This is a genomic window from Bradyrhizobium sp. SZCCHNR1053 (assembly GCF_032381235.1).
Taxonomy (GTDB): domain Bacteria; phylum Pseudomonadota; class Alphaproteobacteria; order Rhizobiales; family Xanthobacteraceae; genus Bradyrhizobium.
Genome location: NZ_JAUHJM010000002.1, coordinates 740,301 through 855,643 on the forward strand (window position 1 = coordinate 740,301; position 115,343 = coordinate 855,643).

Genomic DNA, 115,343 nt, shown 5'->3' on the forward strand with positions numbered 1-115,343 from the left:
GCTGACCGACACCTTCGGCCCGTTCTTGATGGTCTGATACACCACGCAATAGCGCTCGGTGAGCTTGAGCAAGAGGTCGAGCTTGTCCTGCGGCGCGTCGGTGTCGACCTCGAAGCGCAGGCGGATTTCCTGGAAGCCGACCGGGGCCTCCTTGTCGACGCCGAGCGTGCCGCGGAAATCGAGATCGCCTTCGGCCAGCACGAGGCCGCTCTTGAGCGGGACTTCGACGGCGGTCGCGACCGATTTCAAGGTGACGCCGGCGCAGGCCACCAGGGCCTCCAGCAACATGTCGCCGGAGCACAGCTCGAGCCCCGAGCCGCCGGTCCCCGGATGCAGGCCGGCCACAGCCATTGCGCGCCCGGTCTCGAGCTTGCAGGTCAGGCCCTCACCGCCGACCTCGCCCTTGGCCTTCAGCGTGATGACGGCGGCGGACGGATCAGCCTTGTAGCGTTCCTTGATCGGCGCCTGCATGGCGCGCAGCTCGGCAGCATCCATTGTCGTTCTCTCCCGGAGTCATTTCGGACGAGATGTACCGGGCCGGGCCGCCAAAGTCACCACCACAGGCCGCCGCCGGCGTCACGCCTGCCCTGCGCGTCCGGCATCGTCCGGTCGAGCGAGCGATCCAGTGCAGTGAGCACATGGCGCCTGAACTGGTCGAACAAGGGCGCGTTGCGGTCGCGCGGCCGCGACAGATTGATGGTGATCTCCTCGAACAGCCGGCCCGGATGCGGCCGCATCACCATCACGCGGTCGGCCAGCACCACGGCTTCCTCGACGTCGTGCGTGACCAGCACCAGGGTCGGGCGCGTATCGGCCCAGAGGTCGAGCAGGTGGTCCTGCAGGTCCTTGCGCGTGAAGGCATCGAGCGCAGAGAACGGCTCGTCGAGCAGGAGCACCTCCGGCCGCGCCACCAATGCGCGGGCGATCGCGACGCGTTGCGCCTGGCCGCCGGACAATTCGCGCGGCCAGACCTTGGCTTTGTCGGCGAGGCCGACACGTTCGAGCGCGCGCGCGACGCGATCGCGGCGCCCGGCCGCCGGCAGCTCGGACAGGCCGAAGCCGATATTGTCGGCGACCGTGAGCCACGGCAGCAGCCGCGGCTCCTGGAAGATGATGCCGACCTTGGGATGCGGCGCCGTGATCGCCTCACCGTCGAGCGTCACGGTGCCGGCGCTGGCGCGGTCGAGCCCGGCGACGGCGCGCAGCAAGGTCGACTTGCCGCAGCCGGAGCCGCCGATGATGGCGATGATCTCGCCGAGCTGGATCTCGGCCGAGAACCGCTCCAGCGCATGGACGCCGTTGGGATAGACCTTGGTGACGGATGCGAACTGCAGCATCAAGCGGCCCCGCTCTGGCGCGCAAAGCTGTCCTGCCAGCGCAACAGCGGCGCGGTGGCGATCTCCAGGAGCCAGTCGGTCGCCTTGCCGATGATGGCGAAGATCACGATGGCCGCCACGATCTGCGCCGGCTTGCCGAGCTGCTGGCCGTCGATCAGGAGGTAGCCGAGCCCTTCCGACGCCCCCATGAACTCGGCGGCGACGACGAACATCCACCCCAAGCCGAGGCCGACGCGCAGCGACACGACGTACGCCGGCAGCACCGCGGGCAGCAGGATGCGGCGGATCATCGCCGGCCCGGAGAGACGGAAGATGCGGCCGACCTCGACGATCTTGCGGTCGACCGAGAGTATCGCGCCGGTCAGGCCGAGATAGACCGGGAAGAACACGCCGACCGCGATCAGCGCCACCTTGGAGGTCTCGAAGATGCCGAGCCACAAGATGAACAACGGCACCCAGGCGATCGAGGGAATCGCGCGCAGCGCCTGGATGGTGGGATCGACCAGCCGCCGGGCGAGGCCCCAATAGCCGCAGATGCCGCCGAGGACAGTTCCGGCAATGACGCCGAGGCCAAAACCGACGCCGACGCGGGTCAAGGTCATCGTGATGTGGCGGGAGAGTTCGCCGGAGCGGGCGAGCTCGGCGATGGTGGTGAAGACCTTCGAGGGCGGCGGCACCAGCCGGCCGTTGGACCAGCCGGCCCGGACGGCAAGCTCCCAGGCGAGTGCGAGCGACAGCGGCAGCAGCAAGCCGAGCAGCGGGCGCGTCAGCCGCGTGAGCCATGGCTGGCGAGCAGTCTGGGGGATGGCGGCAGCCGGCGCCTGCAATTCGACGGTCATGGTCATAGTGAGAACAGTGTCCCGCGCGGGAATGCAAGGCGTGGTGATGGTGGTGGATGGTAATGGGGCCGAGGACGGCGCTCCTAACTTGCTGTCGTCCCGGCCTTGAGCCGGGACCCATACTCCGCGGCCGCCGTGGTGAGACGAGATGCCGCTCCAGCCTGCCTCCCAACGACCTTCACGGAGTATGGGTCCCGGATCTGCGCCCGCCAGCGCTTCCGCGCTGGCGGGCTTGTCCGGGACGACACCGTTATTTTGTCTGCAGCATTGGTTGTATCTGCAACAGTGCTTCGTGCGTTCTAGTTCGTCGGCAGCGGGACCTGGTCGTCGATCAGGGCATCCAGCGTCACCTTCACATCCACCTTGGCATCGACGACACCGGCCTGCTGCAAAGCGAGGCCAGCAGCCAAAATCGACTCGCGCTGGGGTGCGCCGATGCGGCTATGGGTGAGCTCGGTGCGCTCCTTGAGTTGCTTGTCGACGACGGTCTCCGGCAGCTTGGTCACGGCGATGAAGGTCTTCTTCAGGTCGTCGTAATTCGCCAGCGCGTCCTTGCGTGCGACCTCGTAGGTGGCGAGCACGCGGCGGACGATCTCGGGATTGTCTTTCAGGAACTGCTCACGGACGTTGAGGATGCCCCAGGTGTTGGCGTCGGCCTTGCGGTAGAACAGCCTGGCGCCCTCCTCGACCTCGGCCTGCGCCATCATCGGATCGAGCCCGGCCCAGGCGTCGACGTCGCCGCGGATCAGCGCCGCCTTGCCGTCGGCGTGCTGCAGCAATACCGGCGTGATGTCCTTGTCGGTGAGGCCGGCTGACAACAGCGCGCGCACCAAGAAGATGTGCGGATCGGTGCCACGGGTCACCGCGACCCGCTTGCCCTTGAGGTCGGCCACGGAGGCAATCTTGGAATCCTTGGCCGTGACCAGCGCGGTCCATTCGGGCCGCGAATAGACGTAGACCGACTTGATCGGATTGCCGTTGATCCTGGCGACCAGCGCGGCGGAGCCGGCGGTCGAGCCGAAATCGAGCGAGCCGGCGTTGAGGAATTCGAGCGCCTTGTTGGAGCCGGCCGACTGCACCCAGACGATGCTGATGCCGTCCTTCGCGAACTCCTTCTCCAGAAGTCCTTTCTGCTTCAGCACCAGCGACACCGGATTGTAGGTCGCCCAGTCGATGCGGATCTCCTTCACCGGCTCGGCCGCGCGTGCAGCGCCGCATCCCAGGAGAACCACGGCCGCAACCGCAGCAAATCCGCGCCTCGACAATCCACCCATCGTCACCCCTCCAAGCCTCAAGAAACATTGTTGTGGTTTCAATGAGTTATGCCAGGGGCGCGCGAGAATTGCTTTTCCTTTCGACGGCACCATTCAGAACGATCATCATCCCGTGACCACCGATGACAGCATGGATCGATTGTTGCATTGGAAGTTTCGTGACAGCACAGGCCTTGTTCGATATCCGGTTGCATCCATGGACAGCGTCGCCCCCAATTCCCACCCCGATAGCCTTTCCGATTTCGACAGCGCCAGCATCGCGGTTGCGGTCGACGCGTTGGCCGCGCAGCATTCGGGCCGCGAGGACATGTTCCGCGCCGCGGTGGTGCAATTCCTCAAGGCCGAGCTGGTCAAGGCGCGCGCGGCCGCCCAGGCGCAACTGTTGAAGGACCGCCATGGCCGGCGCTGCGCCGAGCAGCTCTGCTTCGTGCAGGACGAGATCATTCGCATCCTCTACGCCGCCGCCACCGAGCACCTCTACCGCTCGCAGGTGCCGAGCGGCGCCGAGCGCATGGCGGTGGTCGCCACCGGCGGCTATGGCCGCGGCCTGATGGCGCCGGAGTCCGACATCGATCTCCTGTTCATCCTGCCCTACAAGCAGACCGCCTGGGGCGAGCAGGTCGCCGAAGCCATCCTGTATTCGCTGTGGGACATGGGGCTGAAGGTCGGCCATGCGACCCGCTCGGTCGACGAGTCGATCCGCCAGGCGCGCGGCGACATGACCATCCGCACCGCCATCCTGGAGACGCGCTATCTCGCCGGCGACCGCCCGCTCTATGACGAGCTGGTCGCGCGCTTCGACACCGAGGTCGTCCAGGGCACCGCCGCCGAGTTCGTCGCCGCCAAGCTGGCCGAGCGCGAGGAGCGGCACCGCCGCGGCGGCCAGTCGCGCTATCTCGTCGAGCCCAACGTCAAGGACGGCAAGGGCGGCCTGCGCGACCTGCATACGCTGTTCTGGATCGCCAAATATGTCTATCGCGTGCGTGAGACCGCTGAATTGGTCGAGCGCGGCGTGTTCGACGCGCATGAATACCGCACCTTCCGGCGCTGCGCCGATTTCCTGTGGTCGGTGCGCTGCAACCTGCACTTCGTCAGCGGACGGCCCGAGGAGCGGCTGTCATTCGACCTGCAGCGCGAGATCGCGGTGCGGCTCGGCTACACCAGCCATCCCGGCATGCAGGATGTCGAGCGCTTCATGAAGCACTACTTCCTGGTGGCCAAGGAGGTCGGCAATCTCACCGCCATCCTGTGCGCCAAGCTCGAGGACCAACAGGCCAAGCCGGCGCCGGTGCTGAGCCGGATGATCTCGCGCCTGACCACCGGCTCGACCTGGCGGCGCGTGCCGGAGAGTGACGACTTCATCGTCGACAACAACCGCATCAACCTCGCCGCGCCCGACGTCTTCAAGCACGATCCGGTCAATCTGATCCGCATCTTCCGGCTGGCGCAGAAGAACAACCTCGCCTTCCATCCCGACGCGATGCGCGCCGTCACGCGCTCCTTGAACCTGATCAACACCGAGCTGCGCGACGATCCCGAGGCCAACCGGCTGTTCATGGAGATCCTGACCTCCAACGATGCCGAGGTCGTGCTGCGGCGAATGAACGAGACCGGCGTGCTCGGCCACTTCATCCGCGCCTTCGGCCGCATCGTGTCGATGATGCAGTTCAACATGTATCATCATTACACGGTCGACGAGCACCTGATCCGCTGCATCGGCTTTCTGCAGGAGATCGAGCGCGGCGGCATCGACGAGTTCACCCTGGCCTCCGACCTGATGCGCAAGATCCGGCCCGAGCACCGCGCCGTCATCTACATCACCGTGCTGCTGCACGACGTCGCCAAGGGGCGGCCCGAGGACCATTCCATCGCCGGCGCCAAGATCGCGCGCCGGCTGTGCCCGCGGCTGGGCTTCAACAATGCCGACACGGAGCTGGTCGCCTGGCTGATCGAGGAGCATCTGACGATGTCGACGGTGGCGCAGTCGCGCGACCTGTCGGACCGCAAGACGATCGAGAATTTCGCCGCCGTGGTGCAGTCCGTCGAGCAGATGAAGCTGCTGACGATCCTGACCACCGCCGACATCCGCGGCGTCGGCCCCGGCGTCTGGAACGGCTGGAAGGCGCAACTGCTGCGCACGCTCTACTACGAGACCGAGCCGGTGCTGACCGGCGGCTTCTCCGAGGTCAACCGCGCCAAGCGCATCACCGCGGCGCAGGCCGAATTCCGCAACGCCTTCACCGATTGGCCGGAGGACGAGCTCAACACCTATATCGGCCGGCACTATCCGGCCTACTGGCTCAAGGTCGAGCTGCCGCGCAAGATCCGCCATGCCCGCTTCGTGCGATCGAGCGAGGATGCCGGCCACAAGCTCGCGATCAATGTCGGCTTCGATCCGGCGCGCGGCGTGACCGAGCTGACGATCTTCGCGATGGACCATCCGTGGCTGCTGTCGATCATCGCCGGCGCCTGCGCCTCCGCCGGGGCGAACATCGTCGATGCCCAGATCTATACCACGACCGACGGCCGCGCGCTCGATACCATCGCGATCTCCCGCGAATATGAGCGCGACGAGGACGAAGGCCGCCGTGCGACGCGGATCGGCGAGACCATCGAGCAGGTGCTGGAGGGCAAGCTGCGGCTGCCGGACGCCGTGGCGCGGCGGACGACGCGGGGCAAGCAGCACAAGGCATTCTCGGTCGAGCCGGAGGTCACCATCAACAATCAATGGTCGGAGCTCTACACCGTCATCGAGGTCTCCGGCCTCGATCGCCCCGGCCTGCTCTACGAGCTGACCACCGCGATTTCGAAGCTGAATCTCAACATCGCCTCGGCCCATGTCGCCACCTTCGGCGAACGCGCCCGCGACGTGTTCTACGTCACCGACCTCCTGGGCGCGCAGATCAACGCGCCGACCCGGCAGGCGGCGATCAAGAGCGCGCTGCTGCATTTGTTGGCGAACGACGACGCGGCCGCCCAACCGGCGGCATGAGAGACCATCGCGCGGCCCTGAGCCGCTCGGAGAAGATTTGAACGAGGGGGCCGGCACCACCGCCGGTCCCGGCAGGCTTGGGGGAGCCGAACCATGGCATTGATTGCAAACATCGTCGTCGGACTGATCGGCCTGCTTCACGTCTACATTCTCGTACTCGAGATGTTTCTCTGGACCAAGCCGGCCGGCTTGAGGGCGTTCAACAACACGCCGGAGCGCGCGGAGCAGACCAAGGTGCTCGGCGCCAACCAGGGCCTCTACAACGGCTTCCTCGCCGCCGGCCTGTTCTGGGGCCTCGCGCATCCGGCGCCGGTGTTCGCTTTTCAGATCAAGGTGTTCTTTCTGCTCTGCGTGCTCGTCGCGGGCCTCTATGGCGCCGCCACGGCGAGCCGCAATATCCTGTTCATCCAGAGCGTGCCGGCAGCAGTCGGCCTGATGCTCGTCTGGCTGGCGGCTTGATCAGCACCGAGTCCGCGGCCGTCTTTCGAGACGCCTGCGGACGATGTCGGTGCCCATGAGGACATCATTCCGGGACATTCGCGCGCAAAATGGCGAAGCCGTTTTGAAGCAGCGACCACAGATGTCGTCCCGGGCAAGCACGGCGGCGCAACGCGACGGCGTGCGCCGACCCGGGACCCATACTCCCGGGCGACGTTCGAGGCAGGATCGCAACTCCGAGTCTTCGCCACAGGGCGGCCTGTGGTTATGGATCCCGGCTCTGCGCCCTGACGTCGCTGCGCGACGCCAGGGCTTGGCCGGGACGACACTGAATGTCAGGGGGCAGCTTGGCTCGCAATGGTGCGAAGTCACGATCATCGAGCTTGCATCCTAAGCTCTCGCCCCGCGGAACCGCCGCAGTCCCGGTGGCGGCTCGCCTTGCGTCCGCCAAGCCGTTCCTCCACACTGCCTGTAGCGATGGCGCCCGTCCGGGCAGACCAGCCGCACAACAATATTCAGGAGGAATGCAGACCCCATGCGACAGGGATATTTCCGTCTTGCAGGCGCGGCCGCTTTGGCCGTCACCCTCTCCGTCACGTCAGCCTCGGCCCAGAAGAAGTATGATCCCGGCGCCTCCAATACCGAGATCAAGGTCGGTCAGACCGTGCCGTTCTCGGGCCCCGCCTCGGCCTATGCCTCGATCGGCAAGACCCAGGCTGCCTATTTCAACATGATCAACGAGCAGGGCGGCATCAATGGCCGCAAGATCAAGCTGATCCAGTATGACGACGCCTATTCGCCGCCCAAGGCGGTCGAGCAGGTCCGCAAGCTGGTCGAGGACGACGAGGTGCTGCTGACCTTCCAGATCATCGGCACGCCGTCCAACGCCGCGGTCCAGAAATACCTCAACGCGAAGAAGGTGCCGCAGCTGTTCGCCGCGACAGGCGCGACCAAGTTCACCGACCCCAAGAACTTCCCCTGGACCATGGGGTACAATCCCAACTACTTCACCGAGGGCCGCATCTACGGCCAGTACATTCTGAAGGAGCATCCCAACGCCAAGATCGGCGTGCTCTATCAGAACGATGATCTCGGCAAGGACTATCTGAACGGGATCAAGGCCGGCCTGGGTGACAAGGCATCGACCATGATCGTCGCCGATGCCTCCTACGAGGTGTCCGATCCGACCATCGACTCGCAGATCCTCAAGATCAAGGCGGCCGGCGCCGACCTGCTGTTCTCCGCCGCGACGCCGAAGCAGGCCGCTCAGGCCATCAAGAAGCTGCATGAGCTCGACTGGCACCCCGTCCACATCGTCGATATCAATGCCACCTCTGTCGGCGCAGTGATGCAACCGGCCGGCCTCGAAGCCTCCAAGGGCGTGATCTCGGTCAATTACGGCAAGGACCCGCTCGATCCGACCTGGAAGGACGATCCGGGCATGAAGCGCTATCTGGATTTCATGGCCAAGTATTATCCGGACGGCGACAAGAACTCCAATTTCAACGTCTATGGCTACGGGAACGCACAGCTCCTGGTGACGGTGCTGCAGATGTGCGGCGACAACCTGACGCGCGAGAACGTCATGAAGCAGGCGGCGTCGCTGAAGGACGTCGTCGGCGACCTGTCGCTGCCGGGCATGAAGATCAACACCTCGCCGACCGACTATCGCGTCAACAAGCAGCTACAGATGATGAAGTTCAACGGCGAGCGCTGGGAGCTGTTCGGCCCGATCCTGGAGGACAAGGGCGCGGCGGGCTAGCTGCACTCGACGTCGTTCCAGGGCGTCGCGACAGCGACGAGCCCGGACCCTCGAGATTCCGGGTTCGATGCTGCGCATCGCCCCGAATGACGCGGTCAACATCGATGGAACGGGGCTGCGAGATAGCGCGGCCCCGTTCTGCATTGCGGCACGGGTTGCGCCGTTCGCCGCTGCGTGCGCTCGCCGACGGCCATTCGACCGCATCGCGGGTGACAACGGCTGTTGCGGTAGGATCCGCCGTCGCGTCGAGGAAGTGTCAGTCGTTGATGACCTCACCCTGGTCTCGTTGCTTGACGACCCGGTCGATCAAGCCCCACTGCAAGGCTTCGTCCGCGGTCATGAAGTGATCGCGATCCAGGGTGCGCTCGACGTCCTCATAGCTGCGCCCGCAATGCTCGGCGTAGAGCCTGATCATGCGGCGCTTGGTCAGCTCCATCTCCTTGGCGTGAATCAGGATGTCGGACGCCTGGCCCTGAAAACCACCGAGCGGCTGATGCACGTGAAGGCTTGCATTGGGCAGCGCCGTACGCTCGCCCGGCTCGCCCGCCATGAGAAGAAACGACCCCATCGAACGCGCCGTTCCCATGCAGAGCGTGTGTACCGGTGCTTTGACGAATTGCATCGTGTCATACATCGCGAGGCCGCTGGTGATCACGCCGCCGGGTGAATTGATGTAGAGATGGATCGGCCGCTTTGGGTTTTCCGCCTCGAGAAACAGCAGTTGCGCGCAGACCAGGGCGGACACCGTGTCGTTGACCTCGCCGTTCAGGAAGACGATCCGCTCACGGAGCAGCCGCGAATAGATGTCGAAGGATCGTTCGCCCCGACTGGACTGCTCGATGACCATAGGGACGAGTTGCATCGTGTCGCGCATGCGCGAGCTCCCGGTTTCAGTGGGTTGTTAGTGAACTAGAGCGTCAAGCCGCGCGCATCAGGCTGCGCCGGTTGCTGTTCGCCGCCGGCGGCGTCCGCCGCATCAGCTTCGTGACGACCAGTCCGTGAATGATTCTCAGCCTGGTCCCGCCTGCGGCATTGGGCATGACCTGGAACGTCACGATGCTCTCGAGGTACGGCGGCTCGTCGTCGCGCATCCGGTAGCGAACTTCTTCGCCGGGCGTCGAGGAGACCGGGGCGGCATCGGCCAATTCTCCTGAAGGCAGCCAGTTCTCGCGCAGCGCGGGAATGCTGATCGCCCGCCACACCTTCTCCGGCGGAGCGTCGAGTTCATAGTCGAGCACCAGATCGTCGCTCTGCCGGTCAGCCTTGATATCGGTCATTGGTCCATGTCCTTCAGCACGGCCTTCAACGCATCGACCCGCGACGGCCAGTAGGCGCGGTACTTCGCCAGCCAGCGCGCGATCTGCGCCAGGCCCTCCGGATCGACCTCATAGTTGACGAAGCGACCCTGCCGTTCTTCCCTCACCAATCCCGCGCTTCTGAGAACCGCGAGGTGCTGGGACATCGCCGGCTGGCTGATCGTCAGACCCTCGCGAAGCGCGCTGGCATTCATGCTGCCGTTCGCCAGCTTCTCGAAGATCGCGTATCGCGTCGGATCAGCCAGGGCCCTGAAGATGTCACTCTCGATCATGCCAACACATAAGCATAAACTTATGTGTCATGCAAGCGGCAACGGAGGCTGAGAACGCGGATCTCTTCGAGTAGAGCGACGCGCCTGGGCGCTTCTCGATCAGGACTCGCTCTCACCCAGCCCACTGCCGCGCTCCCTCCCCCACAAGGAGGGAGGGAACGTACCTTTTGCTTGTCGACTGCCGACTACCAATCTTGCGGGTGTAGTCAGACTTACCCCGCCGGCACCTCGCCAAAGTTCTTGCCCACCGGCAGCACGGCGTGGCGGATCAGGCGCGAGTCTTCGACCGCAGCCTGGCGGTGCTTCACCGCCTCGCGATAGACGGGATCGCGGATCATCTCGACGAAGGCTTGCACGCTCGGATATTCGGCGATGAAGCAGTGATCCCAGTATTCCTCCTGCGGACCGATCAGCATCAGTTCGAAACGACCCTGCCAGACTACGCGGCCGCCGAGGCGCTCGAACACCGGGCCGCTCTCGCGGCCATAGGCGGCATAGGCTTGCGCGCCGCTGACCTTGCGTCCATCGGGATAGGCCGCCTCCTTGCGCAGCCGCACCAGGTTCAGCATGTGGATCGGACCCGGGCGGTCATTCTCCCGGAACTGCGCGAACACCTCCTTGGTGGGATCGATATGGCCCATGAATTCCCTCGCCTGATTGTTGTTGACCTTCGCTTAACCATAACGCGGCGTTAGCGGCGCGAAACTCCTAATCGCGCGTTAAGCTCTTCCTAACTGCCCCTTAAACTCCGGACATTACCGTGGTCGGACGGCGGGGTCGCGGGCTCGGGTTGCGTATGGCGCGGGGACGGAAACAGAGCGGCGGACGCAAGGAGCCGCGATTCGGTCTTGCGGCCGCGATGGCCGATCTGCGCCTCGACCCCAAGGATCGCATCCCCTCCGGCAACAACGCGCCCAAGAAGTCCGCTGCGAAGAAAAGGCCGGTCGAGCCCGACGACGAGGACGATGTGCCGGCGCGCGAGCCGAAGACCTCAACACCGAAACCAAAGCCGAGCCGCGGCAGGTCGCGCTGGGGATTGCCGATCGGGCGCATGTTCTACTGGGCGCTGGTCTGCGGCCTGTGGGGCGTGATCGCGCTGGTCGGCGTCGTGATCTGGGCCGGCGCGCATCTGCCGCCGATCCAGTCGCTGGAGATCCCGAAGCGGCCGCCGACGATCGAGATCGTGGGCTATGACGGCACCATGCTGGCGCAGCGCGGCGAGATGGCCGGCGCCAATGTCGCGCTGAAGGATCTGCCGCCCTATCTGCCGAAGGCCTTCATCGCCATCGAGGACCGCCGCTTCTACCAGCATTTCGGCATCGACCCGATCGGCATCGCCCGCGCTGTCGTCGCCAACATCCTGCATCGCGGCGTATCGCAGGGCGGCTCGACCCTGACGCAGCAGCTCGCCAAGAACCTGTTCCTGACCCAGGAGCGCACGCTGGCGCGCAAGCTGCAGGAGGCCGAGCTGGCGCTGTGGCTGGAGCGCAAATATTCCAAGCGCGAGATCCTCGAGCTGTATCTCAACCGGGTCTATTTCGGCTCCGGCGCCTATGGCGTCGAGGCGGCGGCGCAGCGCTATTTCGGCAAGTCCGCGCGGCAGGTGACGATCGGCGAGGCCGCGATGCTCGCAGGTCTCGTCAAGTCGCCGTCGCGGCTGGCGCCGAACCGCAACCCGGAGGGCGCGGCCAAGCGCGCGCAGACCGTGCTGGCGGCGATGGCCGAGGCCAAGTTCATCACCGACGCCCAGGCGCAGGCCCAGATCGCGCATCCTTCCGTGGCGGTGAAGCCGGCCGGCGCCGGCACCGTGAACTACGTCGCCGACTGGATCGGCGAGGTGCTCGACGACCTCGTCGGCCAGGTCGAGGAGTCGATCGTCGTGGAGACCACGATCGATCCGAAGCTGCAATCCGTCGCCGAGGCCGCCATCATCGACGAGCTCGCGGCCAAGAGCGTGAAGTTCAACGTCAGCCAGGGCGCGCTGGTGGCGATGACGCCGGACGGCGCCGTGCGCGCCATGGTCGGCGGCCGCAACTATTCCGACAGCCAGTTCAACCGTGCCGTGACCGCCAAACGGCAGCCCGGCTCGGCGTTCAAGCCGTTCGTCTATCTCACCGCCATCGAGCAGGGCCTGACGCCGGACACGGTGCGCCAGGACGCGCCGCTCGACCTGAAGGGCTGGAAGCCGGAGAACTACACCCGCGAATATTTCGGCCCGGTGACGCTGACCCAGGCGCTGGCGATGTCGCTCAACACGGTCGCGGTGCGTGTCGGTCTCGAGGTCGGACCGAAGAACGTGGTGCGGACCGCACACCGCCTGGGCATCGCCTCCAAGCTCGATCCTAACCCGTCGATCGCGCTCGGCACCTCCGAGGTGTCGATGATCGAGCTGGTCGGCGCCTACGCGCCGTTCTCCAATGGCGGGGTCAGCGTCTCGCCGCATGTGGTGACGCGGATCAGGACGCTCGACGGCAAGCTGCTCTACATGCGCCAGGCCGAGCAGCCGGTGCAGGTGATCGAGCCGCGCAACGCGGCGATGATGAACCAGATGATGCAGGAGACGCTGATCTCCGGCACCGCGAAGAAGGCGGAGATCCCGGGCTGGATCGCCGCCGGCAAGACCGGCACCAGCCAGGATTTCCGCGACGCCTGGTTCATCGGCTACACCGCGCGCCTCGTCACCGGCGTCTGGCTCGGCAATGACGACAACTCGCCGACCAGGAAGGCGACCGGCGGCGGCCTACCCGTCGAGGTCTGGACCCGCTTCATGCGCGCGGCGCATCAGGGCGTGCCGGTGGCGGCGCTGCCGAACGCGCAGGGCTCGGGTCTTGTGCCGACGCTGGCGCAGATCGCCTCGCAGATTTCAGCACCGTCGGCCCCCGCGCCCAATGCGGCCTACTCGGCGCGCTCGGCGGCGCCGAGCCCGAGCCGCAGCAATGTTCGTCCGGAGCCCGCGGCCGGGCTCGACGGCTGGCTGGTGGACCGGTTGTTCGGCGGCCGGCGCTGATCTGATTGCATCACGACCACCGTCATTCCGGGACAAGGCCGCAGGCCTTGAACCCGGAATCTCGATGTTCAACGCGCGGATGCGCGTTGACGATTGCCCCGGAATGACGACGGAAGCGCAAATGCGCTGCGTGTTGCGACACAACGAGCGATGCTCGTCAGGGGAAGACAGTGAGTCCGGCCTGATCAGCCCGCGGCGGCCGCAACGGGCCGCGATGACGGCTCGCTTTTCGCAGCACCCTCGCCTTTCGCATCACCGGAGGCCTGCGCCAGCGCGCGTCCGACGAGCCGCAGCATCAGGCTCGCGCGATGGGCGCTGTAGTCGAGCAGCCAGCGGCTGAAGGCGCTGGCGGCCATCGGCCGCGCGAACAGGAAGCCCTGCATCGCATCGCAGCCGAGCTCGGCCAGTAGCTTGCGCTGCGGCTCGGTCTCGACACCTTCGGCGACCACGGCCACGTCGAGGCTCTGGCCGACGCGCACGACCGCGGTCACGATCGCCCGCGTGCCGCTGTCGTTCTCGAAATCGCGCATGAAGCTGCGATCGATCTTCAACTCGTCGATCGGTAGCTGGGCCAGCCGGCTGAGGCTCGAATAGCCGGTGCCGAAATCGTCCAGCGACAGGCCGACGCCCATGTTGCGCAGCTCGTTCATGGTCGCGATCACGGTGGCGCGCTCGTTGAGGATCACGCCTTCGGTGATCTCCAGCATCAGCATCTTCGCCGGCAGATCGTTGGCGGCCAGGATCTGCGCCACCATCGCCGCCAGATTGACGTTCTGGAAGTTGATCGGCGACAGGTTCACCGAGATGCAGGGGATGTCGAGACCGGCACGCCGCCACGACGCCATCTGCTGGCAGGCCAGCTTGATCGACCACACGCCGATCTGCTCGATCAGGCCGCATTCCTCGGCAAGCGGAATGAACTTGGCGGGCGAGACCTCGCCGAGCACCGGATCGTGCCAGCGCGCCAGCGCTTCCACGCCGTGGATCGCGCCGTCGCGGGTGCGGATCTGCGGCTGATAGTGCAACGTCAGGGCCTCGCTGGCGATCGCCTCGCGCAGCGCGGTCGAATGCATCAGCCGTTCTTCGGCGAGCTTGTCGATGTCGGCGCTGAAGAAGCGGTAGGTCGCCCGGCCGCCGCGCTTGGCCTTGTACATCGCCGCGTCGGCCTGCTTGATCAGGGTCTCGATGTCCTTGGCATTATCAGGATAGAGGCTGAGCCCCATGCTCGCCGACATCGGCACCTGGCGCTTGCCGATCGTCAGCGGCATCGCCAGCGCGGCGGTGATGCGCGCCGCCGCGAGCGAGGCTTCCAGGGCATCGCGGTTCTGCAGCACGATCACGAACTCGTCGCCGCCGAGACGGCCCAGCATGTCGCCGTTGCGGATCTGCGCTCGCAGGCGGTTGGCGAAGCCGACCAGGAACTCGTCGCCGGCGGCATGGCCCAGCGTGTCGTTGACGTCCTTGAAATTGTCGGCGTCGAGGAAGGCGACGGCGACGTGTCCGCCTTCCGGACAGGCCTTGATGGCTTCGGCGATCAGCGACGGGATGCGGGCACGGTTGGGCAGGCCCGTCAGCATGTCATGATAGGCGACCTGTGAGATCGTCGAGCGGACCTCCTGGCGCTCGATGGCGAGCGCACCGAGCTGGACGCAGGCGGCCACGATCTGCTCGTGCCAGGAGCTGGGGCCGCGGCATTCACGGAAGTAGAAGGCAAAGGTGCCGATGACACGGCCGTCCTTGCCCTTGATGGGCGACGACCAGCAGGCGCGCAGGCCGGCGGCGAGCGGGCCGGCCTTGTAGGGTTGCCAGCGCGGATCATTGTCGATGTCGTGCGACAGCACCGGCTCGCAGAGATGGGCGGCAGTGCCGCAGGAGCCGACGTCCGGCCCGATCGCGACGCCGTCGAGGCTGGCCGAATAAGCGGGCGGAAGGCTGGGGCCGCCGAGCGGATGCATGCGGCCATCGGAATCGACGTGCAGGATCGAGCAGACGACGTCCGGGGCGAGCTCTTCGACCCGGCGGCACAGCTGATCGGCGATGGTCGTGATCGAAACGTCGGACGCCAGCGACGCCATGATCAGCTGCTGCAGCGAGCGCAGCTGCTTGGTCTCCCGGATGTCCGTGAGCAGCCCGAACAGATATCTGACCTTGCCCCGCTTGGTCCGGTGCGCCTTGACATAGGCGGTCGTCCAGATCTCGCGGCCGTCCTTGTCGTAGACCAGCACGTCCTCCTCGATGCCGCGATCGTCCTCGAGGCATTGCCTCAGCCGGTCGACGATGGCGGGATCAGTGCAGGGGCCGATCAGCAGTTCCTCGGCCCGGCGCCCGATCGCCTGTTCAGGCGTGTAGCCGAACAGGCCGGCAAAGGCGGCGTTGGTATAGAGGACGTTGAGCTCGCGATCGGTGACGATGACGGCCCGGTTGGTCCGGTCGGCGACCGACGTCAGCAGCGCATTGCGCTCGCGCATGTCGACTTCGGTGGTCACGTCACGAATGAACAGCAGCGAACGGACCGGCTCGTCGTCACGGCCCGGCGGGAGAGCGCACAGCGACAGGCGGAGGCGGGTCCGCCCGCCATCGGCATGGCGCATCGTCATTTCGCGGGCTTCGGACTGGTCCGCGTCCTGCTGCGCGTCGGTCGTCTCGTCGCAGGGGGGCGCCGGGATCAGATCCGCGGGCAGACCCAGGCTTTCGAGGTCGGCGCCGATCAGAGCGGCCGGCTCACGCCGCAGCAGCACCGACGCCGCCTGGTTGGCGTGCTGGACATGGCCCAGCGCGTCGAGAAACAGGATCGCCTCGGAGGCACCGTCGAGCGCGGCCGAGAGCAATTGTGTGGATGCGGCCGGTTGGAACTCGCTTGCAGGCATCGTTCGATTCGAGGCGCGCTGCACGTTTCGAGAGAAACGATCGGCGCTTTGGTTGCAGCGAACGACCCGGCAGCTCGCTGGGACGTCACCTTGGGGTTGATCGCGGTAAATCTGGCGAGCGCAGCGTTACGGCCGCGTTAAGGCGCCGCCGAATTGAGCAATATCCTCCGACTGCAGGCGAGAAGGCTTAAGAATTCGATAGTCCACACGCGGGTTCTGAGTTCATTGATGCAGATTGGAACCCGACAAAGAAATGGCCCGGACCAGAAGGCCGGGCCATTGGGACTCGCATCGTCGAGATGCTCTATCGTCGAGACCTCAGTCGTCGATGCCATAGCGATGCAGATCGTTGCCGCAGGTGTCGAGCCACTTCTTGGCGCGCTCGACCGAGGAGCAGATCCTGCCACACACCTTCCAGAACCGCGGCGAGTGGTTCATCTCGATCAGATGAGCGACCTCGTGCGCGGCGAGATAATCGAGCACGAAGGGCGGCGCCAGGATCAGGCGCCACGAGAACGACAGCGAGCCGGCCGAGGTGCATGAGCCCCAGCGGCTCGACTGGTCGCGGATCGACAACCGCTTGACCTTGACGCCGAGCTGCTCGGCATAGGCATCGGCGGCCTTCTGCAGGTCACGGCGCGCCTCGCGCTTCAGGAAGTCGAGCACCCGGCGTTCGGTGTGCTCGATCCCGCCGGCCACGCACAGGATCTTCTCGCCACTGTCTCGCGTCTCGGTCCACACCGTGCCGCGCTCGCCGGCGCGATGCACGATCTTGTGCGGCACGCCGCGCAGCGGCACCAAAGTGCCCGGCAGGAACGGCGCCGCCTTCGGCAGACGGCCAAGACGCGCCGCGATCCACGCGCCGTGACGCTGCGCGAAGTCTTTCGCTTCGATGATCGTGCCGCGCGGAGGCATCGTGAGGATCGCTTCGCGATCCGACGGATGAATTCTCAGGGTATAACGTCGCGCACGACGGTGACGCCGCAATCTAATCGAGTAGATTTGCGAGCCATGCTTGACGAGAAGACGCGAAGGTTCGGCGGGCCGCCGATAAAGTAGCGCGCGAGTGGCCATTTCTGTCAGTCCGGGAGGGAAGAACTCGCCCGGATTTTGCCATATCCACCGCCAGGGAAAGCGCTCGGCGCAAAAACAAATCATTTGCCCAACATACAGGGGTTCGGAAGGTTCCGCACCCTAGCGGTTGGGCCTCGCGCGCCCCCGAAAACATGAATTCAGATTCAAAAGCATCGCTCAAGAAGCGACGCCACATTCACTGCTTGAGTCACTCCTGAGTTCCGGTTTCTAGCGTCCCTTCAAAGGGTTACCCCGCATCCGGATTCGGATGCGCGGTGACCATCGTCTTCACTCATTCAGCCGCAATGGCGAGCAGCGACTTCGGATCGGCTGCCGACAGCATGAAATCGTTGATGCGCGGCACGATCTCCGACTTGAATCGCGAGCCGTTGAACACGCCGTAATGACCGACACCCGGTTGCACGTAGTGAACCCGGCGGTGATCCGGGATCGACGAGCAGAGTCCGTGCGTCGCTTCGGTCTGACCAAGACCGGAGATGTCGTCCTTCTCACCTTCGACTGTCATCAAGGCCACGCGCGTGACCTTCGACGGATCGACCAGCGTGCCGCGATGGGTCATCTCGCCCTTCGGCAGCGCATGTTTGACGAACACGGTCTCCACCGTTTGCAAATAATATTCCGCAGCCAGGTCCATGACCGCGAGATACTCGTCGTAGAAGTCGCGGTGCTTGTCGACTTGGTCACCGTCACCCTTCACGAGGTTGGCGAACAGCGCCTTATGGGCGTCGACATGGCGGTCGAGGTTCATGCTGATGAAGCCGTTCAGCTGCAGGAAGCCCGGATAGACGTCGCGCATGACGCCTGGATGCGGGAACGGCACCTTGGTGATGACGTGGTTGCGGAACCAGTCGATGCCGCGCTCCTGGGCGAGATTGTTCACGCCGGTCGGGTTGCGCCTGGTGTCGATCGGGCCGCCCATCAGGGTCATCGAGATCGGTGCGAACGGATCGCGCTCGGCCTCCATGACAGACACCGCGGCCAGCACCGGCACCGCCGGCTGGCACACCGCCATGACGTGCATGTTGGTGCCGAGGAAGCGCAGCATCTCGATGACATAGTCGATGTAGTCGTCGAGATCGAAGCGGCCTTCGGCCAGCGGGACCATCCGCGCGTCAGACCAGTCGGTGATGTAGACCTCGTGGGTCGGCAGGAACGCTTCCACCGTGCCGCGCAACAGGGTCGCGTAATGGCCGGACATCGGCGCCACGATCAGCAGCCGGGGCTGGGGGCTGCGCAGCGGGCGGGTCAGCTTGCGGTCGAAATAGAGCAGCCGGCAGAACGGCTTTTCCCAGATCGAGCGGACCTCGACGGGGGTCCGGATGCCGTTGACCTCGGTCTCGTCGAGGCCCCATTCGGGCTTGCCGTAGCGGCGCGTGGTGCGCTCGAACAGCTCGCAGGCCGCCGCGACCGATTTGCCCATCTGGGTGTGGGCCCAGGGATTGAGCGGGTTCTGAAACAGGATCTTGGTGGCGTCGGTGACAGCGCGCGCCGGATTGAGCGAGGCGTGCGCCATTTCGTACATCCAGTACATCGGCGTCGTCAGGACCGGACTGCCTTCCGACGCCAGGGGCGGTGCACCGCCAAACTCACCTATCGGCATTCTCGTTCAACCTCTCTGCAATGCAGCATACTGCCGAATGCGCAATTAAGCGTCAATGCGGTGTTGTACGTGTCAACGCCGCAAAGCGACGAAATGAGCCCGGAAATCCACGGGAAAAGCGCAATTATTCCCCTGCCGCCAGCAACGAGCCGGCGCGGCGCGCGCTACGCAAAAGGGCAATGAATGCCGCAAACGACGCCAGCAGCAGGGCGGCATTGAGCCCGAGCGCCGTCAGCATCAGGTCCGATCGGAAGACGTGATCGGCCAGCAGCGCGCGCATGCCTTCGAACACGTAGGTCGGCGGCAGGGACCAGGCGACCAGTTGCAGCCAATGCGGCAGCACCTGAACGGGATAGTATACGCAGGCGAGCGGCATCAGCGCGAACATCAGCGTCCAGACGATGCTCTCGGCGCCGAGCCCGTTGCGCAGCACGAGCCCCGACACGAAGATGCCGACCGCCCAGGACGTGAAGATCAGGTTGCAGAAGAAGGCGATCAGCGGCAGGCCGAGGCTGTAGAGGTTGAAGTCGAAGAACCAGACCGCGATCAGGGTCATCGGAATGATGCCGATGGCCAACCGGATCAGGCTCATCGTCATCAGCGCCAGCAGGAATTCGATCGGCGTCAGCGGACTCATCATCAGGTTGCCGATGTTGCGCGCCCACATCTCCTCGAGGAAGGAGATCGAGAACCCGAGCTGTCCGCGGAACAGGATGTCCCACAGGATGACGGCGCCGATCAGCGTGCCGCCGGCCCGGGCGAAGAAGCCGGCATTGGCGGTGATGTAGGTCTGCAGGAACCCCCAGGTGATGATCTGCAGGGTCGGCCAGTACATCAGCTCCAGCAGCCGCGGCCAGGACGACAGCAGCAGATACCAGTAGCGCAGGATCATCGCGCCGATCCGGTGCGGGGCGATGCGGAGCGAAAGATCGTTCATTGCGCGGCCTCCCGGTCGCGGCCGCGGGCGACGTCGAGGAATACGTCCTCGAGCGTCGAGCGGTTGTAGCGCGCCATGATCTGCGCCGGGCTGTCGTCGTCCTCGATGCGACCGCGCTTCATGATGATGACGCGGTCGCACAGACGCTCGACCTCCAGCATGTTGTGCGAGGCGAGCAGCACGGTGGCGCCACGGCGCTTGCGGTAGCTGTCGAGATGGCCACGCACCCAATCGGCGGTGTCAGGATCGAGCGAGGCAGTCGGCTCGTCCAAGAGCAGCAGCTCGGGATCATTGATCAGCGCCTTGGCCAGCGCGACGCGCGTCTTCTGCCCGGCGGAGAGCTTACCATTGGCACGATCGATGAAGTCGGTCAGGTCGAGCTGGGCGGCGAGCTCCGCGATCCGCTCCTTGAGGTGGTCCACCGCATAGAGCCGGCCGAAGATGGTGAGGTTCTGCCGCACCGTGAGGCGCATCGGCATGTCGACATAGGGGCTCTCGAAATTCATCCGCCCCAACACGGCAGCAGCCTCGTCCGGCATCCTGTGGCCGAGCACGGCGACCTCGCCCGAGGTCGGTTGCACCAGCCCCATGATCATCGCAATCGTCGTGGTCTTGCCGGCACCGTTGCCGCCGAGCAGCCCGGTGATGCTGCCGCGGCGGATCGCAAAGGAGATGCCGTCGACAGCGGTCGTCGTCTTGTAGACCTTGGTCAGCCGCGACACGGCAATCGCGGGCGAAACCGAGCTGGAATCGGATGAGAGGGTCGGCACTGCGTCATCTTGCGTCATGGGAGGGGTTCATTGAGGCATTGTGCCGCAAACCGCAACAGGCCACCAACGGCCGGCCAGATTTGTCGCCGCGCCTGCGCGGCATTAGGTTCCCGTCATGACCGACGACGCCCTGATCATCGACACGCCCGACACCGACTATCGCCATCCGCGACAGCGCGTCCGGCTCGACACCATCCTGCGGCTGCGCTGGCTGGCGGCGCTCGGTCAGTTGAGCGCGATCTTCATCGTGGTGCAGGGGCTGGAGTTCGACCTGCCAGTGGTGCCTTGTCTCGCGGTGATCAGCATCTCGGCGCTGCTCAATCTCGGCCTGCAGATCGCCTTCAACCCGATGCAGTTGTTGGAGCCGGCCCACGCCGGAGGCCTGCTCGCGCTCAACATCGTCGAGCTGACGGTGCTGCTCTATCTCACGGGCGGGCTGGAGAATCCGTTCTCCTACATGTTCCTGGCGCCGGTGCTGATCTCGGCGACCGCCCTCCCCGTCCGCCTGACGATCATGCTCGGCCTGCTCGCCGTGGCCTGCGCAACCGCCTTGTTCTTCATGCACCTGCCGCTGCCGTGGGAAGGCGAGGAGCCGCTGATCTTCCCGCCGATCTATCTGTTCGGCGTCTGGCTCTCGATCGCGCTCGCGATCGGCGTCACCAGCCTCTATGCGTTCCAGGTGACCGAGGAGGCGCGCAAGCTGTCGGACGCGCTGGCGGCGACCGAGCTGGTGCTGGCGCGCGAGCAGCACCTCACCCAGCTCGACGGTCTCGCGGCGGCCGCCGCGCACGAGCTCGGCACCCCGCTCGCGACCATCGTGCTGATCTCGCGCGAGTTGGAGCGCGCCCTGCAGGACAACAGCCAGGTCACCTCCGACATCAAGACCCTGCGCGAGCAGGCGCAGCGCTGTCGCGACATTCTCGGCAAGATCACCCAGCTGTCCTCGATCGGGTCGATGTACGACCGGATGAAGCTGTCGACCTTGATCGAGGAGACGGTGGCACCGCATCGCGACTTCGGCGTCGACATCAAGGTGCGCGTCGCCGTGGCCGCGGCCAAGGAGCCGGTCGGCTCGCGCAACCCGGCGATCCTCTATGGCGTCGGCAACATCCTGGAGAATGCCGTCGACTTCGCGCGCAACGCCGTCGAGGTGAACGCCTGGTGGAACAATGAGACGGTCGAGATCGTCGTGTCCGACGACGGCCCCGGCTTCGCGCCTGATATCCTGAAGCGGATCGGCGAGCCCTATCTGTCGCGACGGCCCAGCGCCGAGGACGGCCCGGGAGGTAACCAGGGCGGCGGCCTCGGGCTCGGCGTGTTCATCGCCCGCACCCTGCTGGAGCGGACCGGGGCCAAGGTCTCGTTCAGCAATCGCACCTTCCCCGACCATGGCGCCGTAGTCCAGATCGTGTGGCCGCGACGGCGCTTCGAGGCCAGCGAGGACGACGATGGCGAGGCGGAGCCGGAATGAAGCCTCGGCGGCAGCCGCCGCCGGCGTGGTCCTGGCATACGGCACACCCGCCCCGCGCGGCGTCACGCCGCACACTGCGGCAACCCGCGATCTTGGCAGCGGCCGGTCGGCAGACCATATGAGGATGGACCAGACGTCTCGCAACCATCGAGCCTTCTTCTCAAGGATATGACCGTGGGCGCCATCGCCGAACTGACGAACCACCCGGACCGCTCTCTCCTCATCGTGGAGGACGACAAGCCGTTCCTGGAGCGCCTGTCGCGCGCCATGGAGACCCGCGGCTTCACGGTCACCTCCTGCGAAAGCGTCGCCGAAGGTATTTCACAGATCGGCAAGGCAGCGCCGGCCTTCGCCGTGGTCGACCTCCGGCTGGGCGACGGCAACGGCCTCGACGTGGTGTCGGCGCTGAAGCGCAAGCGCCCCGAGGCCCGCGCCATCGTGCTGACCGGATACGGCAATATCGCCACCGCCGTGACGGCGGTGAAGATGGGCGCCGTCGACTATCTCGCCAAGCCGGCGGATGCCGACGACGTCGTTGCAGCGCTGCTGTCGACCACCAGCGAAAAGTCCGAGCTGCCGCAGAATCCGATGTCGGCCGACCGTGTCCGCTGGGAGCACATCCAGCGCATCTATGAGATGTGCAACCGCAACGTCTCGGAAACGGCCCGCCGGCTCAACATGCACCGCCGCACTCTGCAGCGCATCCTCGCCAAGCGCGCGCCGAAGTAGGCTTTTGCGGCTCGTCCGCACTCAGTGCGACTTCACGAATGCCTGCAGCGCATGGAAGACGGTGCGCCGTGGATTGCGGCTGCACCAATTGCGCATCCAGCTGTCGACCTCGGTCAGATCGAGCTTGATCTGCCGGCCCTCGTCACCGCGGTCCGCATTGATGGCAGAGACGTAGCCCATCATCCACTGCTGATACTTTGAGATGGCGTTGACGTAGGGGCCGTCAGCATTGCCGATCGCCTTGTAGGTGCCGGGCGGCTGCTCCTCGGCGGCGGTGATGAAGCGCTCGCAGGAATCGGCGCCCACGCCCAGGACGTAGAACGCCATCTCCTCCGCGCGAACTCCGGTCGCGTAGAGCAGTGTCAACGCCAAGAGCACCCGTCGCATCTGTCGTTCCTGTTCGCACCCCTCGGCTGGATACCGCTCGAGCCTTAAAAATGTTCCGAGACGTTGCGCCCCATGCGGGGCATTTATCGGGCAGAGATGGGAAATTGCCGGGAGGGCGGGACAAGCGAATGTTGTTGCGCCAGCAACAGTCTTGGATCGGACGGGGGATCCAAGGCCAAGCGGCGCCCCGATGCCCCGGCTCGCGTCAGCTCTCCCCCGTCAGCCGGGAGAAGTCGGCCAGGACGGCGGCGATCAGCTCCCGGTGCCTGGTATCCTGTTCCGCAAGGCTCGCGGCATACATGTTCAGGAGATAGCGCGCCTTCGCGGCGGCTTCCGGCCACGACGCAGCCGCGTTGGCGAGCAGGTGCTGCTCGAGAACAGCCTGCCGCTCGCGCAGGTCCCGCGCGTGACTCTCGGCCTCTGCCAGAGCGCGACGCAGGTCCACGGCCTTCTGCGCGCTCATCCCGCGGTGTCTGTCGAGATCGAGCGGTTCGTCAGTCATCCGACGCACTCGCGTCGACACGCTGCGCGTCTGCAAGATCGACCGAGCTGACGGACACCATCTCGACGGCCGCAGAGCGCGAGCCGGCGGCGGGCAGCATCATCATCGTCGCAACCCGACGGTAGGCAGCAAAGGACAATCCTTCGATCAGCTCCTCGTCCGTGACCACCTCGTAGGTGCCCTCGGGCAAGAGACGCTCGATGCTTCTGATCCGGAACGGATGTTTGAAGGTGACGAATTCGCGCCGCGAGCGGATGCTCATCTGCGCCTACCTTTCGCGACAGCCTCGCTGTCGCTTGTCGCAACTTCGAGCTCTTCGGAGCATGCGCCTTACGGCCGGCAATAGCCACCGCTTTCTCATCAGCACGACGTGACGAGCGGCCGGGCGTCATCGGACCGTGTCGCTGCGCTTTGGTGCTCGCTATTGCAGGAGCCAGGGTGTATCAATGGCGATCACCGCCATTCCGACGGCATTCATCGGTGACTGAGGGTCACGAGCGCTCCCGCCGCAAACACGCGAGGGACAGCCAATGCCGCAGTTTCGTCTGAGCGAGTGGATCGTTCCACCCATCATTGTGCCGCTTCTGCTGATCCTTCTCGCGCTCGCAACTGCCGCGCTGCATTCGTAGATCAGACCACCGTGCGCCCCGTCGGCAGCCGGTGGACGACGGCCACCCGGCCGATAGGCAGTGACGCCGCGCACGCAGGATCGACGCGGCGCCTTCGATGCGTTGAACCAGCTCCAACCCGAGCCGAGAGGAGATCGACATGGCCAAAGGTCAGCAAAAAGGCAATCGCGAAGCCAAGAAGCCCAAGAAGGAAAAGCCCAAGAGCATTGCCGCAGCGCCGAGCCAGAAGACCGGAGCATGGCAGCCGGATTTTTCCAGCGACAAGAAGAAGCGCTAGGAGATTTCCGGTCCTCATCAGTCTGGATGGTTCTCCCGCAAGGCCGCAGGGCCGCGCGCAATCAAGGCCGCGCGCAATGCGGTGACGATGCGGCCGACCGTACTCGACAGCCCAAAGGACAGAACATGGCGCGCGAAACGATCTATTTCGTTCAGGCGTTCAGCGCCGGCCGGGGCGGACGCGCGAAAGCCGAGACGCCGATCGCCTGCAAGACGGAAGCGAGCGCGCTCCGGACCGCGGAACGACTGGTGTCGAGCAAGGCAGGCGTCGTCGCCTTCTCATCCTCGGGCGATCCCGACATGGGTGACTATGACGATGAGCCGACGGTCCTCTTCCGCCACGGCGAGTTGCCGTCGGCTTTCGATTGAGATGCGCGCAACCCGTTGTCGCCGGCGACCACCGCCGAACGACGCCCCTTGGAGGACCTCCGCCTTATCGGCGGCGTCCTCCGAACCTGATCGGACACACACATGATTGAGTTTCCAAATCACAGCCGCTCCTATGACCGCACGCGACGTGCCGTACGGTTCTGGGGCTATGACAGCGCAATGGAAGCATCGTTCTTCGTCGACGAGGGCGCGTTGAGACGCCTTCAACCCGACACCCGTCCGGACGAGTCGGGCTTTCTGACCGCGTTCGATTCCAACCGCGAGCGGATCTGCGCCGCCGCCGCCAGGGTCTATGTCCGCGGCAGCCGGGGATCCTACGATCTCGTCGCTGCCAATTTTTGACGGCGATGCCTGGCGATCGATCGGCCAGGCTGGTGGTGATGCGGATCGGCTCTCAGCGATGCTGATGTCTCTCATCTTGAGACTCGTGACCTGACGGAGCCTCTGTCACCTACCTAGGCGGGGAACCCCCGTCCAGTGGACCGCATTTGAGGATTCTCTAGAGGTCCGCGTGGCCCTGCGGGTCGATCAGCCGGTTGATCCGCTGCGCCGCCGCGAGCCCGAAGCGCACCGTCATGAGCTTGCGCGTCGGCGCCGGCAATCTGTGCTCTGGCGCCTCGCAATGCAGGTGGGCGCCATAGGCATCGGCCACGATCAGGCCGGTGTCCTGCGGAAAGATCTCGCACGGCAGATCCTGCGTGAAGGCGAAGAACAGCCGGTCGCAATGGGCACGGTAGTCCTCCCATTTGTGATCCGCGCGCAGATCCTCGACCGACGACTTGATCTCGACGATCCAGATCTCGCCGCGCTCGTTCAGCGCCACCAGGTCGGCGCGACGTCCCGACGGCAGCGGCAGCTCGCTGATGGTGGCAAAGCCGAGCGAGCGCAGCAAGCGCGAGGTGCCGCGCGCGATCGCCAGCGCCGTCTCCGACTGGCGGCGGTCGATGGGAACGAGGCTGATCCTGGCGGCGGACGATTCCATGCGCCACAGCATAGCCGATTCCGGGCGTCGCCCAAGCACGCTGATCACCGGGGAACCGGAACCTGACGCCAGCCTTCCGCTTAACAGACGGCCGCCGGCAGGGCGGCGCTCGAATCCAGGTCGACGTCGTAGCTCTGCGAACGTGACGACATGGCCGACGACAAGACTGTGGATCACGGAGACATCGACCTCGTCGAAAAACGTCTGCACGTGCACGCGCCGCCTTGGACCGGACATCTCCGTCCTCAGACACGCCAACAATGTCGCCTCGTCGATCCCGACCGGCATCGGCGTGTTGATCGTGGTCACAGCGGCCGTCAGGCGTACTTTGCGGCCCACGAAGTGAAGATCGGCGACAGCCAGATCGCATCGACATCGAGCGTCGAAAGAGTGGCAGGCGATGGATGATGCCGGTGAGGTGTCAGGTCGCCGTGACGCGGTGTTTTTCGCTTGGCGCACTGCGAAAAATCGGCATGCTGGCGCCATGAGCGAACCCGAAACCACCAAGGCGAAGGCCGGCGCGATGATCGTGCCCGTCACGCCGTTCGAGCAGAACTGCACCATCCTGTGGTGCGAGGCGACCCGGAAGGCGATCGTGATCGATCCCGGCGGCGACGTGCCCAACATTCAGGCGGCGATCGCGCAGGCCAATATCACCGTCGAGAAGATCTGGCTGACGCACGGCCATATCGATCACGTCGGCGGCGCGGCCGATCTGCGCGACGCGCTGAAGGTGCCGATCGAAGGCCCGCATGTCGCCGACAAGTTCCTGCTCGACAACGTCGTCACCAGCGGCGCGCGCTTCGGCATCACAGGCGTGCGCGATTTCACGCCGGATCGCTGGCTCGAGGAGGGCGACCGCGTCGAGATCGGCGAGCTCAGCTTCGACATCTTGCATTGCCCGGGCCATTCGCCGGGCAGCGTCGTGTTCTTCAACAAGGAAATGCGCTTCGCCCATGTCGGCGACGTGCTGTTCAACGGCTCGGTCGGCCGCACCGACCTGCCCGGCGGCAGCCACGAGACGCTGATCCGATCGATCAAGGACAAGCTGCTGCCGCTCGGCGACGACGTCGGCTTCATCTGCGGCCATGGCGCCGGATCGAGCTTCGGCCAGGAGCGCATGACAAACCCGTTCCTGACCGGCGACGTCTGACCCGCGCGTCCCTCGCGAGCGAGCTCTGAACGGCTGCGGTTGTGGCCGTCTACTTCAGACCGGCCGCTTGCAGGGCGCGGTCGATCACGGCGGCGACGTCGATGGTCCGGCGCCGCGGCCTGACGGTCGCGTCACTGCCGTTGATCGAAGATTCGCCGGTCGCCGACTCCAGCCGTTTCGGCTCCGCGGGCTTGGAGACGGCCACGGGCTTGGACTCCGGCCTCTGGTCCGGCTTGGGCTTGGCCGCTTTCCGCGACTCGGATGCCGGCGACTGGGGCTCGACCTCGGGCTGCGGGACCGCAGCGGATGCCGGTGCAGAGAGCAGCATGCCGGTCGGCGACATTCTGGGCTCGACCACCTTGATCTCGGCCGGCTTGACGTCGACCGGTTCCGCAGCGGGCGATGGGGCGTCCGCCGCGCGTCGCAAGATCTTGGTGAAGGCCGGCACCGCCGAGATCGGCGACACCTGCGGGATCAGCTTCGTGCTCGGCGACGTCGTGGCCGCCTTGAGCGGACGAATCCAATCGGTGACGCCGAAGAATTTCGCGATGTGATAGGACGAGGAGATGCCGGCCTCGAGCAGGAACGGCCCGGCCTTGCCATAGCGCTTGTCGTTGGCCGCGATCCCGATCGGCGTGCCATGCGCCATGTTGGAGATCGTGAACGATTCCACGACGGTCTCGCCGTCGGCATTCCACCATTGCTCATGCGGATAGCCGTTCACCTCGGCCGCGGCCATCGGCGCCAGCGGCAGATGGTGCAGGTCCAGCCACTGCTTGACGATCTCGCCGGCATTGTCCGGATGCACGGTGTAGTCCGCTGTGCCGTGCCACACCGACAGCTTCGGCCACTTGCCGCGGTGGTTCGAGGCACGGCGAACGAGATCGCCGAGCTCGCCTGCGGGGCGCGCCGGCGGCATCCGCATCTGCAGGATCGCGTCGCGCATGCTGCGCGCGGTGCCGAACGGCAGCCCGGCGATGACGGCGCCGGCAGCGAACAATTCGGGATGCGCCGAGAGCAGCGCCATGGTCATCGCGCCGCCCGCCGACAGGCCGGTGACGTAGATGCGCCTGGGATCGATGGCACAATCCGCCACCATGCGCGCGATCATCTGACGGATCGAGGCGACCTCGCCCTGATCGCGCGTGATGTCTTCGGACTGAAACCAGTTGAAGCAGCGCTGCGGATTGTTGACCCGCTGCTGCTCCGGCAACAGCAGCGCGAAGCCGAAATGCTTGGCGAGCGTCGACCAGCCAGCGCCAAGATCGTAGTCGGCGGCGCCCTGCCCGCAGCCATGCAGCACGACGACCAGCGGCGCCAGCGGCTGACGCTGCGCCGGCACATAGCCGAACATCTTCAGGCGCCCAGGGTTGGTGCCGAAATGCTCGATCTCGATCAGGGGATTCTCTGGAGCGCGACGCGGCTGACGATGAAAATCGGCAAATCCGGTAATACTGTTCAGCTCGCGCAGCCGTCGCAAATACTCAACATTTTCGGCGAGGGACAACGGCAGCTCCTTAGGCATTCGCGTATTCACGGCAGCGGGTAGACAATCCACCATCACCCAGATGGTTGCTGCAGTGCAAAAGAAAAAGCCCACACCATCCCGGACGTCAGCAATTTGATTGCGAATTTCGGTCTTGCTGCGATCTAAATGCCACGCCGACGCGGCGCTTCACGCAGCAATCACCGAAATGCGAACCGAGCACCACGAATATCGCCGCTGGCGTGAACGCGACAGACTCCGCAACCGCAAAGGCCGACGACCGCGATTTGGAAATCATCATTCGAGCCACATCGCGAATCGACCATGTCAGTGGGAAGTGTGCCGTACCGATCGGCGATCAGTAAACAAACAAATGGCAGCCATGCACCGATCGGCATACGGGCCAAGGTGATTGCCTGACACCGATGCGCCAACTAGCCTGATCGGCAAGCAACAACGAATTCCGCTTGGGAGAAAACGCATGGCGCGGCTCAAATCGGAGCGTTCCTCGCTCCGCATCATCCGATCGGCGAGCATCCGATGCTGCAATTCCGCCGCGACCTCGATCTGGTCGCGCAGCTCGACGAGCTCGGCTACGATGAGTTCTGGTGCGGCGAGCATCATTCCAGCGGCTGGGAGATGATCGCTTCCCCCGAGATGTTTCTCGCCGCCGCCGGCGAGCGCACCAAGCGCATCAGGCTCGGCACCGGCGTGATCTCGCTGCCCTACCATCATCCCTACAACGTCGCGCAGCGGATGGTGCAGCTCGATCACATGACCGGCGGCCGCGCCATCTTCGGCTCGGGCCCCGGCGCGCTCGCCTCCGATGCCCACACGCTCGGCATCGATCCGATGACGCAGCGCGACCGTCAGGACGAGGCGATCGCCATCATCCGCCGCCTGTTCAACGGCGAGCGCGTCACCGCCAAGAGCGACTGGTTCACGATGAACGATGCGGCCTTGCAGATCCTGCCGTTGCAGGAGGAGATGCCATTCGTCGTGGCCTCGCAGATCTCGCCGTCCGGCATGACGTTGGCCGGCAAATACGGCATCGGCATCATCTCGCTCGGCTCGATGTCGACGCAGGGGCTGATGGCGCTGCCGCAGCAATGGGAGTTTGCCGAGGACGCGGCGAAGAAGCACGGCACGACCGTGAGCCGCGCCAACTGGCGCGTGCTGCTGTCCTGGCACATCGCGGAGACGCGCGAGCAGGCACGGCGCGAGGCCGGCGCGGGACTGATGCGCTGGCACAACGAGTACACCGTCGGCACCCTGATGCGGCCCGGCCTGAAGGCCTTCTCATCGCCGGACGAGGCCGTCGACAAGACCGCCTTCGTCGAGGGCGCGGCGTCGACGATCGGCACGCCGGACGATCTCGTTAAGACGATCAAGAACCTGATGCAGGTGTCGGGCGGCGTCGGCCACATCATCGGCTTCGTGCACGACTGGGCCAACCCGGAAGCTTCGCGGCGCAGCTGGGACATGGTCGCGCGCTACGTCGTGCCGGAGATCAACGGCTACATCGACGGCCTGCGCCGCTCGCAGAAATTCGTCATCGAGAACCGCGCCATCTTCGACCGCGCCGGCCAGGCCGTGATGGCCAAGATCATGGACAACGACAAGGCCGCCGCCGCGCTGTCGCAGACGGGGCCAGGACGGATCGCGATTCCGGCCGTGAATGCCCCGGATCTGCAGGAGGCGGCGGCGAAACAGCGAGGGTGAGCGTGGGGCGAAGCCGCTCCGCGGCACGCGCAATATCGCGGCATTCAATGCTGCTAATTAGTTACTCGTCATGCCCGTGCTTGACCCGGGCATCCACGTCCATCCACCATGTCGAACGGCGTGGATCGCCGGGACAAGTCCGGCCATGACGGCCTTAATGGTTGGACTCTAATATGGCGGCAAGGCGCGACTCGAACGGTCGAGCGCGTGACTACCTCACCGCCGCGACGAGCTTCCCGCAGTCGGCGATGGTCGCGATCTGCTTCAGCGTCTCGCGCAGGGCCGGCAGGTCGACCGGCTTCTGGAGTTGCGGGTAGACGACGAGGCCGAGCACGGTGGCGAGGCGGACATTCTTCGTCGCCGGCGGCGTCGGTGTCGGCTTCGACGACCGCTTCACCGCGCATGTGACGACGCGAACGCATACGGCGACGGTCGGCGTCGGCTACAAGTTCTGAGCGCGGCTAGTCCTGAAGCGAGCGGTCGTGCGCTCGTCGATGACAGTGAGAACAGTCAAACCATGGGGCAGGCGAGGCTTGGCTCCAAACTGCCCGGGCGCTACTTTGAGCGCCATGCCCGCTGCCAAACCCCAGTGCCCTCCGCAGCCGCCCGCTCCCTTGTCTGCTGATGAAGTCATTTTCATCAAGGACACGATCAAGCGCTTTTATGGCGACGACGCGATCGTGCGCAATTTCGGCCCAGACCCGGCCCGCATGGAATTGCACGTCGAAACAGGCCGCGACATTGGAATTGCGCATTATGACTGCTGCGGCGTCCTGATGACCCGAATCGACCGCGACCAAATCGCTCTCGAGGTCTCGCGGCGAGGCATGCGGATAAAGGGCCGGGCCAAGCTCGCCTATCGCCAAGGCGTCGTGCTTTGAAATCGGCGCCTCGACGCGAACCGACGTTCGTGCGCGACGCGGCCACGCGCGCGGCAGACGACGCATAGGCGAAGCGAGCGTCACGAGGATTTTCTTAACCCCGCTCTGCCATTCTCGCGGCTAATCGCGCACGGTCTGCAAGGGGACCGCTCGCGCGTAGGACGCGTCAGGCAGCCCGTCGTCTCGACCCGGCGGGCTTTTCCGTGGGAAAGGTCGCCAATGTCACTCTCCTCAGCCAAGAACTACGCGCTGCGCGCCGAACGGTCGCAGGACCCCAAGGAGGCCGCCGACCTCCTGGCAAAGGCGATCCTGGAGCTGGCTGCCTCGATCGAGGCAACCGACGCCAAGGTGAAGAAAATCAACAAATCGGGCGGCTGACAGCCTTGGCGTCCGCGTCAGAACGCGTGGCCGCTTCTGACGGCGACGAGGCTTTATCGCCTCGAAAGATGATCCGCTGAGCCTGCGTCGATCGATCGCCGATATCGCGGCGTCGCGCATCAGCGACAGCAGAAGGCTGATGGCGACCGTCGGGCCCGACGGGCAAATCGCTTCCAGCAAAACATCTTGAGAGAAGAAACACCACCGCGCCGGCCTGCCGATCACAGGTCGATCGCCGCGAGACGGTGCGCGCCGAAAAACTCATTTCGCGAACCACCTCAATCACATCACCCCTGTCCAGTCCTGCGCGCAAAAATATTCCTGTTTCTCTTTATCAGAATTCATGCTTCTCTCCCACCGTCCCGTCTCGATAAGAGGGGCGCTTCGCGGTCGTCACGAACGTTGAGGCGGGATGCGGTGGGCGTGTCGATGTCGCAGCGTGGTTGATGCCGCGCGGACGAACGACGGCGATGCGCACGGTCAAGTCGCGTGGTCCTGGCACCCCGATGCTGGTGTCCTGCGCAGTGCGCGCAAGCGCGTTGTCGCTCACGGTGGCCAGAAAGCCCGGCGCACCGAGGAGATCGCGAAGCAGCCGTCAAAACCATCGCGCGGGGAATGCCGGGATGCCTCGGCTGAACCTGTGGTACCTGCCGCCTGCATTTTTTTCTGCAGGCGGGCCATGGGTGCGGCCAGCGCCCGGCATTCCCCGTGCCCTCTGTCTGCAGGAGGGCGGAATATTCCATCCCTCGGACGCATCAACGCGCCGCGAGATCGCAGCCGCGTGCGACGCAGCACAACTGGCGGATCATGAGACACCGGAGCGTATTGCATCAGAGCCGCAACCGCCCGACAATGCAGGCCACGGTGTCTGCCACTGTGCCACTGACCGAAACGAAGTCAGATCCGAGACACCGCCATCAGACGAGAGGAAGCCCCGCGATGTCGATGCAGCATGTGGTCTCTGATGCGATCAGGCTGACCCCACCCCGGCGCAATTCGCTCACCCATATCCCCGGCGACGAAGGCTGGCCGATCATCGGCAAGACATTCGAGACGCTCGCCGACCCCAAGGGTCACGTCGAGCGCAACGCCAGGAAGTATGGCCCCGTCTACCGCACCCACATGTTCGGCGACGTCAACGTCGTGCTGCTCGGCCCCGAAGCCAATGAACTCGTGCTGTTCGACCAGGCCAAGCTGTTCTCGTCGGCGCATGGCTGGGGCCACATCCTCAATCTGCTGTTTCCGCGCGGCCTGATGCTGCTCGATTTCGACGAGCATCGCATGCACCGCAAGGCGCTGTCGGTCGCCTTCAAGGCCGGGCCGATGAAGTCCTATCTCGCCGGCCTCGACCGCGGCATCGCCGCACGCGTCGCGCAGTGGAAGGCAAATCCCGGCGAGATGCTGTTCTATCCCGCGATCAAGCAGCTGACGCTGGATCTCGCGGCGACGTCCTTCCTGGGGAGCGAGATCGGGCCCGAGGTCGATGCGATCAACCGCGCCTTCGTCGACATGGTCGCGGCCGCGGTGGCGCCGATCCGCCGGCCGCTGCCGGGCACGCAGATGGCGCGCGGCGTCAAGGGCCGCCAGCGCATCGTCGCCTATTTCTCCGAGCAGATTCCGCTGCGCCGCGCGCGCGGCGACGGCGAGGACCTGTTCTCGCATCTGTGCCGCGCCACCGACGACCGCGGCGCGCTGCTGTCGACGCAGGACATCGTCGATCACATGAGCTTCCTGATGATGGCCGCGCACGACACGCTGACCTCGTCGATCACCTCGTTCGTCGCCCAACTCGCCGCGCATCCAGAGTGGCAGCAGAAGCTGCGCGACGAGGTCGCGAGCCTCGGCCTTGCAGAGGGCGATCCGATGAGCTCGGAGCATCTGGAGAAGATGAAGCTCACCGAGATGGCGTTCCAGGAGACCTTGCGGCTGATGCCGCCGGTGCCGTCATTGCCGCGCCGCCCGGTCCGGGACTTCACCTTCAAGGGCTATGCGATTCCCGCCGGCACCGGCGTCGGCATCAATCCGATGTTCACGCATCACATGCCGGAGATCTGGCCGGAGCCGGAGCGCTTCGATCCGATGCGCTTCACCGACGAGGCCCAGCGCGGCCGCCACCGCTTCGCCTGGGTGCCGTTCGGCGGCGGCGCCCACATGTGCCTCGGCCTGCACTTCGCCTACATGCAGGTGAAGTGCTTTGCCCGGCACTTCCTCGCCAACATCGAGGTCTCCTTCGCCCCCGGCTATCAGCCGAGCTGGCAGGTCTGGCCGATCCCGAAGCCGCGCGACGGGCTGAAGGTGATGCTGAAGGCGGTGTGACCGGCGCGCATTGATACAGCAAGGGCGCCAAGGATCTTGGTTTGTTGCGGACGCTTTCCTCCTCGTCTTCCTCCTCGTCATGGCCGGGCTTGACCCGGCCATCCATCCTGCTGCAACTCGCGGATGAGAGACGTGGATGTCCGGGCATGACGAAATGTATACTTCGCCGTCCCTACTCCGCCGCATCCCCCAACAGCTTGCGCATCGCCTGATAGCCCTGCTGCTGCTGGGTCCAATTGCGGCCGCCGGTGATGGCGCCGTCGATGACGAGATCATGGCCGTTGATGAAACTCGCTTCGTCGCTGGCGAGAAACACCGCGGCGTAGGCGATGTCGTCGGGCAGGCCGGCACGCGGAATCGGCTGCGCCGTGGCATAGGCGTTGCGGATCGTCTCCGGCGTCTTCTCGGCGGCCTCGGTCGACAGACCGAGCGCCTTGCCGAAGATCCCGGTGGCGATCAGTCCGGGCGAGATCGAGTTGACGCGCACGCCGGACTCGCCGAGCTCCATCGCCACGCATTTCGTCAGATGGATCACGGCCGCCTTCGCCGTGCTGTAGACCACCGAGGTCGAATAGCCCGCGAGCCGGCCGGCGATCGAGCCGTTGTTGATGATGCTGCCGGCGCCTTGCCGCTTCATGTGGGGCGCGGCGTATTTCATGCCGAGCATGACGCTGCGCACCAGCACCGCCATGGCCTGGTCGAAGCGATCGGCATCGAGCCCTTCGATGCCGCCGGTCTGCGCCGGGCCGCCGGCATTGTTGAACACGCAATCGAGCCGGCCGAAGCGCTCGGCCGCGCCATCGATCAATGCCCGCATCTGCTCGTCGACGGTGACGTCGGTCTGCCGGAAGACGCAGTCCGCTCCGAGCCGACGCGCCAGCGCTTCGCCCTCGGCGCTGCGCCGGCCTGCAACGACGACCTTCGCCCCCTCCGCCACGAAGATCTCCGCCGTCCGCAGCCCGATCCCGCTGGTCGCGCCCGTGATCACGGCGACCTTGCCCTCCAACCGTCCCATTCCCTGCTCCTTCCGTTGTTGCTGCGTGCTCATTCTTGGCGACGGAATAATAAGCGCCTGAGTTCCGCCGCGGAACCATCATCGTGCGCGCCAACCTGCAACACACGCAAGGCAGCTTCCATCAACCGGACAAATTACCGCCACGGCGGCCTTAATTTGGTTGCGCAGTTGAGGCTCATGGATGTCCATGACGCGACTCATCGACGACATCAAGCGGATCTGGCGCGGCGAGCAGCAGCCTTCCCTGACATGGAGCTGCATGTTTGCAGCGATGTGCCTGCTCGCAGCCACGGCGATCCGCTACGGCATGGCGCATCTGCGGCCCGACGTGTTCTTCACGCCCTACATGGCGGCCGTCTTCTTCGCCACCGCGATGGGCGGATCGGGCGTCGGCCTGGCAACGGCGATCGCTGGCGCAGCGCTCGGCCTGACGCTCGATTTTGGCGGCGGTCCGGCCGATGGCGCCCGGCTCGCGCTGATGGCGATGTATATGGTCGTGGCGATGCTGGTGATCTGGGGCGTCGATCACTACCGGCGCCTGGCCGGCAAACAGCGCGAGATCGCCCGGCGCCTCGCCCAGGAGGAGCAGTATCGCAAGCTCCTGGTCGACGAACTGCATCACCGGCTCAAGAACAAGACCTCGACCATTCACGCCGTGCTGCATCAGGTGCTGTACGACCAGCCGCAGGTGTGGAGCCGCATCGACCAGCGCATCCGCGCGCTCGCGACCGCCGACGACCTGATCGCGCGCGCCGACGGACAGGGCTGCGACCTGAAGGATCTGCTGGTCTCGGAGCTCGGGCCATATGGCCATGTCCGCTTCGAGCTCAACGGCCCGCCGCTGTTCCTGCCTGCCAAGCTCGCCGTCAGCCTCGCTTTGATCTTTCACGAGCTTGCGACCAATGCCGGCAAGTACGGCGCCTTTGCCTCGCCGCGCGGCTTCCTTCAGGTGTCGTGGACGATGCAGGAGGACCGCCTCGATCTGACCTGGGACGAGGCCGGGGGTCCACCGATCGGTCCGATCGGCAAGCCCGGTTTCGGGAGCAAATTGCTGAAGTCCGTGCTGTCGTCGTTCGATGGCAGGACCGAGACCAGGTTTCTCGAATCCGGCCTTCACTGCACCTTGCAGTGTCGCGTGCCACCGAACTGAACCGGCCGCCGGGCGGCCATTGCTGCCTACGACTTTCGCCGCATGCGTGCGGCCGCGTCGCTGCTCCGATTCACGAACGGTTAATGACGCCGCGGCACAAAGCTCCGTCATTTCCAATACTTGGCTCGCGCGTTCCGTGTTTCTACGTAGCGCTTAACTAAAATGAAGCGGGAACTTTGCACAATCGGCGCATGTACAGCAGCGACCGATTCAACTTTTCCCCCGGGCCGAACGAGGGGCTGGGCTCGACCGAGGCCGAGCTGCGCTTCCTGCGTAGCGTCCTCAGCCAGCTGCCGTCGGGCGTCACGGTCCAGGACGAGCACGGTCGCTTTCTGCTGGTCAACGACACCGCCGCCGTTCAGCTCGGCGCCGCCGCCAACAGCATCGACGGCCTCTCGGCGCCGCATCTCCATAACCGGCGCACCGCCTGCCGCGAGATCCTCGGCCGGGGGCGAACGGTGATCGGCGAGGAAAAAGTGGCAGGCGAGCGCGGCGCGCAGACCCTGCTGACCGCGCATCGACCGGTCCGCATCGGTGACCAGGTAGTCCTCATCTCCAGCTCGGCCGACATCAGCGAGCAGAAGGAGTTCGAGGACCAGCTTTTTCGGGCCGCCTATTACGACGAGCTGACCGGCCTGCCGATGCGCCGCGTGGTCGAGCATCGCGCCGACCATCTGGTCCGGCGCGGCCGGGTCGACGGACGCTTCGCGCTCGCCTTTCTCGATCTCGATAATTTCAAATACATCAACGACTATTACGGCCACGCCACCGGCGATGCGCTGCTGGTCGAGCTCGCCAAGCGTATCAGCCGCGACCTGCGCGAGTCGGACCTGCTGTCGCGTATCAGCGGCGACGAGTTCCTGCTGCTGCTGCATCCGATCGAGCGCACCGAGGAGGTCGCCGAATTCCTCCAGGACATGGTGAACCGCCTGAACGCGCCCTTCTTCATCGACGGCGCCGAGGTATTCGCCTCGGCGTCCGTTGGCGTCAGCCTGTTTCCCGAGCACGGCGCGAGCTACGACGTGCTGCGCCAGAACGCCGATCTCGCGATGTATCGCGTCAAGAACGGCGGCAAGGGCGCACTGGCCTTCTTCTCGAGCGCAATGGAGCACGAGGCGCTGGCGCGCATGAAGGTCGAGCAGTCGCTGCGGCTCGCGATCCTCGAAAAGCGCTTCTGCTGCGCGTTCCAGGCCAAGGTCGACATCCGCACCGAGGAGATCAAGGGCATCGAGGCGCTGGTGCGCCTGCGCGACAATGAAGGCGTGATCCAGGCTCCCGGCTCCTTCATCAATCTCGCCGTCGAGCTCGGCCTGATCGACGAGCTCGCCCATCTCGTGCTGGCCGAGATCGTCAAGTCGATCGATCTGATCAACGACGCGTTTGGACCCGAGGCGACGATCAGCATCAACGTCGCGGCAAAACAGGCGTCGAATCCGGAATTCATGCAGCCCTTCGCCCGGGCGATTGCAGCAACCGGCTTTCCCAAGCGGTTCATGATCGAGGTCACCGAGGACGCGTTCGTGACTCGCAGCCATTTCCAGGACGAGATCGTGCCGCTGCTGCGCGGGATCGGCGTCGGCATCTCGATCGACGATTTCGGCATCGGCTATTCGTCGCTGTCGGCGCTCGCCGACATCACGGCGGACGAGATCAAGATCGACCGTTCCTTCATCACCGACATTCATAAGCGGCCGCGCAGCCAGGGCATCCTGCGTGCGATCGAATCCCTGAGCGAGGCTCTGGGCATGACGGTGATCGCGGAGGGCATCGAGTCGTTCGAGGAGCTCGCCTATCTGCAGGCCGCGACCAAGATCCGCTATGCGCAGGGCTACTACTTCTCGCGTCCGATCTTCCTCGAGGAGCTGAAGCCGGCGGCCCCGCTTGCAAGCGAAGCGCGCATCAGTCTCGCCAGTCGCCCTGTGCAGGAAAATCGCCAGGCCTATGCGCGCAGCAGCCGCTATCGGCGCTGAGTTTTAGGAGGAAAAGCCCTCCGGTCCGAGGAATGAGCCGTCACGGGGTGCCGCCGAAAGCGCCTTGACCCAGGCCGAGCCTGCACACTATCAGTTGCAGACAACAGCCGCCGGTAGCTGGGAGGAAGGCTCGTGAAGACGTCACATATTCTCAAAGGCATTGTTTCATCGCTGACTGCAGCCCTGCTGGCCACCGCCGCCCAGGCCGACGATCTGAAAATCGCTCTCATCTATGGCAAGACCGGCCCGCTCGAGGCCTATGCCAAGCAGACCGAGGCCGGTCTTCGCCTCGGCTTCGAATATGCCACCAAGGGCACCAACATGATCGACGGTCGCAAGATCGTCATCATCACCAAGGACGACCAGGGCAAGCCCGATTTGTCGAAGGCGGCGCTCTCCGAGGCCTATCAGGACGATGGCGCCGACATCGCCATCGGCACGACCTCCTCCGCTGCGGCGCTCGCCGACCTGCCGGTCGCCGAAGAGAACAAGAAGATCCTGATCGTCGAGCCGGCAGTGGCCGACCAGATCACCGGCGAGAAGTGGAACCGCTACATCTTCCGCACCGGCCGCAACTCCTCGCAGGACGCAATCTCCAACGCGGTCGCGATCGGCAAGCCCGGCGTCACCGTCGCCACGCTGGCCCAGGACTATGCCTTCGGACGCGACGGCGTCGCCGCCTTCAAGGAGGCGCTGGCCAAGACCGGCGCGACGCTGGGCGCCGAGGAATATGTGCCGACCAGCACCACCGACTTCACCGCCGTCGGCCAGCGCCTGTTCGACGCGCTGAAGGACAAGCCCGGCAAGAAGATCATCTGGGTGATCTGGGCCGGCGCCGGCGATCCGCTCACCAAGCTGCAGGACATGGATCCCAAGCGCTACGGCATCGAGCTGTCGACCGGCGGCAACATCCTGCCGGCGCTTGCCGCCTACAAGCGGCTGCCCGGCATGGAAGGCGCCACCTACTATTATTATGACATTCCCAAGAACCCCGTGAACGACTGGCTGGTGGCAGAGCACCAGAAGCGCTTCAACGCACCGCCGGACTTCTTCACCGCGGGCGGCTTCTCCGCGGCGATGGCGGTCGTCACCGCCGTGACCAAGGCCAAGTCGACCGATACCGAGAAGCTGATTGCGGCGATGGAAGGCATGGAGTTCGATACACCGAAGGGCAAGATGGTCTTCCGGAAAGAGGATCACCAGGCGCTGCAAAGCATGTATCACTTCCGCGTCAAGGTCGACCCGAACCTCGCCTGGGCCGTCAACGAGCCGGTGCGCGAGATCAAGATCGACGAGATGACCGTCCCGATCCGCAACAAGCGCTGAGATGCTGACATCCGTGCCCGGCCCTCGCGCCGGGCACGTCCACTTTGGAAGTCATACAGCTGACGATATGGCCCTCACCCTCGAAACCCGCGATCTCACCATCCGCTTCGGCGGCCATGTGGCGGTCAACAGCGTCAGCTGCACTTTCCGCCCGGGCGAGCTGACCGCGATCGTCGGGCCCAATGGCGCCGGCAAGACGACCTATTTCAACCTGATCTCCGGGCAGCTGCGTGCGTCCTCCGGCTCCATCCTGTTCGATGGCAAAGACATCACCACTCTCTCAGCGCCGCTGCGCACCCGCGCCGGCTTGGGACGTGCGTTCCAGCTCACCAACCTCTTTCCCAATCTCAGCGTCGAGGAGAACGTGCGGCTCGCCGTGCAGGCGCAGAGCGGCGTGCACTATGACCTGCTCCGCCCCTGGATGGCGCGGCGCGACCTGATTGCGCGCGCTGATGCGATCCTCGACCAGGTCGCGCTCGGCGGCCGCCGCAGCGTCACCGCGACGACGCTGTCGCATGGCGACCAGCGCAAGCTCGAGGTCGCGCTGATGATGGCGCTCGAGCCGAAGGTTTTCATGTTCGACGAGCCCACCGCCGGCATGAGCATCGACGAGGTCCCTGTCGTGCTCGACCTGATCGGCAGGCTCAAGCAGGACAAGAGCAGGATCATCCTGCTGGTCGAGCACAAGATGGACGTCGTGCGCTCGCTCGCCGACCGCATCATCGTGCTGCATAACGGCCAGCTGGTCGCCGACGGCGAGCCGGCGGAGGTCATCGCCTCGCCCATCGTGCAGGAAGCCTATCTCGGCGTCGCGCCGCGGAGCGCGGCATGAGCACGCTACTGAAGCTTGCGGGCGTCGAGACCTATATCGGACGCTATCACATCCTGCAGGGCGTCGACTTCGAGGTGCCCGAGGGCCAGACCACGATGCTGCTTGGCCGCAACGGCGCCGGCAAGACCACGACCTTGCGCACCATCATGGGGCTGTGGCAGGCGAAGACCGGCACCATCACGCTCGCGGGCGAAGCGATCGAAAAGCTCGCGACGCCCGACATCGCGCGGCGCGGCGTCGGCTACGTGCCCGAGAGCATGGCGGTGTTCTCCGACCTGACGGTCAAGGAGAACCTGGTGCTGGCGGCGCGCAACGGTCCGCTCGACGATGCCCAGCTCGCCTGGATCTTCGGCTTCTTTCCAGCCCTGAAGAAGTTCTGGCTGTCGCGCGCCGGCAGCCTGTCCGGCGGCCAGAAGCAGATGCTGTCGATCGCGCGCGCGATCGTCGAGCCGCGCAAGCTGCTGCTGATCGACGAGCCGACCAAGGGCCTGGCGCCGGCGATCGTGGTATCGCTGATCGAATGCCTCAAGGAGATCAAGCGCCGTGGCGCCACGATCCTGCTGGTCGAGCAGAATTTTCACGCCGCGCGCGAGCTCGGCGACCAGGTGCTGGTGATGGACAACGGCACCATCGTCCATCGCGGCGAGATGGCCGCGCTCGCGGCCGACGTGCCGCTGCAGGAGCGCCTGCTCGGCCTCAGCCTGGAGGCGCATCAATGAGCGAGATCGCGGCAACCGATGCGCTGCCCAAGCCGAAGCGCGACATCGCGCCGCTGCTGCTGCCGGTCGTGCTGGCGCTCCTGATGATCCCGCTGGTCGGGTCAGCGAGCTCCTGGGTTACCCTGACGGTTGCGAGCCTCGCGATGGGCATGATGATCTTCATCATGGCCTCGGGCCTGACGCTCGTATTCGGCCTGATGGACGTGCTCAATTTCGGCCACGGTGCCTTCATCGCCGTCGGCGCCTACGTTGCGACCCTGGTGCTGCTGCCATTGGCGGGCTGGGCCCAGTCCGACTCGCTGCTGACCAATCTCGCCGTCCTCGTCCCGGCTGCGCTGCTGTCGATGGGCGTGACCGGCGCGCTCGGCCTGGTCGTCGAGCGCGTGCTGGTGCTGCCGGTCTACGGCCAGCACCTCAAGCAGATCCTGATGACCACCGGCGGCCTCATCGTTGCCGAGCAGACCCTGTATGCGTTGTTCGGCCCGCAGATCATTCCCATGCCGCTGCCCACGGCGTTGCGTGGATCCTTCATCATCGGTGACGTCGCGATCTCGAAATACCGGTTGCTGGCCATGCTCGTCGGCTTCGCGATCTTCGTCGCCATCGAGCTGGTGCTGAACCGGACCAAGATCGGCCTGTTGATCCGCGCCGGCGTCGAGAACCGCGAGATGGTCGAGGCGCTCGGCTATCGCATCCGCCGGCTGTTCCTCGGCGTGTTCATGACCGGCTCGGCGCTGGCCGGCGTCGGCGGCGTGATGTGGGGGCTGTATCGCGAGCAGGTGCATGCCTCGATCGGCGAGGAGCTCACCGTGCTGGTATTCATCGTCGTGATCATTGGCGGGCTCGGCTCGATCACCGGCTGCTTCATCGGCGCGATGCTGGTCGCGATGGTTGCCAACTATGGCGGCTTCCTGGTGCCGAAGCTCGCCCTCGTCTCCAACATCCTGCTGATGGTCGCCGTGCTGATGTGGCGGCCGCGCGGCCTCTATGCGGTGACCAGCCGATGATGATCCTGTCCGGCGACCCACCGCGCAGCCGCGCGCTGTCCATCCTGCTCACCGTCATCATCCTGGCACTGCTGGCGACACCCTTCATCTTTCCTGGCGCCAAGGCGCTCAACGTCGCCGCCAAGATCTGCATCTTCGCCGCGCTGGTCGCGTCCTACGACCTGCTGCTGGGCTACACCGGCTCGGTGTCGTTCGCGCACACGATGTTCTACGGCATCGGCTCCTATGCGATCGCGATCGCGCTCTATGGCCTCGGCCCCAATTGGACCGCGGTCGCGGTCGCCGTCGCGGCCGGGCTGCCGCTCGCATTGCTGCTGGCGCTCGCGATCGGCCTGTTCTCCCTGCGGGTCGAGGCGATCTTCTTTGCCATGATCACGCTCGCGGTCGCCTCGGCCTTCCTGGTGCTGGCGTCGCAATTGTCGTGGCTGACGGGCGGCGAGGACGGCCGCAGCTTCCAACTGCCGGAGCTCCTGCGCCCGGGCACCGTGTTCATCAGCAAGGACTGGTTCGGCTTCCCGATCAACGGACGCATCCTGACCTATTACCTGGTGCTGTCGGTCTGCGCACTGATGATCCTGGCGCTGCTGCGCGTCGTCAACTCGCCGTTCGGCCGCGTGCTGCAGGCGATCCGCGAGAACCGCTTTCGGGCCGAGGCGCTCGGCTACCGCACCGTCTTCCATCTCACCTATGCCAACTGCATCGCCGCTGTCATCGCGGCGTGCGCGGGCATGCTGAACGCGCTGTGGCTGCGCTATGCCGGCCCCGACACCTCGCTCGCCTTCTCGATCATGCTCGACATCCTGCTGATGGTGGTGATCGGCGGCATGGGCACGATCTATGGCGCAATCATCGGCGCGGCGATCTTCATCCTGGCGCAGAACTATCTCCAGGCCCTGATGGGCATCGCCTCGACCGCGGCGGCGGACGCCGGCCTGCCGCTGCTGCCGGGCCTCCTGCATCCCGACCGCTGGCTGCTGTGGCTCGGCCTCCTGTTCATCGCCAGCGTCTATTTCTTTCCGACCGGCGTCGTCGGGCGCCTCCGCAACAAGCCGGGCGCGACACGCTGAGCTGCAAGTACCCTTAAAATTCCGCGCTGCGGCGCCGCCGCAGCTTTGGCCGCACGGTATTCGCATGCGGAAATTATCGTTTGCCGCGAAGTTTCGACGCGCCCTTAAGCGACGGCTAACCGCATTTCCTAACCGGTCCGGCACCAGTGCCTTGTTATCAAGCTTGCTTGCAACAAGTCATTTCCTCCCGGGTCGATCAAGGCATGCAGGGCGCAGCAGACACGTCAGGGACCGGCGGTAGCGAGCCGGAACGGATTGGCACGTCCCTCTGGCGCGGTCCGGTGCCATGGCTGATCGCGTGCGGCGCGCTTCTGATCGCAGCCATCGTCATCGGGACGATCGTCATGGCCAGCGGCTTTCGGACACGTGCGATCGCCAACAACGAGCGCGAGCTCGAAAATACCGTGCTGCTGTTGAGCCGGCATTTCGCGCAGCAGTTCGAAGATGCCGAGACCGCGGTGTCGCATGCGATCCACCGCATGCAGCTCGGGTCGATCGGTTCGCCGGAGGCGTTCCGGACCGAGATGGCAAAACCCGAGATCAGCGAGATGCTGCGGTCTCAGGTCAGTGGCCTGTCCTATATGGGAGACCTCACGATCATCGACGTCGACGGCAATTTCGTGAACTGGTCGTCCAACGACCCGCTGCCGGCCATCAACGTCGCGGACCGCTCCTACTTCAAGGACCTGCAATCGGCATCGCGGCCGGACAGCTTCGTGATCCTGCCGGTCATGAGCCGCGTCACCGGCGGCTGGGCGACCATCGTCGCGCATCGCCTGAACGGCCCGAACGGGGAATTCCTCGGCCTCCTGACCCGCCGGGTGGATCCGCACACCTACGAGACGTTCCTGGAATCGATGGCTCTCGGGAAGGGCTCGTCGATCATGCTGGTCCATTCCGACGGCGCCGTGCTGGCGCGCTACCCGCACGCCGAATCCCTGATGGGCGCCAGGATCGGGAACGACGAGCTGCTGAAGGGGGTCGCGGAGAGTGGCCTGCGCACGACCCTGCTCACGAGCTCCGTCGACAACCTGGAGAAGATCGCGTCCGCCTCCAGGATCGGGCGCTTCCCGCTCGTCATCTCGGCCAATAGGCTGGTCGACGATGCGCTCGCGGACTGGCGATCGCAGATGGTGCTGCTCGTAGGTGCGGCGATGCTTGCGATCGCGGTCATCGCCCTGACGTTCAGCCTGATGATCCGGCAGATCGTGCGACAGGGGCGTGCGGCAACGCGTCAACTGGAGACCGAGAAGCAACGGGTCGAGACTGCGCTGGACAACATGACGCAGGGGCTGATCTCGTTCGACGCGAACGCATGCGTCGTGATGTTCAATCAGCGCTTCATCGACCTGCTCGGCCTGTCCAGAGACGCGATCAGGCCCGGTGCCCACCTCAGCGAGGTCATCGCGCACTGCAAGGCGCGCGGATCCTTCAACGGCGACGTGACCGACTTCTGCGCCGACATCATCGACAGAGCCGCGGCAGGCGGCACGTCGCAGATGATCGCGGAGGGCGGAGCCGGACGCTTCTTCAACATCATCGACAAGCCGCTGGCGTCGGGCGGATGGGTCACGACGATCGAGGACATCAGCGAGCATCGCAGGATCGAGCAGGAGCGCGACCGCAACTACGCATTCCTGCGCGAGATCATCGACCACATCCCGTCACACATCATGGTCAAGGACGTCCGCGACCGCCGCTACGTGCTGGTCAACCAGTCGACCGAGCAGCGCTTCGGCGTGCCACGCGACGAGATCGTCGGCAAGACGGCGTTCGACCTGCTGCCGCGACCGGTCGCGGAAAAGGTGACGGCGGACGACGACCGGGCTCTGGAGCAGTCGGACGGGCTGTTTCTCGCCGAACATCCCTGGCAGAGTCCGGGGCTGGGCTTGCGCTACATCACATCGCGGCGCATCGCCGTCGCGGATGATGCACAGCGGCCGCGCTATCTGATCAACGTGATCGAGGACACCACGGAGCGGCGGCTGGCCGACGAGAAGATCGCCCATCTCGCACATTTCGATGCATTGACCGAGCTGCCGAACCGCGTGCTGTTCCAGGAGCGCATCGACGAGGAACTGGAACGCGTGCGCCGCGGCACCTTCTTCGCGCTGCTCTACATCGATGTCGACGAGTTCAAGGGCATCAACGATTCGCTCGGCCATCATGTCGGCGACGAGCTGTTGAAGACGATCGCGCGCCGCATCGAAAGCTGCCTCGCGCCGGAGGATATGGTGGCCCGGCTCGGCGGCGATGAATTCGCGGTGCTGCTGACCACCGTTGCGGACCGGGACGAGGTCATCGTGGCCGTGAAGGAGATCCTCGACGCGATCCGCGAGCCCTATAAATGCCTGGGCCACCAATTGTCGACCGACGCCAGCATCGGCATCGCGCTGGCGCCCCAGGACGGCGTCGAGCGCGACCAGCTGACCAAGAATGCCGACCTCGCAATGTATGCCGCCAAGGCCGGCGGCCGCCGCACTTTCCGTTTCTTCGAGCCGGCGATGGATGAAAACGCGCGCGCGCGGCTGCAGTTGCAGCAGGACCTGCGCCGGGCGATCACGGAAGGCCAGTTCGAGCTGCACTACCAGCCGCTGCTCGGCTTCAGCGAGAACGTCATGACCGGCTGCGAGGCGCTGTTGCGCTGGCGTCATCCGGAGCGAGGGATGGTGCCGCCGCTCGACTTCATTCCGCTCGCCGAGGACACCGGGCTCATCAACGAGATCGGCGACTGGGTGTTACGCACCGCCTGCGCCGAGGCCGCGCATTGGCCCGCCGACATCCGCATCGCCGTGAACGTCTCGCCCGTGCAGCTCAAATCGCCGACCCTGGCGCTGCGGATCGCAGGCGCGCTGTCGGCGGCCGGCCTTGCACCCGAACGGCTCGAGATCGAGATCACCGAGGCGGTGCTGATCAGCGACGACGACGCCGCGCTCGGCATCCTGCACCAGTTGCACGACATGGGCGTGCGCATCGCGCTCGACGATTTCGGCACCGGCTATTCGTCGCTGAGCTATCTGAAGCGGTTCCCGTTCGACAAGATCAAGATCGACCGCTGCTTCGTCAGCGACATCGGCGCCGGCAGCTCGTCGGCGATCGTCCAGGCGGTGGTGAGCATCGCCGCCGCCAGCAACATGACGACCACGGCCGAAGGCGTCGAGACCGGGGCGCAACAGACGGCGCTGCGGCAGCTCGGCTGCACCGAGATGCAGGGCTATCTGTTCAGCGCCCCGAAGCCGGCGGCCGAGCTGCGCAAGCTGTTTGCCCTGGAGGCGGCGGCAGGGGGCCTGCAGGTCGCCGGCTGAGCCGGCTCGCCGGCACTGTCCACGCCCGGCCGTCCCGAGGCTGCGGCGCGAGGCCACGCAGATTTCGACGACCGGCCCGCTACCGGCCTCGGCGCGGCGTTCCTATATCCGGAGCGGCAACAACGGAGTTGGCAGGTCGTCATGCAGCCGGTTTCCTTGCTTCTGAACATCCTCTGGATCCTGTGCGGCGGCGCCTACATGGCGTTTGGCTGGCTGGTCGCCGCGGTCGTGATGGCGATCACGATCGTCGGCCTGCCCTGGTCCCGCGCCGCCTTCAACATCGCCGCCTATACGCTGCTGCCGTTCGGCTCGCGCGCGGTCCGCCGCGACGAGCTCACCGGCATGGAGGACGTCGGAACCGGCGTTCTCGGCCTGCTCGGCAACATCATCTGGTTCGTGCTGGCCGGCTGGTGGCTGGCGCTCGGCCACCTCCTGACCGCAATCGTGCTCGCGGTGAGCATCATCGGCCTGCCCTTCGCCTGGGCCCATCTGAAGCTCGCCGGGCTCGCCTTGTGGCCGATCGGCAAGACCATCGTGCCGGCGTAGGGCGGTCGGCGGGAGCGGGCCGGCCGCGCACCCCCGCCGAACTGCCCGCGCGCCTCGCGGCGCGAGCGGCCGTCCGCCCGGTCCGGGAGCATCCAAGGCCGTTGCCGTCGCCGGGGCAATCGGCTAAACGATTTGCCGTACGCACCCGTAGCTCAGCTGGATAGAGCGTTGCCCTCCGAAGGCAAAGGTCACACGTTCGAATCGTGTCGGGTGCGCCACTTCGGTACAGAACTGGGCACGCCAAAACCCGCCGTTTTTGCGCTTGAAGCGGCGACGAGCGTGCGCAGTAGTTCGCTTTTCGAGCCCATGATGCGAAGTTCTTGCGCGTCGACTTCGACGCGCTGGGCGAGCGCGCGGAGGTAATCGCGCCGGTAGCCGCCCCCCTCGATCCGCATCCGCTTGCGGGCCATCCTGGCAAATGCCTTGATCGATTGCGTAGTGATGGTCGGCCCCTGTCGATTGATCGCGCCCTCGGCCCTCTCAGTGTCAGCACGGGCCTGGTCCCGGATGGCCTTCAGCTCAGTGATACGGTTCTTCAGCATCATGTCGGAGAGATCGGTGACACCATTCTCAATGGCGTCGTAGAGCCGCTTGAGTTTGGCGTCTGCCTCGGTCGCCCGCTTGCGCAATTCGGCGATATGGGTCGCTTGTCGCTCGGATCGTTCCTCGCGGCGGTCGAGAACCGAGGACAGGATTTTCTCAAGACGGTGGGGCTGTAACAAACGATGTTCGACGTGATCGGCGACGAGCTTGTCGAGCTTTTCCATGGGGACGGTACGGCCCCTGCAGCCAGTCTCGCCCTGGCGCGCCTTGGTCGAGCAAGTGTAGTAGCGGTATCGCCCACTCTTGCCGGTGCGCAGCGTCATCGCCATCCCGCAGGCCGCGCAGAAGCAGATGCCGGTAAGGAGGGTCGGCCCGCTGACGATGCGGGGCGCGGTCCACGCCGGGCTACGGGCCTTGAGCAGCGCCTGTACCGCCTCGAGCGGTGACGGCCGATATAGGTCGTGCGCGTCAGCACCTTGTGGACAGCGTCGATGCCCCAGCGCCCGCCGTCACGGGTGCGGATACCACTGGTGTTGAGATGATTGGTGATGGACTTGACACCCATCGGCCCCGAGGTGCCGTCACCCTCCCAGGCCAAGCGGAATATCAGCCGTACGGTCTCGGCCTGGAAGGGATCAATCTCCAGGGTCTTCTTGACGCGGTGACCGCGCTGCTCGCCGGCAATGATGCGGTAGCCGATCGGCGGCAGGGCGCCATTCCAGAACCCTTGCCGGGCATTCTCCTTCATGGCCCGCAGGGTGTGCTTGGCGTTCTCCTTGGATTGGTACTCGTCGAACAGGGCCATGATCTGGCGGATCATGTTGCTCATGGGATCGTCGCCCAGCTCCTGGGTGATCGAGATCAGCCGGACGCCGTTCTTGGCAAGGCGGCGGACGTAGAACTCGAGCTGGAACTGATCGCGGAAGAAGCGGCTGAAGCTGTGGACCACGATCGCGTCGAACATCGGCGGCTTGGCGGTCGCGGCATCGATCATGCGCTGGAACTCCGGCCGCCGGTCGTCGGTGGCGGACGCACCGGGCTCGACATACTCGGCAATAATCTCCCAGCCGCGCGAGGTGCAGTATCCTTTTGCCTGGCGGCGTTGATCCGGAATCGAGAGGTCGTTGTCGGCCTGCCGTCCCGTCGAGACTCGCAGGTACAGAGCTGCGCGGATCGGCGTGGTCATAGCGGGTTCTCCAGAGTCATTGGCGGGTCGAGAACAATTCGTCGAACAGATCGCCGAACCAGGCCTCGAACACCTCGATCTCGGCCTCGGTTATCGGCACCTCGTCGGGCCACTCATCCGTGACGATCCAGGTGGTCGCATCCTCCGGCGCCGGACGACCGACGCGGCGGGCTGGCGGGCGCGCGTAGTCATAGAGATCGGCGGGAAGCGCGTCCTGTGCCGTGATATTCCGTGTTCGGGATTTGCGAGTGCGAGCCATAACCGCAGTGTCGCCCGGCAGGTGCGCCAAAAGAATGGCCGGAGTGATGCCGCGCTGCGCCGCGGCCTCCATCTCGGTCACATCAGGAGCGAGTTCGCTCCCACCTTGCCTTACCTGCGTGAGCGACCCTCGCCGGGCCGGCGACTTCAGGTCAAGGCCGTCAGCCGGCGGAGCCGGGCGCGCGATCAGCGCGAGCCTTGAGCTGACGGCACCGGTCCGGCCCACTCGTCATGAGCAGGCCAATAATTTCTCTGCCGGAGGGTGCCCCGTCCAAGGTCACGGATGCGAGTGCGGCGCTCGGGCAAAGCCGCCGTCGAGAGGCGTTGGCGGAGGGCGCGCATTGAGCCGAAAACGCGCACAAAATAGCGTGCTGGCGCTTGGAGGACTGATTTAGTTCGGATTTCGTAAAAAGCGCCATCAGGCCGATTCACGCGACGCCCCCTTAACCTCAACTCCCACAACCACAATCAGCGCGACCGGAGGCCGCGCTTTTCTCTTGCCGTCCACGGTCGGCGGTCTCGTCCTCGCCGGTCCTCCGAGAATATTCGCTAGATCACAATCGAACGAAAACCAGGCAAAGGCCGGAGACAGTCTGCATGCGGGCTTTATTTTCCAGTCGATCTGCCCGACACTCCGGCCGTCGCGTGCTGATCTCTTGAAACTTCCCAAGCCGGTTTCTACGTAGACTATAGCTGTCGGTTCTTGCGGCGCTCGTCCGCCTAAGCCATGCTGCAGGGAGTCGCGCGGGGCGCAAATGAGCGACGACGTCGCGACCAGTCGGTGGCAACATTTCTGTCTATCGGCTGCCCGTCGGCACGCGTGAGCCCGCAAATTGCTGGGGCAATATCAATGACTGCGAAATCGCTTTCGACTGAACTGCACGAACAATTCCAGGTCGCACTTGAAGAGCTCGACAGCGCCAAGCAGGCGATGTTGAATACGCTCGGGGCGTTGGGACGACCGACCACGCCCGAGAAGCTGGCGGCATTCAGCAAGGCCAAGGATGCAATGGACAAGGCGGCGGCTAAGTGTTCGCAGATCGCGCAGAAGATAGCTGAGCTGTAAATTGTCGCAGGGCCAGCGGCGAGAGCAAAAACCGAGTTTTCGATGACCACGGTCGTTTCAAGCATCCAAGATTACCAGGCTTTCTGGCGTGACGTAGTCGAGCCCGACTACAACGATTTCAACACCAAGATCGACGACTTGCGGCGCGCGTTTCACTGCGCGATCATGTTGATTCACATGTGCGATTGGGCCTACATCGCGCATAAGCCATATATCGACTCGAAATTTACCTATAAGGACAAGAACGGCGTCTCGCAGTCAGTCAGCGACGAAAAAACATTCGCTAACGCTATCCGAGATTTGTATCCAGACTTCGAGTTAATTAGAGGAATCGCCAATTCGGCAAAGCATCTGCAACTTAAGCAGCCCGGCTCGCATCCATCATCACCCAGTCATGCCGCAAATACTAGGGTTCAAAGCACAGGCTGGGGCGAAGGAGGATACGGACAGGGACCTTTCGGCGGGTCGGCGCGGGTTATGCTTCAAGGGCCTCAGGGACAGGATCTGGAGTTTTCCGATATCGCGACTTCAACCTACCACATGTGGAAGGCTATCGCACAGCAGCACGGTTGGCCGCTGTAATGGTCGAGGGCACAACGCGTTAAGCGCCATATACGAAGCGATCGGCTGGGGGGACGTCATGCAACTTCAACATCCAACCATGTCGCTAACCCGGCAGATCGTCCTCAATGTTTTGGTCTGGCTAGCATTCAGTTCGCCGGCTTTAGCCGAAAAGCGCGTAGCGCTGGTGGTTGGCAATTCCAATTACCAAAATGTGCCGCGACTAGATAATCCCGCCAGCGACGCGCGCCTCATGGCCGACACGTTGCGCAGTCTCGGCTTCACGATCGTGGGGAGCGAGGCACAAATCGACTTAGACAAAACTGCCTTTGATAATGCGGTGAGGAGTTTCGGCCGGCAGCTTCAAGGAGCGGATGTTGGACTGTTTTACTACGCTGGACACGGCTTGCAGGTGCGCGGCGCAAACTATCTCATTCCCGTAAATGCAAATCCGGTACGTGAAGCTGATCTTGATTTTGAGCTTGAAGAGGTTGGTTTAGTGCTCAGGCAAATGGAAGGGGCGGGCACTCGGCTGAACATCGTGTTCCTTGATGCTTGCCGTAACAATCCCTTTGGCGGGCGCGGACTACGCGCGCTTGAGACTGGCTTAGCGCAAATACGTGCCCCTGAAGGCACGCTGATTTCATTTGCTACTCAACCGGGCAGCGTTGCGCAGGATGGCAGCGACGGACATAGTCCCTTCACAGGCGCGCTCACCCGAACAATCCGCAAGCCGGGACTCGGAATTTTCGATGCGCTAAACGAGGTTGGATTAGCCGTAAAGGCGGCAACGGGCGGAGCGCAACAGCCGTGGTTCTCGACCTCCCCAATAAACGGCGCCTTCTATTTTGCTCCAGGGAATGGCACCTTGCCTCCAAGGCCGCCCGCCACACCCAGCCCTGCACTGGCAACTGCGCCTCCGACAGAGCCTAAGCTCCCCAAAGCTACGGCGCAGCCCAAACCGGTCCCGGCTCTTTCGCCCTCAGCAGCCGCAGTCCCGACGGCTGCGCCTCTCGTGCTGCCGAGGGCGACTTCGCCGAAATACGCGTCGGAGGACCCCGGTCAGGCCCGTATGCACACTTGCTTGGAGCAGTACATCGCCAACAAGGCGACCAACAGTAACGGAGGCATGAAGTGGGTTGAGGCTGGCGGGGGGTACTACACTGCCTGCAACAAAAATCTGAAATGAGCTGCCTCAACTTGTTATCACGCGAGACGCCCAGGAGACGGCCGCTCATCAGACGTAGCGTGGGCTCGCAGGCCGTCGCATATTCTCGGGTTCTGGCGCGCGATCGGCCGCAGCATCATAGCGTCACGGCGAAGCAATAGTGCCCATCTTCGTCGGCCGTGGTGCGCCACTCAATCAATAGCCCTCTCGGAAGTCGGGAAGAGCCCGCGACACATCCCCCGCAGCTACTGACCGTATTTTGCGTTCAGCGCCAAAGGCGCCTTCGCCCCGATTGGATTTGGTCGTCAGAAACCAAGTGATGTGCTTGAATTGCGTAGGCGTCCGGTGAAGGCCACGGGCCGAGCGACTGCTCTGGACGGTCTGGAGCGGCTCGATCAGGCGGCGGCCGATGTCTGGGCGGCCTGCCAGCTCCAGGGAAGCAGATCGGCGAGCTTGCTGGCCGGATGATCGGGTAGCTTGGCGAGGACGTCGGCGAGCCAAGCCTGCGGGTCGACGTTGTTGAGCTTGGCGGTCTGGATCAGCGTGTAGATGGCGGCAGCGCGGCGGCCGCCTTCGTCGGAGCCGGCGAAGGTCCAATTCTTGCGGCCGAGGGCCACGGCGCGCAGCTCGCGCTCGGCCGCATTGTGAACACCTCCCAGCGCTTGAGGCTGTAGTCGATTGCTTTTGCGGTCTCGCTCTTGCCGGACAGCTTGGTACGGCGTTCGCGCAGGAAGCCGTGGAGCTCGTCGACGAGTGGGCGGCTGCGTGCGTCGCGCACGGCTTTGCGTTCGTGGGCCGGTAGACCGTTGATCTCGCGTTCGATCGCAAACAGCGCGTCGATCTTCGCGATCGCTTCGATCGCGATCGGCGCCTTCTTCAGCCGTGCGATCTCAAAGAACTTGCGCCGTGCATGCGCCCAGCAGCCGACCTCGATGATCGGGCCCGGCTTGCGCGCAGCCGTGCAGCCCGTATTTGGCGAACAGGATGTGCGCCAACAGGCGCGGTCCCGCGCGTCCGCGCGAGATCGGATGGAACAGCGCCAGCGGCTGCGTGATCGCCTCGCAGGCGCGGCAGGAGAACTTCTCCCGTACATGCTGGATCACCTTTCACTGAGCGCCAGACCGTCGAAGCCCTTGCGCATGTCGGCATGGTCGGTCGCAAGCCAGACCTGGGTGCCGGAGGGGATCGGGATCGTCATCGGGAACCCGCCTGGAGCGCCGCGATCACCGCGGTCACCGTCGCGACATCCGCCGCGCCGCTGATCCGGATCTTGGCCTCCGCCCCGAGCTCGACTTCGATCAGCCCCTGCGTTGGAGCTGCCGCCGCGTGAGGATCGGCTGCGATCGTCAAGGCGGCGAAACCCGGCGCGGCAGCCTCCTTGCCGCATAGCTGCTGGCGCCGGCGAAACACCTGGCTGGAATGCACCCCGAACGCTCGCGCCACCCCCAGGATCGTCGCTCCCGGTTCTAACGCTGCAGCAACGACACGCTCCTTATCGGCGCGCGACCAATGCCGCCGTCGCCGCTCCGACGTGATCACTTCCACTTCCGCTTTAGCCATAGGACTGGCTCCAGGACTAGTCCTATGGCTTCAACAAGCGTCAGCTCCGACGCAAGGCGGCCGTCGCCGGGGGCTTACCTTGCTCGCGGAAAACCGCGGCCGCTGCTCGCCGACCGTGAACGGTTCGAGCGCAACTATCAGGAGTGGCTCCTTGCGGTCGGCTGCACACATCCGCAAACGTCGAGTTAGGTCGGCACGAGACTGCAGCTAAAGACTAGTTTGCCAGTCCACACGAACGCAAACGACCCACCAGCTCGATCGATGGCAACGATTGACCATCGAACTTCGCGGGCGCCGTGAGTGCGAGACCATTAGGTGGGATGGTTCAGCCTGCAGCGGCGGCAATGGCCCAGCGCGATCTGGCTTCCCGTATCAATTCTGGCAAATTTGCAATCGTTCGGTGCATGTGGGCTTCCAGGCGTGCGCACGCGCGCGCGGCGTTCTGGCTGCGGACGCCGTCCGCGATATCAAGACAGTCACGGAGCTCGGAGTCCGGATCGGCGTCTCGGGAGATGACGAGGCATCGAATATACCGGCTGCGGTCGTTGAAGTTTTTTATCATTCGCAGCATCTCCTCGTTCCTCGATATCTGCGCGATCTGCTCGAACACCCCCTCGATAGCGGCAGCATAATGCTTGGCGCGATTCCTTGCCGAATTCGCGGGCGGAAGCGCCGCCATTCTCATCGCGCTTCGGCCAAAGCGTACGGCCGACGATGGCTCCAAAGCCTTCCTGAGATTATGCGCGAGCACCAGCCGAGCAAACTCATAGAGGTCCTGCAGCTCCGCTGCGTCCGGGACCCTCGAGAAGAAGCCTCGCTTCGGAACGATATCAATCAGCCCCTCGCCATGAAGACGCTCGAGAGCTTGTCTCACCGGTGTCGCGCTCGCCCTGACATAGTCAGCAAGCTGTTCGATGCGCAGGTGCTCGCCTGGCAAAATGATCTTCGACTCCGACGTCAACTCGTAATGTGTGACCAATTCCTTGATTCGGGCGTAGGCAACATCGACTCGATTGAATTCGCTGTCCATATCGATACCTGCTGCGCGAGGATTGCTGATCCGGCGGGCTTGAGCCGAAGGCTGCGCGGCGCGTCGCGCGCTCATGCGACGCGTCGCTCATCGCGCTTTCTGCTCACGATCGATCGCCGAGTGCCGCCGGGTGTCGCGCATGGTGAGATAGACGACAAGAGAGGTCGCAATGCAGCCGGTGAGGTAGAAATAGAACCAGCTTTCGTGACCGATCGACTTGAACCAAAGCGCGATCGACTCTGCCGTGCCGCCGAAGATCGAAACGGTCAATGCATATGGCAGCGCTACGCCCGTTGCTCGAATTGCAGTTGGGAACAGTTCGGCCTTGACCACCGCATTGATCGAGGTATAGCCGGATACGATCAACCACGCCGCCGCGATCAGGAGGAATGCGGTGAACGGGTCGTGGACTCCCTGCAGCGAGTTCAGAAGCGGAATCGTAAACAGAGTTCCGCCCAGTCCGAACCCGATCAACAGCCATTTGCGTCCGATGCGATCGGAAAGGGCGCCATAGAGCGGCTGCAGCACCATTGCGAAGATCAGGCTACAGGCCGTGACCATGGTCGTTTGATCATCGGTCAGCTTGACGGAGAGCTTCAGGTATTTCTGCATGTAGGTGGTATAGGTGTAGAAGGCCGCAGTCCCCCCCATTGTTAGTCCAACAACAAGCAAGACTTCACGTCGGAACTGACCCAGCGCGCGCAGCGAACTTCCCTGTCTTGCCGACTTCGCGCGGGTGAATACATCCGTTTCGTGCAGGTTGCGGCGCATGACGGCGGCCACGACGGCCAGCAGCGCGCCGATGACGAACGGAATACGCCAGCCCCATCCACGAAGCTGCTCCTCCGTCAGAAGCACCTTCTGCAGGACCAGCAGAACGACGATCGCGCAGAGCTGGCCGCCAATCAACGTCACATATTGGAAGCTGGAATAGAATCCGCGGTTCTTTTCGTCCGCGACCTCGCTCAGGTAAGTTGCGCTGGCGCCATATTCACCGCCAAGGCTGATTCCCTGCACGATTCGCGCGAAACCAAGCAGGACCGGCGCCGCAAAGCCGATCGACGCATAGGTGGGCGTCACGGCGATGATCAGCGAGCCGAAGCACATCATCAAGACCGACAAGGTCAAGGCATTACGGCGGCCATGATGATCTGCAAAATGGCCGAATAGCCAGCCTCCGAGTGGGCGGACAAGAAAGCCGGCGGCAAACAGCAGCGCGGCGTTCAACTGCTGCACGACCTCGTCGCCCTCAGGAAAAAACGATTTGGCGAAATACAACGCAAACGCGGCATAGGCGTAGAAGTCATACCATTCCACCAGATTTCCGATCGAGCCGACGAAGATCGCGCGCAAGCGGCTACCCATCCCAAGGCCGTCACGGCGTGCTTCATCGGCGGCCGCAACGAGGGTGGGGCTGATAGCTCGCTCAAACTTCATGGCGTCCTCCGAGTGCACGTTTTCTTAGGCTCTAAGGCCAATCGTGCTCATGCCTGAGCAACCCGCGTGCCAGCCGGCGGCGGCCGCCGATCGCGCCGCCAAACAAAGCCATTTCAGATGGTTGCATGCGCCTCGCGTGAAACGGGCTCGCCGCGCTAAGCGGAATTCCGCCGATCCGCGTCGGCGCGTGAGCGGGAATCCGCCTCGTGCCTAGCAGGAGGTTCGGCTGGGTCGCAGCAAGCCGTACCTTGCCATTTTTTCGTTGAGCGTCCGCCGTGGCACGCCGAGACTTTCCATAACCGCTGCAACTGACCAGTTGTGCTCCAGCAAAGACGCCTCGATCAGCATGCGCTCATAAGCTGCGACACGCTCAGAGAGCGAGCGCCTTGCGCCCGCTCCCTCGGCTCGCCGCAGAATTTCCGCGACGCGGCGACCCGTTGCGGCCAAGCCGAGCGCGTAACGTTCAGCAACGTTCTTCAATTCTCGAACATTGCCAGGCCAGTCATGGGTCAGCAGTGCATCGAAATCCTCGGCTCCGAGTGGCGTCAGGTCACGGCCGCTGCGCCGGGCAGCTTCCCCGGCAAAATGCTGGAATAGCAGCAGCACGTCGTTGCCCCGTTCGCGCAACGGCGGGAGGCGGATCTCAGCCGCTGCCAGGCGGAAGTAGAGATCGGCCCGAAAGCGGCCGCTGCGGCTGTCCGCGGCGAGATCGGCTTTCGCGGCCGCGATCACACGGACGTCGACCGGGATCAGCCGGTTCGATCCCACCCGCTCGACCACGCGCTCCTGCAGAACGCGTAGGATCTTGACCTGGAACGCGTGTGGCATGCTTTCAATTTCATCGAGCACGAGAGTTCCGCCGCTGGCGTGTTCGAACTTCCCGATGCGAGCCCCGCGTGCACCAGTGAACGCGCCTGCCTCGTGACCCAGCAGCTCGCTCTCGAACAGCTCGGCGGGTATAGCCGCGCAATTTACCGCAACGAATGGAGCTCGTGCCCGCGGACCGAGGTCATGCAGTGCGCGAGCGACGACCTCCTTTCCCGTGCCGCTCTCGCCGAAGAGGATCACATCCCGGTCGTGCTCGGCGAGCTCGCCAACGGACTTTCGCAGCCCCGCCATCGCGGGCGATGTCCCCAGGAGACGTCGCTCCAGCTCACCTTCGGCGCCGAGCCGGCTGGTGAGTTGCCTGAGTTGACGCTTCAATCCTGATTGTTCTGCCGCCCGCGCTAGCACGGCAGACATATGGTCTGGGTTGGCAGGCTTCTGCAAAAAATCGTAGACGCCCTCGCGCATGGCCGCAACCGCGAGTGCAACGTCGCCGTGAGCAGTGAGCAGGACGACCGGAATGTCGGGATCGATTCGCTGCACGTCGCGCATGAGTTCGATGCCGGATCGATGCGGCATCCGGAAGTCGGTCAGTACTACGTCAGGCAGCTCGGCCTGAAGCATCGACAGCGCCTCGCCAGCATTTCGGGCTGTGCGCGCTTCGAAGCCGCCCAGCTCCAGCCATTGTCTGATCGAGCTGCGAACGATCTCCTCGTCGTCAACGACAAGAATCGATTTGCTCATCCACACACCCCGATAAGTCTAGGCCGGCTTGGGCGGCGTCGGCAAGGTCACCCGAAACCGGCTTCCGATTTGCAGTTCACTCTCAACCGAAATCGTGCCTCCGAGCTCCCTCACGATCCCATAGCTGATTGAAAGGCCGAGGCCGAGCCCTTCGCCGATTTCCTTGGTGGTGAAGAACGGATCGAACAGCGATTTCATGTGATCCGCGGAGATTCCGCTCCCGGTGTCTGCGACCTCGATCGTAACCGTGCTCTCCGCACGCCGGATGCAACCGCTGAGAACTCGGCGCGGGCGGTCGCGCATCGACTGGACCGCGTTGGAGAGCAGGTTGACGAAGACCTGCTCGAGACGGATCGGATTCGCCTCAACGTGAGCCGGCTCCGCGGGCAAGTCCAAGACAACCTCGATACCTTCATTTCTGATCCGGTACTGCAGGAGCCGCATCGCATTGCCGAGTGTCACACCGACATCGACTCTGCTGGTTGCACCGGTCTCCTTGCGGGCAAACATGCGCAAGTGACCGATCAATGCCATCATTCGCTCGGCTATGGATGACATCAGGTCGAGGTTCAAGGCCGTTCGTTCGATCTCGTTGCGTTGCAACAAGACTCGGCTGCTTGCGATGTAAGTGGTGAGCGCCGCGAGTGGCTGGTTGATTTCATGCGCCACCCCTGCCAGGGCTTGTCCAAGACTGGCAAGCTTCGCACTCTGCACCAGGCTCTCGTGGGTTTGTCGCAATTCCTGCTCGGTGCGCGTCCGTTCCAGGACTTCACTTGTCAGTTGACGATTGGCTTCGCGCAGCTCCATCGTGCGCTCCGCAACACTTCGTTCGAGCAGCTCGTTAGCTTCGCCCTTGGCTTTCATCGATTGCCGCCATTGATGAGCGACAAGCCCAAGCAGCTGTACCGTGAGAACGGCAAAACCGGCCGTGACCGCGATGGTCATTGCATGCCGACGAGCCTCCCCGATGTCCGAAAAAATGAGCAGCTGCCATCCATGCGCCGGCAGAGGCCGCGCACGCAGCGCATATTCGTGGACGCCATCGTCGTCGCCCAGTTCGACCGATACCTCGCCCGATTCGGCCGACGAACCGAGGATCGGAGCATTCTCGATCGTGTCGCCGAACTGCCGGGACGCGTTCAGACGCGCGACCGCGGTCGAGGGTAGCCTTCGCAACGGATGATATTTCCACTGCGCGCGGCTGGCCAGGATGAGCACGCCTTCTTCATCTTCCATGGCCACCAGATCACCGGCCCTGACCCAATCGGCTTCCAGCGGCGTCAAATCGATCTTCACGACGGCGACCCCGATCGTAAGCTCGCCTTCGGTGATCCGTTGCGACAAGAAGTAACCAGGCAAGCCGGTCGTCACCCCAACGGCATAGAGCTGCCCTTCCCCGTCACGGATTGCGCTTTGGAAATAGGGGCGAAAGTCGTACGCATGCCCGACGAAGCTCTTTGCTCCATCATAATTGCTTGCTGCCAGCGTCACCCCGGCCGTGTCCAGCACGTAGAGCTCGGCCGATCCCGCGGCCTGATTTAGCGACTTAAGATAACGGTTGGCAGCTTCGACAACTGCCCCATCGCCCGGTGTCCGGAACAGCCGGCGCACCGGATCGGCGAGTGAAAGAACCGTGGGCAGATATCGGAAGCGGGCAACGGTTGCATCGAACGTGCTGGCGATCAACGTAAGCCGATCGTCGGAGTCGCGGCTCATCTGCGCGAGGCCAGCGCTCAGGGCCAATCGATAGGACAGCAGCGCGACTCCCACGATCGCCAGGACAGCAATTGCGGCGATAGCCGGCCAAGCCCTTGAGAGCCCACCCGGCAAGCCTAGTCGGCTCGAAAACCACGCCGACATCGCCACCCTCTCGCTCACGCCAGGGCTCAAATGATGGGCCTGATTTTGGCTTCGGTCGCCCCGCGAATTCTCCCCGCGCATGCCGGATCCAGAGCTTCACTCGCAACCGGGGTCTTGGACCCTCTCACAGGTCGAAGGTCGATGTACCCATGGGCATTACAATCAAACGTCAAACGAGATCTATATGGCCGCGGCCATCGTCCAGCGTGACCTAGCGTCCCTGATGAGCTCGGGCAGATCGACGATCATCCGACACATGTGCGTTTCCAATTTAGCGCTTGCACCTTTCGGATCTTGATCGCGGAGCAATTCGATCAGCTCGAGACATTCTCGTACCTGCGCGCCGTGATCCGGGCTTTGCAAGATCGAGAGGCATCGGACATACCGGCTGCGATCATTGAAGTTCCGCATCATTCTCAGCATCTGCCCGTTTCGCGACAGCTGCGTGATCTGCTCGAAGACGCTTTCGATGGTCATCGCATGATGCTTGACGCACTTCGTTGCCGAGTGGCCCACTGCAACGGCTTCCACTTTCATCAAACCCCGGCCGAGACGCGCAACCGAGGACGGATCGAGTGGCCTCGTAATATTGTGCTCAAGAACCAGCCGGGCAAATTCATACAGATCCTGCAGCTCGGACGCGTTCGGAACCTTGGAGAAGAAGCCTCGCTTCGCGATGCTGTCGATCAGCCCCTCGCCTTGTAGGCGCTCCAGCGCTTGGCGTACAGGCGTGGCGCTCGCATTGACGCGATCCGCCAGATCGTCAATATGCAGATGCTCTCCCGGAAGCACCCGGACCTTGCCGTCAGGGACCAGATCATAATGGATGACGAGGTCCTTGAGCTTAGTGTAAGCGGTGTCTACCTTGCTGATATCCCCGTCTGTATCACGCATGCCACGTCCCCTTGAACCACCCTAGGCGGACGCAACTTGCCGGCCGCAGACGTAGCTCCCGAGAGGCGTCTGACTCGTCCCCGGAATGCTCCGACAGCGCCGACGAGCACGCACGAAGGGATTCGACGACGCCCGACGTCGACTCCTTGCCCTGCTACTCGTTGTCCACCCATGACTTTCATTTTTTTATACACCGTAAGCTTACGCACTCATTGCAGCCGTCACCATCATAAAAACTATGCAATCGATGTGTACTGCTTCACTGGAGCATGCTGAGACGGTGTCTCATCGCGTAAGCGGTTGCTGCGGCGCGCGAGCTCACGCCGATCTTCATATATATGTTCGCAATGTGCCGATTGACGGTCGGCACACTGAGGCGTAGTTCCGCGGCAATGGCCTTGGAGCGGCTGCCGGCAGCGAGCTTGCTGAGGATCTCCATTTCTCGTGGGGAGAGATCATCAGGACCTCGCGCGTATAAGTTGCGCGACTCCGCCTCGACTCCCTCTATCCGTGCTCGATCGACGCGATCCTGCCAGCTTCGCATGCCGAGTGCTACGAACTGCTCGCGTCCCCGCTGCAGCAGCGCACGCGATGACGGCTTATCCCCTGAGGTTCCCGCAACGGTCGCCTCATCAAGATCGACGAGCGCTCGGAGGCAGACTTGGCCTGCCCGGTCAAGGTCGCCGCGGGCCTTTGCGAAGTGTGTGCGTGCCGCAACCGTGTGATCCTGAAGGGCCGCGAGGCGTCCGAGGATGAATTCACGGCATTCACCGGCTGCACCGATCGTGTTCCCGTGTTTTGGAGCGCGGACCAACGCTTCGAACCGGCGCGCACGTTTGACGTCCTCACGCTGCCAAGCGGCACAGACTCCGAGCCCAAGGGCATCATCCGACAGCTGTCTGTCGGAATTCGTGTTCTCCAAGGATCGGAGCAGCGCCTCAATGCGAACGTCATATTCGTTTTCGCCAGGCAAGAATGCTTCAGTCAGAGCGGCGAAGCCAAGCACGATTTGTCCAAGGCGCACCGGATGATCCTTGACGATCTGCAGCGCACGCGAAGCGACTCGGCCAATCGCCGGCCAGTCGCCACCATACAAATAGGCACGCCATGCGACCGCGGAAAGCTCCAGGGCAAGATGCAAGCGGTGCCACGGTCCCAATCGGACAGCCAGCGCACGCGCGTCGCGCAGCGCCGCGTCTGAGCTTGCCAAATGACCCAGGCTCGCCTCGGCAATCGCGAGAGAGGTTAAAGCCTCGATCCGACCAGGAAGCGACCCGAAACACTTGGCATCCCGCAACAGGTCGTGCGCAGTTTCGACCCCCATGGCGAGTTGCCCATGCCGATAGATCCAATCATGGGTCACGACCTCTCGAGCCCGGATGATGGCCGCCGGATTCTGCCATTCGGCGGCCCAACGTTGCACCTGCTCTGTCTGTTCGATGGATCGCGGAGCATACAGGTCGAGCGCCGAGGCACGATCCTCTTCGTCTCCAAGCTGACGAACGAGATCGAGCGCACGCGGATCCGGCGCGTGGTAGATCGCCTCAAACGTCCCGTCATTCCATCGGCACCGCCAGTCCTGTCGGAGCACCTCCAATCGGGCCCAGTGCAAATCTCGGCGATCATCGCAGGCTTCCAGTCCGCGCTCCACCAGAGGCTGCCACATCTCAGCGGGAGCGCCGGCGTCCCGCAGCCTGCGGACAATCGCCACCAGGAAATTCATGGTCCATGATGGCCGCCGCTCCCAGCATCGGCTGAACAGAAAGCGCGTCGTCGCATCGGCGGCTTCGACGTCGAGTGATGCAGCCTGCGCAAGCGCGAGATCACGGAGCATCTCGTCCGAGACAGCATCGCCTGCGAGATCGCAAGCGATCCGAAGGAATACTGCTTCGTGCTCGCTGATATAGTTCGCTCTCGCGCGCACGGCTGCGTTCAATGCGAAGACCTCGCCGATTTCAGCACCCGGGATGCGCTGCGAAGCGTGATACTGATGCGCAATCTCTCCAGGATCGGCATCGAGCTCAGCGAGACGCGTCGCCGCGCGTCGATGCAAAATCGCTCTCCGATCGGGGTTCAGCTCGTCGTACAAGGCGCGCCGCAACAACGCATGCGCAAAGACGTAGCCATCACCGCGAACGACGAGGACCCCAGCCCTCATCGCCTCGTCGATATGGTCCAGAATCGTCTCTTCGGAATCCGATATCAGAAGCTGCAATCGGCCGAGATCGAACCCTTCGGGAAATATCGCAGCGATCCGCAGCATTCCCAAGGTCGGCCCCGAGAGCCGCGCGAACCGTCGCGACAGCAACGGACGCAGTCCGGCCGGGATGCCGATACCGTTGTTCACGAGATCGGCGGGCCATTGGCCCTGGCGCCCAGCAAGCTTTCCCTCTTCGACAAGGTGGTTGAAGAGCTGGCGCACATAGAACGGATTGCCGCCAGTCTCACGGTGAATTGCCGTGGCAAGCGATGCAGGCAGCCGCTCGTCTGCCAATGACTCCAGCATGCGCATCGTGTCCGCCGGCTCGAGCGAGCGAACCGCGATCCGATGAAGCTCGCTCTCGCGCATCAGCGCATTGAGTTCCAGAGGCTCGCCGCCGGTCTCGTCGGGACGGAGAGTGATGACGGTCAGCAGCGGCAGAGATCGCGTCGAGCGTAAGCAATGCAGCAACATCGACCAGGATTCGCGATCGGCCCAGTGCAGGTCCTCGAGCACGAGCAGTAGTGGAGACTCGACTGCAACCGCATGAAGCAGATGAACCGCGGATTCGAACAGTCGAAACCGCTCGTCCGGTCCGGAGAGTCCTTTGAGAGCAGGAAGATCCGCAGCGGCCGCGAACGCCGGCACCACGCGAGACAGCGGCCGAATCATGTCATTGCGAGCATGGTTGAGGAGTGTCGGCTGCTCGCGAGCCCATTGGGAGAACGTGTCGGCAAACAATCCATATGGCAGAGGTTCGGCCATCTCGTAGGCGGCCCCCCTCGCCACACAGAAGCCGCGCTGCTTCGCAGTTTGGGCCAGTGCCTCGACCAGACGGCTCTTGCCAATTCCAGCCTCTCCTACTAGGACCGCACCAACAGCGCGTCCATTCTTGTCCGGGAGAAGCCCGCGAAGCCGGTTCGACTCCTGGTCCCTTCCTATAAGCGGAACACCGCTATCCCTCATGCGCTAACCAATAGCCAACCTACACGATACTCTTTTCATGGCTGCGGCAAGACGCACTGCCGCCTGTGCGATTCAACCGCCCACGAAACTTAAGATTGCGTTGAGAAAATATCAGCTCGGCACGATAATACCAAGCGGCAAATCAATGTTGCGCTGCGCACATTGGGCTCATCTCGCGAAGACTGTCGCGCAATGGCGACCAGCGAGAGTCGAAGGACCGAGATCGATGACGATCTCCATGTCAACTTCAGCCAATGATTGCCTGCTCCGAAGGTCCACAACCCTTACGATTTTCAATAAATCGACTCAACTGAGGTTCGAACCATCATTGAGTGGCTTTCTTGACGATGCCTGCTTCGCGTCTCGCGTTTGTGGCGAGATTTAGCGCCCTCGCCGGCAGATGCGATCATGGCTGTTGTTGTCAAAGTGAAGTTCCGAAAGGGTTGCCGGGAGGATACGACTGCCACGCTTGGTGAGAGTCGGCTAAAGCAATCTTACGAGGGCGTCGCTCCCCTGCGCGGCACACGTCGACGTACTGCGGTCGCCGGGAAGGTGTGGTCGATTGAAACCTGCCAGCCGCCGGGGCTGGGCGCTCCGGGCGGACTGCGCATCTCTCCCATTACAGAACCATATACGCGAATCGTCGCGCTTCGAGCGCGCCAGACGAATTGCTCGTGCGTCTGCACCGACGTCGGGGTCGCGGCTTGAGGTCACTTAGGCCGAGGGTGCTCGACGTATGTCAATGTTGCCGAGGGCGCGTTGTCGCCACGACGTCCCGCCACTCGGCGCCCCTGCAGAGAGGAGACGCATGGGATTCGTCACCTCTGTAACCAACTCAGTCCTTCCAGCCCCTTATCTTTGACGAAAGTCACAACGACATCGCTGACGTGCCCGAAAGCGGGCCAAGCGCGATTGAGCCCCTTCAGCGAGAACGAAACAGACGTTACTACTTGATAGTTCGCCGGAGCCCTGCGGCGCAGCATCGCGTAGATCGATAAGCCGGATCCAACCGCGACGCCGACCGCGCCTGGGATAGCCCCGATATTACCGTGAATATCGTAGACGAGCTCAGCAACATTGCCAGCAATCAAACCGGCACTTCCGGTTATCTGCATGCGGCGAGACAGTCGAGTCGTGTCCCAGGACGATGCTGGAGGGATATGTACGATTTCGGGAGCCGTCTCTCTGCTCTTGGTTCCGCTGGCCGCCCCATTAAGGGATTTCAACTGCTGCGCAGAACGGCCGGTTCGCCAGGCAATTGCTGTCCAAGATAGGCCTCGCGAGTTGTCAAACGACCCGGGAATCCTCAACCCCGCGCCGGTCCAAACTGCATGCGAATCGGGATTGCTTGTATACGTGCTTGGAATCCGATCCCGGTGCGCCTTGATGATCGCCCGCGCGGAGGAGCCATTTCTCGCTGCAAAGGCATCCAGGTCCTCGCCTGATTTGATCCGAGCGGTGATCTGCCTCCCCTTAGACGTGAATCGCCCGGGAATTGCCAGTTTCTCGCGACGCCCGACATCCTCGAGCACCTTCCTGACGGACTTATTTTCCTTTCTGGCGATCTGGCGGAAAGTGAGCTGCTCATCGTTGCTCTTGATGGAGATCGACTTATCTGGATTAATTAGTTTAAGCGGATGCGCGGGATCTCTCGCATTGACGCGTCCGATCACCTCGTCCGGTACGTTATTCCTGTCCGCGATTTCGCTCAGACTGGTGTCGGTTGACCGGACCGTATCGGTAGCTCCACGCGATCTAAGCGCGCCATAGCCACTGAAATAGCTCCGCGCTCCCAAGACGATTTGCGCGGAGCCGATGACAGCTGCTCCACCATATTGGAAGCTCAGCAGGTGGCCGCTCGTCACACTGACGATGTCGTTTGCCATGCCGTTGGCAATGAAGCTCACACCTGTTGCGGTTCGCAAATACGGGGCTGCTTTTTCGGGTATTCTCAACTTGGCAGCCAATTTCGGCTTGAGCTGAACGATGTTCAGCGGTCCACGAACTGTGGCGTTCCAGGCCGCCAGCATGCCTAGAGATCCGAACCGCGCGGCTGCTGCAAGGGCAACCGCATCGGAGGCCACTCCTGCAGCAACGGGCAGAGCCTGTCGGAGGCCTGACCTGCGCGGTGCCACTTGTCGATCGCCCACTCCCGTGTAGGGCTGATCCGTGACCACGACACGAAAATCCTTTTTCGGTAGATCGTAGCGTCGGCTGTATGTCTTGGCTGATTGCGGCGGACTTCCGCCCCAGTCAACAAAGCGGTCTGTTGCTCCGATCACTCCTCGCCGTTTGATGTTTGCGTCGTTCATGGCGAACGGTCGGCTTGGCTTGTTTCCTCGTGTCTCCACAACGTAGATATACCTGTCGGCGCTACTGCCGTATTTGGAGGGTTGGAGAGCGACCCGGTCCTGAAATCGTTCGAATGCCTTCGGGCTGAGCACAAGAGTCAAGCCGCTCGAGGCCGGCGGGGGCGAGGCCGGAGAGACCGCACCACCGCCGCTCGCGGGCGGCTTGCCGCCGCCACCACCCGCGGGCTGGGCTGCCGTCGAGGCGGCTAGGGCCCAATTTGCAGCCGAGTCTTCGCTGACAGGTCTTTCGTGCAACGCCAAAGCGGTCTGCCGGAACGATGCGAGTGCCGCTGGATCGCCTGCGAAAACCGCTTTGTGGAAGTCGGTCTCCCCCATCCGGTCGCGAATGGCCTCCGCGATCTTTGCCTCCGTCGCATAGGCCGATGTGCCGCGGCGCGGCACGACCTGCGAGGCGAGAAGCTCGGTCACACCTTCATTCAAGTTCGAATGCGGCCGGCTTGAATCAATGACCAACGTGCTTGCGAGCTTCTTGAACGATTCCGAGGTCAGTGCATGCACCGCCTCGTGCGCGACCACGTCCGGGCTCAATCTATCGGTCCGTACATAGACGCGATGCCCCTGATCCGATGAGATGCTGAAAGCATCGACCGCCACCGGATCATGCTGGCCGCCGGCTTTTTGATATGCACGGGCGAAAGCGGCGGGATCCATGGCCTGCAGCCGGATGCCATTCGGCGATGTCCCGCTCGCCTGACCTTGATAGGCGTCAAACACCTTCCTTCCCGCGTCGAACGCGGCGGGCTGACCGGCAAGGCCCGTTTCGGCCACGGTGCGGGATCTGCTCTGCTGATAGTGATGAGAAGCCACACCGGAAACCGTATTGAGACCGATGGACAGATAGTCTTGGGCGGTCGGCGCCTTGCCGGAAAGGAGCCCGGGGCCGGCAGTCAACATGGTGTTCGCGCCCAATTGGGAGGCCGTCTGATAGAGCGGGTTCGACACGAGTCCATTCGGCCGTGCCGCGCTTGCGGTCCGCACGGCGACCTTGCCGTCGACGAACTTCGTCAGACCTCCCGTCACGCCGGCCACCGCGAGATTCTTGAAGTATCCGGAGAACGCATCCTTCATCTGCGCCTGGGCTTCGTCCTGCGTGAGCCGTCCCTCCGAGAGCTGATATTGGGACTCGACATACGTCCCCGCCACGTTGCCGAGACCCATCACCCCCTGATTGGCAACCATGACCGTTGATCCGGTTGCGAGCTTCGAGACGACCGAGCTTGCAGCCTGGTCGAGGCCGCGCGTAAGGAAGGCCTCCGTGGCTCCGCCCGTCAACGCCCCCCCTGCTGCGCCGAGGGATTGCACGCCCGATACGGTCGCATCAACGCCCGCCTGCTTCACCTCATCCCAGCTGCCGCCACCCTTGAAGAAGTTGTTGGTCAGCGCCGCATCGAGTGAGATGTGAGAATTGCTGTGAATGTCGCCGCCACCGAACACAGTTGCTGCATTCTGGGCCGTGTCGATGGCTTCGGCCGTTCCCGTTCCCACCAATGTGCCCGCCGCAAGGGCGGCCAATACCGGCGCGCCGGCTCCGGCCGTGGCCATCGTGACCGCGGTCGCAGCCGCGGCGATCGCGACGTCGCGCACGACTTCCTGTGCACTCGACCAATTGGCGTCGGTCTTGCGCTCGTTCTCGAACATCCGGTCATTCTGGGTGGCCAGATTACCCATGATGTTCAGATACTCGCCGTTGACCTCCTGGGCAGTCATCCCTCCCTGATTTTTCTGCAGGGCCGTGAGCGCCTCCTTCTTCTCCTGCAGATCCGACTCGAGCTCAGACCGGTTGGCACCGAACAGTCCCCCGACCCAATCGCCACCCTTCTGCAGAAGGCTGCGGTTGCCAAGTGCTTTGTCTTCCCTGTCGATGGCATCCTGCAGCTCATGTAGCCCTTGACCGATATCAACTCGCGCGTTCGCGTCTTTGAGGCTCGCAAGCTGCTCAGCGACCGCGCCATCGCTCAAGGCACCCGGATGCTGCGCAAAGAATGTATTGTACGCATGCGAGAGCGCGCTCTGGTCAGAGACCGTTTGCGGATCAAGTAGATTTTGCGGCAATGTCAGCCGAAACTGGGAGTCCAGCAGCTGATATTGAGCCAGCTTCTGTTGAAGCTTTGCATATTGAAGCGATTGCTGAGCCGTCGTCAGGGCGCTGCTCGCTTTGGTGAAACCCACAGCCTGTACATTGCCAGCTTGTACCGAATCAGTGTTGGCGGACTGCCGCGCGGTTGCGACCGCCGCCTCGCTCTGTGTGACACGATAATCCTGAACCAGCCTGTTGGTCGTTGCAGCCAGCTCTTTCGTGATCAGGCCGGCCGATGCCGCATCAGTTCTTGCCTGCGCTATCTGCTGCAACACCGGCGAGTTTGAGGGCAAGGGAACATGGCTATAGGTCTGCTCCAGATTAGCCAATGTCGTATTGCGCTGGTCGGCGTAGGCAAGCCCGGTTGCCGACTTGAAGCCCGCCGTCGCAATGTCGGACATTGTCGAGAGCTCGCGCAACTGATGCTGCGCTTGGTTCAGCTTGAGCTCCGTGGCGGCCGTCGGATTCTTGATATAGGCGGCCTGCGCATCCGAGACGGCCTGGTGGCCCTTGATCAGGGCGAGGTCGGTCCCGACTTTGTTCTGATAGGCGCTTGCCTGATCGTAGTCGATCTTCGCCGTGGTAGCGGTCTGCCGGGCTTGCGGGGACAATTTGGCAAGATCGGAGTCCCGCGCTGCCTCAAGATCGGTCTGCGCTGCCGCCGCAAATGCCACTCGGTGCTGAGCTGCGGCCCAGCCTGCATTCTGGTAATCAGCGTTCCCGTTCGCGAGCTTGAGATCGAGCGATGCCTGCTGCGGATCGCTGCCGCGCGTTGCACGTATGGTGTACCCCAATGGATGCAGAGCGTCGTTCACCCGATCCTGGGCATCCTTCGCAACCGTCCCGTATTTCTCGGAATTCGAAGCATAATACTGGAGCTGGGCCTTGCCCTGCGCGACCATGCCGACATCGGCGTTGAGCTTGCTCCGCGCGACGGTGAAGTCGTCATAGGCGCGCAGCTGCGATGGCGTCAAATTCGCCTGGGTCGGATTGTCGTTCTGGTCGATCGTGACACCGGCTTTCTTCAGCGCTGTGGAAGCGCTCTCGAGCTCTTTCTTGTCCGCCGCGGCCTGCTGCCCGTAGACGACGCTTTTCCCTGCCGCAAGGTCGGCGCTCGCGGCATCAAGCTTGCGCTGGTCCGTCGCCAGCTTGTGTTGCTGCGCATCCTGCTGCTGATTCAGCAACGACAGACGGTGCAATGTTCCGGCGCTGATCCCCCGGTCCATCTCGGTGTCCAGACGGCCGAGCTGCGATTTGGTCTGTTCGAGAGCAGCCGTATCGGCGGTGACCTTGGCCTTTCCCGCGGAAACCTGGGCCGAGGCCGCGTCGACGAGCGGGACAACTTTCCGCGCGACCGGATCTTTCACGGTGACCGGCGGCGGTGCCGGCTTGTAGTTCGCTGCGGCGGCGTCGATGCGTTGTGCGGCACTCAGATTGCTCTTGGCCGAACTCAACACCGCCTGGTCGGCGGTGACTTGCTGCTGAGCGGCCGCAACCTGCTTCTTCAGATCGCTGATATGGGCTTGATGCGCAGCCACCGCGGCGCCCGCGCCGCGACCGTACCCGATCGGAGCCTTCGTTCCCTGTGCATCATTCAGTTCGGTCTGCAGTTTATGCAGCTTTCCAGCATCACCGTCGAGAGTGGTCTGCGCTTTTGTCTGAACAGATTTTGCCTGCGAAACGGCGTCCGGGACCGGCGCCGCCGGCGCCGGGGCGGGAACTCCCGGACATGTTGCCGCCGCTTTCGGCGGAGCAGGCGGGCCAAGCAACACAGGCGTCGGCTGCAGAACCGGACCTATGAAAGGCCGAGGGGGCTGAAAGAGCGCCGAATTGCGATCGAGCATGCCCGACGACGATGCCGCGGACTTCGGCCGCGGCGGTGGCGGGGGTGGAGGCGGCGGCGGCGGCGGCGGCGGAGGCGGCGGCGGCGGAGGCGGAGGAGGCGGAGGAGGCGGACTGGCGACAACCGAGCCACCTGCGTCATCTATCCGCATTCGTGCGTCTCCCCGTCAGCGGCGGCGGCTCTGCTCTGGCAGACGCAGTTCGTCAGCCATGCAGCCCGCTCGGCGATCATGTCCGAACGACAGTTTAGGGCATCAGCCGGCGGCCGATCCGAAATATATTGTGAAAATACTGTGGGGCAGCACGGCTACACTCAGGACATGCCGCACGCGCGCAAGGCCGACACCACCGGCTGGAAAAACTCCTCGGTGATGTAATGGTCCTGAGCGATACGGCGATCGAGTTCCTCTGCGAGGTCTGGATTGCGGAAACGAGGAATGCCAAGCTCAGCCGCAGCTTCGGTGAGATTGTGCGCACGGACGGAACGTCCTTTGCACACGAGCCTTGGGACCTGTGTCTCGCCCGGAACATAACGCAGCCCGACCATCACATCGTCGCCCTCGATGACCACTGTTGCGCTTTCGATTCCTCCCCGCCCTCCACCGTGCGCCAGCGATTGCCGCTGACGGCGTTGCGCAGAGCGCACCTCCGGCAGGCCTTCCTGGTCTCTCCGCTCGCGCTTCGCCTCGCTTCGTGTCATCCGCATCTCGCGCATGAACAGTCCGCGCTGCACCAGAACGTCGATAAGGCCGCCCACCATCAGCATGACTATTGCCGCGACGAGGAGCGGTGCCATGACCGCCCCGGTCACTGGCACGAGGCACGAAAGACCGCATCCTGGCGTGTGAACCAAGGAGTTGAGCGACATCTCGAGGACGAAAACCGAGATCGTGACGAGGAGGGTCGTCTTGACCAGACTCTTCACCAGCTCGATCAGGCTCTTGAGCGCGAAAATCCGCTTCAAACCCTTTGCGGGATGCAAGCGCTCCGCGCGGGGCTTGATAGGGTCAAGGCTGAAGACGATCCCCTTGGTGACGGCGACGTTGACGACGAGGGACATTAGGACGACGATGGCCGCCCCCCTTGCAAGGTATGGCACGGCGGCTTCGTACATCATCGTTCCGATCGTGCCCGCAGCTTCCCGAAACGGTTGCCCGCCCGCATCGCCCACGAGCATCATGGCTCCCCGTAACCGCGCGAAAAGCTCCGGCAAGATCAGCCAGAGATAGAGCAGCATGGACGACAGGCATGCACCGGCGACCATATCGGTGCTGCGAAAGACCTGTCCCTTTTCACGGGCCTTACGTAACTTCCGCTCGCTCGGAGGCAGCGTCCGCTCCTCAGTGCCGCCATCCTCACTCATCGCAGGAACTGCCCTAGTTGGTCCAAGATTCCGGTCAACTCTCCAAGCTGAGTACCGAAGTGATCGAGCAGAAAGGCCGCATAGAGCGGCAGAACCAGGAAATAGACCAGGTTACGCGCCGCCATCGAAAGATCGAACACATTCAACTGCGGTGCGAAGCGGGCAATCACCATCAGCGCGAACATCGCAACGAACATGGCCGCCAGCACTGGGAATGCCAGGATCAATGCCAACTGCAGCACGCGGACGAGCATTTCCAGCGCCAATGGGCCGCTCTCCGCGCGCAGCAACGGCGCGAGCTCAATGACCGGCCAGAGCCTGTAGCTGCCATAAAGGGCTTCGACGACGCTATGAAAGCCGTCGGCTGCGACGAACAGAACCACCGCAGCGAGCATAAATAGCGTACCAGACGCGGTGGACTCGGTCATGGCGTTGGGATCCTGAAGCTGGGCATCGGGCGCCTGACGTTCGTAGTCGAGCAGGTCGCCCGCGACCTCGGCGGCCCAGAACGGGATCCCAAGCAGCAGACCAAGGAGTCCTCCGATGATCGCTTCCTTGAACCCGACCGCGACCAATCGCAATGTTTGCGTGCCGATCGGAGGAAGCACCTCAACAAGTCCGGTCATGACCGGTAGCGAGATCGCGACCACGAAGGCACCACGAATCAAGCCGGTCAGCCCGAGGCGAACAAACACGGGAAAGGTCATGACGAAGGCGCTGGGACGCGCGATGGCGAGCGCCAACGAAAGAAGATGACGGAAGACGAGATTGGCCCCCGCCTCGATGCTGTCCAACGGCATGAGGTCAAGCCCCATCGCCACTCCGCGTCGCCCATATCCCTCCGAGCACGATGAAGGGAAGGCCCGTCAACGCGTCAGTGCAGGAAAATCCGCAAGGATCTGATCGGCATATTGGATCAGCGGTGCCGCCAACACTGCGCCGAACACCGCCAGCGTGGCCACGACGGCAATCAGTTTGATCGTCTGCGGCAGCACCTGATCCTGAATCTGGGTTGCGGCCTGAAGAATTGAGACGAAGAGGCCAACAACCATCGCCACACCCAGGGGAGGCATGGCAAAGATGAGAACGACCGTCAGACCCCTGACCAGATGATCGACGATTGTCGCTTGGCCCATTGCTTCCCCTACCCATCTCGCAGGCTATCCGTAACTCAACACCAGGCCATGCATCAGCTTGGACCAGCCCTCGACCATCACGAACAAGAACAACTTGAATGGGACGGAGATCGTCGATGGCGGCACCATCGACATGCCAAGGGACATCAAAACCGCGGACACCACGAGATCAATCGCGATGAAGGGCAGATAGAGCAGGAAGCCGATCTCGAAGGCGCGCTTGAGCTCCGAGCTCATGAAGGAGGGAACGAGAATAACGAGATCTTCGCTCGATAGCTTGGCCCTGCTGCTATCGGGCCATAAGCTGCCGGTGGCAGTGACGAAAAACTCTCGCTCCGCGACCGTCGTGAACCGGCTCAGATGTTCGCGAATTGGCTGGCCTGCCCGCTCAGCAGCCTCTTTCCAGTCGGTAAAGGTTTGAAACTCGCTGGGACGATCATTGACGCGCTCATACACGGTCTGCACTAGCGGCGCGCTGACATAGGCCGTCAGAACCAGCGCAATGGCATAGAGCACGAGGTTTGGAGGCGTCTGCTGCACTCCCAGCGCGTTCCGGATCAGGAACAGGACCACGGCGATCTTGACGAACGATGTCATCGTCACGACGACAAAGATGACAAGGCCAAGTCCGGCGATGACCGCGAGAACAGCGAACAAATTGAACTGGGTCACGGCTTCAGCTCATTCGTGATTGAACAATCTGTTGATCCGCACGCCGATTGCCTCGCCGATCCTGACGATCTCGCCCTGCCCGATCCGCCGATTCCCCGCGTGAATCTCAATTGCATGTCGCGGATCCCGACCGAGATTGAAGACATAGCCCGGCGCGATCATGCGCAACTCGCCGAGAGGTATCTCGAGCTGGCCGATCTCAAATAGGAGCTTGATCTGGAGGTCGTCCAGGCTCACATCGTCTGCGCCTGTATCGACGCTTTCATGTGCCGTCATGTCCACAGCCGTCCAATGATGATGAAGATCGCCTCTGATCTGGTGCAACGTGTCCACCACTGTCGCGTCGCTTCCCTCGAAGCGGCATGAGGTGAGACGACGCTCGCCGAAGACGGCGGCGACGCGTCCATCCGGCATCGCGTGTTCGATGATCACGACGTCTCCCGGCCGTAAGCTCGCAAGCAAGCGGGCGCTGACGCGCGTAGCACCAAGCCGGAAGGCGGTGCAGATCGGAACTCCGGCGGCAGCAGGCGGACCCAATGCTTGAACTTGATTTGCCAAACGGGATTCGTATGGCTCTGGCAAAGACAGGTAAGCACTGAACGATCGTTCGCCAAACCTGCCGCGACACAGGATTCCGATCGAGTCCGGAACGCCGCCATCGAAGGAAGCATGCGTGAGGATGGCGGGGAGGCCGAGCGCCTCCTCGATTGCATCAAGTATGGCGGCGCAGGCGAACTCGATCAGAAGCAGCAGATCTGGCTCGGCGAGCGTCGTTCGAGGCGGACCATCAATCGCCTGCAGCGTTGCATCGATCACCTCTACAGGCAGACTTACGGCGCATGGATCACCGCCGATCGTAAAATGCAGACGACACGCCGGCCGGCTCGAAACGCCCGAGGAGGCGCCCGAGAAGGAAATCCGCAGCGGCAGACCCGCCAACTCGCAGGTGAGTTCAGCCAGTCGCCGACACCAACGACGGGCACGTAGAACATCAGCAATGGATAGCACGTCCGGATGAAATTCGGTGATCTCACCGTCAGGCGCTCCGCGCCCGCGAGCGGGGAATGGCGCGTTCATGCTTGCCGCCCCGCCGCCCTGCCGTCCGAATTAGCCATCTCCTCTAGCAACGTCTCACGGCTCTCGCGACGGCGACGTGATTGCTGCGATAACTCATCCCACTTGCGACGCCTCCGATGAGCCTTCACGAATTCGAGGCGTAGACCCTGAACTTCGTTACGCGCCTGGTCGAGCGTACGGATGCTCGCAAGGCGCTGCTCGGCAAGCGCCATTGCCAGCGACTCGAGGCGCCTGAGTTGCGCGTCAAGTTGGGTGATCTCCCGCGCGGAAATTGGACGCCCTACCATCTGCTGGTAGATCTGACGTTCGCGTGCGCCACGCGCCGCTGCTTGCAACGCAACCGCATGATTGATCTGCGTCAATTCTGCAGCCGCTTCGACCTGTGCCTCCACGCCGCGCTGAAGCGCGGAATTCGCCCGCCGCTCCCTCTCTCCGAGAACGATCCGCATCCTGCGTATGCGCGTGAGCAGTGGATCGTACCTCATGACGCGAGCTGCTCGAGTTGATGGATCGTGCGATCCCACGGAACGGCCTCGCCGAGGCCCTGCCGCAGAAAGGACTTGATAGCATCCTGCTTGGCGATCGCCTCATCGGCGATCGGATCGGTTCCGGCCTTGTACTCCCCAACCTGCAGCAGGAACTCAAGCTCTGCATAGCGAGCTATGAGTTCACGCACCCTCCTGGCTGCAGAGCGATGACGGCTCGTCACGACCTGATCCATGACGCGGCTGAGGCTGGACACGATATCAATCGCAGGGAAATGCGCCGACTGTGCGAGCTTAGGTGACAACGCGATGTGCCCGTCCAGAATGCTGCGCGTCTCCTCCGCGATCGGATCCGCGGTACCATCCCCCTCAACCAGCACGGTGTAAAATGCAGTGATTGAGCCGGTGACTCCGGGACCGGACCGCTCGAGCAACTCGGGCAATGCCGCAAACACCGACGGCGGAAAGCCCCGGCGCGTCGGCGGCTCGCCCGCGGCCAGTCCGATCTCACGCAATGCCCTCGCAAAGCGAGTGACACTGTCCTGCACCAGGAGCACGCGTGCGTTGCAATCCCGGAAGTACTCCGCGATCGTCACGGCGACATAGGCAGCCGTGACGCGCTCCGTCGGCGGCCGGTCGGAGGTTGCGACAATCACGACTGATCGCGCCCGAGCCGCTCCGGCCAGGCAGCGCTCGACCATTTCTCGAACTTCGCGCCCACGCTCGCCAATCAGTGCGACAACGCAGACGTCGACGTCCGCGTTCTGGACGATCTGGGCGACAAGCGACGATTTGCCCGCGCCGGGTTCGCCATAGATGCCGATCCGCTGCCCCTCGCCGCAGCTGAGCAGACCATCGATCGCCCGGATGCCAAGTGACAAAGGGCCGTCAACGAGCCGCCGTGCCAAGGGCGCCGGCGCAGCTCCGCGGACTCGTCGAATCTGGTCGAACTCGGGCCATCCTCGTTCCTGAACGTCGAGAGGGCGCCCGAGCCCGTCGACGACGCGGCCGAGCAGCGCTGGCCCAACCATGATGCCGAGGGCCTGCCTTGTCGAGACGACTTCCGTTCTTGTTGAGAGACCCGCCACGTCTCCGAGAGGCGTCAGCAACGCGACACCGCCTTCGATGCCCACGATCTCGGCCTGCAGATCAGCCGAGGCATGGGCAGAACGGAGCAAACAGATATCGCCAACACGCGCATCGGGAACGATCGCCCTGATGAGGGCCCCCGACACCTGAACCACGCGCCCTCGGATCGGGCGCAGTTGCGAACGGCCTGCAGCTTCACGCAACTGCGGCAGGATTCGCGCGAGTCGGTGCGTGGCAGAGCCTGCCGGCATCATGGCTCCACCCCCTCGAAACCGGCACGCAGCGCCAAGGCGAGCTGCTCCAGTTGAGCGTCAACGGAAACATCGATCTGCCCGAACTCGCTCCAAAGCATACAGCGCCCCGGCGCAAACTGCGGGTCCGACACGATGGTGAGCTGGTCGGCCCCATCCTCCAGCAGCGTGGCCACTCGTACACGGATGGACTCCATCTCCTGCGGCGCAGTCATCAGCACGAGGGCCGTACCGGAATGCATCTCTTCGAGTGCTCTGGTGATGGCGCGCGCGGCGAGATCGTCCGGCTCAAAACCTCCGAGGATCTCCCTGATGATCTCGACGACGAGCGTGATAAGTTCGTCTTGCAGTTCGGCGACGAAATCATCAACCGTGACCTTCGTTTCCGCAATCAGGCGGGCCGCCTCCTCAACTCCCGCGAGACGACCATCCTCGAAGCCTCTCATGCGCTGCTCTTCGAACGCGAGCCGGGCCTGCGCGGCGATCTGCTCGCATTGCCGCCGGGCGTCGGCAAGAGAGGCAGCCGCGGAAAACCAGGTCTCCGCCTCTTCGGCTCGAACCACGGGTCCGAGCGGATGGAACGTGCCGGCAGGCTTGTCACTCTCGGGGGCTTTCACGGCACCATCCCATCGGCTAGAACGCGATCAACAATCTCCGGACCAAGCTGTTGGTGTCGCCGCGAGACCGAGGAGCCCAGCGGCGAGTCAATCGGAAATCGAAGAAGGATGCGGCTGCGCAGGGTGGCGGGGAGTCGCCAGATTGCGGCATTGAGACATTGCATCCCATCACCTCGGATGACGTCCGCAAGCGCAGATGGATTCGGGGGGCGATCGGGTTTAGGCGACAGATCGATATTGGCGAGCGCGACCTTGTGGAGTCGGGAATCGAATTCTCCGAGATGCTCCCGGAGCGTAGTCTTGAGGACCGTGGAACGAATTGCGTGGGCATGCCAAACACCGCCGGCCAGCTCACCGACGCGGCATAGCTGCTCGCAGTCGAGAAGCGCAATGCGACTGCGCGTGTCAGCGACGTCGGCTGCTGTGCAGCAATCAAGCTCATAATGCACAACGATCCGCTCTGAGATATCTCGGTGGAGTCGGTCGCAGGCGAGTATCCGTGCGGCAAGCCCGGGCGAAACGCCCGGTACGCACGCGAGAAATCGCTCAACGTGGATGTAGCGTGCCGGTAATCGGCAAAACGTGTCCATATCGATCACCGGCCGATGCCCCACCGGCGCGCCGGGTTCGCAGCCGCCGCCGACCTTCGGATCACGCAAACCAAGGGATGCTCCAGGTTGCACAAGCCTACTCATTTGCCGGCCACGCCCACTTCAATCGCACTAGGATACGACACGCAGCGGATCACGCGCCGGCCTTCGCGCCTCCCGACGCGGCGCGTTGCGTTGCGCATATCCCACGCGTGCCCGGCGCCAGAGCTGGAAGATTCCGATCGATCCCAGCAGCCCCGCCCCTACCGCGGCTGACACCTGCAGGATGAGCGGACCGTCACGCAGGGCAGATCCGTCGTGAGATAGAACGGATGCCGTCGTCTCGATCGACGTGGAAGGGCTGACTTCGACGGGATCCGAACTGCCACGCACGAAAACCACGGCCACCCTGTCGTACGTCAGTCCTTCGACACTGTTGGCAATGAGGGTCTTGATCTGCGGTAGGAGCACGGCGATTTCGGCGCGCGCGTCATGCTTGATGAACACCGATGCCGCCGACGACGGAACCTGATCGTGACGCAACGGGTCTATCTTAGGCAGCACCACGTGGACTCGGGCAGAGATGACTCCGTCGATCTCCATGATCGTCCTTGCCAACTCTTGATTGAGCGCGTGGATCAACCTGACTCGCTCCTCTGTGGGTGACGACACCAGACCATTGCTTGAGAATATGCTGCCCATGTCTTCGAACTTCGCATGCGGCAACCCGGACGCATTCAGCAGCGTCACAGCGTCGGCAAATCGCTCCTGTTCGACCCTGACAGTATTGCTACCGTCCTTTGCCTGGAGTCGGTCGGCGGCGATGCCGTTGCGCAGCAGAAGGGCTATCATCAGATTAGCCTCCTTCTCGCTCAAGCGGCTATAGAGCTCACCCTTGCAACCGCTCAGCATGAACGCCAAGCCCAGCACCAGCGCCAAATTCAATCCGCGCCCTCGAGCGGCCAGCCATTGTTTGCCGCAACCGACCATTCTCATTGTCCCTTCAAGAACGTGTTGAAGATTCGGGTCGACTCGGTCGAGATTTTCGACATCAGCGTCGCCTCAATGGCAAACGAGAATGCGTGCTCCAGCATTTGCAGGGCCTGACGGCCCGCGTCTGGCTTGTCCGCTCCCAGGGCCGCTCCGCCAATGTTGGAAGATGCTGGACCGGATGCCGCCGGCTCCGGCATGAGATTGAGCTCGGGCGCGGCATTGCGCTGGACCCGCTCGTACGAGCTCTCCATCCACTCCATCACCTTGCCGCCGAGTTGGTCGACGGCGTGCTCAGGCTCCATAGGCAGTTTAGTGACCGATCTATGCAGAGCGTCCTGAAACGACTGCTGGGCGGCTGCTCCGGGCTCAACGGCTCCGAAACTGACACCAACTGTTCCGGAAGCTGTGACGCCACCCAACGGCGCAACCGTCGTCATGTCGCCGCTCCATGCCGTCTCAGGACTCCCCGTGCCTTCGCCATTGCTCACTCCAAACAAATAATGACTCACAAGGACAGCCGGGCCATGGCTTGCACAACAGATCAGACAGAGCTTTGCACAGCACCCGGCGGGGCAGAGCATAATATTTTCCTAATATATTCTCCGACGCACCCGCGACCGCTGTGATTGAATGAGACGAGCTGATAGCAACAAGTACATGTGAGTCTGCTCGTGGGTACGCGCGATCAACTACACGATTGCCACGATTGTTCCGCGACAAGGTCGCACGAAGGCCACGTTTTTCCATGCGACCATTTGGCATCTCGGGTTCTGGTCCCATTGCGCAGCGTGGCTGCGATCGCGACCGTCTGCCTGACGCTCTCGGCGACTGCAATCTACACCACGTCCGCAGACGCGGGTGAACCTGCTTGGCCGACCGAGTCCTACAGGTACACCATCGTCGACCAAGACCTTGGCAACGTTCTTCAGGAATTCGGACGGAATACCGGCCTGCGGTTAGAGGTGAGCCCGGACGTACGGGGACGTGTGCGCGGGCCTCTGCCTGAACTCAAGGCCAGAGAATTCATCGAGCATCTATCCCGGAACTACGGACTCGACTGGTATTTCGACGGCTTCCGGATTTATGTCACCAGCAACAAGGAAGCTTCGAGCAGGCTCGTTCAACTCGGTGCCGTGCCGCTCCAGCGTCTCGAAGCCGCACTTCGCGATCTCGCGCTCTCCGACGCGCGATTCTCACTCAGATCCATCAAGCAGGCCGACATGGCCCTGGTCTCGGGTCCCCCGCAATACATCCAAGCGGTGGAGCGTACGCTCGCAGCACTGCAGCCTCGAGCTGACCAGCCATCGTCAGTCACCGTCTATCGCGGGGAGCACGTCCAAGTGGTCAAGCTCAACGCCCCAGGCGACGTGCCATGACGCAAATCAACGGGTTCGCAAGTCCTGCCAGATCGACCGGACGGATCAAAGGAGTGTCAGAATGGCCGTAGAAGCATCGAGCATGACGACCGCGACGGCAAGCGCCCCGAGCAGCAGCGAGGCAGTCTCGGCTGAGGATCAAGCAAAGTTCGAGGAGGCGTTTCTCAGCGCAATGCCGCAGGCGGCCGCGTTCATGCTCATGACTGTTGCTCAGGACGGTATTCAGGAGATGGCATCCGTCGGCGACGAGAATAGTGCAACCCCGGATCCGTGACGGAGCATGCCGACCGACGCCTCGTTAGACCCTTTGCTCAGAACAAGACAGATAAGACATCGGATCGCAAACAAGGAGAGAGTTGCATGTCTAGGGTCAGCTCCCACGCATCATCCTCACGTGAAGCTCACACCGGTCACATGATGGGTCCGCACGGACACGCGTCGTCCTGGCCCGGCTTTGCAGGATTTCAGCCCACGCCCGGCGGGTCGTCAGCTCATCCGGCTCATCGCTGTGATGCGGGGGATTGGTGGCAGTCGTCGATGCCGCCCGCTTCGCAGCAGCAAGATCCGCGGACGTCTTCCATAGCATCGGACGTTCTTGGATTGGTCGCGGACGCAAAGACACCTGCAGACAAGGCGGCTCTGATCTCGGCGGCCATCAGCATCCTGAGGGGCGGACCGGGCCAGTGCGACGCACGGAACAACGGCCGCGTTGCCAAGATCCTTGGTGACCTGACCCATCAGATCACGAATTCCACTGGGCCCAGCGATCCCGCCAAAGGTCAGCTGCTCGACGGGATCGCGAAGATCCTGAAGCAACTCGTGTCCGGCCCATCCCATCAACCCGGCGCGAACAGCTCGATACTCAAGACGCTGAATCAGCTCGTCAGCCAAGTCTCAGAGGCAAAGGGCCTTGACCAAGCGACGAAGAACAACATCCTCGACAAGCTTTCCTCGATCATTCTGCAACTCGCGGATTCAAGCTCGGGATCGCCATGCGACCGCTCCGCGGGACACCTCTCGGCCGACAACCATATCACCGACAGAGCTGAGTAAAGCAACGCGGCCTCATTCTCGCAACGCGACGAGGGCGATGAGACCAGGACGTTGAAGGAAGCCGCGAGAGGCGCACCTCGCAAGGTGCGCCTCGGGACGGGATCCAGGCCGCCGCTTCAGCCGAGAGGTGATCAGCGTGGACAACGCTAACGATCACTTCCCGGCTGGAGGGCATTCCCCGACAGCCCAATCCTCAACGCAACACAAACATAGAGAGATAAAGCGATGTCCCACTCAACAGGCTCCGTTTCTTCGACGACGTCATCGAACTCGAGCATCGATAGCGCGATCGCGAAGATGAAGAGTGCCTTCGACGAAGCGATCAAGACGAATGCCGAGATCACGACCAAGAAGACGCACTGGGGATCGATCGAGACGGTCGCGCAGCAGCGCCCGAACGTCGGCTGATCCGGCGATCGCCCTCGGACAGCTACCAACCGCTTACGGCACGGGGCGTTCGTACCGAGCGCTCCGCTGCCAACATGGCTGCTAGGTCCTGATGGAGAGGCAGAGAATGCCGGCATCACCGTCCCCATTCGAACTCACGATCCGATCGGGCCTTCATGCCGGCGTCCGGCAAGAACTCGACGCCGGGACCTATCTGGTGGGTCACTCGATGGACGCCGATGTCGTTCTCATGGATGACTGTCTGGCTCCTTTGCACGCGCGGTTCGCGCTAGAGGCGGACTGTTGCGAAATCGAAGGCACCGCGGATAATGTTCTGCTGAACGGCACCCTGCTCGGTGCCGGAGAAGCACGGATCAGTCGTTATCCGGCCGATGTCGTTCTGAATGGAATTCAGCTCCGCTGCACCCGCAAGCGCAGAACGACCCGCTATACCTTCTTGAGGTATGGACTCGGCACCGCCGCGATCCTGGTCTGTCTAGCCCTGCTTCTGCAGGGATTTCCCGCTGGTGCGGACAAGGTGCCCGGCGATGGCGGCTATGCCACAGCTGAGCGGCTGAGATTCCCCCGCTGCGACTCCGACTGTTCGACGAAATATCCGAGCAGGCACGCGCCCAATTCGCCCGCCCCCACCCTTACCCCCGCATTACTGCCCGGCCAAGACAGAACGGGACGGGCCGGCGCGGAGCCCGGCGCGCCGGTGGCGGATTTGAACGGCGCGGCGGACGCGCTGCGCCAGCGATTGCTGACTGCAGGCCTCACGACCGTCGAGATTGTCAGCGACTCAAACGCCATCACGGCGAGAGGAAACATTGAACCCGCGGCGTTAGGCAAGTGGCGCGACATTGAGCGATGGTTCGACGGCACGTTCGGCATTGCCATCGTGTTGACGAGCCAGGTTGAGGCGAAATCTGTAAAGCGTAGCGCCCCTTTGACCGTTCAGGCGATTTGGGCCGGAAATGGGCCGTATGTCATTGATGGACGCGGTCAGAAACTGTTCGCAGGCGCCGTTATCAGCGAAGGGTGGATCGTCGATCGAATCGAACAAGACCGGGTCGTATTGCGTCGCGGCGCAGACCTGCTCGCGGTGAGCTTGTAAGACCATGCCGCTCTGCGTTTCGATCAATGTGACGAAGGTTTCGATCCCGCTCGGATGGAACCGCAGACTATGACGGCCATTGTCGAGAGCTTGACCCGCTGGTCGAACGACAAGCGCGAGCTTCTCGTCGTCATCCTGATCGTCACCACGATCATGGCGATGATCCTGCCGATTCCGACGGCGCTCGTCGACGTCATGGTGTCCGTCAACATCGGCGCGTCGATTCTGTTGCTGATGGTGGCGTTCTACTTGAACGCCGCGGTCGAATTCTCCGCACTTCCGGCAATCATTCTCATATCCACGGTGTTCCGGCTCTCGATTTCCATCACCATTACGCGCCTAGTGCTCAGCCAGGCCGATGCCGGATCCATCGTTCAGACCTTTGGCGAGTTCGTCGTTTCCAGCAACGTCGTGGTTGGGCTCGTGGTGTTCCTGATCATCACGATCGTCCAGTTCGTCGTCATCACCAAAGGATCTGAACGGGTCGCCGAAGTTGCCGCCCGATTCACGCTCGATGCGCTGCCGGGTAAGCAGATGAGCATCGATGCCGACCTTCGCAATGGCGACATCAATCAGGCCGAGGCCCGGCGCCGCCGACGCCGGCTGGAGCGCGAGAGCCAGCTCTACGGAGCGATGGACGGCGCCATGAAGTTCGTCAAAGGTGATGCGATCGCCGGTCTCATCATCATCGCCGTCAACCTCGTTGGCGGCATCGTTGTCGGCACCGTGCAGCATAGGCTGCGTATCAGCGAAGCGATCCAGCTCTACTCGTTGTTGACGATCGGCGACGGCCTGGTCTCCCAAGTCCCGGCGCTGTTCGTGTCGATGGCGGCGGGAACGGTCGTGACCCGGGTTGCGACAGAAGCGCCGAGCAATCTTGGTTCCGAGATCATGGAACAGATCACGTCGCAGCCGCAATCCCTGCAACTGGCCGGTCTCATGATGCTCGGGCTGGCGTTCGTACCGGGTTTTCCGGCGCCGATTTTCCTCTTTATGGCCACCGTGTTCGGCGGCTCCGGCGTTGCGATGCTCTTGGCTCGGCGGCGCGCACAACGAACCTCCGGCACGGCGCAACGGTCCGACCCGTCAGAGCCCGCGAGAAGTTCGCGGATCGCTATCCCGGCGGCCAAGTCTGCACCGATCATGATCCTCGCGGAAGCCGCCTTGTGCGATGAACTGCGGGGAGCCGGTATTCATGATCGGATCAGGCGGACACGACAGGACGTGGCAGACTGGCTCGGATGCGCCTGTCCAGGGGCGGCAGTCGACGAAAGCAGCGACCTGGCGCCCGGTCATTTCAGGATCGAGCTGCATGGCGTGCCTCTTCTGCTCTCGTCCGGTGAACTGGATCAGCCGGCAGCCCGAACGGCGGGGGGACCGGCCATCTCCGCAGTCGATGCCGAGCTGCGGCGCGTTCTTGTCCGCTATGCGCCAGAGTTCCTCGGCATACAGGAGACCAAGCGCCTGCTCAACCAGTTAGAGGCTGACTACGCCGACTTGGTGCGCGAGGCCTTGCGTGTGGTCCCTACACAGCGCATCACCGATGTCCTTCGCCGGCTGCTCGACGAGCGGGTCTCCATCCGCAATCTGCGGCTGATTCTTGAGACGCTGGCCGAGTGGGGAATGCGGGAGCAGAGCAGCGTCATGCTGGTCGAGCACGTGCGGCTGGCGCTGCGCCGGCAGATCTGCTTCGAAAGCTCAGGCTTTGATCGGACCTTGCGCTGCTTCGTGCTTGATCGACAGACAGAGGAAGCGATCCGAACGGCCGTGCACGCCCTCGATGAAAACGCTCAGACGTCTCTCGATCCTGCCGTCAGCACGCGCCTGCTTGATGCGTTGACCCGGCAGCTTGCCGACGTCGATCATCTTGCCGCATCGCCGAGTATTGTACTGGCCTCCGCCGACCTGCGCCGGGTGGTCTGGACGCTGCTTGCGCCGTCCGGTCTCAATGTGGTCGTGCTCTCCTATCAGGAAATCTCAAAGGACTTTCGGGTCGAGCCGATCGCCGTCCTTGGATTGGATGAATCACGCGAGCAGACTGAACCTTCCCCGATCCCGGCGATGCAATGAACCAGTCAACCCGCGACGACACCTGCGAGGTTTCGAGACCTGAACTATAAGACAGTGCAATATCTGTAGGAAGTACATGCGTAGCTCTGAAGGCCGGGAAACCGCGTTCAACAACCATCTGAAACCAAGTGCCGGTGTTTGCAGGCGAATGGCGCTGGCTGGCAGCATCGCCGGTCTGCTCTGCGCCTGTTCGTCGCTGAGCCCAGACATTGGCGGACCGGTGCCGACGCCCGCGACCGCACGCGCCTCGGTCGAGGGCCGCAATCTCCCGGCCTCCACGGCAGCCGCAGAAGCTCCCGCCAACCAAGTCGCCGGGATGGAAGACAAGGACGATCGAATCAGAAAAGCGCGAAGCGAGCTCGCCAGACATCAAGCCGAGCCCGCCCTGGCAATCTTTACCAGCGTGCTCGCCTCGGACCCCGAGAACATTCCGGCGCTCAACGGCCTCGGAGTGGCTCTCGACATGCTCGGCCGCCATGACGAAGCTCAGACAGCCTATCGTCAGGTGCTCGCAATCGCTCCCGCCGACATGATCGCAAGCAACAATCTGGGCCTGTCGCTTACCTTGACGGGCCGGTACGCCGACGCGATGACGGTTCTGCGGCCGATCGCGCTCGGTGAGAGCGCCTCGCCTCGTGCACGCCAGAACCTCGTGATCGCTATGGCGCTGAGCGGAGATCGCGATGGCGCCGCCAAGCTTGCGCGGGTCGACCTTCGGGAAGAGGACGTGAGGCTCAATCTCGAGATGCTCTCGGCGATGCGGCGCTGACGATGGGACCGTTTCGAATTTCGCCATCCGCCTGGCTGACCTCGATCGTGGTGATCCTTATGATGCTGGTTCATTGCGCGCCGGCGTCATCCAACGCGCGGCAACAGGTGCGGATCTACGCGTCTCAGGGCGAGATGCTGACTTTGCCCCGTCCGGCTTCCAAGGTCTTCGTCGCCGAGCCGGCTGTTGCGGACGTCCAGGTCGCGGCCGCCAACCGCGTCTTCGTTTTCGGCAAAAAGCCCGGCCGTACGACGCTCTTCGCGCTCGACGAATCCGGCGCGACCGTCGCGACGTTCCGGATTGCGATTGCCTATGACGAGAGTGATCTACGGCAGCTGCTGCGAGCTCAATTCGCAGACCTCGACGTCAGGCTGTCGCGGACGCCGCGCGGCGCGGTGCTGAGCGGGCTGGTGCCCAACGCCGACATCGCCGAGAAGGTCCGCTCCACCTGCGCGCAGTTCCTCGGCGAGGACGAGGTGCTGCTCAATCAGTTGAAGATCGGCGGTAGCACGCAGGTGAACCTGCGGGTCCGTATTGCCGAAGTCTCGCGCAACGCGGTGAAGCAACTCGGCGTCAACTGGGAGGCCGCAGGCTCGGCCGGTGGCTTCAGCTTTGGGCTCTCGTCGGCGGCCTCAGGCAGGATCAATACGCCAGCGAACGGCAGCTACAGCGTGACTGCCATCGTGGATGCGCTCGCTCAGGAGGGACTGGTTTCAATCCTGGCAGAACCGACGCTCACCGCTGTTTCGGGTCAGAAGGCGAACTTCCTGGCAGGCGGCGAATTTCCGATCCCCGTCGCCCAAGGGCTGGACCGCATCTCGATCGACTTTCGTCGCTACGGCGTGGGACTGGAGTTCACACCGACGGTGCTCTCCGATCGTCTGGTCAACCTGCAGGTCAAGCCCGAGGTCAGCGAGCTCTCGAACGAAGGCGCCCTGATCATGAACGGCGCCCGCGTCCCGAGCCTGATTACCCGGCGGGCGGAGACCACAGTCGAGCTCGGCAGCGGGGAGAGCTTCGTAATCGCCGGACTGCTGCAGAACAAGTTCAACACCGGCCTGGACATGTTGCCGGGGCTGGGCGACCTGCCGGTACTGGGGGCTCTGTTCAGGTCGACACAGTTCCGGAAGAACGAATCCGAACTGATCATCATCGTCACGCCGACAATCGTTCGCCCGATCAGCGAATCGGCACGCATACCTGTCCCAACCGACTTCGTCGGGCCACCTTCCGAGCTGGAGCGCATCATATTCGGCCGTCTCGGAACGACCCGCCCCGGGGCAGGCCCGATCGAGGTGCCGGTGCCGGGCCGGAGATTGCGTGGCGATGCCGGCTTCCTGATCGAATGACGGTCCTCCAAGGAGCGATAAACATGGCACCGATCAGAAGCGGCCTCGCCATCGCCCTCGCGGTGCTGGCTGCAGGCTGCGCTGTGGACCGGACGGCACCGCCACCGCAGCTCGCAGGTGAGACCGTTCATTACGTCTACGATGTACCTGCAGGACGCTGTTCTACGGCGAGTTCCGGCGTCGAACACTTCGTGGCCGCGACGGCGAATGGCCGCCCTGAAAGCGTCCGTGCCTGGATCGAAGGACCGCCGGGGCCATGCACGGCGGCGATCGAGCATTCCATCATCCGAGCCGGCGTGGATCGCTCCCACGTCAGGCATGACGTTGCCTCGGCAATGCACCACGCGACGCGTGTTCACATCGATCGCCTGCTCATCAGCTCCGTTCGCTGCCATCTGTCGGATGGCTTCAATCGCGGCATCTTCGCCGACAATACTGCCGATCCGGCCCTCGGCTGCAGCACGGCTGCGGCCCTTGGCGGCATGGTTGCGGATCCGGAGGATCTTCAAGCCGGAAAAGGACGCAGCCGCGCGGAAGGGGAACCGGCCACCCGCGCGGTCGCGAATTTGCGCGGGGAGCAACCAACCCGTGCCGAACCAACCGGCGAGGACCACCCGCAGACCACGGCTCATCCCGCGCAATGATTGTTCAAGCCGGAGAGCTCAGCCGTCGCCATTCCGACCTGGAGAGACCTCAGCGTCGCACGTTGCTCAAGGATAAAGCGGAGGCGATGGTGCCGTTGATCCGCAGATTTCTTGATCGCAAAGCCCTCGGAGAGCTCAAATATTTTCCTGCGAAAGAGGTCGGGGGCGAAGTATCCAGAGGAGGTACGCCTCCGACTTCCACGTGAAGACGCGGTCGGGTTCGAGACAGCGGATCTCGACGTCGCAGCGTCACGGCGCGCTGGCTCAGCTGCCAAGTTGTACGTGTTGGATTATGCGGCTAAGTCGCTCTCTCCCTCGGTCTCTTCGAGTTCACTGCACGAAGAAGCCTCTGTAGGAAGCGGACGAGAGCGGCTTTTCGAGAACTTCGGTCCAAAGCATGCGCCGTTTGGTTAAACTCCGTTCCGTCAAGGAGGCCTTGAATGTAGCCAGAGATTGTGTCTGCCGCCATGATGAGCGCGGTATCAAGCATAGGGATGTACTTGCTGGTCACCGAACCTTTGGCATGTCCCACGTGCGCAGCAATGGTTACCTCGGTAAAGCCGAGGTCGTTGGCGATACTCGCGAAGCTATGGCGTAGAACGTGCAGGGTGATGTCCCATAGCGGGGAGTGTTCAAAGATGTGCTTCCATTGATTTGGGAAGCTGCCGAACGCATTGTCATCCCCTTCCCCCGGGAACACGTATATGCAGGAAGTATCTTTTCGCTGGCGCGAGCATTCTGATCGTCGCGTGCCACCATCGCAGCAGCCCTGGGGCGGCATGAAGATGTGCCGCGTCGAACCATCTCGATCTTCACGGCCTGGAGCAGCGGCGATGGCGCAACGCTGCGCTCAGAACCATAGCGCAGACTTCAGTGCGCGCGGCGAGAGGTTGATCGGCGCGCCGCAGTCCTGCAAGAAAGCGACACGATGACGACCTCGCCCTTGATCCTGCCGGACGCTGCCGAGGGACGCTGGCTCCTGGTCGTGGTCGGTCGTCTCGATGGAACGTCGCTCCCCCCAAAGGACTCTTTTTCGAGCCGGCTACATAGATGACATCGGCTTTTGCAGCGGCCTGGATCGGGCTTTGACGCAGCGACCGCCGCGCCACGACATCGTCCCTTACGATCACATGTGTTCGGACCGCTCCTTCTTTTTTCGGCCGGACGAGAGCGGCAGCTCACTGGGCAGCGTCGAGGTGAAGGAGGCACCGGTCTACGATCAGTACATGCGAGGCGACATCGACTTCACGGGCTTCAGGGTGACCATCTCGCTACGAGAGCAGGCCTACCAAGCCTATCTGAGTCATGTCGGCTTGATGCGGCAACCTGAGCTGCGCGATCGCGAGTCCTGGGATGGCCGCCTTCTCTTCCGCATCCCCTCGCGTCCTTTCGCGTTTCCCATGCCGCGCAGAAACTCCGATCCGTGGACGTTCGGAAAACGGGTGGTCGACCCATTGCAGGTGATCGCTCGGTTCGCCTTCGACGAGATCGAAATCCAACTGCTGCGTGACGACCGAGGCCGCCGCGTGACCATGGGCGAGGCTGCGTGCGACAGGGATCCCGGCTGGCAGGCGCCCTTGCGTCTGCGGGCCTGACGCGCAGCGCGCCTCAGCCACGCACCACGCCGGCCCGCGACTTCAGGAACTCGCGCGCGACGATCAGCTTCTGCACTTCGGTCGCGCCTTCGTAGATGCGCAGCGCGCGGATCTCGCGGTAGAGGCTCTCCACGATCTCGCCCTTGCGGACGCCGCGGCCGCCGAACATCTGCAAGGCGCGGTCGATGACGCGCTGGGCGGTCTCGGTGGCGGCGAGCTTGGCCATCGCCGCCTCGCGCGTGGTCGGCAGCTTCTGCACGTCGCGGCGCCAGGCCGCGCGGTAGGTCAGCAGCGCCGCGGCATCGGTCTCGGTCGCCATGTCGCCGAATGCGGCCTGCGTCATCTGCAGGTCGGCCAGCGCGCCGCCGAAGATCTGCCGGCTCGAGGCATGCGCCTGCGCCTCGTCGAGCGCGCGGCGACCGAAGCCGAGGGCCGCAGCCGCCACCGAGGCACGGAAGATGTCGAGCGTCTGCATCGCCAGCTTGAAGCCGCCGCCGGGCGCGCCGAGCCGGCGGCTGGCCGGGATGCGGCAATTCTGCAGGCGGAGCGTCGCCAGGGGATGCGGTGCGATCACCTCGATGCGCTCGGCCACGGAGAAGCCGGGGTCGTCCGGGAAAACGACGAAGGCGGAGATGCCGCGTGCGCCGGGCGCCTCGGCGGTGCGGGCGAACAGCGTGTAGACGTCGGCGATGCCGCCATTGGAGATCCAGGTTTTCTCGCCATCGAGCACGTAAGTATCGCCGTCCAGCCGCGCCGCGCAGGCCATCGCGGCGACGTCGGAGCCCGCCTCCTTCTCGGACAGCGCGAAGGCCGCGAGCCACTCGCCGGAGCGCACCTTGGGCAGCACGCTGGCACGCAGCTCCGGCGAGCCGCCGAGCGCGATCGCGCCGGAGCCGAGGCCCTGCATGGCGAAGGCGAAATCGGCGAGGCCGTCGGCATAAGCGAGCGTTTCGCGCGACAGGCAGATTGCGCGCGAGTCGATCGCGGTAGCGTCCGCGTCCGGCGCGACGACCGCGCTGTCGAGCAGCCCGGCTGAGCCGAGCGCACGCACGATCTTGCGGCAGGCGGAATCGACGTCACTGTGATCGACATCGTCGAGGCTGCCCGAGCCGACGAAGCGATCGAGCGCCTCGCACAGCCGATGATGCCGCGGCTCGAAGAACGGCCAGTCGAGCCAATCGCGCGGGATCACCTTGGCCGATGCACTCATGATGGACCTGTCCGCCAGATTATTTTAAGTATAAAATAATTGGCAATCGATCGGCTTGTCAAGGTTCCGGCAGCGTCATCCGCGACCCGCCGCGTCCGGTGCGCTTCACTCCGCCGCCTTGCCGAGCTTGCCGAACACGCGCGTCGGCGCCGGGAAGCCGCAGGACGTGCCGTCGGTGATCTTGACCTGATCCTCCCACGGCAATCGATAGGTGCCGGCGACCATGTCGTGCATGAAGGTGTAAGGGCAGTCCATCGCGCCGCCTTTCACCGCGACATAGCCGCGGTGCCAGAGCTGATAGATGTTGTTCTCGACGCCCCAGTTGATGCGGGCCTCGCGCACGAGATCGGGGCGCACCTCGGCGGTGATGATCTCGTCGGGCCGCCCCGTCGTGCCGTGCGCGAGAATGCTGCCGTCGAAATTGACGATCATGCCTTCGCCCATGGAATCGAACGAGCCATCGGAGCCGCACATGCAGACATTGGCGGTGACCATCAGGTTCTGGAACGCGTTGGCCTGGTTGGTGAAGCGCCAGCTGTCGCGGATCGGCGCGGTGTAGCCGGCGGTGCGGATCATGATCTCGGCGCCCTTGTAGGCGCATTCCCGCGCCATCTCCGGGAACATGCCGTCATGGCAGATGATGAGTGCGATCTTGGCGCCACGCGGTCCCTCGATCACGGGGATGCCGAGATCGCCGGGCTCCCATGGCTCGACCGGAATCCACGGATGGAGCTTGCGGTAATACAGCTTGATGTCGCCGTGGTCGTCGATGATCAGACCCGAATTGTAGGGGTTGCCGTCGGGGTTGTGCTCCATGATGGAGAAGCAGCCCCAGATCCTGTTGTCGATGCAGGCCTGCCTGAAGGCTGCGACCTCAGGCCCGTCGCGCCGGCACATGATCTCCGGATTGGAGTCCATCGACAGGCCGTGCAGCGAGTACTCGGGGAAGACGACGAGATCCATGGTGCCGAGATTGCGCCGGGCCTTGCCGACCATCCAGACGATCTTCTCGGTCTGCCGCGCGAGGTCCTCTTTTGTCGCGACCACGGGAAGCTGAAGCTGCACCAGCCCGATGACCACGCCGTTGTCGGATTTGTTGAGACCACCTAAGCCGTTCATGCCGGACCTCCCAGAATGTCGCCGCTGCGCGAGACGTTGCCCAAGACAACCACGATTTCACGAGAGCCGCGCGCCGATATTTCAGCCCGCGATTTGCCGCTTGCGGAGGCATACCCCGCCGGCGTTTCGGGAGTCAGATGACAGATGATCGTTGCAGGCGCGCTTGGAACCGGGTTAGCGCGCGGCCGAAAACGGCCGCATCACCGGTCGCGCGCGCCAGCACCAGTGCGCCCTGGATGCCGAGCACCACCTCCTCGGCGCTATCGGCGGCCCGCGCCGCCGGCCAGCCGCCGCGGACCAGCGCCTCGCGCAAGGCCTCGATCCAGCGCGTGAAGTAGCTGGCGATGGCGGCCGCGAAACGATCCCGCGTCTCGTCGAGCGCAAACGCCCCGACCAGGCAGACGCGGCGGCCGGAGCGGAAGTAGTCGTCGACGCCGCGCCACATCCGCGGGATCGACTGCTCCGGCGGATCATTGCGCAGCGGCGCATAGATCTCGCGCTCGAACCAGGCGTCGACATGCGCCAGCACCGCGCGCCCCATCTCGTCCTTCCCGCCTGGAAAGAAGTGATAGAGGCTGCCTTTGCCCAGTCCCGTCGTCTCGGTGATCCGGCTGAGCGAGGTGCCCTCGAAGCCGAACTCGCGGAACACCTCGGCGATCAGCGGGATGACGTCGGCGCGCTCGTTGAGCGTCCGCATGGCTCTGCCTGCTTCAAAGTCCCAATTCGGTCAGGCCGGGATGATCGTCCGGCCGGCGCCCGAGAGGCCAGTGGAATTTGCGATCGTCCGCCTTGATCGGCAGGTCATTGATGCAGGCGTAGCGGCGCTGCATCAGCCCCTGCCCATCGAACTCCCAGTTCTCATTGCCATAGGAGCGAAACCAGTTGCCGCTGTCGTCGTGCCACTCATAGGCGAAGCGCACCGCGATCCGGTCGTCGCTATGGGCCCAGATCTCCTTGATCAGGCGGTAGTCGAGCTCCTTGGCCCATTTGCGGGTGAGGAAGGCGACGATCTCGGCACGGCCGGTGATGAACTCGGCGCGATTCCGCCACCGGCTGTCGGGCGTGTAGACCAGCGACACGCGCTCGGGGTCGCGGCTGTTCCAGCCATCCTCGGCCATGCGCACCTTCTGGGTCGCGGTCTGCAGCGTAAACGGCGGGGCGAGAGTGCTCACGGGACATCTCCTTGTGTACCAACTCGCATACTCTGTACTGATTGGTACAGATCGTCAAGCCGCTTATGTCGAACGGAGCGCCCGACACAAGCTCGGCCGTACGCAATCCGCGTCAACGCGCGAAGCCTATGCCTGCGGTGCCCCTCTACCGAATGCGCGCGCCGCGACAGTCAGAACCCTTGTGTGCTCAGCGGAAATTCGATGTTCTGCTAAGGGAACCGACCGCGCCGCGGGGGCGACACGGTCCGCCGGCTACACTTTTGAGGATATCGGACATGTCGATGCTCACGCCGCATGGCGAGTGCCTGCTGTGGACACCTGAGCTGATCTGGGTGAACACGGTGTCCGACATCCTCATCTCGTTCGCCTTCTTCACCATCGCGTTTGTGCTCGCCTTCATCGTCTATCGCCGCCGCGACTTTCAGTTCAGCTACATCTTCTGGGCCTTCGCGCTGTGGGTGTCCGTCTGCGGGATGACACGACTGATCGAGGTGCTCACGATCTGGGTTCCGGCCTACAGCCTGGAGGCAGCCACCAAGGGCTTCCTGGCCTTCATGTCGATCGGCATCGCCTCGGCGCTGCTGCTGATGCTGCCGCGGGTGCTGACGATGCCGTCCCGCGCCGAGCTGCGGAACGCCTATGCGCAGCTCGAGGAGGAGACGCGGCAGCGGCGCACCGCCGAAGCCATGGTCAAGCGCTTCCAGGAGATCGAGGCCACTGAGGCGCAGGTGCGGCAGGCACAGAAGATGGAAGCGATCGGTCAGCTCACCGGCGGCGTCGCCCACGACTTCAACAACATCCTGACCGTGATCACCGGCACCATCGAGATCCTGGCCGACGCGGTGAAGGACCGTCCGCAGCTGGTGCAGATCACCAGCCTGATCAACTCGGCGGCCGCCCGCGGCGCCGATCTCACCCGCCATCTGCTGGCCTTCGCCCGGCGCCAGCCGCTGCAGCCGCGCAGCGTCGACATCAACGGCATGGTGGTCGACACCGCCCGCCTGCTGCGCCGGACGCTCGGCGAGCAGATCGAGATCGAATCCATGCTGGCGCACGATTCGGCGCCGGCCATGATCGACCCCAGCCAGCTGTCGACCGCGATCCTGAACCTCGCGCTGAACGCGCGCGATGCCATGCCGGACGGCGGCAAGCTGACCCTCGAAACCAAGAACGTCCTGCTCGACGCCGCCTATGCGCGCATGAACCCGGAGGTGATCCCCGGCAACTACGTCATGATCGCGGTCAGCGACACCGGGGAGGGCATCCCCGCCAACCTGCTCGACAAGGTGTTCGAGCCGTTCTTCACCACCAAGGATGTCGGCAAGGGCGTCGGCCTCGGGCTGAGCATGGTCTACGGCTTCGTCAAGCAGTCCAACGGACACATCAAGATCTACAGCGAGCCGGGGCACGGCACCTCGGTCAAGCTGTACCTGCCGCAGGCCAATACCGATGCGGATGCGGCACTATCAACCGTCAGCGCCGAGGGCATGGAGCGCGGCGACGAGACGATCCTGATCGTCGAGGACGATTCGCTGGTGCGCGAATATGTCATCGCCCAGATCAAGCGGCTCGGCTACACCACGCTCGCGGCCAGCAAGGCCGACGAGGCGCTCGCCCTGATCGATAGTCCGGTCCGCATCGACCTTTTGTTCACCGACATCATCATGCCCGGCGGCATGAACGGCCGCCAGCTCGCGATCGAGGCGCTGAAGCGGCGTCCCAGCCTCAAGGTGCTGTACACGTCCGGCTATACGGAGAACGCGATCGTTCACCACGGCCGCCTCGATGCCGGCCTGCTGCTGCTCACCAAGCCGTATCAGAGCGCCGATCTCGCACGCATGCTGCGGACCGCACTGAACTCTTGACCGTGCGATGCGCGACGCATGATCCGGCTTGCGGGCACGCGCGTTTCCGGGCGGTGATGCGCACCTTCTTGCGGAGCTGAGGGACTTGAATGGCCGAGATGTTTTCACGCGGGCTGGCCGCCGTGCAGGCCTATGCGTCGGCCGATGACCCGCAGTCCGACATCGCCGCCAAGGTCGCGTTGGTCATCGTCTCCAACCAGCCGTTCTATCCGCTCTATCTCCATGCCACCGTGGGCACGGCGGCGTGGCCGGCCTGGCTGACGCTGCTCACGGCGCCATTGTTCGCCAGCGCGCCTATGCTCGCGCGGCGCAATCCGTTCGCCGGCCGCGCCCTGATGGTCCTGACCGGCACGGTCAACACGGTGTTCTCCGTCAAGCTGTTCGGCGTGCAGAGCGGCGTCGAGCTGTTCTTGCTGCCTTGCGCCCTGCTCGGCGCGCTGCTGTTCCGGCCAGCGGAACGCCTGATGTCGTTGCCTTTGTTGGGACTGCCATTCGTGTCCTATCTGCTGATCGATCCCCGCCTTGGCGAGCCGCTGATGAAGGTCGCCGACTCCAATTTCGCGTCGCTCGTCGCGATCAACGCGACCAGCGTCGGCGCGCTGACGGCCCTGATCGGGATCCTCGCTGCCGCACGCATGGCGGCGCAGTAAGGCGCAGCAAGCCCACCTCGTCCCTGCTCAAGACTTCGACGCCCAGATCGGCCCTGGCGCGCCGCCGCTGCGGCGGCGGTGCCACATCTGGTCGTAGAGATCCTGCAGCGACCGGGCATAGGCGGCAGCGTCGAACAGCGGCGCGGCCAGCCGGTTGCGCCAGAGCCTGGCCTTGGCCGCCTGCAGCAGATCCGGCTCGGCGGCGAGCGTCAGCGCCACCGCCAGATAGTCGGCCTCGTCCGATGCAATGAGCTCGGGACATCCGACCGCATGTAACAGGCTGCCGGCGACCCGCGAGGCAAACGTGTGCCCGGCGCAGCTCACGATCGGCACGCCAGCCCACAGCGCGTCGCTCGCCGTGGTGTGGGCGCCATAGGGCGCGGTGTCGAGCACGAGATCGGCGAGCTGGAGTCGGCGCAGATGCTCGCCTTGCGTCGCTTCCGGCGCGAACACCAGGCGACCGGGCGCCACGCCGCGCCGAAGCGCCTCGCCGCGCAGATTGCCCTCGGCCCGATCGGACGCCAGCAGCCACAGCACGCTGTCCGGCGTCGCGTCGAGCAGGCGGCACCACAGGTCGAACACCGCGGGCGTGAACTTGTAGGCCTGGTTGAAGCAGCAGAACACGATGCCGGCGTCCGGCAGGCCGACCTCCGCACGGGTCGGCGCCGGGCCCAGTGCTGCCCGGCCGTGCGGCTGGTACGAATGCGGCATGTAGGCAAAACTCTCCGAATAGTCGGCCGCAACGGCCAGCGGTGTCATGAACGGATCGGTGATCATGTAGTCGCAGATGCCGCCGCCCAGCGTCCCGGGATAGCCGAGGAAATTCACTTGGACCGGCGCCGGATGCAGCATCAGGATTCCGGTCCGGGCACCGCGCGTATAGCCCTTGAGGTCGACCAGAATATCGATCTGCGCGGCATGCACCGCGGCTGCGGCGGCGCTGTCGCTCAGCGCGGTCACGTCATGGAAGCCGTCGAAGACGGCGTGCAGCCGGCCCCGCATGGCGCCGCGATCGTCGGCGCCGAATGAGAAGGCGTGCAGCTCGCAGCGATCGCGGTCATGCGCCTCGAGCGCTTCGATCAGCAGATGCGCCGTGGCGTGGTCGTGGAAGTCGTTTGAAAGGTATCCGACACGAAGCTTGTCGCGGAATGTCAGATCGAAGCGAAAATCCAGCCGCGCCCGCTCGGCGCTGCTGGCGGCGATCCGGTCGCGGGTCCACAACTCGGAGCAAAGGCGATGCTCGCCGGCGCTCATGCCGGGCACCGAGAGCAGCAGGAATGGCGGAATCTGCCCCGATCGCGCCTGCGCCAGCGACAGCCGGACATCGGTCGACGACCGGGCGAAATCATCCCAGGCACACATGCCGCGGTCGCGCCCGAGCGATCTCATTCAGGTCCATCCATGGCGGAGGCTGAAATCAGACCCAGCAAGTCCTGCGCCAGACCCCGGTCGGCAGATGAAATGGAGACGCGCTGTGACAACTCCCTCGCTGTAGCTCGGGCGCCGATCGCGCCGCGGGAATGACGCGCTGTGTCCGAAGAACTACGCGGCCGCCATCTGCCGGTGCGACGGCCGATAGGAGGCCCCGTGATGGCTCATATTGTAGTTGATGTTCGCCGGCGGTTGCGACGGCGCCTGGCGAGCGACGAAATAATCCTCGAGCTCGGCGACCGCACGGCTTTCCCATTCGGCGGCCTGCATCAGCAGCGAGTCGCGCTGATGCGGGCGAAATGCCGCGGTCTGGCGGTACAAGGAGGCGATGGTCCGATAGCGCCTTACGTTCTCGAGAACCGCTTCCCCGTTCATGATGCACTCCCCTCTCCGTCCTCCAGGACGCGCCGAAGGTGCACGTGCGCGCTTTGCGAAATCGTTAGCGGGCGGGACAGCGTGTCCGGATGGTTGGCGAATCGTTGCCTAACGCACTGCGGCGGATTGTCCGGTTCGTGGAAAGAGGTCGGTATCAGTTGACCGCCCATCCGGATTTACAATGACTTAAGGTTAAGACCATACGCGCAGAAAGTGACGCCGTCACAGACACCTACGATCACGAGTGTTGTAGTTGGACTACAGCCTAACAGGCCAAATTGTGAGAAAAGCTTGTCTCAATGTTGCACATTTTAATTGAGGATTGTGACCGATGAAGACCCTTGCCTCAGCCGTCTCTTTGCTCCTCGCCAGCTCGCTCGGCGCATTCGCCGCGGATCTGCCGGCCCGCTACACCAAGGCTCCTCCCCCGGCCGTGATCTACAATTGGACCGGCTTCTACTTCGGCGGCAGCGTAGGCTACGGCTGGGGCCGGTCGAACTTGAACACGACGCTGGACCAGACCAGCAGCTGGGCGGTCGAAGGCGCCGCCTTCCAGAATCAGTTCGTCAACATCAGCAACAACCGGCTCAATCCAGCCGGCGTGCTCGGCGGTCTGCAGGCCGGCTACAACTGGCAGAGCGGTGCCGGCGTCTTCGGCATCGAGGCCGACATCAACGGATCGGACCTCAACAAACGGACGGTCTACACGGCGGCCAACCCGCCCACGACCCGCACCTTCAACGAGAGCATCCGGAACGACTGGTTCATGACCCTGCGCGGCCGCGCCGGCTACGCGGTCGATACAACGCTGTTCTACGTCACCGGCGGTCTCGCCGTCGGCAACGTCAAGGGCAGCTGGGATCTGACTTCGGCGAACGGCTACACCAAGACCGCCTCGGCCAACGAGACGCGGGTCGGCTGGACGGTCGGCGCCGGTGTCGAGCATGCGTTTGCGCCGAACTGGACCGTCAAGGCTGAATATCTCTACACCGACCTCGGCAGCATCAACTACACTTCGGCCTACGTCCCGGGCAGCACCTTCGCCCCGCCCGGCTCGAACTACGTCGAGCGCCTGTCCCAGGACTTCTCATTCCACACGGTCCGGGTCGGCGTGAACTACAAGTTTGGTGGCCCGGTGGCCGCGCGCTACTGATCGCCGTCATCCATAGCGACGCCATTCAAGGAAAAGCCTCGGCCCAGTGCCGAGGCTTTTTTGTTGGGGTCTAGGGCGGGTCAGGCCGCCGCGATCGCCGCCCGGAAGCGCCGCAAGGTCAGCGCCAGGACCACGGCGCCGATGGCGGCGACCGCAGCGAATTGCGGCCACACCACATCGATGCCGGCGCCGCGATAGAGGATCGACTGGGCGAACGACACGAAATGCGTCGACGGCGACGCCTTCATGATCGTGGCGAGCCACACCGGCTGGCTTTCCACTGGCGTCATCCCGCCCGACAACAGGTTCATCGGCACGGCGACGAGGATATAGAGCAGGCCCAGCTGGGGCATCGATCGCGCGATGGTGCCGAGAAACAACCCGACGGCGGTCGCGAAGAACAGATAGAGCACGGTGCCCACCATGAACAGCGGGATCGAGCCCATGATGGGCACGTGCAGGTACCACCGCACGACGGCATAGAGCGCGATGGCGACGGCGACCGCGATCACCAGCGCGTTGGCCCAGATCTTCGACATCGCGATCTCGAATGGCGACAGCGGCATGACCAGCAGATGATCCATGGTGCCATGCTCGCGCTCGCGCACCAGCGCCGCGCCGGCCAGGATGATCGCAAGCATGGTGACACTGTTGATGATGCCCATCACGCCTTCGAACCAGGCGGTCGTGACATTGGGATTGAACGCGATCCGCGTCACCAGATTGACCGGGGAGGGCGAGGATGTCTCGGATCGGGCCACGAACCAGGCGACCTCGGTGTTGATGATCTGCAGCGCATAGCCGGATCCGATTCCCGCCTGGATCATCGCGGTCGCATCGACGTTCAGCTGCACCGACGGCCTCCGCCCGGCAAGGACGTCGCGCTGGAAGTTCGGCGGGATGTCGAGCACGAACGTGAAGCGGCCGCTGTTCATGAGCCGCTCCACCTCGCCCTGGCTGATGTAGACAGGCGGCTGGAAGTAAGGCAGCTGGAATACGCTGGCGATCCGACGCGACAGCTCGGAGCTGTCCTCATCGACGACGGCGATCGAGGCGCGATGCAGCTCCTGCGAGCTGCTCTGCGCCTGGCTGATCACCGCCACCGTGAACGAATAGATCACGAGCCCGATCAGCACGACGTCGCCGAACAGGCTGCGCAGCTCCTTGGTTCCGAGCCAGAACACGTTGGAGAGCGAGTGCATCATGGCTCACGCCTCCTGCTTCGGCAGCATCGCCAGGCTGAACCCCGTCAGGACGGGAATGAAGATCAAAAGGATCAGGATGTCGGCGCCGACATCGGCAAAGCCCAGCCCCTTGGTGAAGGTGCCGACCGCGATCGGGCGGTAGTACGTCATCGGGAAAACCATGCCGATCAGCTTGGCCACACCGGACAGCGACGACACCGGGACCAGCATGCCCGAGAACTGCGTGGCGGGCAGCACGGTGAGGATGGCGGTCCCGAACAGAGCCGCAATCTGGGTGCGGCAGAAGGTCGAGATCAGCATGCCGAAGCCGGTGGTGGTGACGACATAGACGAACGTACCGACCATCAGCGGCAGAAGGGCCCCCTTGAGGGGCACGCGGAACAGGACCGTCGCCATCACATACATCAGCACGAAGTTCACCAGCGCGACGGCGATGTAAGGCAGCTGCTTGCCGAGCAGGAATTCGAGCCGCGTCACCGGCGTGACATAGAGGTTGGTGATCGACCCCAGCTCCTTTTCGCGCACGACCGCGAGCGCCATCAGGATGGCCGGAAACAGCGCGAGCAGCAGCGCGATCGTGCTTGGGGCCATCGCGTAGATGCTGTCGAAGGATTGGTTGTACTTGAACCTGATCTCGACATTGACCGACGAGGCCGGCAACGGCTGCGTCGTCTTGACGGCGGGATCGGAGAGATAGAGCTGATGCGTACCCTCGAGATATCCGCGAATGGTTTCGGCGCGGAACGGCATCGCGCCGTCGATCCAGGCCGACACGAAGGCCGGCCGGCCGCGCTTGATGTCGACACCGAAGTTCGGCGGGATTTCGATCGAGGCCTTGATGTCGCCGCTCTTCATCCGCCGTTCGAGCTCGGCATAGTCCGCGAGCGGTGGCCTTTCGACGAAATAGCGCGAGCCTCTGAGCTCCGACAGATAGGCACGGCTCTCCGGCGACTGATCGCGATCGAGCGCGGCGAAGGTCAGGTTGTTGACGTCCGTGGAGATGCCGAAGCCGATCACGATCATCAGGAACGCCGTTCCGAACAGCGCGAACATCAGCCGGATCGGGTCCCGGATCAGCTCGAGACCTTCGCGGATCGTATAGGCGAGCAGCCGCCGCAGACTGAAGGCGGCCTGCCCCCGGTCGTCCTGCGGCCGATCGACGGGACGCGGATCGGGCTTCGCCTGGGTCAGCGTGACCGGCGGATCGGCGACGCCGGCATCCTGCTCGAGGAAGGCGATGAACGCCTGCTCCAGCGTCTGCACGCCCTTGGCGCGGATCAGCCCGTCCGGCGTATCGGTCGCCAGCACCCGCCCCTCATGCATCAGCGACAGCCGGTCGCAGCGCGCCGCCTCGTTCATGAAATGCGTGGAGACGAAGATCGTCATCTCATCCTGACGCGAAAGTTCGATCAGCAGGCGCCAGAACTGATTGCGCGCGACCGGATCGACGCCCGACGTCGGCTCGTCCAGGATCAGCAGATCGGGTCCGTGGACGATCGCCACCGCGAGCGACAGGCGCTGGCGGATGCCGAGCGGAAGATCGGCCGCGAGGCTGTCGATATGGTCGGTGAGGTCGCAGCGCTCGACCAGTTCGGCAATCCGCTTCCCGGCAGCGGCCAGCGGCAGATGGAACAGCCGCGCATGCAGCACCAGGTTCTGCCGCACCGTGAGCTCGCCATAGAGCGAGAAGGCCTGTGACATGTAGCCGACGCGGCTGCGCGATTCATGATTGCCGGCCTCCATGGAGCGGCCGAAGATCAGCGCCTCGCCTTCGGTGGGCGGCAGCAGCCCCGTCAGCATCTTCATCGTCGTGGTCTTGCCGCAGCCGTTCGAGCCGACGAAGCCGAAGATCTCGCCCTTGCGGATCTGGAAATTCACGCGGTCGACCGCGGTGAAATCGCCGAAGCGGCAGGTCAGGTCGCGCGCGACGATCACGGTCTCTTGGCTGCCGTCGAGCTCGGACTTCGCCGGCATCTCGGCCCGGTCGCGCGCCGGGCGGTCGGGCAGCAGCGCGACGAACGCGTCCTCGATCGACGCCGCCTTGGTCTGCGCCTTGAGCTCCGCTGGCGTGCCGGTCGCGAGGATGCGCCCGTCGTTCATCGCGATCAGCCAGTCGAAACGCTCGGCCTCCTCCATATAGGCGGTCGCGACGATGACGCTCATGCCCGCCGTGCTGCGCGCGCGCAGGCGGTCGATCAGGTCCCAGAATTGCCGGCGCGACAGCGGATCGACGCCGGTGGTCGGCTCGTCAAGGATGAGAAGATCGGGATCATGGATCAGCGAGCAGCACAGGCCGAGCTTCTGCTTCATGCCGCCGGACAGCTTTTTCGCCGGCCGGTCGGCGAAATCGGACAGCGCCGTCGCTTCCATCAGCTCGGCGATGCGCCACTCGCGCTCGGACCTCGACTGGCCGAACAGCCGGGCAAAGAACGCGATGTTCTCGCGCACGCTGAGATCGGGATAGAGATTCTTGCCGAGGCCCTGCGGCATGTAGGCGATCCGCGGACACACCTGGGTGCGGGCGCGCCGGTCCGCCATGTCGACGCCGAGCACGCGCGCTTGGCCGTCCTGGATCGCGCGCGCGCCGGCCAGGATCGACAGCAGCGACGACTTGCCGACGCCATCGGGACCGATGAGCCCGACAACGCGGCCGGTGGGAATATCGATCGAGACATCGTCGAGCGCGACGACGTCTCGATAGCGCTGCGAGACGTTCCTGACGATCGCGACCGGAGGCGCATCGCCGATCGTGTCAGCCGTCATGGCGACACGTGCAGACGCGCCGGCCATGCGACGTCCGGATTCCACCGGACATACGCCACGCCCGGCAACCCGCTCCTCACGGCATCGGCGTGCGCGGCCAATCTATCCTGATCGACGCGCACACGGATGCGAAACATCAGCTTGTCGCGCTCGCTCCGGGTCTCGACCGTCTTCGGCGTGAACTGCGCCTGGCTCGCCACGAACGACACTTTCGCCGGGATCGGACGATCCGGATAGGCGTCGAGCACGATGCGCGCCTCGGTGCCGATCTTGACCTTGCCGACCTCCTCGGTCGGCAGGAACACGTCCATGTAGACATAACCGATGTCGAGCATGGTGAAGATCTTGCCTCCGACGGCGAGGACTTCGCCGACATTGGCGAGACGATATTGAATGCGGCCGGGCTTCGGCGCGATCAGGGAGTTGTCGGCGATCTGGACGGTGTAGAGCGCGACGTCGTGACGAACCGCTTCGAGCCCGCGTTCGGCTTCGAAAATTCGCGCCTGCGCGCCGGCGAGGCCGGCGGTGGCATTGTCGAGCGCCTGCTGACGCTGATCGGCCAGCTCGCGTGTGGTCCAGCCGTTCTGCAGCAGGCTGCGCGTGCGCTCCATCTCCTGCTCGGCGAGCGTCTTGTGCGCCTGCAATTGCGCGAGATTGGCGCGGGCCTGATCGACGACGTGCTGCGCCTGCTCGGCCTGGGCCTGCGCCTTCGACAGCGACTGCTGCAGCTCCTTCGTGTCCATCCGCGCCACGATCTGCCCGGCCTCGACGCGATCACCGATATCGGCGCGCAGCTCGGCGACGCGCCCGGCAAATTTGGTCGCGATGTCGATCTGGTCAGCCTCGATGCGACCGTTGCTGACGCTGATGCCGAGCGGCAGCGGCGGATGCAGCCGCTGCCACCAGACATAACCGCCACCGCCGGCGACTCCGCCGGCGAGCACGAGCAGCAGAAGCGGCCACAACGCCCACCTGCGCCGCGGCTGATGGGACACGGGAACAGGCACCGCCGACGCGGGAACGACAGCGCCGGGCTCAGCACGCACGTCCTGAACGGGCCGGATGTCGCTGACGAGCTCGGATTCCTGCTGATTCATTCCAAAAACGCCTTCGTCGCTGAAGCAGGCGTTCCGTTTGCCATACGCACGCAGAAATCCGTTGACGCAGCTCAATCGCCATCAGGCGGCACGCGCCGGCGGCTCAGCCAGCCAATCACATTTCAGTTATGGCGTTGGTTGATGCTCAAGCGTTCATCAGGGGCTGAACGTCGCGAGCTGTGCGGCGAGCGCCTCGCGAACGCGCGGGACGACGTCGGCATAGTCACGTCGCGCATCCTGGCGGAACAGCCGCACGCTCGGATACCACGGACTGTCGTCACGGCCGAGCAGCCAGCGATAGTCCGGCGTGAAGGGCAGCATGATCCAGGTCGGCTTGCCCAGCGCGCCGGCCAGATGCGCCACGCTGGTATCGACGGTGATGACGAGGTCGAGATTATCGATCAGCGCCGCGGTATCGACGAAGTCACCGATGTCGGCGGTGAGATCGAGAATATCGTCGCGCGCGGCGAGCGCGGCCTTGTCGGACGGCCGAGGCTCCTTCTGCAGACTGACGAACCGCGCGCCGATCTCGAACAGCGGCGCGAGCGTCGGCAACGGCATCGAACGGTTGTGATCGTTGAGATGCGCGGGGTTGCCCGACCAGACCAGGCCCACCCGCAAGCGGTCATGCGGACCGAGTCGCTGTTCCCAGATCGCCCGGCGCGCCTCGGGAGGGCGCGGCAGATAGCACGGCGCGGCAGGGATCGTGTCGAGCCGAGTGTCAAACGCGAGCGGCAGGCTCGACAGCGGACAGTGATAGTCAATGGCAGGCAGCGCATCGATGCCGCGGGCAAGACACTGCGCCACGCCGTCCAGGCCGGACAGAAGCGGCTGCAGCGGCGCGTCGACCTCGAGCACGACGCGCGCGCCCCGCGCGGCCACCAGGGTGGCGTAGCGCGAAAACTGGATCGTGTCGCCGAGCCCCTCGTCGCTATGGAGCAGGATCGTCTTGCCGGCGAGGGGCGCGTCGGCAAGCCACAGCGGCGCCTCGAAGCTGCGCTCGACAAACCCGACGGCACGGCATTTGCGTCCCCATTCCCGCGCCGCCCAGCCACGGGCGAAGTCGCCGGTCAACAGCCGGAACAGCGCCGCGTTCCAATGCGCATCGGCCAGATCAGGCCGCAGCGCGACGGCGCGATCGAAGCTTTCGAACGCCTCTGCGAAGCGATGCAGCTCGGCCAGCGACGTGCCGCGATGATTGTGGAAATCCGCGGTCTGCGGCCGCAGCGCGATCGCCTTGTCGAACATGGCGACGGCGTCATCATGACGGCCGAGGTTCTGCAGGATGCATCCATAGCCATTGGCGAAGTCGGGATTGTCAGGCGCCAGCACCTGCGCGCGATGGCCGAGAGTCTCGGCTTCCTGGTAGCGGCGCAGCCGCCGCAGCGCGATGCCCTTCAGGTACAGCACGCCCGCCTGATCCGGCATCACCGCCAGCGACTGCCCGAAGCGCGAGATGGCCTGCTCGTAGTGGCCAGCATCGAAATGAAGCGCTCCGGCCTTGTTGGCCGCCTCGACATGATCTGGCTTGAGCTGTGCCACCTGATCGAAGGCCAGCGCCGCCTCGTCACGCCGGCCCTGGGCTTCGAGCACCTCGCCGAGACGAAACCACGTCGCGGCACGATCGGGCGCGAGCTGCAGCAGCCGATCGCAGGCCAGCGCCGCCTCGGCGTGCCGCTCCCTCAGTTGCAGCAGTTCGCCAAGCGCATCCCAGCTCTCCACCGCATCCGGCTGCAGCTGCAGCGCGCGATCATAGGCCTTGATCGCTTCATCGACGCGGCCGGAGTCCCGCAGCGCCTGCGCCAAGCCGACGAAGGACTCCGCTGCGGAAACGTCCTGCCGAACGGCGCGGGCAAACCACTCGATCGCATCATCGGCGCGCTTGAGCGCCAGGCAGACCCGGCCCATCGCACGCAGCGCGTCGAGCGAGGCCGCGTCCAGCGTCAGCGCGCGGCGGCACGCATCCTCGGCCTGCGCGAGCTGGCCGGCGCGCAGCAGCCGCAGGGCGGCGGCACACAGCGCATCAGGCGTATCGCTGTGGCCCATCGATCCGGATTTGACCGGGGGCTTGCCGGCGGGCCGGCGCGGCTTGTGCTTCATCAGGGGATCTCTGCGCTCGTGCTGCAAGCGGTAGATGATTCCCCGATGCGCGGAAAGATTGCGTGGGCGTCAGGAGACCGGTGCCGGCGCCAGCGGCACCGCCTCGAGGCCGCCGAAGCGACGCTCGCGGCCGCGGAACGAGGCGAGCGCCTGCGCCAGATCTGCGGCATCGAAATCGGGCCACATCCGCTGGGTGAAATGCAGCTCGGCATAGGCGCCTTCCCAGAGCAGGAAATCGGACAGGCGCTGCTCGCCGGAGGTGCGGATGATCAGGTCGACGTCGCGCAAGCCGGCTTCGCCCGTCACGAGGTCGGAGAACGCCGCACGCGTCAGGCCGTCGATCTCGCGGGCCTTCGCTGCGGCCTCGAGGATCGCGTCGCGCGCCGAGTAGTCGACGGCGATGCGCAGGTGCAGGGTGCTGCCATTGCGGGTTGCCGCTTCGGCCCGGCCGATGGCGTCGGCGATGCCGCCGGGCAGCCGGTCGCGGCGGCCGATCACGGAGAGGCGGACGCCGTTGCGCACCAGCGACTCCACCTCGCTGGCGAGATAGACCCGCAACAGCGCCATCAAGGCGGCGACCTCGGCACGCGGGCGTCGCCAATTGTCGCTGGAGAACGCATACAGCGTCAGCGTCCCGATGCCCTGGTCGGGCGCGGCTTCGACGACGCGACGGATCGCGTCGACGCCCGCCTCGTGCCCGCGCAGCCGCGACAAGCCCTTGCGCGTCGCCCAGCGGCCGTTGCCGTCCATGATGATGCCGACATGCAGGCCATCCGACACAGCAGGCGATTTCGGTTGCAGACTACTTTGCATTGCAAAGCTCCAGGTCAAAAAAATGCGATGCGCGATTCAGACGCGGCCGGGGATCAGGCCGACCGACGATGGCGTATGCTCCTTGCCGGCAGCGGCCGCGGCGTCGCGGACGAGGCGCTCGAGCACGGCGAGATAATCGAGGAAGCGGCGGCGTCCCGCCTTGGTCAGCCGACAAGTGGTGTGAGGGCGATTGCCCTCATAGCCCTTGGTGACCTCGACGAGGCCGGCCTCCTGCAGCACCTGCAGGTGCCGCGACAGATTGCCGTCGGTCAGCCCGCAGAGCTGCTTGAGGTCGGCAAAAGCGAGACCCTTGGGGTGCGCCATCAGCGAGGTGAGCAGGCCGAGCCGGGCCTTCTCGTGGATGACGCGATCGAGGCCGTCATAGGAGAACGGCGCGCTGCCGTCAGTCTTCGACATCGGACTCTCCGGTCGCAAAATACAGAATGCCCGCCATCAGCCCCTGTCCGATCGCGAACGGAAGCCCCATCGTCCATGGCGACAGCGCATGCGTGGCGCTGCCCACCAGCAGCACCGCGAAGCCGGCCAGAAAATAGAACGCGCCGGCCAGCGCCACCGTGCGCGGCAGCGAGCGCACCGACGCGAACACGCCGAGCGACATCAGGATCTGCCACAGACCCGGCAGCATCCACAGCGCCTCCGGCGCGAACTTCCACAAGAGCACCGCGAGCAGCACGCCAGCGATGCCCGCCGGCAGGAACTGCTCGACCGCCTGGTGGATCATCGCGTCCGCAAGGCCGGAATGATGCCGGCGCGACCGCGCCCGCATCTCGAACCAGATCATCGTCAGCGAGACACAGGCTGCCGCCGCCCATCCGAGCAGGAACGTCCACGCGTCCGCCGTCGGGTCGCGCAGAAACAGCTGCTGAAGCAGTGCCGTGACCAGCGCAACGGCCGAGGTCGCGGCCATCGTCGCCGGCCCGTAGCCGCGAAATGCCGTGCCCGCCGCAAGCTGGCTGCGGATCGCAATGATGTCCGCCAGCGCCTTGTCGAGGTCGCGCATGTCTCACCTGAAGCCGGGACCGGCTCGTTCAACTTTGCAATACAAAGTATATACGAACGCAAAGTCGATGCAAGCCCGCGCGAACCCGGAGCGCGCCTGCGTCAGCCGATCGGCCGCGCGTGCCGAGTTCGGTCGAGGGTGTCAGTAATACGAATAGCGGTGCACGCGGCGCGGCGGCGGCATGTCGACATAGACCGAGGGGCCGCGGCGGGCAGGATCGAACGCGACGCGCGGATTGATGCCACAGCCTGCATTGCGCCCGGAGGCGCTCGCCCGGCACTGCTCGAAGGTGTGATAGGAGCAGTCGCCGGGATAGCCGACGCCCCGGCCTTGCACGCACCAGGGATAGTCGTAACCGCCTGCGGAGGCCGGCGCGATACCGCCACCAAGTGCAACGCCGACGAGGCCGGCTGCCATCATCATCACCTTGCGCATGATCTGTTCCTCTTCTGGCCGGAGGGTTGCACCACACCGGCATGGTCAAAAAACGACAAATCGGCGAAACGGATCACCAACCAAGGCAGTGACGTGTCGCATGCGCGGCACGCCGCCTTCAGCCCTCTCCTCCCGTCTGGCGGGCCGGCGCCGCATCGAGAACATGTTGCGGCGGCCGACCAGCGATTGCGTCGCTTCGTCGTCCTATTCGACCTTCAGGCCGGCGAACTCGACGACCTTCTTCCACTTCTCGGTCTCGGCGACGATCTGGGCGCCAAACTGCTCCGGCGACTGGATCAGCGGCTCGCCGCCGAGGTCGACCAGACGCGCCTTGATCTCTGGCTCGGCCAGGATGACGTTGACCTGCTTGTTGAGCTTCTCGATGATCTCCTTGGGCGTGTTCTTCGGCGCGCCGATGCCGAACAGCGCGCTCGCCTCGTAGCCGGGCACGGTCTCGGCGACGGCCTGGACGTCCGGCAATTGCGGCGAACGCTGCTGGGTGGTGACGCCGAGCGCCCGCAACGAGCCGGAGCGGATGTGCTGGATGATGGAGGGCATGTTGTCGAAGATGACCTGCACCTGGCCGCCGAGCATGTCGGTGATTGCGGGCGCCGCGCCGCGATAGGGCACGTGCTGCATCTTGGTGCCGGTCATCGCCATGAACATCTCGCCCGACAGATGCACCGAGGTGCCGTTGCCGGACGAGGCCATGTTCACCTTGCCGGGGTTCTCCTTCAGGTAAGCGATGAACTCGGCGACGTTCTTGGCCCCGATGTCCTTGTTGACGGTCATCACGTTGGGGACGCGGTTGAGCGAGGCCACCGGCGCGATATCGCGAACGAAATTGAACTTCAGGTTGGTGTAGAGGCTCGCATTGATGTAGTTGGCCGGATTGACCAGCAGCACGGTGTGGCCGTCGGCCGCCGCGTTCACGACGGCATCGGTGCCGATATTATTGCCGGCGCCCGGCTTGTTCTCGACGATGAACTGCTGACCGAGCGCCTCGGACAGCCGCTGGCCGATCAGCCGCGCCAGGATGTCGGTCGCGCCACCCGGAGGATAACCCACCACGAAGCGGACCGGACGGGTGGGATAGTCGGCCGCGGACGCTTTGCCAACGGCAGCGATGGACGGAACGGCGGAGGCGATCAGACCAAGCGCGGTACGACGTGAAATCATGCGTTTCCTCAGGCATTATCGTTGAGCGGCGGCTAACGAGCCGCCGGGATCGACTGTAACAGAGTGCCGCGATGGCGGCGAGATCGATATCCAATCAGGAGGGAAGAGCCCCATGCCGATCAAGGTCGATGCGCTCGATCATCTGGTCATCAATGTCGCCGACGTCGACCGCACGACGGCGTGGTACCAACAGGTGCTGGGCATGACGGTCCAGGTGTTCGATCCCGGACAAGGCAAGGTGAGGCGCACGTCGTTGCTGTTCGGGAACCAGAAGATCAACGTGCGACCGAAGGACGCGGACAAGGTCGACTGGTTCACGGCTGACCATGTAGCGGCCGGCAGCGACGACCTCTGTTTCCTCACCGCCAGCACCCCAGACGAGGTGGTGGCGCATCTCACGGCGCTCGGCATCGCTGTCGAGGAAGGTCCGGTCGCCAAGCAGGGCGCACGCGGCACCCTGCGCTCGGTATATTGCCGCGACCCCGACGGCAGCCTGATCGAGATCTCCTCGTATCAGGATTGAGCCGAGGCCGCCCTGAGGTCATTTCGTCACGGTCTCGCCGCTCTTGTCCATTTTCGCGACGATCTCGCTGCGCGACCATCCGGTCAGTTGCGCGAGATCCGTCGCCTGCGTGGCGAAACGTGCGGCGAGACTGTCCCGGTAGGTCTTCGCCGCGGCACAGGACGCCTCGCCGCGCCAGGGATGGTGCTGGACATAGCGGCCCTGGAAATTGCTGCGGTCCTTGGTCTCGGCGAAGACGATGTCCTCGGGGAAGGACTTCGCATCGTAGCGCACGTGCAGCCGGGTCACGAAGGCGTTGGCTCCGGCCGTGCCCCGGCGGAGGCTGAAGGCGGTGTCATCGTCGCTGCCGATCCAGCGCGCGCCGAGCTCGACCAGCTCCTTGTTGCTCATCGGATCGGCGGCGCAGGGATCGCACCACGCCATGTCCCAGGCATATTCGACGAACACCGCCTGCATGTTCTCGCGCGCGACGGCCCGCTCGAACAGCGCCTTGTAGAACGGCCCGAACTCGTCCTTCACATAGAGCGGGACATCGATATCGGATGGGATCTTCACCGTGCGATAATTGGCCGCCTCGATGCGGCCACTCCTGGTGAGTGCATAGATGATCAGGTCCTGCGGTCCCCTGGCGTTGACCGTGCCGAGCCGCAGCGGCACCATGAACTTGGGACTCTGGTACCGCACCTGCAACGGCCGCAGGGTGCCGTTGCCGATGTTCTTCATCCGCTCGACATTGACCTTGGCCACGAAGAACCGCATGCCCTGCCTGATATAGCTGCCGAGCACCGCGTCCGCGCCCTGCGGAATGCGATAATTGTTGTCGGTCAGCCAGCGCGTCAGCCCGTCGCTCTCCTGCGCCGACAGGATCAGCACGTCGTATTCGGCGATGTCGTAGCTGGCCTCGACGGTGACGCCATAGTTCCGCCGGGCCATCTCATAGACAGCGCCTGCCATCATCGGCGCCGCCGGCATCGCCCGCGCCGCAACGACGACCGGCGCACATGGATCGGCGTCATGATACTCGACCAGCCGCGGCGCGGTGTATTTGTCGAGATGGTCGATCGTCTTCGGCTCGACCACGCCGATCTGCTTGCGCTCGATGAAGGTCGGCACGGGGACGACCACCGCGAACTCCTTCACGTCGCCCTCGAAGTCGCTGGCCATCGTGATCGCAGTCTGCTCGCCATCGCGGGCGAGCACGACCTTCGATGACTGGTTGAACAGCTTCGCGTCGGCCTGGGCGACATAGAAGCCGCAAAACGCATTCGCCGGCGCCATCGCCGCGTTCGCCAGGATCGCGATGGCCGCGACGCCGGTGCGGAAGAGCTTGCTGTAACGCAGGATCATGTCGAACCTCCTTCGGGAACGGACGAACGCCAGGAAAAGCGGGTCTCGGGCACGAGCCGATCGAGCAGCAGCGTGAGCGGCGACAGCGCGATCAGCGACACGTAGAGCGCCGGCCGCATCTGCAGGACGAAGGTGAGGTAGTGCGCAGCGACCGCAACGCTCAGCGCGAACAGCAGCCGGCCGACGCGCGAGTCCGGCGAGGTGCGCGGGTCGGAGATCATGAAGAAAGTGAAGATCAGCAGCGAGCCGCTCTGCAGCTGATGCACGGGGATCGCCAGGGGATCGCCGAGCCAGGCGGCGCGCAGCAGCAGCAGTGCGGCATGGCTGGCGAAGAAATAGACTGCGATGTCGGCGCGCCGGGAGGCGCTGAGCACCAGGATCGCGAAGAAGCCGGCGAGGCTCGCGAACCAGATCTCCGTCCCCCATTGGCCGGGCGAGATCCATACGCCCTTGGAGCTGAACAGCAGCACCACGATCGCCAGCCCCGCCGGGTTGAAGACATGCTTGCCGTCGATGCGCAGCACGAATTTCGAGCCGATGGCGATCATTGCCGCCGCCGCATGCAGCCACAGCGCATCGGCGCGCAACAGCAGGCTGAGCGACAGGCCGGTGATCAATGGTGACTTGAGATCGAGCGGGGCGCCGGAGATGCGGCAGCAGGCCGCCTGCGTGAGCAGCGCCGCCGCGACCGCGATCACGCTCGCTGCGGGACGCGCGCCGAAATCGATCACGGCGAAATTGATCGCGAGCAACGTCGCCAATGCCGCGATCTGGAAATAGCGGGCATCGGGCAGCCGCCATGATCGTGGCTCGGCCTGCATGCAAACCTCCGGGCGTGTCTTGCCGCGCCATTGGTCGCCCGCGAACGGAGACGGGTTCAATCCCGATTTGATCGCAGCGACGCAAGGTGGCAGAAGATGACGACGAGAACGAAGCGGCCGGAGACAGGCCGTACTCAAGAACGACGGGAGCGAAGATGAAGGGAACGACGATGGCAGCGGGCACCGTGACGCCGTTCGACGGCATGGACGTGCCCTGGCTGTTGAAGCTGCGCAGCGAGACCCGGCGCGACCATCCGTTCCTGATCTCCGCGCCGTTCGATGCACCGGCGCGCCGCTGGACCTACGGCGCGTTTCACGAACGTGTCGGCGCCTTGGCGGCCGGTCTGGTCAAGCGCGGCGTCAAGCCTGGCGATGCCGTGCTGATCCATCTCGACAATTGCGTCGAGGCGATGCTTGCCTGGTTTGCCTGCGTCGAGCTGGGCGCGCTCGCCGTCACGACCAACACGCGCTCGGCGGCCGCCGAGATGAGCTATTTCGCCGGCCATTGCCGTGCGGTGGCCGCGATCACCCAGCCGGCCTATGCCGAGATGATCTCGGCGCATTGCCGCGGCATCCGCTGGCTTGCGGTCATCTCGCATGATCCGGGGCAGCTGGACACAGCAGCGGTCGGGGTGGGCGATCGCTTCGAGACGCTGTTTGCCGACAGCGCCGACCGGCCGCGGCGCGCGGTCGATCCGCTCGCGCCGTGCAGCGTGCAGTACACGTCGGGCACGACGTCTCGGCCGAAGGCGGTGCTGTGGACGCATGCCAACGCGCTATGGGGCGCCAAGGTCAACGCCGCTCATGAAGACCTGCATCAGGGCGACGTGCACCAGACCTATTTGCCGCTGTTCCACACCAACGCGCTGGCCTACTCGATGCTGGCAACGCTCTGGGTCGGCGCGACCTGCGTGATTCAGCCGCGCTTCTCGGCGAGCCGCTTCTGGAGCGTGGCGCTCGAGCATGGCTGCACCTGGACCTCGACCATCCCGTTCTGCATGAAGGCGCTGCTCGACCAGGAGGTGCCGAAGCATCACAAATTCCGGCTGTGGGGCACGGCGGTGTCCGAGCCGCCCGCCTTCGCCAAGTTCGGCATCAAGATCATCGGCTGGTGGGGCATGACCGAGACCATCACCCACGGCATCGTCGGCGAGGTCGACCAGCCGAACACGCCGATGTCGATCGGCCGCGCCGCGCCGGAATACACCATCCGCATCACCGACGATGACGGCCGGCCGACCGAGGTCGGCGCCACCGGCAATCTCGCCATCAAGGGCGTGCCCGGCCTGTCGCTGTTTGCGGAGTATCTCTACAATGAGGAGGCGACGCGGACGAGCTACGATGCCGACGGCTTCTTCCTCACCGGCGACCGCGTCACGCGGCTGGAAAACGGCTTCATCAAGTTCGGCGACCGCACCAAGGACATGCTCAAGGTCGGTGGCGAGAACGTCGCGGCGTCCGAGATCGAGCAGGTGATCATCACCGTGCCCGGCGTGCGCGAGACCGCCGTCGTCGCCAAGAAGCATCCGATGCTGGACGAGGTGCCGGTTGCGTTCGTCATCCCGCAGGTCGGGGTCGCGCGCGAGGAGCTAGCCGAGAAGGTGCTGGCCGCCTGCCGCGCCGGCCTCGCCGACTTCAAGGTGCCGCGCGAGGTGAAGCTGGTCGACGAGATGCCGCGCTCGACCCTGGAGAAGGTCGCAAAGGCCGAGCTGCGCAAGTTGCTGGATTGAACCGAGGTTACGACACGCGGTCCTAGTGCGCGCCCATCGCGACCGGGCGAAACGCCTGCAGCAGCTGCTGGTCGAGCTTCGGGCCCATGTTCTCCATGATCTGAAACGCGCGCGCATGCGTGAAGGCCGGTCGATAGGCGCGGTGCTCGATCAGCGCGGCGTAGATGTCGACGATCGTGGTGAGGCGCACGATGTCGCTGATCTGCTCGTTGTGCAGCGCGTCGGGATAGCCGGAGCCGTCGAGGAACTCGTGGTGATGCAGGATCACGTCGAGCATCTCCGGCGGGAAGCCGCCCTGCCGCCACAGCGCCTCGTAGCCGCGGCGCGGATGCTGGCGCAGCAGCGCGATCTCCTCCGCCGTCAGCTTGCCCTGCTTGTCGAGGACGGCGACCGGAATGAACGCCTTGCCGACGTCGTGCAGCAGCGCCGCGCGGACCAGCCGGCGCTGATCGTCGTCGCGCATGCCCAGATGAATCGAGAAGCCGACCGCGAGGCCGGTCACGAACAGGCAATGCCGATAGGTGTCGTTGTGATGGCAGCCGACCACGGTCATCCACTCGCGCAGCGAGGAGTGCTTGATCGCCTTCAGGATCTTGTTCTCGGCCGCGACGATGTCCTCCATCGTCAACTGGACGCCGGCGGGCAGCTTCTCGAAGATCTTGACCATGACGGCCTGCGCCGCCTCGACGCCGCGATTGAGCAGCTTGCCGCGATCGGTCTCGTCATAGCCGTCGTCGGCGGGAAGCGCCGAGCGGATGCGCTGCAGCACGTCGGCGGGGCTGAACGGACGCGCAATGGTGTCGGTGGCGCCCAGCGCCCATGCCTGCATGGTGGCATGGTGCAGCGCCTCGGCGAGCACGAACAGGCGGGGCACCTCGCTATAGGCGCGCGACGAGAGCTTCTTGCGCACCCGCTGCACGCTCTCCGGCGAGCGCAGGTTGATGTCGACGATGACGCCGGAGAAGCGGTTGCCGGGGTTCTCGGGGATCTCGGTGGTCGGCATCATGTCGACATCGCCGACCGAGCGCAGGATGCGCGCCAGCTCGCTGCTCTGGTCACCGCGATCCGACGCGAGCAGGAGATGGCGCCTGGTCGCGGTCTGGGTCACGGTCTGCTTGGCTGTCGCGCTCATACGTGCTCGCCCCCTGCGGTTTGCTGCCCATGCAAGTTACCGGCATACGGGTTCGTCGCGGCTTAAGCCGATCATTCAAGCTGTATCGTTTCAGGTGAGCGAGACGTTAAGGGAATCGTTCAAATCGTGCGGCGCGGGGATGTGACTGCGGCGCAAAAAGCAACCGCCGGAGACGGGCTCCGGCGGTTCCCAGATACAGCGATGGTCTCGCGACGACGCTACGCCTTCATCGCCGCCTTGACCGCTGCGGCGGTGATCGGCAGCGAGCGCAGCCGCGCGCCACAGGCGTTGTAGATGGCGTTGCCGAGCGCCGGCGCGACCACGGTCACCGCGGGCTCGCCGACGCCGGTCGCCTTCTCCCCATTGGCGATCACGGCGATCGCGACCTCCGGCACCTGGCTCATCCTCAGCGGCGTGTAGCTGTCGAAGTTGGTCTGCTCGATGCCGCCGTCCTTCAAGGTCGCCTTCTCGTACATCGCGAGCGACAAGCCCCACAGCGCCGCGCCCTCGACCTGGGCGCGGATGTTGTCGGGATGGACCTGCGTGCCGACGTCGGTCGCCACCGTGAGCTTCTTCACCGTGACCGCCCCCGAAGGGGCAACCGCGACATGGGCGACGCACGCCGTCCAGCTCGCGGTGGCGCGCTCCTGCGACGACACGCAGGACACGCCCATGCCTTCGCCCGGCGGCAGCTTCTTGGCGCCGTAGCCGGACAGGCCCATCGCCGCCAGCAGCGTGTTGCGCAGCCGCTGCGCGCCGCCGTCGTTCTTGCCCTTGCCGTCGAGCAGCGCGATGCGGAACTGCGCCGGGTCCTGCCCCGAGGCCACCGCGATCTCGTCGATCATGCTCTCGACCGCCCAGAACGTCCAACCCGGCGCCACCGAGCGCAATTGCCCGGACGGCGTCGCATTGTGGGCGAGCTCGTTCTTGATCGCGCGCACATGGTGGTTGGGCACCGTGTAGAAGAAGTCGGCGCCGTTGACCGTGAAGGAGTCGAGCGGCCCCTTCTTGTCGACCGAGGGCGACAGGAAGTCGGGGATGCCCCAGCGCGCCGTCGGCCACGCCGAGACGACGTCATGGCTCAGGGCGATGAGCTTGCCATTGCTGTCGAGGCCCGCCTTGACCTTCTGGTAGGTGAGCGGCCGCGAGTAGTCCATCGTCATGTCGTTTTCGCGAGAATAGATCACCTTGACCGGCTTGCCCACGGCCTTGGCCGCCTGCACCGCCGGCACCATCATGTCGGCATCGAGCCTGCGGCCGAAGCCGCCGCCGAGCCAGGCCTGGTGCATCACGACGAACTTCGGATCGATCCCGGCGGCACCTGCCGCGATCGCGCCGGAGCGGGTCGCGAACTGATTGCCGGAGTAGATGTGCAGGATGTCGCCCTTGAACTCGGCGGTCGCGTTCATCGGCTCCAGCGGAGCATGGATGTTGATGCTGGTGGTGTACTCCGCCTCCAGCACCTTGGCCGCGCCCGACAAAGCCGCCGTGGCATCGCCGTCCTTGACGAAGAACTGCCCGGCGTCATCCTGCGCCTGCAGCCGCATCGCCTCGGTGATGATGGTGTCGGTGCTGACATTGGCATACGGGCCCTTGTCGTAGCTGATCTTGAGCGCGTCCGCCGCCTTTCTGGCGTTGGCATAGGTATTGGCGACCGCGACCACCCAGCCCGAGGTCGAGCCGGTCTTGTCGTCGAGCGTCACTGCCTTGATGAAGCCCGGCACCTTCTTGGCTTCGGAGTCGTCGACCGCTGTGACAGTGGCGCCGAAGCGCACCGGCGGGGTGACGACCTTGCCGTAGACCATGCCCGGCAGCATCGTATCGATGCCATATTTCGCCGTGCCGTTGGTCTTGGAGGGGATGTCGAGCTGTGGCACCGAGACGCCGATCATCGTGTACTGATCGGGCGTCTTGAGAGTCAGCGCCTTCAATTCGTCCGGCGTGAAGCTCTTGGTGATCTTGCCGCTCTTGACGATCTCGGCATAGGTCATCTGCTTCTTGGTCTTCGGATGCATCACGACCGAGTCGCGCACGACGAGCTCCGTTGCCGGCACGCCCATCGCTGCTGCCGCTGCTTCCGTGAGCGCGATGCGGCCCGCGGCGCCCGCCCGGCTCATCGCGTCGAAGTTCATCATCGTGCTCCAGCTGCCGCCGGTGATCTGGGCGCCGAGCACGGGATCGTTGAACTTCGGATCGTTGGAGGCGAGTTGGACCCGCATGTCCTTCCAGGCGGCG

Annotated in this window: 99 protein-coding genes, 1 tRNA gene and 4 pseudogenes (2 of these 104 cut by a window edge); 42 read left to right on the top strand and 62 right to left on the bottom strand. The window is 64.2% G+C overall.

Features of this window, described 5'->3' with window-relative positions:
* From QX051_RS08275 to QX051_RS08290, 4 genes are all read right to left on the bottom strand, one after another.
* A protein-coding gene (locus tag QX051_RS08275; RefSeq protein ID WP_315756858.1) for an OsmC family protein crosses the window boundary here: on the bottom strand, positions 1-495 show its 5' portion. It extends 15 nt beyond the left edge of the window; the window shows 495 of its 510 coding nt (coding positions 1-495); its start codon is at positions 493-495; its stop codon lies off the left edge, out of view.
* A gap of 56 nt (positions 496-551) precedes the next feature.
* The gene (locus tag QX051_RS08280) at positions 552-1,337 is read right to left on the bottom strand and encodes an ABC transporter ATP-binding protein (protein WP_315775729.1); all 786 of its coding nucleotides are present in this window, start codon (positions 1,335-1,337) and stop codon (positions 552-554) included.
* Positions 1,337-2,182: an ABC transporter permease gene (locus QX051_RS08285; protein ID WP_315775730.1), complete on the bottom strand. Its 846-nt coding sequence runs from the start codon at positions 2,180-2,182 to the stop codon at positions 1,337-1,339. The genes QX051_RS08280 and QX051_RS08285 overlap by 1 nt, the downstream gene beginning before the upstream one ends.
* A 293-nt stretch (positions 2,183-2,475) precedes the next feature.
* On the bottom strand, positions 2,476-3,450 hold the full coding sequence (locus QX051_RS08290) for an aliphatic sulfonate ABC transporter substrate-binding protein (RefSeq protein ID WP_315775731.1): 975 nt from the start codon (positions 3,448-3,450) through the stop codon (positions 2,476-2,478).
* Between the two features lie 196 nt (positions 3,451-3,646).
* Between QX051_RS08290 and QX051_RS08295 the strand changes: the two genes are divergently transcribed.
* From QX051_RS08295 to QX051_RS08305, 3 genes are all read left to right on the top strand, one after another.
* Positions 3,647-6,442, top strand: coding sequence for a [protein-PII] uridylyltransferase (locus tag QX051_RS08295; protein ID WP_315775732.1), 2,796 nt, complete (start codon positions 3,647-3,649; stop codon positions 6,440-6,442).
* 93 nt (positions 6,443-6,535) lie between these two features.
* Positions 6,536-6,901: a DUF1304 domain-containing protein gene (locus tag QX051_RS08300; protein ID WP_315775733.1), complete on the top strand. Its 366-nt coding sequence runs from the start codon at positions 6,536-6,538 to the stop codon at positions 6,899-6,901.
* A 514-nt stretch (positions 6,902-7,415) separates the two neighbouring features.
* Positions 7,416-8,642, top strand: a complete 1,227-nt coding sequence (locus QX051_RS08305) for an ABC transporter substrate-binding protein (protein ID WP_315775734.1) — start codon at positions 7,416-7,418, stop codon at positions 8,640-8,642.
* A gap of 256 nt (positions 8,643-8,898) precedes the next feature.
* Here the strand turns inward: QX051_RS08305 and QX051_RS08310 are convergent, their stop codons facing one another.
* The 4 genes from QX051_RS08310 to QX051_RS08325 all read right to left on the bottom strand — a co-directional run bounded on the left by QX051_RS08310 (position 8,899) and on the right by QX051_RS08325 (position 10,871).
* Positions 8,899-9,516 carry an ATP-dependent Clp protease proteolytic subunit gene (locus QX051_RS08310; RefSeq protein ID WP_315775735.1) on the bottom strand — a complete coding sequence of 206 codons (618 nt, stop codon included), beginning with the start codon at positions 9,514-9,516 and terminating at the stop codon, positions 8,899-8,901.
* A gap of 43 nt (positions 9,517-9,559) precedes the next feature.
* Positions 9,560-9,919: an SRPBCC domain-containing protein gene (locus tag QX051_RS08315; RefSeq protein WP_315773169.1), complete on the bottom strand. Its 360-nt coding sequence runs from the start codon at positions 9,917-9,919 to the stop codon at positions 9,560-9,562.
* A complete protein-coding gene (locus QX051_RS08320) occupies positions 9,916-10,230 on the bottom strand; it encodes a metalloregulator ArsR/SmtB family transcription factor (RefSeq protein ID WP_315715146.1) in 315 nt (104 codons plus the stop codon). The genes QX051_RS08315 and QX051_RS08320 overlap by 4 nt, the downstream gene beginning before the upstream one ends.
* 212 nt (positions 10,231-10,442) lie before the next feature.
* Complete coding sequence (locus QX051_RS08325; RefSeq protein ID WP_315756848.1) at positions 10,443-10,871, bottom strand: DUF1330 domain-containing protein; 429 nt, start codon at positions 10,869-10,871, stop codon at positions 10,443-10,445.
* Between the two features lie 155 nt (positions 10,872-11,026).
* Between QX051_RS08325 and QX051_RS08330 the strand changes: the two genes are divergently transcribed.
* The gene (locus QX051_RS08330) at positions 11,027-13,237 is read left to right on the top strand and encodes a penicillin-binding protein 1A (RefSeq protein WP_315773167.1); all 2,211 of its coding nucleotides are present in this window, start codon (positions 11,027-11,029) and stop codon (positions 13,235-13,237) included.
* Between the two features lie 185 nt (positions 13,238-13,422).
* Here the strand turns inward: QX051_RS08330 and QX051_RS08335 are convergent, their stop codons facing one another.
* From QX051_RS08335 to QX051_RS08355, 5 genes are all read right to left on the bottom strand, one after another.
* Positions 13,423-16,104 carry an EAL domain-containing protein gene (locus QX051_RS08335; RefSeq protein ID WP_315775736.1) on the bottom strand — a complete coding sequence of 894 codons (2,682 nt, stop codon included), beginning with the start codon at positions 16,102-16,104 and terminating at the stop codon, positions 13,423-13,425.
* Between the two features lie 318 nt (positions 16,105-16,422).
* On the bottom strand, positions 16,423-17,262 hold the full coding sequence (locus tag QX051_RS08340; protein ID WP_315735333.1) for a SprT family zinc-dependent metalloprotease: 840 nt from the start codon (positions 17,260-17,262) through the stop codon (positions 16,423-16,425).
* A gap of 208 nt (positions 17,263-17,470) precedes the next feature.
* The gene (locus QX051_RS08345) at positions 17,471-18,799 is read right to left on the bottom strand and encodes a polyhydroxyalkanoate depolymerase (protein ID WP_315735335.1); all 1,329 of its coding nucleotides are present in this window, start codon (positions 18,797-18,799) and stop codon (positions 17,471-17,473) included.
* 124 nt (positions 18,800-18,923) lie between these two features.
* Positions 18,924-19,736, bottom strand: a complete 813-nt coding sequence (locus QX051_RS08350) for an ABC transporter permease (protein WP_315735337.1) — start codon at positions 19,734-19,736, stop codon at positions 18,924-18,926.
* Complete coding sequence (locus QX051_RS08355; RefSeq protein WP_315756844.1) at positions 19,733-20,524, bottom strand: ABC transporter ATP-binding protein; 792 nt, start codon at positions 20,522-20,524, stop codon at positions 19,733-19,735. Before QX051_RS08355 ends, QX051_RS08350 begins: the two co-directional genes overlap by 4 nt.
* Before the next feature lie 97 nt (positions 20,525-20,621).
* Here QX051_RS08355 and QX051_RS08360 point away from each other — a divergent pair, with 97 nt between their 5' ends.
* Together QX051_RS08360 and QX051_RS08365 are read left to right on the top strand one after the other, a co-directional pair.
* Positions 20,622-21,977, top strand: a complete 1,356-nt coding sequence (locus QX051_RS08360; protein ID WP_315735341.1) for an ActS/PrrB/RegB family redox-sensitive histidine kinase — start codon at positions 20,622-20,624, stop codon at positions 21,975-21,977.
* A gap of 174 nt (positions 21,978-22,151) precedes the next feature.
* Positions 22,152-22,706 carry an ActR/PrrA/RegA family redox response regulator transcription factor gene (locus QX051_RS08365; RefSeq protein ID WP_315715137.1) on the top strand — a complete coding sequence of 185 codons (555 nt, stop codon included), beginning with the start codon at positions 22,152-22,154 and terminating at the stop codon, positions 22,704-22,706.
* A 21-nt stretch (positions 22,707-22,727) separates the two neighbouring features.
* On the opposite strand, the gene QX051_RS08370 is transcribed toward QX051_RS08365, so the two are convergent.
* The 3 genes from QX051_RS08370 to QX051_RS08380 form a co-directional block, all read right to left on the bottom strand.
* Complete coding sequence (locus QX051_RS08370) at positions 22,728-23,093, bottom strand: hypothetical protein (RefSeq protein WP_315735343.1); 366 nt, start codon at positions 23,091-23,093, stop codon at positions 22,728-22,730.
* Between the two features lie 205 nt (positions 23,094-23,298).
* Positions 23,299-23,595, bottom strand: coding sequence for a hypothetical protein (locus tag QX051_RS08375; RefSeq protein ID WP_315735346.1), 297 nt, complete (start codon positions 23,593-23,595; stop codon positions 23,299-23,301).
* The gene (locus tag QX051_RS08380; protein ID WP_315735348.1) at positions 23,588-23,857 is read right to left on the bottom strand and encodes a hypothetical protein; all 270 of its coding nucleotides are present in this window, start codon (positions 23,855-23,857) and stop codon (positions 23,588-23,590) included. The genes QX051_RS08375 and QX051_RS08380 overlap by 8 nt, the downstream gene beginning before the upstream one ends.
* 506 nt (positions 23,858-24,363) lie before the next feature.
* On the opposite strand from QX051_RS08380, the gene QX051_RS08385 reads away from it, so the two are divergent.
* From QX051_RS08385 to QX051_RS08395, 3 genes are all read left to right on the top strand, one after another.
* Entirely contained in the window at positions 24,364-24,501 is a 138-nt protein-coding gene (locus QX051_RS08385; RefSeq protein WP_315735351.1) for a hypothetical protein, read from the top strand.
* Positions 24,462-24,869: a hypothetical protein gene (locus tag QX051_RS08390; protein ID WP_315775737.1), complete on the top strand. Its 408-nt coding sequence runs from the start codon at positions 24,462-24,464 to the stop codon at positions 24,867-24,869. The genes QX051_RS08385 and QX051_RS08390 overlap by 40 nt, the downstream gene beginning before the upstream one ends.
* A 102-nt stretch (positions 24,870-24,971) precedes the next feature.
* A complete protein-coding gene (locus QX051_RS08395; protein WP_315735356.1) occupies positions 24,972-25,232 on the top strand; it encodes a DUF1488 domain-containing protein in 261 nt (86 codons plus the stop codon).
* Positions 25,233-25,389: 157 nt separating this feature from the next.
* Here the strand turns inward: QX051_RS08395 and QX051_RS08400 are convergent, their stop codons facing one another.
* Positions 25,390-25,872, bottom strand: a complete 483-nt coding sequence (locus QX051_RS08400) for an MmcB family DNA repair protein (RefSeq protein ID WP_315735358.1) — start codon at positions 25,870-25,872, stop codon at positions 25,390-25,392.
* A 150-nt stretch (positions 25,873-26,022) separates the two neighbouring features.
* Here QX051_RS08400 and QX051_RS08405 point away from each other — a divergent pair, with 150 nt between their 5' ends.
* Both QX051_RS08405 and QX051_RS08410 read left to right on the top strand, forming a co-directional pair.
* A complete protein-coding gene (locus QX051_RS08405) occupies positions 26,023-26,280 on the top strand; it encodes a hypothetical protein (protein ID WP_315775738.1) in 258 nt (85 codons plus the stop codon).
* A gap of 76 nt (positions 26,281-26,356) precedes the next feature.
* Positions 26,357-27,025 (top strand): MBL fold metallo-hydrolase, encoded by a 669-nt coding sequence (locus tag QX051_RS08410; protein ID WP_315775739.1) that lies wholly within the window; start codon positions 26,357-26,359, stop codon positions 27,023-27,025.
* Between the two features lie 49 nt (positions 27,026-27,074).
* On the opposite strand, the gene QX051_RS08415 is transcribed toward QX051_RS08410, so the two are convergent.
* Positions 27,075-28,550 (bottom strand): PHB depolymerase family esterase, encoded by a 1,476-nt coding sequence (locus QX051_RS08415; RefSeq protein ID WP_315775740.1) that lies wholly within the window; start codon positions 28,548-28,550, stop codon positions 27,075-27,077.
* A gap of 442 nt (positions 28,551-28,992) precedes the next feature.
* Between QX051_RS08415 and QX051_RS08420 the strand changes: the two are divergent.
* Positions 28,993-30,233: pseudogene (locus QX051_RS08420) on the top strand (LLM class flavin-dependent oxidoreductase).
* Between the two features lie 211 nt (positions 30,234-30,444).
* Here the strand turns inward: QX051_RS08420 and QX051_RS08425 are convergent.
* A complete protein-coding gene (locus QX051_RS08425; protein ID WP_315775741.1) occupies positions 30,445-30,567 on the bottom strand; it encodes a hypothetical protein in 123 nt (40 codons plus the stop codon).
* 235 nt (positions 30,568-30,802) lie between these two features.
* Here QX051_RS08425 and QX051_RS08430 point away from each other — a divergent pair, with 235 nt between their 5' ends.
* The 3 genes from QX051_RS08430 to QX051_RS08440 all read left to right on the top strand — a co-directional run bounded on the left by QX051_RS08430 (position 30,803) and on the right by QX051_RS08440 (position 33,808).
* Positions 30,803-31,114 (top strand): hypothetical protein, encoded by a 312-nt coding sequence (locus QX051_RS08430; protein ID WP_315775742.1) that lies wholly within the window; start codon positions 30,803-30,805, stop codon positions 31,112-31,114.
* 219 nt (positions 31,115-31,333) lie between these two features.
* Complete coding sequence (locus QX051_RS08435; protein ID WP_213737209.1) at positions 31,334-31,492, top strand: hypothetical protein; 159 nt, start codon at positions 31,334-31,336, stop codon at positions 31,490-31,492.
* Between the two features lie 939 nt (positions 31,493-32,431).
* Positions 32,432-33,808, top strand: coding sequence for a cytochrome P450 (locus QX051_RS08440; protein WP_315775743.1), 1,377 nt, complete (start codon positions 32,432-32,434; stop codon positions 33,806-33,808).
* A gap of 172 nt (positions 33,809-33,980) precedes the next feature.
* On the opposite strand, the gene QX051_RS08445 is transcribed toward QX051_RS08440, so the two are convergent.
* The gene (locus tag QX051_RS08445; RefSeq protein WP_315773236.1) at positions 33,981-34,823 is read right to left on the bottom strand and encodes an SDR family oxidoreductase; all 843 of its coding nucleotides are present in this window, start codon (positions 34,821-34,823) and stop codon (positions 33,981-33,983) included.
* A 181-nt stretch (positions 34,824-35,004) separates the two neighbouring features.
* Between QX051_RS08445 and QX051_RS08450 the strand changes: the two genes are divergently transcribed.
* From QX051_RS08450 to QX051_RS08495, 10 genes are all read left to right on the top strand, one after another.
* The gene (locus tag QX051_RS08450) at positions 35,005-35,973 is read left to right on the top strand and encodes a sensor histidine kinase (protein WP_315735382.1); all 969 of its coding nucleotides are present in this window, start codon (positions 35,005-35,007) and stop codon (positions 35,971-35,973) included.
* Between the two features lie 191 nt (positions 35,974-36,164).
* A complete protein-coding gene (locus QX051_RS08455) occupies positions 36,165-37,943 on the top strand; it encodes a putative bifunctional diguanylate cyclase/phosphodiesterase (protein ID WP_315775744.1) in 1,779 nt (592 codons plus the stop codon).
* Between the two features lie 132 nt (positions 37,944-38,075).
* On the top strand, positions 38,076-39,269 hold the full coding sequence (locus tag QX051_RS08460) for a substrate-binding domain-containing protein (RefSeq protein WP_315775745.1): 1,194 nt from the start codon (positions 38,076-38,078) through the stop codon (positions 39,267-39,269).
* 67 nt (positions 39,270-39,336) lie between these two features.
* Positions 39,337-40,101 carry an ABC transporter ATP-binding protein gene (locus QX051_RS08465; protein WP_315775746.1) on the top strand — a complete coding sequence of 255 codons (765 nt, stop codon included), beginning with the start codon at positions 39,337-39,339 and terminating at the stop codon, positions 40,099-40,101.
* Positions 40,098-40,820 (top strand): ABC transporter ATP-binding protein, encoded by a 723-nt coding sequence (locus QX051_RS08470; RefSeq protein WP_315773244.1) that lies wholly within the window; start codon positions 40,098-40,100, stop codon positions 40,818-40,820. Before QX051_RS08465 ends, QX051_RS08470 begins: the two co-directional genes overlap by 4 nt.
* Positions 40,817-41,827: a branched-chain amino acid ABC transporter permease gene (locus QX051_RS08475; protein ID WP_315775747.1), complete on the top strand. Its 1,011-nt coding sequence runs from the start codon at positions 40,817-40,819 to the stop codon at positions 41,825-41,827. The genes QX051_RS08470 and QX051_RS08475 overlap by 4 nt, the downstream gene beginning before the upstream one ends.
* The gene (locus QX051_RS08480) at positions 41,824-42,894 is read left to right on the top strand and encodes a branched-chain amino acid ABC transporter permease (protein ID WP_315735395.1); all 1,071 of its coding nucleotides are present in this window, start codon (positions 41,824-41,826) and stop codon (positions 42,892-42,894) included. Before QX051_RS08475 ends, QX051_RS08480 begins: the two co-directional genes overlap by 4 nt.
* Positions 42,895-43,097: 203 nt before the next feature.
* Entirely contained in the window at positions 43,098-46,199 is a 3,102-nt protein-coding gene (locus tag QX051_RS08485; RefSeq protein WP_315775748.1) for an EAL domain-containing protein, read from the top strand.
* Positions 46,200-46,340: 141 nt separating this feature from the next.
* Positions 46,341-46,745 carry a YccF domain-containing protein gene (locus QX051_RS08490; RefSeq protein ID WP_315773251.1) on the top strand — a complete coding sequence of 135 codons (405 nt, stop codon included), beginning with the start codon at positions 46,341-46,343 and terminating at the stop codon, positions 46,743-46,745.
* Between the two features lie 141 nt (positions 46,746-46,886).
* Positions 46,887-46,963: transfer RNA gene (locus QX051_RS08495), tRNA-Arg, on the top strand.
* Here QX051_RS08495 and QX051_RS29470 read toward each other — a convergent pair.
* Both QX051_RS29470 and QX051_RS08510 read right to left on the bottom strand, forming a co-directional pair.
* Positions 46,934-48,474: pseudogene (locus tag QX051_RS29470) on the bottom strand (recombinase family protein). The gene QX051_RS08495 and the pseudogene QX051_RS29470 overlap by 30 nt on opposite strands.
* 16 nt (positions 48,475-48,490) lie before the next feature.
* Complete coding sequence (locus QX051_RS08510) at positions 48,491-48,805, bottom strand: hypothetical protein (RefSeq protein ID WP_315775751.1); 315 nt, start codon at positions 48,803-48,805, stop codon at positions 48,491-48,493.
* 777 nt (positions 48,806-49,582) lie between these two features.
* On the opposite strand from QX051_RS08510, the gene QX051_RS08515 reads away from it, so the two are divergent.
* The 3 genes from QX051_RS08515 to QX051_RS08525 all read left to right on the top strand — a co-directional run bounded on the left by QX051_RS08515 (position 49,583) and on the right by QX051_RS08525 (position 51,548).
* Positions 49,583-49,798 carry a hypothetical protein gene (locus tag QX051_RS08515; RefSeq protein ID WP_315775752.1) on the top strand — a complete coding sequence of 72 codons (216 nt, stop codon included), beginning with the start codon at positions 49,583-49,585 and terminating at the stop codon, positions 49,796-49,798.
* A gap of 42 nt (positions 49,799-49,840) precedes the next feature.
* Positions 49,841-50,380, top strand: a complete 540-nt coding sequence (locus tag QX051_RS08520; RefSeq protein ID WP_315775753.1) for a hypothetical protein — start codon at positions 49,841-49,843, stop codon at positions 50,378-50,380.
* Between the two features lie 79 nt (positions 50,381-50,459).
* Entirely contained in the window at positions 50,460-51,548 is a 1,089-nt protein-coding gene (locus tag QX051_RS08525; protein WP_315775864.1) for a caspase domain-containing protein, read from the top strand.
* Between the two features lie 374 nt (positions 51,549-51,922).
* Here the strand turns inward: QX051_RS08525 and QX051_RS08530 are convergent.
* The 20 genes and pseudogenes from QX051_RS08530 to QX051_RS08625 form a co-directional block, all read right to left on the bottom strand.
* A pseudogene (locus QX051_RS08530) lies at positions 51,923-52,479 on the bottom strand (transposase); the annotation flags it as partial.
* A gap of 242 nt (positions 52,480-52,721) precedes the next feature.
* Positions 52,722-53,087 (bottom strand): IS66-like element accessory protein TnpA, encoded by a 366-nt coding sequence (tnpA, locus tag QX051_RS08535; protein ID WP_315775754.1) that lies wholly within the window; start codon positions 53,085-53,087, stop codon positions 52,722-52,724.
* A 325-nt stretch (positions 53,088-53,412) separates the two neighbouring features.
* Positions 53,413-54,192 (bottom strand): GntR family transcriptional regulator, encoded by a 780-nt coding sequence (locus QX051_RS08540; protein ID WP_315735405.1) that lies wholly within the window; start codon positions 54,190-54,192, stop codon positions 53,413-53,415.
* A 12-nt stretch (positions 54,193-54,204) separates the two neighbouring features.
* The gene (locus tag QX051_RS08545) at positions 54,205-55,482 is read right to left on the bottom strand and encodes an MFS transporter (RefSeq protein WP_315775865.1); all 1,278 of its coding nucleotides are present in this window, start codon (positions 55,480-55,482) and stop codon (positions 54,205-54,207) included.
* A 282-nt stretch (positions 55,483-55,764) separates the two neighbouring features.
* Positions 55,765-57,123 (bottom strand): sigma-54 dependent transcriptional regulator, encoded by a 1,359-nt coding sequence (locus QX051_RS08550; RefSeq protein ID WP_315775755.1) that lies wholly within the window; start codon positions 57,121-57,123, stop codon positions 55,765-55,767.
* A gap of 18 nt (positions 57,124-57,141) precedes the next feature.
* Positions 57,142-59,001: an ATP-binding protein gene (locus QX051_RS08555; protein ID WP_315775756.1), complete on the bottom strand. Its 1,860-nt coding sequence runs from the start codon at positions 58,999-59,001 to the stop codon at positions 57,142-57,144.
* Between the two features lie 162 nt (positions 59,002-59,163).
* Complete coding sequence (locus QX051_RS08560) at positions 59,164-59,877, bottom strand: GntR family transcriptional regulator (protein ID WP_315735411.1); 714 nt, start codon at positions 59,875-59,877, stop codon at positions 59,164-59,166.
* Between the two features lie 259 nt (positions 59,878-60,136).
* A complete protein-coding gene (locus tag QX051_RS08565; protein WP_315775757.1) occupies positions 60,137-63,043 on the bottom strand; it encodes a helix-turn-helix transcriptional regulator in 2,907 nt (968 codons plus the stop codon).
* Between the two features lie 818 nt (positions 63,044-63,861).
* Complete coding sequence (locus QX051_RS08570) at positions 63,862-69,336, bottom strand: hypothetical protein (RefSeq protein WP_315775758.1); 5,475 nt, start codon at positions 69,334-69,336, stop codon at positions 63,862-63,864.
* 311 nt (positions 69,337-69,647) lie between these two features.
* Positions 69,648-70,697, bottom strand: a complete 1,050-nt coding sequence (locus QX051_RS08575; protein WP_315735417.1) for an EscU/YscU/HrcU family type III secretion system export apparatus switch protein — start codon at positions 70,695-70,697, stop codon at positions 69,648-69,650.
* Entirely contained in the window at positions 70,694-71,512 is an 819-nt protein-coding gene (gene sctT, locus QX051_RS08580; protein ID WP_315775759.1) for a type III secretion system export apparatus subunit SctT, read from the bottom strand. Before sctT ends, QX051_RS08575 begins: the two co-directional genes overlap by 4 nt.
* 51 nt (positions 71,513-71,563) lie before the next feature.
* The gene (gene sctS / locus QX051_RS08585) at positions 71,564-71,833 is read right to left on the bottom strand and encodes a type III secretion system export apparatus subunit SctS (protein WP_315715074.1); all 270 of its coding nucleotides are present in this window, start codon (positions 71,831-71,833) and stop codon (positions 71,564-71,566) included.
* Positions 71,834-71,857: 24 nt separating this feature from the next.
* Positions 71,858-72,505, bottom strand: coding sequence for a type III secretion system export apparatus subunit SctR (sctR, locus tag QX051_RS08590; RefSeq protein ID WP_315775760.1), 648 nt, complete (start codon positions 72,503-72,505; stop codon positions 71,858-71,860).
* Positions 72,506-72,514: 9 nt separating this feature from the next.
* Positions 72,515-73,582: a type III secretion system cytoplasmic ring protein SctQ gene (sctQ, locus tag QX051_RS08595; RefSeq protein ID WP_315775761.1), complete on the bottom strand. Its 1,068-nt coding sequence runs from the start codon at positions 73,580-73,582 to the stop codon at positions 72,515-72,517.
* Positions 73,579-74,031 (bottom strand): hypothetical protein, encoded by a 453-nt coding sequence (locus tag QX051_RS08600; protein ID WP_315775762.1) that lies wholly within the window; start codon positions 74,029-74,031, stop codon positions 73,579-73,581. Before QX051_RS08600 ends, sctQ begins: the two co-directional genes overlap by 4 nt.
* A 32-nt stretch (positions 74,032-74,063) precedes the next feature.
* Positions 74,064-75,407 (bottom strand): FliI/YscN family ATPase, encoded by a 1,344-nt coding sequence (locus QX051_RS08605; RefSeq protein WP_409998077.1) that lies wholly within the window; start codon positions 75,405-75,407, stop codon positions 74,064-74,066.
* Positions 75,407-76,024 (bottom strand): type III secretion system stator protein SctL, encoded by a 618-nt coding sequence (sctL, locus tag QX051_RS08610; RefSeq protein ID WP_315775764.1) that lies wholly within the window; start codon positions 76,022-76,024, stop codon positions 75,407-75,409. Before sctL ends, QX051_RS08605 begins: the two co-directional genes overlap by 1 nt.
* Positions 76,021-76,683 carry a SctK family type III secretion system sorting platform protein gene (locus QX051_RS08615; RefSeq protein ID WP_315775765.1) on the bottom strand — a complete coding sequence of 221 codons (663 nt, stop codon included), beginning with the start codon at positions 76,681-76,683 and terminating at the stop codon, positions 76,021-76,023. Before QX051_RS08615 ends, sctL begins: the two co-directional genes overlap by 4 nt.
* 63 nt (positions 76,684-76,746) lie before the next feature.
* Positions 76,747-77,604, bottom strand: coding sequence for a type III secretion system inner membrane ring lipoprotein SctJ (gene sctJ / locus QX051_RS08620; protein WP_315775766.1), 858 nt, complete (start codon positions 77,602-77,604; stop codon positions 76,747-76,749).
* 2 nt (positions 77,605-77,606) lie between these two features.
* The gene (locus tag QX051_RS08625; RefSeq protein WP_315773265.1) at positions 77,607-78,044 is read right to left on the bottom strand and encodes a hypothetical protein; all 438 of its coding nucleotides are present in this window, start codon (positions 78,042-78,044) and stop codon (positions 77,607-77,609) included.
* 351 nt (positions 78,045-78,395) lie between these two features.
* Here QX051_RS08625 and QX051_RS08630 point away from each other — a divergent pair, with 351 nt between their 5' ends.
* From QX051_RS08630 to QX051_RS08665, 8 genes are all read left to right on the top strand, one after another.
* Positions 78,396-78,983: a nodulation protein NolW gene (locus QX051_RS08630; RefSeq protein WP_315775767.1), complete on the top strand. Its 588-nt coding sequence runs from the start codon at positions 78,396-78,398 to the stop codon at positions 78,981-78,983.
* Between the two features lie 61 nt (positions 78,984-79,044).
* The gene (locus QX051_RS08635; protein WP_315715064.1) at positions 79,045-79,257 is read left to right on the top strand and encodes a hypothetical protein; all 213 of its coding nucleotides are present in this window, start codon (positions 79,045-79,047) and stop codon (positions 79,255-79,257) included.
* 263 nt (positions 79,258-79,520) lie between these two features.
* Positions 79,521-80,036, top strand: coding sequence for a hypothetical protein (locus QX051_RS08640; RefSeq protein ID WP_315775768.1), 516 nt, complete (start codon positions 79,521-79,523; stop codon positions 80,034-80,036).
* Positions 80,037-80,550: 514 nt separating this feature from the next.
* On the top strand, positions 80,551-81,540 hold the full coding sequence (locus QX051_RS08645; protein WP_315775769.1) for an FHA domain-containing protein: 990 nt from the start codon (positions 80,551-80,553) through the stop codon (positions 81,538-81,540).
* Between the two features lie 69 nt (positions 81,541-81,609).
* Positions 81,610-83,610: a flagellar biosynthesis protein FlhA gene (locus QX051_RS08650; protein WP_315775770.1), complete on the top strand. Its 2,001-nt coding sequence runs from the start codon at positions 81,610-81,612 to the stop codon at positions 83,608-83,610.
* A 76-nt stretch (positions 83,611-83,686) separates the two neighbouring features.
* Positions 83,687-84,379, top strand: a complete 693-nt coding sequence (locus QX051_RS08655) for a tetratricopeptide repeat protein (protein WP_315775771.1) — start codon at positions 83,687-83,689, stop codon at positions 84,377-84,379.
* A gap of 59 nt (positions 84,380-84,438) precedes the next feature.
* Complete coding sequence (locus tag QX051_RS08660; protein ID WP_315775772.1) at positions 84,439-85,728, top strand: type II and III secretion system protein family protein; 1,290 nt, start codon at positions 84,439-84,441, stop codon at positions 85,726-85,728.
* Between the two features lie 23 nt (positions 85,729-85,751).
* Positions 85,752-86,372, top strand: coding sequence for a hypothetical protein (locus QX051_RS08665; protein ID WP_315775773.1), 621 nt, complete (start codon positions 85,752-85,754; stop codon positions 86,370-86,372).
* Between the two features lie 298 nt (positions 86,373-86,670).
* Here the strand turns inward: QX051_RS08665 and QX051_RS08670 are convergent.
* Positions 86,671-87,078 (bottom strand): annotated as a pseudogene (locus tag QX051_RS08670) (integrase); the annotation flags it as partial.
* Between the two features lie 379 nt (positions 87,079-87,457).
* On the opposite strand from QX051_RS08670, the gene QX051_RS08675 reads away from it, so the two are divergent.
* Complete coding sequence (locus QX051_RS08675) at positions 87,458-87,967, top strand: hypothetical protein (RefSeq protein ID WP_315775774.1); 510 nt, start codon at positions 87,458-87,460, stop codon at positions 87,965-87,967.
* 13 nt (positions 87,968-87,980) lie between these two features.
* Here the strand turns inward: QX051_RS08675 and QX051_RS08680 are convergent, their stop codons facing one another.
* The 4 genes from QX051_RS08680 to QX051_RS08695 all read right to left on the bottom strand — a co-directional run bounded on the left by QX051_RS08680 (position 87,981) and on the right by QX051_RS08695 (position 91,468).
* The gene (locus tag QX051_RS08680; protein WP_315775775.1) at positions 87,981-89,177 is read right to left on the bottom strand and encodes an acyl-CoA dehydrogenase family protein; all 1,197 of its coding nucleotides are present in this window, start codon (positions 89,175-89,177) and stop codon (positions 87,981-87,983) included.
* A gap of 105 nt (positions 89,178-89,282) precedes the next feature.
* The gene (locus tag QX051_RS08685; RefSeq protein WP_315775776.1) at positions 89,283-90,296 is read right to left on the bottom strand and encodes a formamidase; all 1,014 of its coding nucleotides are present in this window, start codon (positions 90,294-90,296) and stop codon (positions 89,283-89,285) included.
* A gap of 133 nt (positions 90,297-90,429) precedes the next feature.
* Positions 90,430-90,993, bottom strand: a complete 564-nt coding sequence (locus QX051_RS08690; protein ID WP_315773272.1) for a TetR/AcrR family transcriptional regulator — start codon at positions 90,991-90,993, stop codon at positions 90,430-90,432.
* 13 nt (positions 90,994-91,006) lie between these two features.
* Entirely contained in the window at positions 91,007-91,468 is a 462-nt protein-coding gene (locus QX051_RS08695) for a nuclear transport factor 2 family protein (protein WP_315773273.1), read from the bottom strand.
* Positions 91,469-91,743: 275 nt separating this feature from the next.
* On the opposite strand from QX051_RS08695, the gene QX051_RS08700 reads away from it, so the two are divergent.
* A complete protein-coding gene (locus QX051_RS08700) occupies positions 91,744-93,333 on the top strand; it encodes an ATP-binding protein (RefSeq protein WP_315773274.1) in 1,590 nt (529 codons plus the stop codon).
* Positions 93,334-93,422: 89 nt separating this feature from the next.
* Complete coding sequence (locus tag QX051_RS08705; protein WP_315775777.1) at positions 93,423-93,983, top strand: hypothetical protein; 561 nt, start codon at positions 93,423-93,425, stop codon at positions 93,981-93,983.
* A 27-nt stretch (positions 93,984-94,010) separates the two neighbouring features.
* Here the strand turns inward: QX051_RS08705 and QX051_RS08710 are convergent, their stop codons facing one another.
* Both QX051_RS08710 and QX051_RS08715 read right to left on the bottom strand, forming a co-directional pair.
* Positions 94,011-95,372 carry a UDP-N-acetylglucosamine-peptide N-acetylglucosaminyltransferase gene (locus QX051_RS08710; RefSeq protein WP_315775778.1) on the bottom strand — a complete coding sequence of 454 codons (1,362 nt, stop codon included), beginning with the start codon at positions 95,370-95,372 and terminating at the stop codon, positions 94,011-94,013.
* Between the two features lie 153 nt (positions 95,373-95,525).
* Entirely contained in the window at positions 95,526-95,789 is a 264-nt protein-coding gene (locus tag QX051_RS08715) for a hypothetical protein (RefSeq protein ID WP_315775779.1), read from the bottom strand.
* A gap of 331 nt (positions 95,790-96,120) precedes the next feature.
* Between QX051_RS08715 and QX051_RS08720 the strand changes: the two genes are divergently transcribed.
* Entirely contained in the window at positions 96,121-96,942 is an 822-nt protein-coding gene (locus tag QX051_RS08720) for a porin family protein (protein ID WP_315773282.1), read from the top strand.
* A gap of 80 nt (positions 96,943-97,022) precedes the next feature.
* Here the strand turns inward: QX051_RS08720 and QX051_RS08725 are convergent, their stop codons facing one another.
* The 9 genes from QX051_RS08725 to QX051_RS08765 form a co-directional block, all read right to left on the bottom strand.
* Positions 97,023-98,147 (bottom strand): ABC transporter permease, encoded by a 1,125-nt coding sequence (locus QX051_RS08725; RefSeq protein WP_315773284.1) that lies wholly within the window; start codon positions 98,145-98,147, stop codon positions 97,023-97,025.
* 3 nt (positions 98,148-98,150) lie between these two features.
* A complete protein-coding gene (gene rbbA, locus QX051_RS08730; RefSeq protein ID WP_315773286.1) occupies positions 98,151-100,910 on the bottom strand; it encodes a ribosome-associated ATPase/putative transporter RbbA in 2,760 nt (919 codons plus the stop codon).
* Positions 100,907-102,007 carry an HlyD family secretion protein gene (locus QX051_RS08735; RefSeq protein WP_315773287.1) on the bottom strand — a complete coding sequence of 367 codons (1,101 nt, stop codon included), beginning with the start codon at positions 102,005-102,007 and terminating at the stop codon, positions 100,907-100,909. The genes rbbA and QX051_RS08735 overlap by 4 nt, the downstream gene beginning before the upstream one ends.
* 156 nt (positions 102,008-102,163) lie before the next feature.
* On the bottom strand, positions 102,164-104,107 hold the full coding sequence (locus QX051_RS08740) for a tetratricopeptide repeat protein (protein WP_315775780.1): 1,944 nt from the start codon (positions 104,105-104,107) through the stop codon (positions 102,164-102,166).
* A 69-nt stretch (positions 104,108-104,176) separates the two neighbouring features.
* Complete coding sequence (locus QX051_RS08745; protein WP_315775781.1) at positions 104,177-104,920, bottom strand: di-trans,poly-cis-decaprenylcistransferase; 744 nt, start codon at positions 104,918-104,920, stop codon at positions 104,177-104,179.
* Positions 104,921-104,956: 36 nt separating this feature from the next.
* A complete protein-coding gene (locus tag QX051_RS08750; protein WP_315735483.1) occupies positions 104,957-105,337 on the bottom strand; it encodes a transcriptional regulator in 381 nt (126 codons plus the stop codon).
* Positions 105,324-105,941: a hypothetical protein gene (locus QX051_RS08755; RefSeq protein WP_315735485.1), complete on the bottom strand. Its 618-nt coding sequence runs from the start codon at positions 105,939-105,941 to the stop codon at positions 105,324-105,326. The genes QX051_RS08750 and QX051_RS08755 overlap by 14 nt, the downstream gene beginning before the upstream one ends.
* A gap of 141 nt (positions 105,942-106,082) precedes the next feature.
* Positions 106,083-106,376 carry a DUF3551 domain-containing protein gene (locus tag QX051_RS08760; protein WP_315735488.1) on the bottom strand — a complete coding sequence of 98 codons (294 nt, stop codon included), beginning with the start codon at positions 106,374-106,376 and terminating at the stop codon, positions 106,083-106,085.
* A gap of 204 nt (positions 106,377-106,580) precedes the next feature.
* Positions 106,581-107,555, bottom strand: coding sequence for a tripartite tricarboxylate transporter substrate binding protein (locus QX051_RS08765; protein ID WP_315773292.1), 975 nt, complete (start codon positions 107,553-107,555; stop codon positions 106,581-106,583).
* A 112-nt stretch (positions 107,556-107,667) separates the two neighbouring features.
* On the opposite strand from QX051_RS08765, the gene QX051_RS08770 reads away from it, so the two are divergent.
* Positions 107,668-108,078 carry a VOC family protein gene (locus QX051_RS08770; RefSeq protein WP_315775782.1) on the top strand — a complete coding sequence of 137 codons (411 nt, stop codon included), beginning with the start codon at positions 107,668-107,670 and terminating at the stop codon, positions 108,076-108,078.
* An 18-nt stretch (positions 108,079-108,096) separates the two neighbouring features.
* Here the strand turns inward: QX051_RS08770 and QX051_RS08775 are convergent, their stop codons facing one another.
* Positions 108,097-109,425: a DUF2330 domain-containing protein gene (locus QX051_RS08775; protein ID WP_315773295.1), complete on the bottom strand. Its 1,329-nt coding sequence runs from the start codon at positions 109,423-109,425 to the stop codon at positions 108,097-108,099.
* Positions 109,422-110,246: an RnfABCDGE type electron transport complex subunit D gene (locus QX051_RS08780; protein WP_315775783.1), complete on the bottom strand. Its 825-nt coding sequence runs from the start codon at positions 110,244-110,246 to the stop codon at positions 109,422-109,424. Before QX051_RS08780 ends, QX051_RS08775 begins: the two co-directional genes overlap by 4 nt.
* 155 nt (positions 110,247-110,401) lie before the next feature.
* On the opposite strand from QX051_RS08780, the gene QX051_RS08785 reads away from it, so the two are divergent.
* A complete protein-coding gene (locus QX051_RS08785) occupies positions 110,402-111,976 on the top strand; it encodes an AMP-binding protein (RefSeq protein ID WP_315775784.1) in 1,575 nt (524 codons plus the stop codon).
* A gap of 22 nt (positions 111,977-111,998) precedes the next feature.
* Here the strand turns inward: QX051_RS08785 and QX051_RS08790 are convergent, their stop codons facing one another.
* A complete protein-coding gene (locus QX051_RS08790) occupies positions 111,999-113,108 on the bottom strand; it encodes an HD-GYP domain-containing protein (protein WP_315735500.1) in 1,110 nt (369 codons plus the stop codon).
* A gap of 218 nt (positions 113,109-113,326) precedes the next feature.
* Positions 113,327-115,343: the 3' portion of a xanthine dehydrogenase family protein molybdopterin-binding subunit gene (locus QX051_RS08795; protein ID WP_315775785.1), read on the bottom strand. 266 nt of this gene lie beyond the right edge of the window; only the last 2,017 of its 2,283 coding nucleotides appear in the window; its start codon lies off the right edge, out of view; it ends in the stop codon at positions 113,327-113,329.

What these genes read in the sequence shown, in the direction of transcription:
- QX051_RS08280 (WP_315775729.1), bottom strand. Translation starts at nt 1,337, where the DNA reads ATGCTGCAGTTCGCATCCGTCACCAAGGTCTATCCCAACGGCGTCCAT.
- QX051_RS08285 (WP_315775730.1), bottom strand. Translation starts at nt 2,182, where the DNA reads ATGACCATGACCGTCGAATTGCAGGCGCCGGCTGCCGCCATCCCCCAG.
- QX051_RS08290 (WP_315775731.1), bottom strand. Translation starts at nt 3,450, where the DNA reads ATGGGTGGATTGTCGAGGCGCGGATTTGCTGCGGTTGCGGCCGTGGTT.
- QX051_RS08295 (WP_315775732.1), top strand. Translation starts at nt 3,647, where the DNA reads ATGGACAGCGTCGCCCCCAATTCCCACCCCGATAGCCTTTCCGATTTC.
- QX051_RS08300 (WP_315775733.1), top strand. Translation starts at nt 6,536, where the DNA reads ATGGCATTGATTGCAAACATCGTCGTCGGACTGATCGGCCTGCTTCAC.
- QX051_RS08305 (WP_315775734.1), top strand. Translation starts at nt 7,416, where the DNA reads ATGCGACAGGGATATTTCCGTCTTGCAGGCGCGGCCGCTTTGGCCGTC.
- QX051_RS08310 (WP_315775735.1), bottom strand. Translation starts at nt 9,516, where the DNA reads ATGCGCGACACGATGCAACTCGTCCCTATGGTCATCGAGCAGTCCAGT.
- QX051_RS08315 (WP_315773169.1), bottom strand. Translation starts at nt 9,919, where the DNA reads ATGACCGATATCAAGGCTGACCGGCAGAGCGACGATCTGGTGCTCGAC.
- QX051_RS08320 (WP_315715146.1), bottom strand. Translation starts at nt 10,230, where the DNA reads ATGATCGAGAGTGACATCTTCAGGGCCCTGGCTGATCCGACGCGATAC.
- QX051_RS08325 (WP_315756848.1), bottom strand. Translation starts at nt 10,871, where the DNA reads ATGGGCCATATCGATCCCACCAAGGAGGTGTTCGCGCAGTTCCGGGAG.
- QX051_RS08330 (WP_315773167.1), top strand. Translation starts at nt 11,027, where the DNA reads ATGGCGCGGGGACGGAAACAGAGCGGCGGACGCAAGGAGCCGCGATTC.
- QX051_RS08335 (WP_315775736.1), bottom strand. Translation starts at nt 16,104, where the DNA reads ATGCCTGCAAGCGAGTTCCAACCGGCCGCATCCACACAATTGCTCTCG.
- QX051_RS08340 (WP_315735333.1), bottom strand. Translation starts at nt 17,262, where the DNA reads ATGATTTGTTTTTGCGCCGAGCGCTTTCCCTGGCGGTGGATATGGCAA.
- QX051_RS08345 (WP_315735335.1), bottom strand. Translation starts at nt 18,799, where the DNA reads ATGCCGATAGGTGAGTTTGGCGGTGCACCGCCCCTGGCGTCGGAAGGC.
- QX051_RS08350 (WP_315735337.1), bottom strand. Translation starts at nt 19,736, where the DNA reads ATGAACGATCTTTCGCTCCGCATCGCCCCGCACCGGATCGGCGCGATG.
- QX051_RS08355 (WP_315756844.1), bottom strand. Translation starts at nt 20,524, where the DNA reads ATGACGCAAGATGACGCAGTGCCGACCCTCTCATCCGATTCCAGCTCG.
- QX051_RS08360 (WP_315735341.1), top strand. Translation starts at nt 20,622, where the DNA reads ATGACCGACGACGCCCTGATCATCGACACGCCCGACACCGACTATCGC.
- QX051_RS08370 (WP_315735343.1), bottom strand. Translation starts at nt 23,093, where the DNA reads ATGCGACGGGTGCTCTTGGCGTTGACACTGCTCTACGCGACCGGAGTT.
- QX051_RS08375 (WP_315735346.1), bottom strand. Translation starts at nt 23,595, where the DNA reads ATGACTGACGAACCGCTCGATCTCGACAGACACCGCGGGATGAGCGCG.
- QX051_RS08380 (WP_315735348.1), bottom strand. Translation starts at nt 23,857, where the DNA reads ATGAGCATCCGCTCGCGGCGCGAATTCGTCACCTTCAAACATCCGTTC.
- QX051_RS08385 (WP_315735351.1), top strand. Translation starts at nt 24,364, where the DNA reads ATGGCCAAAGGTCAGCAAAAAGGCAATCGCGAAGCCAAGAAGCCCAAG.
- QX051_RS08390 (WP_315775737.1), top strand. Translation starts at nt 24,462, where the DNA reads ATGGCAGCCGGATTTTTCCAGCGACAAGAAGAAGCGCTAGGAGATTTC.
- QX051_RS08395 (WP_315735356.1), top strand. Translation starts at nt 24,972, where the DNA reads ATGATTGAGTTTCCAAATCACAGCCGCTCCTATGACCGCACGCGACGT.
- QX051_RS08400 (WP_315735358.1), bottom strand. Translation starts at nt 25,872, where the DNA reads ATGGAATCGTCCGCCGCCAGGATCAGCCTCGTTCCCATCGACCGCCGC.
- QX051_RS08405 (WP_315775738.1), top strand. Translation starts at nt 26,023, where the DNA reads ATGGCCGACGACAAGACTGTGGATCACGGAGACATCGACCTCGTCGAA.
- QX051_RS08410 (WP_315775739.1), top strand. Translation starts at nt 26,357, where the DNA reads ATGAGCGAACCCGAAACCACCAAGGCGAAGGCCGGCGCGATGATCGTG.
- QX051_RS08415 (WP_315775740.1), bottom strand. Translation starts at nt 28,550, where the DNA reads ATGCCTAAGGAGCTGCCGTTGTCCCTCGCCGAAAATGTTGAGTATTTG.
- QX051_RS08430 (WP_315775742.1), top strand. Translation starts at nt 30,803, where the DNA reads ATGCCCGCTGCCAAACCCCAGTGCCCTCCGCAGCCGCCCGCTCCCTTG.
- QX051_RS08435 (WP_213737209.1), top strand. Translation starts at nt 31,334, where the DNA reads ATGTCACTCTCCTCAGCCAAGAACTACGCGCTGCGCGCCGAACGGTCG.
- QX051_RS08440 (WP_315775743.1), top strand. Translation starts at nt 32,432, where the DNA reads ATGTCGATGCAGCATGTGGTCTCTGATGCGATCAGGCTGACCCCACCC.
- QX051_RS08445 (WP_315773236.1), bottom strand. Translation starts at nt 34,823, where the DNA reads ATGGGACGGTTGGAGGGCAAGGTCGCCGTGATCACGGGCGCGACCAGC.
- QX051_RS08450 (WP_315735382.1), top strand. Translation starts at nt 35,005, where the DNA reads ATGTCCATGACGCGACTCATCGACGACATCAAGCGGATCTGGCGCGGC.
- QX051_RS08455 (WP_315775744.1), top strand. Translation starts at nt 36,165, where the DNA reads ATGTACAGCAGCGACCGATTCAACTTTTCCCCCGGGCCGAACGAGGGG.
- QX051_RS08465 (WP_315775746.1), top strand. Translation starts at nt 39,337, where the DNA reads ATGGCCCTCACCCTCGAAACCCGCGATCTCACCATCCGCTTCGGCGGC.
- QX051_RS08470 (WP_315773244.1), top strand. Translation starts at nt 40,098, where the DNA reads ATGAGCACGCTACTGAAGCTTGCGGGCGTCGAGACCTATATCGGACGC.
- QX051_RS08475 (WP_315775747.1), top strand. Translation starts at nt 40,817, where the DNA reads ATGAGCGAGATCGCGGCAACCGATGCGCTGCCCAAGCCGAAGCGCGAC.
- QX051_RS08480 (WP_315735395.1), top strand. Translation starts at nt 41,824, where the DNA reads ATGATGATCCTGTCCGGCGACCCACCGCGCAGCCGCGCGCTGTCCATC.
- QX051_RS08485 (WP_315775748.1), top strand. Translation starts at nt 43,098, where the DNA reads ATGCAGGGCGCAGCAGACACGTCAGGGACCGGCGGTAGCGAGCCGGAA.
- QX051_RS08490 (WP_315773251.1), top strand. Translation starts at nt 46,341, where the DNA reads ATGCAGCCGGTTTCCTTGCTTCTGAACATCCTCTGGATCCTGTGCGGC.
- QX051_RS08510 (WP_315775751.1), bottom strand. Translation starts at nt 48,805, where the DNA reads ATGGAGGCCGCGGCGCAGCGCGGCATCACTCCGGCCATTCTTTTGGCG.
- QX051_RS08515 (WP_315775752.1), top strand. Translation starts at nt 49,583, where the DNA reads ATGACTGCGAAATCGCTTTCGACTGAACTGCACGAACAATTCCAGGTC.
- QX051_RS08520 (WP_315775753.1), top strand. Translation starts at nt 49,841, where the DNA reads ATGACCACGGTCGTTTCAAGCATCCAAGATTACCAGGCTTTCTGGCGT.
- QX051_RS08525 (WP_315775864.1), top strand. Translation starts at nt 50,460, where the DNA reads ATGTCGCTAACCCGGCAGATCGTCCTCAATGTTTTGGTCTGGCTAGCA.
- tnpA (WP_315775754.1), bottom strand. Translation starts at nt 53,087, where the DNA reads ATGGCTAAAGCGGAAGTGGAAGTGATCACGTCGGAGCGGCGACGGCGG.
- QX051_RS08540 (WP_315735405.1), bottom strand. Translation starts at nt 54,192, where the DNA reads ATGAGCGCGCGACGCGCCGCGCAGCCTTCGGCTCAAGCCCGCCGGATC.
- QX051_RS08545 (WP_315775865.1), bottom strand. Translation starts at nt 55,482, where the DNA reads ATGGGTAGCCGCTTGCGCGCGATCTTCGTCGGCTCGATCGGAAATCTG.
- QX051_RS08550 (WP_315775755.1), bottom strand. Translation starts at nt 57,123, where the DNA reads ATGAGCAAATCGATTCTTGTCGTTGACGACGAGGAGATCGTTCGCAGC.
- QX051_RS08560 (WP_315735411.1), bottom strand. Translation starts at nt 59,877, where the DNA reads ATGCGTGATACAGACGGGGATATCAGCAAGGTAGACACCGCTTACACT.
- QX051_RS08565 (WP_315775757.1), bottom strand. Translation starts at nt 63,043, where the DNA reads ATGAGGGATAGCGGTGTTCCGCTTATAGGAAGGGACCAGGAGTCGAAC.
- QX051_RS08570 (WP_315775758.1), bottom strand. Translation starts at nt 69,336, where the DNA reads ATGCTCGATCGCAATTCGGCGCTCTTTCAGCCCCCTCGGCCTTTCATA.
- QX051_RS08575 (WP_315735417.1), bottom strand. Translation starts at nt 70,697, where the DNA reads ATGAGTGAGGATGGCGGCACTGAGGAGCGGACGCTGCCTCCGAGCGAG.
- sctT (WP_315775759.1), bottom strand. Translation starts at nt 71,512, where the DNA reads ATGGGGCTTGACCTCATGCCGTTGGACAGCATCGAGGCGGGGGCCAAT.
- sctS (WP_315715074.1), bottom strand. Translation starts at nt 71,833, where the DNA reads ATGGGCCAAGCGACAATCGTCGATCATCTGGTCAGGGGTCTGACGGTC.
- sctQ (WP_315775761.1), bottom strand. Translation starts at nt 73,582, where the DNA reads ATGAACGCGCCATTCCCCGCTCGCGGGCGCGGAGCGCCTGACGGTGAG.
- QX051_RS08600 (WP_315775762.1), bottom strand. Translation starts at nt 74,031, where the DNA reads ATGCGGATCGTTCTCGGAGAGAGGGAGCGGCGGGCGAATTCCGCGCTT.
- QX051_RS08605 (WP_409998077.1), bottom strand. Translation starts at nt 75,407, where the DNA reads ATGCCGGCAGGCTCTGCCACGCACCGACTCGCGCGAATCCTGCCGCAG.
- sctJ (WP_315775766.1), bottom strand. Translation starts at nt 77,604, where the DNA reads ATGGTCGGTTGCGGCAAACAATGGCTGGCCGCTCGAGGGCGCGGATTG.
- QX051_RS08625 (WP_315773265.1), bottom strand. Translation starts at nt 78,044, where the DNA reads ATGACGACGGTTGCGCCGTTGGGTGGCGTCACAGCTTCCGGAACAGTT.
- QX051_RS08635 (WP_315715064.1), top strand. Translation starts at nt 79,045, where the DNA reads ATGGCCGTAGAAGCATCGAGCATGACGACCGCGACGGCAAGCGCCCCG.
- QX051_RS08640 (WP_315775768.1), top strand. Translation starts at nt 79,521, where the DNA reads ATGCCGCCCGCTTCGCAGCAGCAAGATCCGCGGACGTCTTCCATAGCA.
- QX051_RS08645 (WP_315775769.1), top strand. Translation starts at nt 80,551, where the DNA reads ATGCCGGCATCACCGTCCCCATTCGAACTCACGATCCGATCGGGCCTT.
- QX051_RS08650 (WP_315775770.1), top strand. Translation starts at nt 81,610, where the DNA reads ATGACGGCCATTGTCGAGAGCTTGACCCGCTGGTCGAACGACAAGCGC.
- QX051_RS08655 (WP_315775771.1), top strand. Translation starts at nt 83,687, where the DNA reads ATGCGTAGCTCTGAAGGCCGGGAAACCGCGTTCAACAACCATCTGAAA.
- QX051_RS08660 (WP_315775772.1), top strand. Translation starts at nt 84,439, where the DNA reads ATGATGCTGGTTCATTGCGCGCCGGCGTCATCCAACGCGCGGCAACAG.
- QX051_RS08665 (WP_315775773.1), top strand. Translation starts at nt 85,752, where the DNA reads ATGGCACCGATCAGAAGCGGCCTCGCCATCGCCCTCGCGGTGCTGGCT.
- QX051_RS08680 (WP_315775775.1), bottom strand. Translation starts at nt 89,177, where the DNA reads ATGAGTGCATCGGCCAAGGTGATCCCGCGCGATTGGCTCGACTGGCCG.
- QX051_RS08685 (WP_315775776.1), bottom strand. Translation starts at nt 90,296, where the DNA reads ATGAACGGCTTAGGTGGTCTCAACAAATCCGACAACGGCGTGGTCATC.
- QX051_RS08690 (WP_315773272.1), bottom strand. Translation starts at nt 90,993, where the DNA reads ATGCGGACGCTCAACGAGCGCGCCGACGTCATCCCGCTGATCGCCGAG.
- QX051_RS08700 (WP_315773274.1), top strand. Translation starts at nt 91,744, where the DNA reads ATGTCGATGCTCACGCCGCATGGCGAGTGCCTGCTGTGGACACCTGAG.
- QX051_RS08705 (WP_315775777.1), top strand. Translation starts at nt 93,423, where the DNA reads ATGGCCGAGATGTTTTCACGCGGGCTGGCCGCCGTGCAGGCCTATGCG.
- QX051_RS08710 (WP_315775778.1), bottom strand. Translation starts at nt 95,372, where the DNA reads ATGAGATCGCTCGGGCGCGACCGCGGCATGTGTGCCTGGGATGATTTC.
- QX051_RS08715 (WP_315775779.1), bottom strand. Translation starts at nt 95,789, where the DNA reads ATGAACGGGGAAGCGGTTCTCGAGAACGTAAGGCGCTATCGGACCATC.
- QX051_RS08720 (WP_315773282.1), top strand. Translation starts at nt 96,121, where the DNA reads ATGAAGACCCTTGCCTCAGCCGTCTCTTTGCTCCTCGCCAGCTCGCTC.
- QX051_RS08725 (WP_315773284.1), bottom strand. Translation starts at nt 98,147, where the DNA reads ATGATGCACTCGCTCTCCAACGTGTTCTGGCTCGGAACCAAGGAGCTG.
- rbbA (WP_315773286.1), bottom strand. Translation starts at nt 100,910, where the DNA reads ATGACGGCTGACACGATCGGCGATGCGCCTCCGGTCGCGATCGTCAGG.
- QX051_RS08735 (WP_315773287.1), bottom strand. Translation starts at nt 102,007, where the DNA reads ATGAATCAGCAGGAATCCGAGCTCGTCAGCGACATCCGGCCCGTTCAG.
- QX051_RS08740 (WP_315775780.1), bottom strand. Translation starts at nt 104,107, where the DNA reads ATGAAGCACAAGCCGCGCCGGCCCGCCGGCAAGCCCCCGGTCAAATCC.
- QX051_RS08745 (WP_315775781.1), bottom strand. Translation starts at nt 104,920, where the DNA reads ATGCAAAGTAGTCTGCAACCGAAATCGCCTGCTGTGTCGGATGGCCTG.
- QX051_RS08750 (WP_315735483.1), bottom strand. Translation starts at nt 105,337, where the DNA reads ATGTCGAAGACTGACGGCAGCGCGCCGTTCTCCTATGACGGCCTCGAT.
- QX051_RS08755 (WP_315735485.1), bottom strand. Translation starts at nt 105,941, where the DNA reads ATGCGCGACCTCGACAAGGCGCTGGCGGACATCATTGCGATCCGCAGC.
- QX051_RS08760 (WP_315735488.1), bottom strand. Translation starts at nt 106,376, where the DNA reads ATGCGCAAGGTGATGATGATGGCAGCCGGCCTCGTCGGCGTTGCACTT.
- QX051_RS08765 (WP_315773292.1), bottom strand. Translation starts at nt 107,555, where the DNA reads ATGATTTCACGTCGTACCGCGCTTGGTCTGATCGCCTCCGCCGTTCCG.
- QX051_RS08770 (WP_315775782.1), top strand. Translation starts at nt 107,668, where the DNA reads ATGCCGATCAAGGTCGATGCGCTCGATCATCTGGTCATCAATGTCGCC.
- QX051_RS08775 (WP_315773295.1), bottom strand. Translation starts at nt 109,425, where the DNA reads ATGATCCTGCGTTACAGCAAGCTCTTCCGCACCGGCGTCGCGGCCATC.
- QX051_RS08780 (WP_315775783.1), bottom strand. Translation starts at nt 110,246, where the DNA reads ATGCAGGCCGAGCCACGATCATGGCGGCTGCCCGATGCCCGCTATTTC.
- QX051_RS08785 (WP_315775784.1), top strand. Translation starts at nt 110,402, where the DNA reads ATGAAGGGAACGACGATGGCAGCGGGCACCGTGACGCCGTTCGACGGC.
- QX051_RS08790 (WP_315735500.1), bottom strand. Translation starts at nt 113,108, where the DNA reads ATGAGCGCGACAGCCAAGCAGACCGTGACCCAGACCGCGACCAGGCGC.